We start from the raw sequence: 115,343 nt of genomic DNA, 5'->3' as shown, positions 1-115,343 counted from the left end.
GAAGTGATATCCGAAATCTTGGGATCATTGGAAGTAATGGACGGAAGCTGATCAACGACGGCAAGCAATCTGTGAATCCGGATCTGAAGCTTTCCACCCAGGAGTGGTATCTGGAAGCTTTACAGAAGCCGGAAGGCCCGCTTCTTACATCTTCTCATGTACAGCACATCATCAGCGGAGAGCGTCCGTGGGTGATCACTTTAAGCAGGGGAATCCGTAATTTTTCCAACAGTGGTGAGAAAGAGGGAGTCTTTTTTATTGATCTGAATTATAGTGCCATCAGTGAACTTTGTGATCAGAATACGATCGGGAAAAAGGGATACGCATTCATTCTGGATGAAAGCGGAAATATAGTATACCATCCCCAACAGCAGCAGCTTTACAATGAATTGCAGACTGAGAATATCGACCTGATCGTGAAATCAAAAGAAGATACGGTGCGTACCGAAAGGGGAAACAGAGGAAAGCTGTATTCTATTTCCAGATCAAATAAAACCGGATGGACCGTTGTGGGCTGTATGAGCGTCAGCGAACTTCTGCGCAAAAGCAATCAGGCACAGAGTATTTATGTGCTTATTTCCGCACTTCTGATGATCGTGGCACTGCTTTTTTCCAGATTTCTTGCAAAGAGTCTTACATATCCTCTTCAGCGTCTCAGAGATTCCATGTCCAGAGTACAGGAAGGGCATTTTGACGGAGCAGATGTGGAAATCGATTCAGAGAATGAGATCGGAAGCCTGACGAAATCTTTCAATGTGATGACACATAGGATACAGGATCTTATGGAGCAGAACGTGAAGGAACAGGAAGCAAAGAGAAAAAGTGAGCTTAAGGCCCTTCAGTCCCAGATCAATCCTCATTTTCTCTACAATACCCTGGATTCGATCATCTGGATGGCAGAGGGCAGAAAGTACGAAGAGGTTGTTCTGATGACAGCATCCCTGGCACGTCTTCTTCGTCAGAGCATCAGTAATGAAGATGAAGTGGTTCCTCTCGCAAGGGAAGTGGAGTATGCCAAGGGTTATCTTACGATCCAGAAGATGCGTTACAAGGACAAGTTGGAATTCGAGATCGATGTAGAACCTTCTATACTAAATATCCCTCTGATCAAGCTGGTTCTCCAGCCGATCATTGAAAATGCCATCTATCATGGACTGAAATATAAAGAGAGTAAGGGACTTTTGCAGGTAAAAGGCTTTATGAAGGATGGAAATGCAGTTCTTCAGGTGATCGACAACGGTGTAGGTATGGATGAGGAAACATTGTCACATATTTATGATAAACATAAGGTGAATTATCATTCCAATGGTGTGGGTGTTTACAATGTACAGAAACGTCTGAAGCTTTATTATGGAGAAAATTACGGGATCACCTATGAAAGTGAAAAAGGTGTCGGAACCACTGCCACGATCACCATTCCGGGAATACAGGAGGAATCAATATGAAAAAACATAGAAAACTCCTGACTTTTGGAGTGGTCATCTGCCTTGTGGCGGGGCTTGTAGCCGGAATATTCTATTATAAACAGGTAGAAGAAGAGAGAAAACTATCGCTGATCTATATTCCGAAGGTTGTGGACGGTACCAACGATTTCTGGACATCACTGATCCAGGGGGCGGAGATGGCTGCAAAGGAATATAATGCAGATATCCGCGTATGGGCACCTGAGGAAGAAAATGATGTGGATGGTCAGAACAAGCTGATCGAAAGGGCAATAGAAGAAAAACCGGATGCGATCCTGATCTCGCCGTCCAGCTTCACTGAATCTGACCAGCTTTTGAAGAAGGCAAAGGAACAGGGAATACATATTGCATTTATTGATTCCTATACACAGGAAGCGGTCCAGGATCTTACCGTTGCGACCGATAATCTGGAAGCAGGGCAGATCCTTGGCAGGTTTGCGAAGGATCTTGTGGGAGCGGATGATCAGATCGCGATCGTTTCACATGTAAAGGGTGTATCTACGGCAGTTGAAAGAGAAAAAGGTTTCCGGACAGGACTTGGCAGTCTGAAGGATAATATCGTGGATGTGGTATACTGTGATTCTCAGTATGACAAGTCCTATGAGCTTACAAAAGAGCTGATGAAAAAATATCCGGATCTCAAGATGATCGCGGGGATGAATGAATATTCCTCTGTAGGTGCTGCAAGAGCAGTAAAGGCAGCAAAAGCAGAGAACCGGATCAGGGTGGTGGGAGTAGACAGCTCACAGGAGGCCGTTCAGCTGATGGAACACGGAATCTTCCAGGGAATCGTTGTACAGAAGGCATTTAAAATGGGGTATGTGGGTGTTCGGGAAACAGTTAAGATGCTGCGTGGAGAAAACTATAAAAAGAATATTAATTCCGGGTGCCAGCTGGTAACTCCTGACAATATGTATACCAGTGAGATCGAAAAACTGCTTTTCCCGTTTAATACGTTAAAAACATATGGTAATCTTACACCGTAAATAGTCATAAATGCACAAAGAAAAGGGTTAAATATTTACAGTACAGTAAATATTTAACCTTTTTTTGAAAGATATTCTATTACAATTATTGATTTTTGACGGTATGATAATAACCAAGAAAACACAAGATACGTGCAAAACGTGAGGAGGGTAAAAATTGGAAAAGTTAAAACAAAATCCAATCGTTAAGAAGCTCGGATTGAACAGAATACTTCTTGTCTGTGTTCTGATTCTTATGTTCCTGGTTTTTAAAGTAGTTCTTGGAAACAAGTTTCCGGCTGTTGACAGTATCAAGTCTACTTTGAACTATGTGTACTTCCTGGGCTTTTTGTCACTTGGCGTTACATTCGTAATCGCTACAGGAGGAATTGATTTCTCCATCGGACCTGTAATGTTCTGCTGTGCACTGGTATCCGGTTACTGCATGACATCCTACAAGGTTCCATGTGCAGTTGCCATGATCCTTTGCATTCTGATCGGTCTCTGCTTTGGTATTTTCAATGGCTGGATGGTTTCTTACATGTCAGTACCGCCATTCATTATTTCCATGGCATCCATGAATATTGCAAAAGGTATTGCTTCGGTATTCACAAAAACACAGTCCGTAAGCTGGCCGGCAGCCAGTGAGGCAAACGGCTGGTTCCGTAATATCGTTTCCGCAAACGGCTTCCCTGTAGGAATTGTTATTTTCCTGGGAATGGCAGTTATCTGCGGTATCGTTCTTTACAACACAAAACCAGGACGTTACATCCTCTGCCTTGGATCTAACAAAGAGGCTGTCCGTCTTTCCGGTGTCAACACAAAAAAATGGGAAATGCTTGCTTATATGATCTGCGGATTCCTGGTAGGTATTGCAGCACTCTTCTTTGTAGCTACATACACAACTGTTCAGCCAGGTTATGGCGATCAGTACAACAATGAGGCTATTGCAGGCTGCGTTATGGGTGGTACATCCATGGTTGGTGGACTTGCTTCCATCGGCGGTACTGTAATCGGCGTATTTATCATCTCTCTTCTTCAGCAGGGCATTATGGCATTTGGCCTTGGTAAAGGACAGCAGATGATCATCACAGGTATCATCGTTATCGTTGCAGTTTATATCGACGTTTCTGCAAGACGCAGAAAGAACTGATCTTAGAGGGAGGATGCGACAATGGGTGAAGTTATTTTAACTATGAAGGACATTGATAAGTCCTTTCCTGGAGTTCATGCTCTGGATCACGTTAATTTCGAAGTAAAACGCGGCGAAGTACATGCACTTATGGGAGAAAATGGTGCCGGTAAATCAACACTGATGAAGGTTCTTACCGGTATTTATCAGAAGGATTCAGGTTCCATTGTTTACAAAGGACAGGAAACAGAATTCCACAATACACGTGAGGCACAGGATGCCGGCGTTGTAATCGTACATCAGGAGCTGAACATGGTAGGTGATCTTACCGTTGCTCAGAACATCTTCATCGGACGTGAGCCGAAAAAAGGTTTTACCATCGATGATAAGAAAATGATCGAGGATTCCAAAAAGCTTTTCCAGGATCTGAACATTGAGATCAATCCGAAGGAAAAGATGAAAAACCTGACAGTCGGAAAACAGCAGATGTGTGAGATCGCAAAAGCTATCTCTCATAAAGCTGAGGTTATCATCTTCGATGAGCCTTCCGCAGCGCTTACCGAGAAGGAAATCGCAGATCTGTTTGAGATCATCCGTGACCTTCGTAAGAAAAATCTCGGTATCGTGTATATCTCACATCGTATGGATGAGATCAAAACGATCACAGACCGTGTAACAGTCATGCGAGATGGTGGTTATGTAGGAACCCTCATCACAAAAGACAGCACAAAAGAAGATATCATCAACATGATGGTTGGTCGTGTTATTTATGAGGATCCGAAGCAGGAGAGTGCAGTTCCGGCAGATGCACCGGTAGTTCTTAAGGTTGAGCACCTGAATGCAGGCAAGATGGTTCAGGATGTAAGCTTTGAGCTGAGAAAAGGTGAAATCCTTGGTTTCTCAGGACTGATGGGCGCCGGACGTACTGAGACAGCCAGAGCACTGTTCGGAGCAGACCCGAAACAGAGTGGTAAGATCTCTGTTATGGGTAAAGACGGACAGCTTCACGAGGTAACCATCAACAGCCCGCAGGATGCTGTTAAATACGGTATCGGTTATCTGTCAGAGGACAGAAGAAGATATGGCTGTGTTGTACAGAAATCTGTAACAGAAAATACTACACTGGCAACCATGGAAGAGTTTACCAATGGTATTTTTATCAACAAGGCAAAAGAGAAACAGGTTGCAGAGAAATATGTAAATGAGCTTGCAACAAAGACACCGACCACCGACCAGCTGGTAGTAAACCTTTCCGGTGGTAACCAGCAGAAGGTTGTTATTGCTAAATGGCTGACACGAGACAGCGATATCCTTATTTTCGATGAGCCGACAAGAGGTATCGATGTTGGTGCCAAGAACGAAATCTACAAATTAATGAACAGACTGGCAGCAGAAGGCAAATCCATTATCATGATTTCTTCTGAGATGACGGAAGTTCTCCGAATGAGTGACCGTATCATCATCATGTGTGAGGGTAAAGTTACCGGATGTATTGATATCTCCGAGGCAACCCAGGAAAACATCATGGACAAGGCCACACGGAATATCGATTAAGGAGGAAAGTCATGACTAAGAAGAAAAAAAGTATTTTAAGTGATCAGAGATTTATTGTTTTGCTCGTTATCATTGTCCTGTGTGCAATATTCTCAGGCTTGAGTAAAGAATTCAGACAGTACACCACGATCCTGAGTATGCTGGATTTCTCATATTACGATCTTCTTATGGCGATCGGAGTTACATTCCCGCTTATCACTGGTGGTGTTGACCTGTCAATCGGAACTGGTATGGTAGCATACGCACTGATCGCCGGAACACTGATCAGAAACAATAATTGCCCGGTAGCTCTGGCAATGCTGATCTGTATTGTTCTTGGTATCGCAGTCGGTGCACTGAACGGTGTACTGATCGGTGTTATGAACCTGCCGCCGTTCCTGGCAACACTTTGTACCTGTATGATCACCCGTGGTGCCGGATCTCTCTGCAGTGCGACACCTTGGCCGGGACTTACACAGGATGGTGGATGGTTCCACACAATCTTTAAAGTAACTGTTGGTACAGGAAGAAGTGCTTCCCGTTATCCGCTTGGATTTTTGTGGATGATCATTCTGGTTCTTCTTATGGAGTACATCCTGAACCACACCAAATTTGGTCGTTACACAATTGCAATCGGTTCCAACAAAGAGGCAGCAGCCCTTTCCGGAATCAATACAAAGTTCTATCACGTAATGGTATACGTTGTCTGCGGTCTGTTTACAGGTCTTGCAGCAATCGCATACGCAGCAGTAACACCTACTGTACAGCCTGGTACTGGTGCCGGACTTGAGATGGATGCTATCGGTGGTGTATTCGTTGGTGGTGTAGCAGCTACCGGTGGATATGGTTCCGTGATCGGTACATTCGTTGGTATCTTCGTCATCATGCTTCTGAAAACAGGTCTTCCATATATCGGCCTGCAGGCAAACTGGCAGCAGATCATCACCGGTATCGTTCTGATCGTAGCCGTTCTGATCGATATCCTGAAAGAGAAAAAAGCAGCACACTGATATTAAGAAGTGTGGTATAATAAGTAAGGGTGCTGTTCACAGAGAAATGTGAACAGTATCCGATAATCAAAGATGTGAAACGCCAAGGGGTAGCAATGGCGTATGAACATAAAAAAACTATATAATATATTTTAAGGAGGAAATATTATATGAAAGCAAAAAAGGTTATGGCATTAATGCTCTGTGCAGCAATGGTAACAAGCATGAGTGCAACAGCAGCTTTTGCAGCTGAGGAGAAAGAAGATGCAGCAACAGAGGAGTCCGCAGATTCCACAGCATCTGAGGATCCTACCGCACAGTTTGACGGACTGAAAGCAAACGAAGCTTATGTGTTCCCGATGATGGTTAAATCTTTCCAGTCCACATACTGGGATGCAGCTCAGGAAGGTATGAAAAAAGCATCTAAGGAGCTGGGCGTTGATTATAAACCACAGGGACCGAACAGTGAGTCCGATATCGCTGACCAGGTTAACATGATCAACACAGCTATCGCTTCCAATCCTGTTGGATTAGGACTTGCAGCTTGTGATACATCTTCTGTTACAGATGCACTTAAGACATGTGCAGAAAAAGGAATCCCGGTTGTAACATTCGATACAGGTATCGCTGATGCTCCGGAAGGATCTGTAGTATGCGAGGTTTGTACAGACAACGCACAGGCTGGTGCAGTAGCAGCTGAGAATATGTACAACAGCATTAAAGACGTTGTTAAAGATGCTGAGGGACAGGTTGTAATCGGTGAGGTTAACCAGGATGCAACAGCTCAGAACATCCAGCAGCGTGGTACAGGATTCATCAACAAGATGATCGAGCTTCTTCAGGCTGATGGCAAGACTGTAGCAGTAAGCGGCAACGAGTTCTATGTAAACGCAGCAGAGGGTGCTGACGCAGACGCTAAAGACGCAGACGTTGTTATCCAGGTAGCTGTACCTGCACAGACAACTGTAGAGCTCTGCTCCACAGAGGCACAGGCAATCCTTTCCCAGGAGAACTGTATCGCAGTATTCGGTTCTAACCAGGTTTCCGCAGAGGGTGTTCTTGCAGCAAATGCTAACCTTAACGTTCTTGGTTCTGACCCGGCAAACGGTGATGTAGTTGGTGTTGGTTTCGATGCTGGTTCTATCATCAAAGCAGCTGTTAAAGATGGCACATTCATCGGTGCTGTTACACAGTCTCCTCTTATGATGGGATACTATGCAATCTACGCTCTGACAGCAGCAGCAAACGGCCAGGAGCTTCAGGATGTTCCTACAGACGGTTACTGGTATGATGCAACAAATATGGAAGACGAGGATATCGCTCCTAACCTTTATGACTAATCAAATCATATAATTGATAAGATCGTGAAGTTATAATGAACGCGGATTGCGTTCGGACGTATGAAATAAGAGATCCGCTGGCTGATTCAGTCAGCGGATTTTTTAAACAAATAATGTAGTAGTTCATAAATAATCGCTGTATTATTGGCAAATAAAGACACTTTTTTTGACAAAAGAGGTTCTTATCACCGGAAGGATCCTGATGTATGATAAATACAACATCAGATATGAAAGTGATCAGAAGCTTACATATTGAGGAGGATTTAAAAATGGCAACATATTATTTAGCAGTAGATATCGGAGCATCCAGTGGACGTCACATTCTGGGACATATGGAAAACGGAAAAATGATCCTGGAAGAAATCTATCGTTTTGAGAACGGCATGGTTAAGAAGGATGGAGAGCTCTGCTGGGAGTTTGACCGCCTTTTCACCGAGATCGTAAATGGTCTTAAGAAATGTAAAGAGATCGGCAAGATCCCGGTAAGCATGGGTGTTGATACCTGGGGTGTTGACTTCGTACTTCTTGACAAGGATGACAAGGTTCTTGGCAACACGGTAGGCTACCGTGATCATCGTACAGAGGGAATGGACGAGGAAGTTTATAAGACAATTTCCCTGAAGGATCTGTATGCAAGAACCGGTATCCAGAAAGCGATCTACAATACAGTATATCAGCTGATGGCAGTGAAGAAGAAACATCCTGAGTATCTGGAGCAGGCTGAGACACTTCTTCATGTACCGGACTACTTCCATTTTCTTCTTACAGGCGAAAAAACTTGTGAGTACACAGAGGCAACCACAGGACAGCTTGTATGCCCGACAACCAAGGACTGGGATTATGAGCTGATCGATATGCTGGGATATCCAAGAAAGATATTCCAGAAGCTGATCATGCCTAGCACAAGCATCGGACATTTAACAGACGCAGTGAAGGAAGCAGTTGGCTTTGATCTTGAGGTTGTAGCACCGGCCACACATGATACAGGGTCTGCAGTTCTGGCTGTGCCTGCAAATGATGACGATTTCATTTATATCAGCTCCGGCACATGGTCTCTGATGGGAATTGAGAGAAAAGAAGCAGACTGCTCTGAGAAGAGTTGTGAGATGAACTTCACAAATGAGGGTGGATATGCGGGACGTTTCCGTTATCTGAAGAACATCATGGGTCTTTGGATGATCCAGTCTGTACGTCACGAGTTTGATGACGCATACAGCTTCGCACAGATCTGTGAGATGGCTGAGGAGGCTAAGGATTTCCCATCAAGAGTAAACGCAAACGACGAGTGCTTCCTTTCTCCTGAGAACATGACAAAAGAGGTTCAGGATTATTGCCGCAGAACAGGACAGCAGGTTCCGGAAACTCTTGGAGAGATCGCAACAGTTATCTACACAAGTCTTGCAGATTGCTACGCTAAGATCGCAAAGGAGATCGAGGAGATGACAGGAAGAACCTACAGCCGTATCCATATCGTAGGCGGTGGTTCCAATGCAGGATACTTAAATGAGCTGACTGCAAAAGCTACAAAGAAGGAAATCCATGCAGGTCCTGGAGAGGCTACTGCAATCGGTAATATCACAGCACAGATGCTGAAGGCCGAGGAGTTCAAAACTATCGAGGAGGCTCGTACAACCATCCATGAGTCCTTCGGTATCAAAGTATACAAAGCATAAATAATTGGAGGTCTTATTATGTTAGTTAACACAAAGGCAAAAGTTGGTGTATTTTCAATTGCTTTAGGTGCATACCTTCCGCAGTTCCCGTCTCTTGTACCGGAATTTGAAGCACAGTATGATGCGTTCAAGAAAACACTTCCGGGTACAGTAGAGATCATCGACGGTGGAATGGTTACCACAAAAGAGCAGGCTATGGAAGCTGGGGACAAATTCCGTGCAGCAGATGTTGATCTTGTATTTCTTCAGATGCTGACCTATGCAACATCCTACAACATGCTTCCTGCAATCCGTGATCTTGATGTTCCGGTCGTTCTTGTGAACGTTCAGAAATTGAAAGCGCTGGATTATGAGCACACTGACATTGCCTCCTGGCTGGGTGAAGGCTATGCATGCGGTGCTGTAGGCGAGGCAGTTGCTGACCTTGAGAGAGCAGGCAAGAGACATGCGGTTATCACAGGCGTTGTAGAAGGCGGAGATCCTGCAGTTCAGGCTGAGATCGAAGACTGGTGCAAGGCTGCTCAGGTAAGAAGAAGATTTCGTGAAACTAACATTGCACAGATCGGAAGACCATATCCGGGTATGATGGATCTGTATATTGATGAGACAAACCTCTATAACAGAATGTTCCTCTACACAAAACAGTTTGACTGGGAGAAGATGTGGGCGATCGCTGATGATATCACAGACGAGGAAGCAATCCGTGCAAAGGCACAGGATATCCTTGATACATTCGATATTGAGGGCGGCGGCACCATTGAGAAGGTATGGGATATGGCTAAATACGTTGTTGCTTTTGAGAAATGGGTAAAAGACGAGCATCTTGGAATGATCGCTTCCCATTACGACGGATTTGCACAGGGTAAAGCGGGTGTCCTTGACAGTATGCTGATCCCGGCATTCTCCATGCTGATCAAACAGGGTACTGCATGTGCAGTAGAGGGTGACATGAAGGTTGCCATGGCAATGAGTATCTTAAAGACAATTTCCGGTACAGGTCAGCTTTCTGAGATGTACTCCATCGACTTCAACGATGATATCTGTATTATCGGACATTCCGGAAGCGGTGACGCGGACATCTCTGACAAGAAGCCAACCATGAAGATCGTAAAAGTATTCCATGGCAAAACAGGCGGCGGATATCTGACACAGTTCTATCCGTACACAGGTCCGGTGACATACCTTGCGATCACCCAGGATAAAGACGGAAACTTTAAATTCGTTGTAGCTGAGGGCGTAAACGAGGAGGGACCGATTCTTTCCTTTGGTGATACAAACATGAGAACACGCTTCACATGCGGAGCAAGAGAGTTTGTTAACCGCTGGAGCGAGGCTGGCCCAACACATCATATGGCAGCTGCTACAGGAAGACACATCGATACGATCCTGAAGGTCGCAAAAATCTTTAACGTACCGGTAGATATCGTGACAAGATAAATTCTTTCTTATATATTTAACCTAAAACATATTCAAAAAAGGAGACTGCGCGGAGCGGTCTCCTTTTTCAGTGGGAAAAATAAGATAAAAAAATCTGCCGGAAATGCAGCTGGCAGATCCGGCAGATCAAAGCTTTGGATTTTTATTTATTTTTTATGCATAAATGAGTGCTCTTTGAGAAGCTCATCGTGCAGCTGGACGGAAGACCAGTGCTGAGTTACCGGTGTGAGCATGGCCTTCAGTGCAACAGGCGTGAGCTGGTTTTCACGGAAAAAAGCAAGAAAACCATCCATCTGTGCACTGGAAAAATCCTTCAGTACGATCATTTCATCGTTGAAATTGATTCCCAGATTAAACTGGGAGGAGGGATGAAATCCCGGAATCTCAAAAAGATATCCAAGCGGATGAAGAAATTCGGGAGCTGTGATGATCCGTGTCTTAACCTTCTGTCGGTTCAGATAGCGGCGGATCTGGCGAAGACGTTCAGGATCATTAAAATTATATAAAAGTGCAGCTGGCTGTGTATTCATATAGTGTTATACCTCTTTTCTGTGTAAAGATTTTTGTGGAACGTAAGTTACTTTTCACGATGTGCAGGGAACCGGATTTCAACCTCCGTACCCTCTCCAGGATTGCTGGAATAAGTAAGTCCGTAATCATTTCCATAGAGAATTTGGAGTCTCCGGTGGGTATTATAAACTGCGATATTTGTGCCTCCGGACTGGCTTTTTCCCTTTCCGGAAAGGATAGTTGACAGGATTTCCGGCGAAATCCCAACACCGTCATCAGAAATCAGAAGAACAACATCCTCATTTTCCATCCATCCGGTAATAACAATAGTTCCGGATTTTGATTCTTTTTCCAGGATCCCGTGGAGAATGGAATTTTCCACAACAGGCTGAAGAGTCAGTTTCGGGATCTGGTATTCTGAAAGCTCATCCGGGATATCCGTGATCAGCTCAATGCTGTCATGGTAGCGCATATTCTGGAGTTGCACGTAGATGGTTACATGCTCCAGCTCCCTTGCAATGGTAGAGATTCCCTTTTTGCGGCTCAGGGTCAGCTTATAAAAACGGGAAAGGCTTTGTACTGCGTGACTGATCTCATCGGTCTGTCCCTGCAGTGCCATCCAGTTGATCATATCCATGGTGTTATAAAGAAAATGTGGATTGATCTGTGCCTGGAGGGAATTGAATTCTGCGATCCGGAGATCTTCGGCAGCCTTAGCCTGCTTCTCCATCAGTTCTTCCATTTTTCGAGTCATATAGTTGTAGGTATCGATAAGATTACCAATCTCATCATGTGCCTGTGGACTTTCCATAGGAGTAGGCGGGCCGTGGCGGACGGTCTGCATCTGCCGGATCACAGAAGAAAGTCTTCCGGTAATGGAATGAGCCAGTACATTGGCAAAAATAAGTGCCAGAACCAGAAAAACTGCATAGATCAGTACGATCTGGATCATCAGCCGGTTGCTCTCATGTATCAGCGGCGGGGAAGGCAGGACCGTCACCATAAACCAGTCTGTATTGGAAATGCTGTAAAAACCGGCATAAACCTTTGTGTCCAGAATGTTCCGTTCAATGAAGTTGTTGGAAGACATAAAGGAAGCCTTGATGGTGTCGTAATCCAGTTGGTAGATTCCGGATAATGACGGATCTGAGGTAGCAACAATGGCATCACGTTCGTTTACAATATATGAAACACTTCCCTCCAGAGATAGATTGTCGGAAAGAATGGAAGTAAGCTTGTCATCAGAATAATACACTGCCAGATAAGCCTTATAAGCAGTGGAGTGATAATAAAGGCTCAAAGGACAAATATATGCCATATCACCATAATTCTTTTTTTCCCTGGGACCAAGATAGAAGGAAGGACAGAACATTTCCTGGGTGTTACGGTTTCCCTGAAAGATACCGTACCAGTAGGTACCTTTCGCCTGACTTAAGGGAGCAAGGATATTCTCAGTGTTGGGATAAGTATCCAGTGCCTTCAGATCATCAGGAAAATCCACATAGATCCGTACATCGGTAACAATGGAATCTGTGGTCAGACGCTGAACGGCATTTTTAAAATCAGTGGCATGGTTAGATGCTGCAAGCTGTTCTGCTGAATCGCTGACCGGCATATAAAAAAGTTCCTGAAAAAAATTCTGTCCTGTAATATTACGGGTAGTAGCGAGAATCGTATCCATAGTCCGTTCGATCAGAGGTGCAGTTTTTGCGGAGGCATCCTGTTCCTGCCGGATGGTATTGGAAACCACCATGCTATAAAGTCGCCCATAAAAAAGAAAGGCGATAAGACATGCAGGAACTACCACAATGCTGATCAGTGCAATGGTGAATTTTGTCTGCAGGTTTAAATTCAGGTAGCCGTTTTTGAAACGGCGCCAGAGGGCCCTCATGACATTTTCTCCCGGTATTCAGACGGGGAAAAGCCGGAGTATTTTTTGAAGCTTTTTCCGAAGTAATTGCCATCCGTATAGCCTACCTTGGAAGAAATCTCGGAAATCTTGTATCTGGGATCGGAAAGCAGCTGCTTGGCCTTTTCCATTCGGTATTCTGTCAGATATTGATTGAGAGTCTGTCCGGTCTCACTTTTGAAAAAAGTGCATACATAAGATGCGGAAAGGTATACATGGCCGCTGATATCTTTTACGGAAAGTGTATCGTTCATATAGTTCCGGCTGATATAATCCTTGATCATAAAGATCGTGGAATTTTCCGGCTGGGAATTTTTCGCATCTTCAAAATACTGGGCGGTTTTTTCTTTCAGAGCTTTGTGAAGCTCTTCGTAGGTGAAGGCGTTGTTTAACGTATCTACGATCAGATCCTGCTTTTCATGAAGTTCGGTTTCAAGCTGATTTTTTTTACGGGAAGCTGAAAGTGTATTAAACAGCTGGTAATAAAGATCACGGATCTGGTTGGGCATAAATGTGTGATTGCAGCTGTAATACCGGAAAAGCTCATCAAGAAACTGAGAACAGTGTTCTTCTTCTTCGGCCAGGAGATATTTGGAAAAAGTATTTTCCGGTGACTGCAGGAAATCCGGAACCGGTCCCTTCGGGGAAAGCCGGCGGATGGCATTTTCCGTCAGAAATGTTTTTTCCGGAAAGAAAAAACAGTTCTGCAGAAGGATCACGGCAGAAGCGTAGGACTGATAAACCCTGAAAATATCCGTTACGGTATTTCCGGCTGCGATCAGATGCTTTCCGCAGGTGTCATATTGCCTGGAAATATAGCTTCCCACTGCGGAAAGGGTAGTCGGGGAAAGTGCATTTCTTCCATATATGTGGTGAACCAGATACTGAACCCTTTTTTCCGCAAAAAGACATTTCAGATGGTAATGCTCCAGAAAATGGGAAATGTCGTTCTGGAGATCTTCCAGGAAAATGCCGGAGGCCTCCACAGATCCATTGAGCTTCACGATCACAGAGGTAAAATTCATGCCGTTCTCAAGAAGTTCCGACTGTCCCAGCTCCAGACAGAGATCTGCAATTTTGTTGTTATCGGAAGGTGGAAGAGTCAGCTGTTGTGCCAGCCGGGTGGCGATTTCCTGGGAATGGATCGCTTCGCCACGATGGGAGCGGAGCTTTTGTTTGTAAAGAGTCTGCGCTTCCAGAACTGCAGCCTGTACTTCCTCGGGATGCAGAGGCTTTTCGATGTAATTGATGGCTTTTAGTTTGATGGCAGCTTTCAGATACTCTTTGTCAGAATATCCGCTCATAAAGATAGGGATACTGTCCGGCAGGAATTTTTCCAGACGTTCCAGCATGGCAATGCCGGTCATCCGTGGCATCCGTACATCGCAGAGAATGATCTCCGGTTTATACAGTTTGGCCATTTCCAGTCCGTTCACACCATCGTCTGCCTGAAGGATCTCGGTGATCCCCAGAGAATCCCAGTCGATAGATGAGATCAGCCCGGTACGCGTAAGTTCTTCGTCATCAACGATCAGTAATTTCATATACAGTTCTCCAATCGAGCATAGCTTCATAGCTTTGTAAATCGGACGTTTACAGTTCTGTTTATATTCCCAGAAAACTGTAACGTCAGCGTTATCATTATAGCATAAAGTATATAGAAATACGAGAATGGGACAATGGTTTATGAGTAATATTTTACAGGGAAAAGAAGAATATTTTACCCTTATCCAAAAATATTCCCATTATCAGCCTGTGGACCGGATGATAGAATATAATCAGATCAAAGGAAAGGGAGGAGAAAGAGCCGTGTCAGAATATGTTCTTGAATTAAAAGGTATTACGAAGATATTCCCCGGTGTCAAAGCTCTGAATAATGTACAGTTCCAGCTCAAGCCTGGTGAGGTTCACGCACTGATGGGTGAGAATGGTGCTGGTAAATCTACGTTTATCAAGGTTATTACCGGAGTACATAAAGCAGAAGAAGGTGAGATGTTCCTGAACGGACAGAAGGTTGACTTCAAGGGTCCGAAGGATGCTCAGGAGGCAGGTATTGCAGCCGTATATCAGCATCCGACATCATATCCGCACCTTACAGTTGCAGAAAATATTTTTATGGGTCATGAGATCATCAAACATCATATGATCCAGTGGAAAGAGATGAATCAGGAGGCGAACAAGTACTTAGGTGAGCTGGATGCAGATTTTGATGCAACCGCTGAGATGGGAACTCTTTCTGTTGCACAGCAGCAGATGGTTGAGATCGCTAAAGCACTTTCCACAAATGCAAAGATCATCATTCTGGATGAGCCTACAGCAGCACTTACCAGAAACGAGTCCGAGAAGCTTTACACACTGGTTGACAAGCTGAAAGAGAATGGTGTTTCCATTATCTTTATCTCTCATCGTTTCGAAGATATGTACCGTCTGGCTTCCAGAGTTACCGTATTCCGTGATTCCCAGTACATCGGAACCTATGATGTAGATGGAATCACAAACGCAGATCTGATCAAGGCAATGGTTGGCCGTGAGATCAATGATCTGTTCCCGAAACCGGAAGTTGAGTTGGGAGATGAGATGCTCCGTATCGAACATCTTTCCAGAACAGGATTTTTCAAGGATGTTTCTTTCAATGTACATGCAGGCGAGATCGTAGGTCTTACAGGTCTGGTTGGTGCAGGACGTACAGAGGTTATGGAAGCTGTCTGTGGAATCACCCGTCCGGACGAAGGAAAGGTTTTCCTTGAGGGAAAAGAGGTTTATATCAAGACTCCTTCCGAAGCAATGGAAAAAGGTATTATCCTTCTTCCTGAGGACAGACAGAAGCAGGGCCTTGTCATGAGCTGGGGACTTGGAAGAAACGTAACACTTCCGATCATCAGTAAATATGCAAAATCCGGATTCAATGACGAGAAAGCAGAAAGAGAGCTTTCCAAGAAGCTTCTTGAAGAAGTAGATACCAAGGCTGTTGATATTTTCCAGCCTGCAAGTTCACTGTCCGGTGGTAACCAGCAGAAGGTTGTTGTTGCCAAGGCACTTGCTCAGGAAATGAAGGTCGTTATCATGGATGAGCCGACAAAGGGTGTCGATGTTGGTGCCAAAGCTGAGATCTATGCGATCATGGGAGACCTTGCAAAGAAAGGATATGCAATCATCCTGATTTCTTCCGAGATGCCGGAGATCCTGGGTATGGCAGACCGTATCATCGTTATGTGTAATGGCCGCAAGACAGGAGAACTGAACAGAGGAGAGGCAACACAGGAGGGAATCCTTGAGCTGTCCATGGAAAAGAGCACTGGAAAGGGGACTAAATAATGGAAAAGAAATCTGTCATCAAGAAGATTACAGGCTCCCGAGAGGCTCTGCTGGCAATTATCGTGGTCGTGCTGTTTGCCGTTGTCACAGTGATCAGCCCGTCATTCCTTACGCCGAAGTCACTCATGGAGATGCTGAAAAATAATGCAGTAACAATGGTAATGTCACTTGGTATGCTGTGTGTCATGCTGGTAGGCGGAATCGATATTTCCATCATGTCAACTCTGGCACTTTCCGGTATGTCCATCGGTATGCTCCTGAAATATGGACATATCACAAGTACATTACTTGCTTTCATCATTGCAATGGCGATCGGTATTGCCTGCGGACTGGTTGTAGGTCTTGTAATTTCAAGAGCAAACGTTCCGCCTATCATTGCAACCATGGGCTTTATGTACATCTACAGAGCAATGGGTTATCTTGTTTCTCACGGTGGTGAGTGGGCAAGTGCCGCAGCTCTTGGTGAGTTTAAGAATTTTGCAACAACCAGCTTCCTTGGGATCAACAAGGTTATCTGGGTGATCATCGTATGCTACGTGGTATTCTTCTTCTTTATGAAATGGACAAGAACAGGACGAAGGATCTACGCAGTAGGAAGTAATGCAAGCGCAGCACAGGTTTCCGGTATCAATGCAAAGAATATCAACCTTCTTGTATATGTGATCATGGGATTCCTCGCAGGTCTTGGCGGAGCACTTCAGGTATCTGTTTATGCTTCTGCAATGCCTGATATGCAGTACGGCGGTGAGATGGATGTTATCGCAGCCTGCGTTATCGGTGGTGTAAGCATGAGCGGTGGACGTGGAACCGTAGTAGGTGCATTCCTCGGTTCCATTATCCTTGCAACGATCGCAAAAGCTCTTCCGCTTGTAGGTATCAGTTCACTGTGGCAGAACATGATCAAGGGTGTTATCATCCTGGTAGTAGTTGTGATCAACGTTGTTCTGCAGAGAATCGCAGATAAAAACGCATTAAAGGGAAGGGAGATGTAAATCATGGCTGGAAAATCTGGAAGAAGTATTAACAATGTGCCGGAAAATCCGATGAAACACATCATATTCAGTTGGGAAGGCATCCTGGTCATTCTCTTTATCCTGGTAAATATTTTCTGCGCATCATTTTCTGAGTTTTATAATATGAAGAGTGTTCTTCGTCAGATGCCGGTTTACCTTGCAGAGGTATTCATGATGTTCCCGATGGCGTACATCCTGGTATTAGGCGAGATCGATATTTCCGTAGGTGCGATCGTGTGTCTCTCCGCTACCTTAAGCTGTATGGTCTGCAACACAAACGCTCCGTTCATTGTAGTAGTACTTACAGCACTGGTTGTTGGTGCCCTCTGTGGTGCGGTTAACGGATTTATCCTTACCCGTTTCAAGGAACTGCCTCCAATGATCGTAACACTGGCAACACAGATCATCTTCCGTGGTATCGCTGAGGTAACACTTGGAGCCGGCGGAAGTATTGCGATCACAAACACAGACGGCTTCCGTGCCATCGGTGGAAAGGTTGGAAATGTTCCATATATTCTTTTCTTGGTACTGATCTTTGGTGTGATCTTTGCAATCTTCCTTGGAAAGAGCACATTCGGACGCCGTACATATGCGATCGGAACAAACCGTGTGGCAGCTTATTACGCAGGTGTCCACGTAGAGAAGATCCGTTTCATCATCTATACAATTATGGGGCTTATGTCTGGACTTTGTGCAGTGTTCCTGGTATCCTCTTCCTACGGTGCAAACACAACGACCGGTAACGGATTTGAGATGGATGCCATCGCAATGGCAGTATTCGGAGGTATCTCCTCCACAGGTGGTAAAGGAAACCTGGCCGGTGGTATCATTTCCGCATTCATCATCGTATGCTTACGAGTTGGTCTTGGACAGAAGAACGTAAATGCACAGGTAATCCTTCTTATCATCGGTGTACTTCTGGTAGCAGCAGTAGCTCTTCCGAATATCATCGGTGATGTGAAAAAAGCAGTCGCAATGAAGAAAAACTAAATATCACTTTTGAAAACCATATGATTGTTAGCTGCCTCCATTGGTGTAGCGGAGGCAGCAGCATATAAAAAAATTATATTCTTATAGGGAGGAACAACAATGAAAAAAAAGGTAATTAGCGCAATCCTTTGTGGAGCAATGGTTCTTGGTACAGTTTGCCCGGTTCTTGCAGCAGACGACAAATCCGAAGATACTAAGACAGAAGCAGCTGGAAATTCCGCAGAAGGCAAAAAAATCGCTCTGGTTGGTAAAGCAGCTGGTAATGCATTCTTCGAGATCGCAGCGAAAGCTTTCCAGGAGACAGTAGAGGCTGAAGGCGGCGAGGTTCAGGTCGTTTATCCTGAGACAGCCACAGCTGATGCACAGATCAAGGTTCTTGACAACCTGATTTCCCAGGACTTTGATGCAATCTGTATTTCCGCTAACGATGTTAACGCTCTTCAGGCTAAGCTTGAGGAAGCTATGGATGAGGGAATCAAAGTATCTTCCTTCGACTCCGCACCGAACAAAGACAGCCGTGAGATTTTCGTAAACCAGGCTGGTACAAAAGAAGTTGCTCAGGCACTTATGGATGCAGTTCTTGATATTTCCGGTGGTGAGGGACAGTTCGCTATCCTTTCCGCTACATCTCAGTCCGCTAACCAGAATGCATGGATCGATGCAATGAAGACTATCATGGAAGGCGATGAAAAATACAGCAAGCTTGAGCTTGTAGACGTTGTATATGGTGATGATGAGCCACAGAAATCCACAGACCAGACAGCAGCTCTTCTTCAGAACTACAAGGATCTGAAAGTTATCTGCGCACCTACAACAGTTGGTATCGCAGCAGCAGCTAAATATCTTCAGGATAACGGATCTTCCTGCAAGCTGACAGGACTTGGACTTCCATCTGAGATGCAGGAGTACACAGGTGATGATGATTCTCATTCCTGCCCATACTTCTATCTGTGGGATATGCAGGGCCTTGGAAAACTCAGTGCTTACACAACAATCTCTCTGATCAACGGCGACATCACAGGTGCTAAAGATGACAAGTTCACAGCTGGTGACCTTGGTGACTACACAGTAACAGACGCTGATGACGGCGGTACAGAGGTTGTTCTTGGTGCACCTCTGAAATTCGATACAAGCAACATCGAGGAGATGGCTAAGCTGTACTAATCAATCCTCAGATTGACTGTATAATCATATGATAAATCCTTTCAGGACAGGCGGAGTTTTCGGACTCCGCCTGTTTTGTATGTTTGGATTTCGTGTATAGAAGGTTTCTGAAAAAATCTCCGCCTTCTGATTCTGGTTGTACTCTTATGGCTGCAGTGTTAAAATGAGGACAGCAGAACAGAAAACCATGAACAGATAAAGGAGCAAAATACATGCAGCAGGCATTACTGGATCAGCTGAGAAAGATCACAGAGGAAGAGAGAAAAATCCTGGATGGAGAAGCAGAGGTGGATAGAGATCTCTACACATCCGGTCGGGACTTTACCGTGGACAGCCGTAAGATGCTGAAAGAAGGCAGGCTGATCGCTGTGCGTACACACACCCGTTTTGTGTATTTTCCGTCTCACAGGCATAATTTTGTGGAAGTGCTGTATGTGTGTGAGGGATCTCTGACTAATATCATTGATGGAAAAAAAGTCATAGTTAACAAAGGTGAGCTGCTTTTTCTTAATCAGTTTACGAAGCATGAGATTCTGAAAGCGGGGCAGAATGATATTGCGATCAATTTTATGGTGCTGCCGGAGTTTTTTGATGTGGCCTATTCCATGGCGGGAAATGACAATATGCTGGCAGATTTTCTGGTGAATGTCCTGCGTCAGGATGAAGAGCGTGGGGAATATCTTCATTTTAAGGTTGCGGAAGTGCTGCAGATCCAGAATCTTCTGGAAAATATCATTTATTCTCTTGTAAACGGTGAGGAGAACAGAGAGCGGATCAATCAGACCACAATGGGCCTGATCTTTATGTATCTGGTAGAATCGGTGCAGTATGTGGAGATGCGGCTGCCCAATCAGTACGAAAATATGATTTCCATGACAACACTGGATTATATTGAACAGAAATACCGGACTGCCACGCTGACGGAGCTTTGTGGTCGTCTGCATCTTCCCATGCATGTCCTCAGTAAGATGATCAAGAAAAGCACAGGGTTTAATTTCAAGGAACTTCTTCAGAGAAAACGTCTGAACAAGGCTGTAGAGCTGATGTGTGAAACAGATCTGCCTGTCAGTGACATCATTGCAGCTGTAGGCTATGAAAATAACAGTTATTTTCATCGGGTATTCAAGGAACATTATCACATGACACCGCGGGCGTTCCGGGTGAAAAACAGTGAGAAAGAACAGGTGAGGCTGTAACAGCCTCACCTGTTTTTTAAATATCATGGAATTGTCCGATCTTGTTTTTGATCCGCTGCATTTCGTTATCCATATCGATCACAGCGCGAGCGCAGTTCAGCAGCTCATTGCTGACTTCCTCATAACCGTCCATTTCTTCGATATTCTGCTTGTAACGCAGCTGATGCTCCAGAGTAGCCCAGAAATCCATACCGTTGGTACGGATCTGGATCTCTGCACGCATGGGAGTTTTTCCCTTGGAGAAGAATACAGGGATTTCCACAATCATGTGATAACTACGGTAGCCGTTTGGTTTTGGATTTTTGATATAGTCCTTTACCTGAATGACGGTAATGTCATCCTGCCTGGTGATCAGGTCTGCAATGGTGTAGATATCATCGATAAAAGCACAGACAACACGGATGCCTGCCACGTCATTCAGTTGATTCTGAATATTCTCCGCAGTAAACTCATAGCCGAGCCTTTTGAGCTTTTTGTAAATGCTTTCCGGCTTTTTGATCCTTGTCTTGATGAAGGAGATCGGGTTACGTTTATATTCCAATGAAAATTCATCGTTGAGGACTTCCAGCTTGGTGCGTACCTCACGGACCGTACATCGATACATCATCATTAAATCATTAAATTTTGCGGAATTTTTGATAAAAACCTGCGGATCGGAGGTATCCAGCCAGGTGTTTGTATTTCTTTCTGCCATAGTGTTTTTCTGGTCCTTTCCATGTGATATTTATAACAATTACTTTTGTACAATTATAGAACAAAATGATATTTTTTTCAACTTTTGTATTGACATATCAGAAACACTGTGCTATTTTATAGAAAAAATTTAATTGAGTAAACCACTAAACCGTTGAAGCGGAGATAAAGATATCCATGCGCGCACAGAGAGTCCGGGAGGGTGAGAGCCGGGTCGAGAGGCAGTTTATCAAATGGACCGCAGAGGGCACAGGGAAAGATACTTTCGGGTATCAAGTATTCTGTGACGTGAGGGCATACGTCAGTTGCCGGGAATATGAAGGTATTCCGCCAAGTGCACGGGTCAGACCGTGAATCAGGGTGGCACCGCGGGTGATTTTGAATTTAAAGCTCGTCCCTGACAGAACCAGATTCTGTCGGAGACGGGCTTTTTTTTAATTTTATGAGCAAGCAGCGAATACGGATTGCAAATGTCCCGTCCTCCGGTAAGGAATGAAAAACTCAGGAGGGCCTGTATATGTATCCAACATTAGAAAAAATCAAAGAAATCGCACAGTCAGGCGAATACCGGCGAATCCCTGTATGCAGAGAGCTGTATTCCGACCGCTATACACCCGTAGAATTCATGAGGACCTTACGCACAGCCAGCAGACATTGTTATCTTCTGGAAAGTGCCAGTCAGACAGAGGTATGGGGACGCTATTCCTTCCTGGGATATGAGCCATCCATGGAGATCACCTGTACAGACGGAAAGCTTCAGATCCGTATGATCCATGAGGACGGAACTGAAGAAAAAACCGTACAGCAGGTGAAGCATCCGGGAGATGCCATTCGGGAGATCCTGAAAGAATACAAAAGCCCGGTGCTGGAAAATATGCCGACCTTTACCGGAGGCCTGGTAGGATATTTTTCCTACGATTACATTAAGTATAGCGAGCCGAAGCTGGAGCTTACCGACGAGACAGTACAGGATTTCCGGGATATGGATCTGATGCTTTTTGACCAGGTGATCGCCTTTGACCATTACAGACAGAAGGTGCTTCTGATCACCGGCGTGATGACGGATGATCCGGAAAATTCCTACCAGAAGGCGGAAGTAAAATTAAAAGAGATGGCAGATCTGATCCGAAACGGAAAACAGAAGGAATTTCCGTCTTTGAAACTGAAATCTTCCATTGAGCCGCAGTTCCCGAAAGAAAAATACTGTGAGATGGTTGAGAAAGCGAAACATTACATTCATGAAGGAGATATTTTCCAGGTAGTCCTTTCCAATCCTATGAGAGCAAAAGCCGAGGGAAGCCTGTTTGATACTTATCGTGTTCTTAGGGCTACCAATCCTTCACCATATATGTTTTATTTTTCCAGTGATGATATTGAGATCGCCGGAGCATCACCGGAAACACTGGCAAAGCTTACCGGCACAGAATTGAGTACCTTTCCGTTGGCAGGAACCAGGCCAAGAGGCAAGACAAGAGAAGAAGACGAAGTGCTGGAAAAAGGACTTCTGGCAGATGAAAAAGAACGTTCCGAGCATAACATGCTTGTGGATCTTGGTCGAAATGATATCGGAAAGATCAGTAAGATCGGTACCGTGAACGTAGAAAAATATATGTGCATCGAGCGTTTTTCCCATGTGATGCATATCGGTTCCACAGTTACCGGCCAGATCCGGGACGATAAAGACGCTGTAGATGGAGTAGATGCCATTCTTCCGGCAGGAACACTTTCCGGAGCACCGAAATTCCGTGCCTGCCAGATCATTCAGGAACTGGAACAGAGCAAGCGAGGCATTTACGGCGGTGCTATCGGATATCTGGATTTTGCCGGAAACCTGGATACCTGTATTGCCATCCGCCTGGTTTATAAGAAAAACGGTGAGATCTGCATCCGGTCAGGAGCAGGGATCGTAGCAGACAGTATTCCGGAAAGTGAATTTCAGGAGTGCTGCAATAAGGCAAGAGCCGTTGTACAGGCAATCGAAACTGCACAGGAGGGACTGGAATGATAGTACTGATCGATAATTATGATAGCTTTTCCTACAATGTTTACCAGCTGATCGGTTCTGTGGAGCCGGATATCAAAGTGGTAAGAAATGATGAAGTGACAATAAAAGAACTGGAGGCCATGAAGCCGGAGGCATTGATCCTTTCTCCTGGTCCGGGAAGACCGGAGGATGCGGGAATCTGTATTGAATCCATAAAATATTTCAAGGATAAGCTGCCGATCCTGGGAATCTGTCTTGGACATCAGTCCATCTGTGAAGCCTTCGGAGGGACAGTATCCTACGCAAAAGAGATGATGCATGGAAAGCAGAAAGAGATACGTAAAGTTGGAAAGAGCCGGATGTTTGAAGGACTTCCGGAAACTTTTCCGGCAGCCAGATATCACTCACTGGCAGCTATCCGGGATACCTTACCGGAGGAACTGGTTGTTACCGCTGAGTCTGAGGACGGAGAGGTGATGGCACTGGAGCATAAAGAATATCCGGTATTCGGATTACAGTTCCATCCGGAATCCGTTATGACGCCAGATGGAAAAACAATGATCGAGAACTTTATGAAGGTTGTCAGAAACAGATAAGACGGAGAACAGCAACCCATAAAAGATAGAATCGTTACAGAACAGGAGGAAACAACAATGATCAAAGAAGCAATCATCAAGCTTTCAAAAAAAGAAGACCTTACATACAACGAAGCAGAAGCCGTAATGAATGAGATCATGGACGGAGCGGCAACACCGGTACAGATGGCATCCTACCTTACTGCACTTTCCCTGAAAGGAGAGACTATTGATGAGATCACTGCATCTGCAGCCGGAATGCGTGCACATTGCATCAAGCTTCTCCACGATATGAATGTTCTGGAAATCGTAGGAACCGGTGGTGACGGAGCAAACTCCTTTAACATTTCCACGACATCTTCTCTTGTGATCGCAGCAGGGGGCGTTCCGGTAGCAAAACATGGAAACCGTGCAGCATCTTCCAAGAGTGGTGCAGCAGATGTTCTGGAAGCACTTGGCGTAAAGATCACCATCCCGCCGGAAAAAAGTGCAGAGATTCTGAAAAAGATCAACATCTGTTTCCTGTTCGCACAGAATTATCATATTGCCATGAAATATGTGGCACCGATCCGTAAAGAGCTGGGAATCCGCACGGTATTTAATATCCTCGGACCATTAAGCAACCCTGCAGGCGCAAACATGGAGCTGATGGGAGTCTTTGACCAGTCTCTGGTAGAGCCGCTGGCACAGGTTATGATGAAGCTTGGCGTGAACCGCGGAATGGTAGTTTTCGGACAGGATAAGCTGGATGAGATTTCCATGAGCGCACCGACTTCTGTGTGCGAGATCAAGGACGGATGGTTCCAATCCTATGAGATCACACCGGAGCAGTTCGGCTATACACGCTGTAGCAAAGAAGATCTGGCAGGCGGCACACCGGCAGAGAACGCAGAGATCACAAAAGCCATTGTAAACGGAACCGAAAAAGGCCCGAAGCGTCAGGCGGTCTGCATGAACGCAGGTGCAGCACTTTATATCGCAGGAAAGGCAGAGAGCCTGGAAGCCGGCGTAAGAAAGGCAGAAGATCTGATCGACAGTGGTGCAGCTGCTGCCAAGCTTGAGGAATTTGTTAAATTAAGCAATGAGATTTAAGGATAATGGTGGCAGGAGAAGAACAGGCACAGCTCATTAACTGACATATGAAGTTGCCAGATTTCTTAAAATTGCTGAATGAGAGTTGAAATGAAATATCAAGGAGACAAACAAAGAATGAGCGAAAAAAACATTCTGGAAGAAATCGCAGAAAAAACAAGAGAACGTATCCGGAAGGAAAAGCTTCAGTTTCCCCTGGATCAGCTGAAAATCCTGGCAGAAAAAGCGCCACAGCAGCCGTCCTTTCTGGAAGCATTGAAAAAGCCGGGTATGTCCTACATCTGTGAAGTAAAAAAGGCTTCCCCCTCCAAGGGGCTGATCGCATCGGAATTTCCGTATCTGGAAATTGCGAAAGAATACGAGGCAGCAGGTGCATCCGCGATCTCCTGCCTCACAGAGCCATTTTATTTCATGGGAAGTGACACTTATCTCCGTGAGATCACAGAAACAGTGGATATTCCGGTCCTCCGGAAGGACTTCACGGTGGATAAGTACATGATCTATCAGGCAAAAGCATTCGGCGCATCGGCTGTACTTCTGATCTGTGCTGCCTTAAATGACCGGGAACTCCTGGAATACAGGGAGTTGGCAGAAGCTCTGGGAATGGATGCACTGGTGGAAGCTCATGACGAGAATGAAGTGGCAAGAGCATTAAAGACAGGTGCAAAGATCGTCGGTGTAAATAACCGTGATCTGAAAACCTTTAAGGTTGATATGAATAACAGTATCCGTCTTCGAAACCTGGCACCGGACAATGTGGTATTTGTGTCTGAGAGCGGAATCAAAAACGCAGGTGATATCGCTATCCTGGAAAGAAACCGGGTAGGTGCAGTCCTGATCGGTGAAACCCTGATGCGAAGCCCGGATAAGAAAGCTGTATTGGAAAATCTGAATGGTGGAGCGCTTGTATAAAGGCCAAACTAAAGAATAGAGCAAATAAGTAACAGAGCTGACCAGTAGCAAATAGTAACGAAACAGGAAGGTGCAGGGTCAGACAGAAAGGGCAGGATTGGCTGAATATGAGAGAACAACAGTTGAAACGTGGGAGCAGAACCAGAATCAAGATCTGCGGCCTGACCCGCCTGGAAGATATCCAGGCAGTTAACGAAGCAAAACCGGACTTTGCAGGATTCATTGTAGAATTCTCAAAAAGCAGGAGAAACGTCACCGTGGAGCAATTGAGGGCTCTCCGGGAAAAACTGGATGAGAGCATTTTGCCGGTAGGCGTATTTGTCAATGCACCGGTGGAGCTTCCCGCACAGCTTTTAAACGAAGGAACCATTGCCCTGGCACAGCTTCACGGACAGGAAGACGAGAATTATATCAGACAGCTTAGGATCATGACAGACCAGCTTCTGATAAAGGCTTTTTCCATAAAAACAGAAGCAGATATAAAGAAAGCGATCCGTTCGGAAGCAGACTATATTCTTCTGGATCAGGGCGCAGGAGGAACAGGAGAAATTTTCGACTGGAGCCTGGTGCCGGCGATCAAACGTCCCTGGTTTCTGGCAGGAGGTCTGGGCTGTGAAAATCTGGAATCAGCCATACATCTGCTTCACCCCTGGGCAGTAGATTTAAGCAGCAGTGTAGAAACCGGCGGTCACAAAGACTCGGATAAAATATTAGAAGCAGTATACGCAGTAAGGAGCATAAAGGAGGAAATATAACATGTCAAAAGGAAGATTCGGCATCCATGGCGGACAGTACATCCCGGAAACACTGATGAACGCCGTTCTGGAGCTTGAGGAAGCATACAACCATTACAAAAACGACCCGGAATTCAACCGTGAGCTCACAGAGCTTCTGAATGAATATGCAGGAAGACCATCCCGTCTTTACTATGCGGCACATATGACCGAGGACCTTGGCGGAGCTAAGATCTATCTGAAACGGGAGGATCTGAACCACACAGGAGCTCACAAGATCAACAACGTACTCGGTCAGGTGCTCCTGGCGAAAAAAATGGGCAAGACACGTGTGATCGCTGAGACAGGAGCCGGACAGCATGGTGTTGCAACTGCAACCGCAGCAGCTTTGATGGGGATGGAATGTGAAGTTTTCATGGGAAAAGAAGACACGGAACGTCAGGCCCTGAATGTTTACAAGATGCGTCTCCTCGGAGCAAAAGTCCATGCAGTCACAAGCGGGACCGCAACCTTAAAGGATGCTGTTTCGGAGACCATGCGTGAGTGGACAAACCGTATTGCAGATACCCATTATGTACTGGGATCTGTTATGGGACCGCACCCGTTCCCAACTATCGTACGTGATTTTCAGGCAGTGATCTCCAGGGAGATCAAAGAACAGATGCTGGAAAAAGAGGGCAGGCTTCCGGATGTTGTCCTGGCCTGTGTGGGCGGCGGCTCCAATGCTATCGGAACCTTCTACAATTTCATTGAGGACAAAGACGTTCGTCTCATCGGCTGTGAGGCAGCAGGACGTGGCGTAAATACTGCGGAAACTGCGGCAACCATCGCAACCGGTCGTCTCGGAATCTTCCATGGTATGAAATCCTACTTCTGCCAGGATGAGTACGGACAGATCGCACCTGTATACTCCATCTCCGCAGGTCTTGATTATCCGGGTGTAGGTCCGGAGCATGCACACCTTTATGATATCGGAAGAGCAGAGTACGTGCCTGTTACAGATGACGAAGCAGTAGATGCTTTTGAATATCTTTCCAGAACAGAAGGAATTATTCCTGCAATCGAAAGTGCTCATGCAGTGGCTTATGCGAAAAAGATCGCACCGACACTTGGAAAGGACAAGATCATGGTAGTTACTGTTTCAGGACGTGGAGATAAGGACTGTGCGGCAATCGCCCGCTACAGAGGGGAGGATATTCATGAGTAGAATTACAGAAGCATTTGCAAACGGAAAAGCATTTATTCCTTTTTTGACCTGCGGAGATCCGTCTCTGGAGGTAACAGAGCAACTGGTTTATGCAATGGAAGAAGCAGGAGCAGATCTGATCGAGCTTGGAATCCCGTTCTCAGATCCTACTGCAGAGGGACCTGTGATCCAGGAAGCCAATGTTCGAGCACTTGCAGGCGGCGTGACTACAGATAAAGTTTTTGCAATGGTAGAAAAAATCCGTAAAAACACAAAAATTCCAATGGTATTTATGACCTACGCAAACGTAGTATTTTCTTACGGAACAGAGCGTTTTATCAGGAAAGCAGCAGAAGTTGGAATGGATGGACTGATCCTTCCGGATGTTCCGTTAGAGGAAAAAGAAGAGTTTGATGTTGTGTGCAAACAGTACGGCCTTGATTTGATCTCCCTGATTGCACCGACCTCCCATGAGCGGATCGCCATGATCGCAAAAGAGGCGGAAGGTTTTGTTTACTGCGTATCTTCCCTTGGGGTAACAGGAATGCGTACCAGCATTACCACAGATATCGGAGCTATGGTGAAGCTGGTAAAAGCCCAGAAAGATATTCCATGTGCAGTAGGATTCGGAATCTCCACACCGGAGCAGGCGAAAAAGATGGCGGACCAGTCGGACGGTGCCATTGTAGGATCTGCCATTGTGAAGCTTTGTGGTGCCTACGGCAAAGACTGCGTGCCGAAGGTGAAGGCTTATGTGAAAGAGATGAAGGATGCGATCAGATAAATTTCCGGCTGAAATCGTAACACAGATCACAAAGTGTAATAAAAATCTGCTTTATCCAAAAAAAGGGTAAAGCAGATTTTTTTCGTGCTGAGCAGATTTCGGAGAAATTACAGAAAATATCTACTTGACAGTTAGAGACCAGGTGATAGATGATATAAAAAAAGGTGAGGAGGAAATTGGGGATGAATCGGGAGGAAGCAAAGGAAAAAGCAGAAGTGCTGGTTGCCAGAATGACGCTGGAGGAAAAAGCCAGTCAGTTAAGGTATGATGCACCTGTAATAAAAAGACTGGGAATTCCGGCATATAACTGGTGGAATGAGGGACTTCACGGTGTTGCCAGAGCAGGGCAGGCAACGGTTTTTCCACAGGCGATCGGAATGGCGGCAACTTTTGATAGGAAAAGTGTGGCAGAGATGGCCGGTATCGTGGCAACAGAGGGCAGAGCAAAGTATAATGCATATTCCGTAAACGGTGACAGAGATATTTATAAGGGATTGACGTTCTGGTCTCCTAATGTCAATATTTTTCGTGATCCACGATGGGGTAGAGGCCATGAAACTTATGGGGAAGATCCGTATCTTACAAAAGAACTTGGAGTTTCCTTTGTAAAAGCACTTCAGGGAAATGGGGATACAATGAAGGCAGCAGCCTGTGCCAAACATTTTGCAGTACATTCCGGGCCGGAGGCACTCCGTCATGAATTTGATGCGGAAGCATCCGCAAAAGATATGGAAGAAACGTATCTGCCGGCATTTGAAGGTCTGGTAAAAGAAGCGAAAGTAGAAGCGGTTATGGGAGCTTATAACCGGACAAACGGGGAACCCTGCTGCGGAAGTCCCGCATTACAGAAAAAACTCAGAGGCGAATGGAAATTTCAGGGGCATTTTGTATCAGACTGCTGGGCGATCCGTGATTTTCACGAACACCATATGGTAACGGATACAGCCGTTGAATCTGCAGCACTGGCTATTAATAATGGTTGTGACCTGAATTGTGGAAATACCTATCTTCACATTATGAAAGCATACGAAAAAGGGCTTGTCACAGAGGAAACCATAACCCAGGCAGCAGTGCGGCTTTTTACTACAAGGTATCTGCTGGGCTTGTTTGATGGAAGCGAATATGACAATATCTCCTACCTGGAGGTGGAATCTCCCAGGAATCTGGCTGCAGCGGAGAAAGCAGCGGAAAAAAGTTTTGTTTTGCTGAAAAATAACGGGATTCTTCCGCTTGATAAAGAAAAACTGAAAACAATAGGAATTATTGGACCAAATGCAGACAGCAGACAGGCGCTGATCGGTAATTATCACGGGACAGCTTCCAGGTATATTACCATACAGGAAGGTATCCAGGATTATGTGGGAGACGATGTAAGGATCCTCACTTCCAGAGGCTGTGATCTGTTCCGAGACCGGACGGAGCACCTTGCGTTTACCAGAGATCGTATTGCGGAAGCAAAGGTGGTTGCGGAAAACAGTGATGTAGTGATCTTATGCATGGGACTGGATGAGACACTGGAAGGAGAAGAGGGAGATACCGGAAACAGCTATGTATCGGGAGATAAAGAAGATATTGAACTTCCCGGAGTACAGCGGGAACTGATGGAAGCAATCGCAGACACCGGAAAACCGGTAGTATTCTGTCTGCTGGCAGGAAGTGACCTTGATCTGAAATATGCGGCAGAAAAATTTGATGCAGTCATGATGCTGTGGTATCCTGGATGCCAGGGTGGGAAGGCAGCGGCAAAGGTAATGTTTGGAGAAATCTCGCCATCAGGAAAACTTCCGGTGACATTTTATGAAAGCCTGGAAGAACTTCCGGATTTTACCGATTATTCCATGAAAGGCAGAACATATCGCTATATGGAACGAAAAGCACAGTTTCCTTTTGGATTTGGTCTGACGTACAGTAATGTGACAGTAGATAAAGCAGAGGTCAAAACATGTGGACAGAAGGTAAACGTGGAGGTAGAAGTGCGGAATAACGGCGCATATGATACAGAGGATGTTGTTCAGATCTATGTAAAAAATATCGACAGCAAAAACGCCATTCCCAATCCGATGCTGGCCGGTTTTCAGCGGATATTCCTGAAGGCGGGAGAATGCCGAAAAATAGAAATCCCAATATGGGAAAAAGCATTCACCGTAGTAGATGAAATGGGGAAACGGATGGAAGAAGGAAAGAAATTTGAAATTTATGCAGGCTGCAGCCAGCCGGATGAAAAAAGCAAAGAACTGACCGGAATCATGCCGGTAAAGATCATCTGGGAAAAATAATAAAAAAATCTAAAGTAACAGGAGGGCGATGCATCAGGCATCGCCCTCCCTTCATATCTACCGCATAAACAACCGTACCATTTTCTCATAAATCTTCCGATATTTCTGATATCTCATAGGAAGATCGATCCAGGTTTTTTTATCTACAATACTCTTATAATGAGAGAATGTTCGGAAGCCGTCGATGCCATGATAGGATCCCATACCGCTCTCACCAAAGCCGCCGAACCCCATATTGCTGGTTGCCAGATGTATGAGGACATCGTTGATACAGCCACCGCCGAAACCACATCGGGAAGTAACTTCCCGGGCATTTTTTTCATCTTCGGTGAAGATATAAAGAGCCAGCGGATGTGCCATGGAATTGATCTTTGTTACGGCACCTCCGAGAGAGTCATAGGTGAGGACCGGAAGTACCGGGCCGAAGATTTCCTGCTGCATGACCGGATCATCGAAGGTTACGTTGTCAAGAACCGTTGGCTCGATCTGAAGTGTTTCACGGCTGGAACCACCGCCGCAGACAGTTTTGGCAGGATCGATCAGACTGTTGATACGGTCGAAATGCTTTTCGTTGATGATCTTTCCGTAATTCCGGTTTTTCAGAGGTTCTTTTCCATACTGGCGTGTAATCTGCCTGCGAAGCTCTGCGATCAGGGCTTCTTTGATCTCCGGATCACAGTAGATGTAGTCCGGAGCCACGCAGGTCTGGCCGCAGTTCAGAAACTTGCCGAAGACGATACGTTTTGCCGCAAGGCGGAGATTGGCTGTTTTGTCCACGATGCAGGGGCTTTTTCCACCCAGCTCCAGAGTGACTGGTGTGAGGTATTCGGAAGCCTTTCTCATGACCTCTTTTCCCACAGACTGGCTTCCCGTGAAGAAGATGTAATCAAAGTGCAGACTGAGAAGATGTGTGTTTTCCGCACGTCCGCCTGTGACAGTTGCAACGTATTTTTCATCGAAGCATTCATGGATGAGAAGACGGATCACTTCACTTGTTGCCGGTGAGTAGGCACTTGGTTTCAGGATGACTGTGTTTCCGGCTGCAATGGCGTCTACCAGTGGTTCCATGGTGAGGAGAAACGGATAGTTCCACGGACTCATAATGAGAACCACACCGTAGGGAGATGGTTTACGGAAACTGCGGGAATGGAACTGCGCCAGCGGGGTTGGAACAGTCTGTTCCTTCGCGTAAGAGCGGATATTTTTCAGCATATGCGTGATCTCGGAGAGCACCAGTCCGGTCTCACACATATAGCTTTCGAAATTACTTTTTCCCAGATCCTTTTTCAGCGCAGCGTGGATCTGATCCTCGTATTTCCGGATGGAAGCGCGGAGACGTTTCAGGGCGCTGATGCGAAAATCAAGGTCAAGAGTTGCGCCGGAGTAGAAGTACTGGCGCTGTTTATCTAAAAGCTGGTTGATCTGTTCTTTTTCCATGGAATTATAGTCCTTTCTGAAAAAATCCTGTATTCGAAATATCGAAATCTGTTTATGCCAATGTCTGTTTTAACAATTGCCTGCCGGAGGCATCAGTCTGTAATACAGTGTCTCAAGCTCGCCGGCATCCATCAGCACAGGAACCGGGTACAGAGGATTGGCTTCTTTATCTGCGTAATGTGCAAGCTCCGGGATGTCCGTTTCCTGGATTTCCGGAATATAGTCTCCGATGCCAAAGCGTTTTTTCATATCTTTTATTGCATCAATAAACATCCGGGCAGCAGTTTTATCGTCCTCATGTTTATCGCAGAGACCGACAGCCAGAGCCAGGCTGCGAAGCTTATGGGTAATGCTGTCTCCATAGGTTTCCAGCACCATAGGAAGGATCACTGCATTGGCAAGCCCGTGTGGAACATTATATTTTCCGCCGAGGGAATGTGCAATTGCGTGGACATATCCAACGTAGGATTTTGTGAAGGCACAGCCTGCGAAATAGGAGGCGCGGAGCATATTTCGTCTTGCTTCAATATTATTGCCGTGTGTGTAGGCGGTATCCAGATTTTCAAAGATCAGTCTGACAGCATCCAGGGCATTTTTTCTCGTGCCAGGTGTAGTGGAATTTCCAATGTAGGCTTCCACTGCGTGAGTCAGGGCATCCATGCCGGTGGTAGCTGTGATAAATGGCGGAAGGCTTAAAGTCACTTTGGGGTCAAGAACTGCGTAGCGTGGGATCAGCGGAAAATCGTTGATGGCATATTTGTGCCGTGTTTCTGCATCGGTAATGACAGCAGCAAGTGTTGTTTCACTTCCTGTTCCGGCAGTCGTGGGGATGGTGATGAGAAGAGGAAGCTTTTTGTGGATCTTCAGGATTCCTTTCATCTGAGCAAGAGACTGGTGTGGCTTGGCAATGCGGGCTGCTGTGGCCTTTGCACAGTCCATACTGGAACCACCGCCGAATCCGATGATCGCCTGGCAGTCATGATCCAGATACATGTGAAGGGCTTCGTCCACATTGACGGTTGTTGGATTGGCAACGGTTTTGTCGTAGATATGGTAAGAGATGCAGCTTCGCTTCAGTGTCTGCTCCAGTCTTTCTGTAAGGCCAAGGCTTCGGATACCTGCATCTGTGATGATGAGTACATTGTTATAGTTTCTTTTTTCCAGAACTTCCGGGATCCCTTTGACACTTCCTATGATCTTCGGATTGCGGTAAGGAAGCAGTGGAAGGGCGAATTTAAAGACATTCTGGAAAATCCGGCAGTAAGCTTTTTTTAATGGATTCATGGTAGTTTTTATTCCTTTTAAAGTCAAATTATTTTATTCCAAATATTATATATAGCAGTTGAAATGGGAAAAGTCAAGCGATGAAAAATAAATCAGAGTATTAAAAAATGAGAAAATATGGTTCGAAATTAAAAAAAATTTTTTGAAAAATAAAAATATAAATAAAAATCCTGTTAAATGAGATTTCCTTGTTGATATATTAATGAAAGAGCGTATAATTATAGTACATAGCAAGATAATATATAAACAGAAAGATAAGGAAGAGGAGATGTGACATGACAAAATATATAGAAAATGTAAATGTTTATCTCTCACAGATGAAGATTAAGCAGACATATATCAGTTTGAAAACGGGAATTGATGGGAAAAAATTGTCGCGTATTCTGACTGGTGTACAGGATATAAACAGCACCGATATGGAAAAAATAGCATCTGCGTTGGGGAAAAAAATGGATTTCTTTATGAAAGATTCTTTTTTTATCCCTCAGATCAGTGATTACACACAGGAAAAAATTGCTTTTTATGCAGGAAATCCTACAGAACGTCAGAATGAAATTGCGGGAAAGCTTGAAAATCTGATGGAAAATATTGATGAAGTAATGAGTGCGAAACATCGATTTATGAATATATCAAAGGAGTAGTCCATGGATATTAAACGTCTTAGAAAGATAATCCAATATGGGGATTGTCATAAAGAAGAGATGGAAGAGAAGATAAGAAGCTTCTGTTCTTTTGCGGGAATCAGTAACGATAAAGAACTTCTTAATATTATGCAGATCGTAAGACCATCTTTTCAGAAAAAAGGATATCTTATTATAGAACTGCCTTTCTGTGATCAGGAAATAGGAGCTCTTTGTTATAAAGGAGATGCGTTGGGATATATTGTACTTAATACATCATTGCCAAAGGTAAATGTGAATTTTGCTTTGTGCCATGAACTGTATCATGTGCTTTATCAGAAAACAGATTTTCGTACAAAGGTGGAGTTTGCCAATGATGATTATTATACACATGAAGAGGAAGTTGCAGCTAATTTGTTTGCCGGAATGCTTTTGATGCCCACAAGCGGATTTCGTTTTATGTTTCAGAAATTTCATGCGGAATCTGAAAATAATGAAAGAGATACAGTATTTCGCCTGATGAATTATTATCAGGTTCCTTATATGGCTGTACTGGTCCGATGCTTTGAACTGGAACTTCTGGAAGAATCAGATATATCAAAGATGTTACTGGAAATATCTGCAGATGATATAAAGAATGGTTTTTCCAGACTATGGCTGGATGAAAGTATTTTAAATCCATCGTATAGGGATGATTACGACAAGTTGGAGTACATGGTGAAGCGATATGGTGAAGAATGTATGGAAGGAGCTTATTTAAATGAAAGAACATTAAAAAAAGTTCTTCAGAATATGAAAAGGCTCTACAGAGAAGTAAGGGGGGAATAGCAAATGGCAGAAGGCTATGTGGATAACCCCTATAATATACAAGAAATCATGCCTTGGATAATTACCGGGAAAGATCAGATCATATCAGAAATTTTTTCCAGAAAGAAATGTTGTTTTTATGATGCTTGTTCATTCCGGAGACATTCCAAGCTGAAAAAAGAAGAAGCTGGGTATTTACTGAAGCATATGAAGACTCAGGATACCGTTCTTGTAATTACGAGATGCATTTTGATGGAACTGGCTTCTCATAGTGGAATACTAAATCAGGAATATATGGAATATATAAAATACATACGGGAATATGGAATACCGGTAGTGGTTCTGTATGAAGAGGATATTTTTTTCATCATGGAGATGGTTTTTAACACGAATGCTGCGATCAATAATTATTTATGCTGGGCGGTAAGACTATTAAAAGGACCGGTCAGTACCATAACATATACCATTGAAAATAATGCCGAGATTAATAAAGAAGTTATGCAGGGGAAAAATCTCAACAGTAAAGAAATATATCGACATTTTTTTGAAACAGTACGAAAAAATAAAGAATCGGGCGATAACCTTGGTGAGGAAATACTGGCTGTTTGTCTTCATATTTTGGCAAATATTCCCGGAGAAGCAGATGAAAAGTTTTATGTTATTACGGATGATAAAGGCGCAGCTGGTAAAATAGATAATTTATTTAAACGGACAAGAATGCAGTATCGTGGGAAAGAAATCGGCATATACAGTACACCGAAATTGGTTCAGGTTTTGTTCAGAAAAGGAATTTTGACAGAAAAAGATCACATAAGAGAAATTATGAGCGCAGGAATATCGGGAAATCTTGTAGTACTGGGAATAAGAAAAAGAGATATTCGTGTAAAAGAGATTTCATCAGATGCCGAAGAACTGGCAGATATGCTTATGCAGCCAGACGGAATTGATATTATATTTTAACAGAATAACTGTTTGGCAGTTATTCTGTTATGAGCAAGTAGCGAATGCGGATTGCGAATATCCGCTTGAGTGGAATAACTGCTTGCGGTATTCACCTGAAGATCACGGAGGAAATCATGCCAGAAACAGACACATCCGAAAAAAATCCTCTTCACGTATCCGAAGTGGATGATAATTTAAAAGAATTAAGTCCTCACGGTTCCTTCGAGCTGCCGGTGGAAACCTATATGGCGAACTGTGAGATCTTTCATGCACTGTATGACCACTGGCACAGTGAGATGGAGATCATGTATATTGAAAAAGGCAGCGGCTTTGCCAGACTGAACCGGGAGAGCATCCGCCTGAAAAAGGGGGATATCCTGATCGTGAACTGTGGAGTTCTCCATAGTATGCGGACTGATCTTAAGAAGCCTCTTTATTATAAGAGTGTGGTTTTCAGCCTGGGCTTCCTTGCAGGTCAGCCGGGAGATATCTGCCAGGAATGTGTGGTATCACCATTAATAGAAAACAAGGCAGAATTCTGTCATCATATAGAAGAAGGAGATTCCGGATATGAGAAGCTTCGGGAAATTTTTCTGGAGATCCATGACTGTCATACGGAGAAGAAGCCATATTTTTATGTGAAGCTGAAAATGCTGTTCTTTGATTTCTTTTATGAGATGTTGACGAAGCATTATATTATCCCGGTAAGCACAGAGCAGAACAAGAGCCTTGCAGCAGTAAAGGAAGTGCTGGATCATATCAGCCTTCACTATCAGGAGAATCTTACCGTTTCAGAGCTTTCCGGACTTTCCAATTACAGTGAGTATTATTTTATGAAGCTTTTTCGCCAGTATACGGGAAAAACCCTGGTGGAATACATCAATGACTTCCGTATGGAGAAGGCAAAGTATCTTCTTACACATTCCGATGCACCTGTGACGGAGATTGCCATGCAGGTGGGATTTAACAGTACAAGTTATTTTATAAAGAAATTTCAGCAGTCCAATAAGATTTCACCGCATAAGTACAGGAAGAGTATGAGACAGGTCTGAGAAAGATCTCGAAGCGACCGCATATGTCACGTTTGCGTTTTAGGCAGAGCTGCAGTAAAAAGTGAAAAACAGTCTGACAAATATCTTGCATATCATGACAGGATTGTTATATTTTTGAAAAGAAATACGTGATATCCTAATAACATCAAAAAACAAAGCAAACAACCTTGTAAAAACATATTTCATCCCATCAAGATCCATGAAAGGAGATCAAAAATGGAAACATTAAGCAAAGTATTTGAAGACAAATATAACAAAAATGTAAAAGATTGTACAAACGAGGAAATCTATCACGGACTTCTCTCCTGGACAAAGGAGCAGCTGAAGGGCCGCGGCTACCAGGAAGGAAAAAAGAAAATTTATTATATTTCCGCAGAGTTCCTTATCGGTAAGCTTCTTTCCAACAACCTGATCAATCTGGGCGTTTACGATGAAGTTGCGAAATATCTTAAAGAAAACGGAAAAGAGCTTTCCATGATCGAGGAGATCGAGCCGGAGCCATCTCTCGGAAATGGCGGACTTGGCCGTCTGGCAGCTTGCTTCCTGGATTCCATCGCAACTCTGGGACTTCCGGGAGAAGGAATCGGGCTTAATTATCACCTCGGACTTTTCAAACAGGAGTTTAAGGATCATCTTCAGTTTGAGACACCGAATCCGTGGATCCAGCCGGAGAGCTGGCTTACAGATGCAGGCGTTTCCTATTACGTGCCGTTTAAGGGCTTTATGCTGAAATCCACACTGTATGATATTGACGTGGCAGGCTATGAGAACAAAGCGATCAAGCTTCGCCTTTTTGATATTGATATTGCAGATGAGAGCATTGTAGGCGAGGGAATCTCCTTTGATAAGAAGGATCTGCTCCACAACCTGACACTGTTCCTGTATCCGGATGACAGCGATGACGCAGGAAGAAAGCTTCGTATCTATCAGCAGTACTTCATGGTAAGCAATGCGGCACAGCTGATTCTGGATGAGGCAACAGCAAAAGGCTGCAATCTTCATGACCTTGCCGATTATGCAGTGATCCAGATCAACGATACACATCCGAGTATGGTAATTCCGGAACTTATCCGTCTTCTCACAGAGCGTGGGATCGAGTTTGAGGAGGCATGCGAGATCGTATCTCATGTATGCGCTTATACCAACCATACCATTCTTGCAGAGGCACTTGAGAAATGGCCGATCTCTTATCTTGAGGAGGTTGTTCCGCACCTGATGCCGATCATCCGCAAGCTGGACGAGCGTATCAAAGCAAAATATCCGCAGGAAAATCTTGCCATCATCGACAAGAACGACCTGGTCCATATGGCACATATGGACATCCACTACGGATTTTCCATCAACGGTGTTGCATCCCTTCATACCGATATCCTGAAGGAGACAGAGCTTCATCAGTTCTATGAGATCTATCCGGAGAAATTCAATAACAAGACAAATGGGATTACCTTCCGCAGATGGCTCCTTCACTGCAACCATCCGCTGACTGAGTACATCACATCCATGATCGGTGACGGCTTCCGCAAGGATTCCTTTGAGCTTGACAAGATGCTTGAATTTAAGGGAAATCAGGACGTTCTTGCCAATATCCTTAAGATCAAACAGGATGCAAAGAAGAGATGTGCGGAGTTTATTAAGGCCAACACAGGTGAGGAGATCAACACACACAGTGTTTATGATATCCAGATCAAACGTCTTCATGAGTACAAACGTCAGCAGCTGAACGCACTTTATATCATCGACCGTTACCTGAAGATCAAGGCAGGCGAGAAGCCGCAGCGCCCGGTAACCTTTATCTTCGGTGCAAAGGCAGCTCCTGCGTACGTTATCGCAAAGGATATTATCCACCTGATTCTCTGCTTACAGGAGCTTATCAACAATGATCCGGAGGTTTCTCCATACATGAAGGTTGTTATGGTGGAAAACTACAACGTAAGTGCAGCAGAGAAGCTAATCCCTGCCTGCGATATCTCCGAGCAGATTTCTCTTGCTTCTAAAGAGGCCAGCGGAACGGGAAACATGAAGTTCATGCTCAATGGTGCTGTAACACTGGGAACCATGGACGGCGCAAATGTGGAGATCAGCCAGCTGGTAGGCAAGGATAATATTTATATCTTCGGAGAGTCCAGTGAGCAGGTTATCGAACACTATGAGAAGGCAGATTACTGCTCCAGAGATTTCTATGAAAAAGACGAGCGCATCCGTCGTGCAGTAGACTTTATCGTAGGAAACAAACTTCTTTCTATTGGAAGTGAAGAGCATTTAAGAAGACTGCATCATGAGATCGTAAGCAAAGACTGGTTCATGACTCTTCTTGACTTCGAGGATTATGCGAAGGTGAAAGATCAGGCACTGTCCGATTATGAGGACAGAACCGCATGGGCAGAAAAAATGCTTGTAAACATCGGAAAAGCAGGATACTTTTCTTCAGACAGAACTATCGAGGAATACAACAGAGATATCTGGCATCTGACGGCGGAGAAATAAACTGGTTTTAGCCAGCTTACTCCGGTACGGAAGAAAATAGAAAAATAGAAAATAAAAACACCGGCATTCATCGGAAATATGTACCGGGTCTGAGCTGTCAGAGATGATCTGGCAGCCTGGACAGAACATGGTACAGATGAATGGTCGGTGTTTTTTTGTGAAATTGGTTACGAAAAATTGTTTACGGAATCAGGCAAGCGATACTTCAGGCCTTTCCATGCTTAAATGCCATCATCATTTCCTTGGTAAGACTGATATTATCACCCTCATCCGGGATTTCCTCGCGGTTGAACCAGGAGGCCATGGAGAGTTCGTTGTGGTCTACAGTGAGAGTGTCGTCGCCGTCCAGGTCACAGTAGAAGCCGAACAGGAGAGTGCCGGAGAAAGACCATGGCTGGCTCTTGTAGTAGCGGAGATTTTTGACCTTTACGCCGATCTCCTCCATAACTTCGCGGTGTACAGTTTCTTCAATAGTCTCGCCAATCTCGGCAAAACCGGCGATCATGGCATAACGTGTGTGGCTTCGTCCCTCATATTTGGAAAGGATCAGCTTATCGCCATTGGTAACGCCAACGATCACAGCCGGGGAAAGTACCGGATATTCTCCGTTTCCGCAGGAAGGACAAATCATTTTGCGCTCTGTCTTATCGTGTACCATTGGCTGGCCGCAGCAGCCACAGAAACGACGCTTGCTGTACCACTGAAAAAGCTGGTATCCGGTGATTCCGGCAAAAGCCAGATACTGAGGCTCTGCTGTGCGAAGCACACGGATGATCTCAAACTGATATCCGGGAAGAAGGCTGGTATCCAGATCCGGGATCAGATAAAAATGTTCTTCATCAACAGAGAAGAGATAGATATAATTCTCATAGAGATTTTCAACTTTTCCTTCCAGCTCTCCAAAGCTTGGAAGAGTTATAGTTTCGCCATCTTTTTTCATAAGGATATTTCCTTCTCCATAGGCGAGGATGTGGCTTTCTTTATCCGGAGCCACAGGTTTGTACTCATTGTGATAGGTATGTGGTGCGATATCCTGGATCATGATCGATAATTCCTTTCTGAATTTATTGTTTTGCAGCGTTTGCTGAGAAGTTTTGCCATATAAATACAGCACGTTTTCTACAGTATAAGCTTACCTTGAGAAAAAGGCAACTGTCCTTTTCTGTGACCTTCGCTCACAAAAAACACCTCGCGGAATATTACCAGTGAACAGCAACTGTCCTTTTGATGACCAGAAATAACAAAAAAAGTTGTATGAGTCAGAAAATCAGTGTAAGATAAATGTATTATATTGTGCAGGAGATGTGAAAGGTCTGAAAATTTTTCTGCATAGAAGGAGGAGATCATGTCAACAACAGAAAAGCCGGGACTGACCCGGGATGCCATTAAATATCTGGCAATTTTTACCATGCTTCTGAATCATATCGCCAACGTGCTTTTGCCGGAAAACACGATCCTGTGGGAAGCGTTTATAGACATTGGCTACTTCACAGCCATTACCATGTGCTATTTTCTTGTGGAAGGTTTTTACTATACACATTCCCGGAGAAAATACGGTGAAAGACTTCTGATCTTTGCCGGAATCTCCCAGGTTCCCTATATGATGGCTTTTGGGAATTCACAGCTGAATATGATCTTTACTCTGTTTATCTGTTTTATGATCCTGGTTGTTCAGGAAAGGATGATGGCAAGTAAATGGAGAATTCCACTTCTGATCCTGCTCCTTCTACTATCCATTTGTTCGGACTGGGCGATTCTGGCACCGGTTTTTACCATCTGGTTCCATGAAGGCTGGGGGAACAGGAAGAAGATGATAACAGCGTACGGAGTCGGTGCTGTCCTTTTTGTGCTGTTTAACTACAGCTCCTACGTGGAAAAAATGGCAGCCGGACCGGCAATGATCCATGCTCTGCTTTCGGCATTAGGGATCGTGGCATCAGGAATCATCATCCTATGCTTCTATAATGGCAAAAAATCCGAAAAAGCACCGAAGTTTTCCAAATGGTTTTTCTATGTTTTTTATCCGGCACATCTGCTGGTACTGAGTATAGTCCGCATTATAATATAGTAAGAGATAAAATAAAATCTTTCTAATATTTATAACCGGATAGATTGCCGAAAATAAATTTCATATCCACATAAAACATAGTAATTCTGTAAGAAAACGGAAAAATAGCGAGAAAACTCTTTCAGAAATCCAAAGAAAAACGGCTACAAAAGCCTGCATCTCATTGTGAAAGTCCCCATCTATTCTGCGGAAGGTGAACAGAAAGAACTGGTGGAAATACAGCTTCGGACCATTGCGATGGATTACTGGTCTGTGTTAGAATATGAGTTGTATTATAAAAAAAGAGACAATGCGGAAATTGAAGCAGAAAAAAAATATGCAGAAGAAATTGCGAATCTGGACTACAGAATGCTGGAATTACGAAATAAAATTGAAAAAATCCGAACAATCAGCGAATGTGAGATCAGAATGCCTGTTATAAAAAAAGAAAACGGAGAATTCCCTAAAAAAGAAGTTCAGGAATTCTCCGTTTTGTTGTTTGAGTCATTTCAGTCGGGACCCTGTTTATTGTGTGTTATACTCTGCTCATCAGCTGCAAAGATGACATTTATCACAGGCAGACGGCGTGGCTGCGCATCCGCCAAGAGCAGTCTCACGAAGCTCTGCAGGGAGCTTTTTGCCTACGGTATACATGGCATCGATCATCTCATCCAGAGGGATGAACTGGGGGATACCGGCCAGTGACATTTCCGCTGCGATCAGGGCATTGGAAACACCGGCTGCGTTACGGTTCTGGCAGGGATATTCCACCAGACCGCCTACAGGGTCGCACACAAGTCCAAGCATGTTCATAAGAACTGTGGAAGCAGCATAAGTACACTGAAGAGGTGTACCGCCAAGAAGTTCCACAGCAGCAGAAGCAGCCATTGCGGAAGCAATTCCGACCTCAGCCTGACATCCGCCAACAGCACCTGCAACTGTTGCATTACGCATGGCAAGATAGCCGATCGCACCTGCATTAAATAGTGCCTGGCGGATTTTTTTATCGGAAAAGCCGTAGACCTCCTGAAGAGCAAGCATCATTCCGGGAACGATCCCGGCACTGCCGGCAGTAGGAGAGGCAACGATAAGTCCCATGGAAGCGTTGGTCTCAAGGGTTGCCATAGCGTAGGTGATACCCTTTCCGAGAACATTTCCGCACAGGCTTTTTCCCAGGTCATGAAATTCACAGAGTCTTCGGGCTTCACCGCCGATCAGTCCGCCCATAGATATCACGGGATCTTTGATGGGGGAAAATGCAGCGTCCTTCATGATCTCCAGAACACGGTCCATGCGCTGGTCCACGATTTCAGCAGTGGTTTCACCGAGAAGGATCTCACGCTGGCGCATTACTTCGGAAATCGGAAGCTTTTTTTCCTGGCAGAGAGCAAGGAGTTCCCTGGCATTTTTGAAATCCATAAAACACATCCTCCCTTTCCCTACATCTGAACAACCATGACATCATGGATGTTGGTGTTCTGGTGAATGCTTTCTACGATATCTTCCGGGAGATGACCGTCGGATTCCACGATCGTATAGGCTGTGGTTCCTTTGGATTCACGGAAGAGGCGCATGAAGGCAATGTTAATGTTACGTTCACTTAAGCATCTGGTGATGTAGGCCACAACACCGGGAGTATCCTGATGGATCACGATGATAGCACTGTATTCGCCGGTGAAATCCACTTTTACGTGGTTGATCTCCACAATGCGGACCTTGCCGCCGCCCAGCGATTCCCCCCGGACTGTCATTTCCTGTCCCTGGTCATTGACCATGTGGATATCGACAGTGTTGGGATGGACATCGGTTTCTGTTTCATTTGGAGTAAAGGAAAAGTCGATCCCCTGTTCCCTGGCAATATCAAAAGAATTCCGTATACGCATGTCATCTGTGGAAAAGCCCATGATCCCGCCAAGGAGGGCACGGTCTGTACCGTGTCCCTTGTATGTTCTGGCGAAGGAACCGTAAAGGATGAATTCCACTTTTTTCAGGGGTGGCGTGATCATCTTCTGGGCGAGGAAAGCAATGCGCGCAGCCCCTGCGGTATGAGAACTGGAAGGGCCGATCATGTTGGGCCCCATAACGTCAAATACACTGATAAAAGACATCTTGTTTAATTCTCCTGTGGTGTTTTTGCGATAAATTTCTTGTAAATGGTGTCAACGATCACGCCGATGGCGTTGTCACCGGATACATTGCAGGCAGTTCCGAAGGAATCCTGAGTAATGTAAAGGGCAACCATGATAGCACAGATGGCACCGTCCGGATCACCGGCTTCTGCTCCGAATACCATGTAAAGGAATGGAAGGGCAGTCATGATGGAACCACCGGGAGCACCGGGAGATGCAACCATTGCAACACCGAGAGTCATGATGAACGGAACGATGATCCCGAGACTGATGGGCAGCTGGTTCATAAGGCAGACTGCAGTAGCACAGGCTGTGATGGTGATCATGGAACCGGCCATGTGGATGTTTGCACAGAGCGGTACTACGAAGTTGCGGATCTGCTCACATACGCCATCCTTCTTTGCACATTCCAGGTTGACCGGGATGGTAGCTGCGGAAGACTGGGTTCCCAGAGCAGTTGTGTATCCCGGGATCTGATTTTTGATCAGAGTGAAAGGATTCTTTTTGCTGACAGTACCTGCGATCACAAACTGGATCGTAATGCAGATCAGGTGCATGATGATAACAACAAGGAATACCTTCCAGAGGATGCTTAAGATGGCAAAGGTTTTTCCGGAAATAGTCATATCTGTGAAGGTTCCGCAGATGTAAAGCGGAAGCAGCGGGATGATAATGGTATGAAGGACTTTGTCAATGATCTTGGAAAAGTCGCTCATTCCGTTATAAAGGCTGTTTCCCATTTCTTTTCCACGCATGGAAGAGAGGCACAGTCCCATGACAAAGGCAAGGGCAACAGCAGAAAGAGTATCCATGACCGGCTCCAGTGTGATGGAGAAAAACGGTGTCAGGGATGCGTCTGCGGTAGCTGCGATCTGATCCAGTGCACCTTCACTCATAAAGTGCGGAAACAGGCTGGATGATACCAGATAGGATGCGGAACCTGCGATCAGAGTGGAGCCATAAGCCAGAGCCACTGTGATCAGGAGAAGCTTCCCTGCACCCTGTGAAAGATCCGCAATACCCATGGTCACATAGGCAAGGATCATCAGCGGGATGACGAATTTCAGAAAGGTACTGAAAAATCCGGAAAGGGTTACAACAAAGCGACAGAAGCCTTCCGGAAGGAACTGGCCGAACAGGATACCTATGATGATGGCAATGATCAGCTTCGGCACAAGTCCGATCTTGATTTTTTTCTTTTCCATTTGGATTCTTTCCTCCTAAGTATGAATTTATTCATTTTGCACAAAAATACGATTGACGTCCTCGTGATTGTATTGTAACATTGACATAAAAATAAAGCAAATTCACAGATTTCATCATCACGATGAAAAAATTTCATAGAAAAAGGGAGAAAATAATGGAAATCCGTCAGTTGGAGACGTTTGTACATGTAGCACAGCTTCAGAGTTTTTCCAGGGCAGCAGAGGTTCTGGGATACACCCAGTCAGCTATCACTGTCCAGATCCGTCTTTTGGAAAATGAGCTGGAAACAAGACTTTTTGACAGAACCGGAAAGCGTGTGGTGCTTACTCCGTCCGGAAAAGAGTTTATGGGGCATGCAAGCCGGATCTTATATGACGTAAATAAAGCAAAAAAGTCAATGAATGATGATGCGGAACTGAAAAATCCATTACATATCGGGACTATTGAATCTCTCTGCACAGCAAAGCTTCCGGCTGTTCTCAGCAAATTTCGTGAGTTTCACCCGAAAGTAAATATGCAGGTGACTATTGATACGCCGGAACAGCTGATACGAATGATGGAGCATAACGGGCTGGATCTGATTTACATACTGGATACCCCAAGGTGGGAGCAGAACTGGATGAAGGTCATGGAGAAGGCGGAGCCGGTAGTATTTGTGGCCTCTGCAGATTCGGAGTTTGCGGGAAAGACGCTGAAAATGGAGGATATTCTGGAAGAGCCTTTTTTTCTCACGGAAAAGAATGCCAATTATCGACAGGCTCTGGACCAGCAGCTGGCACTTAAGAAGCAGGCCCTGTCACCGGTGCTGGAGATCAGCGATACTGCTTTTATCATCCGCATGCTGGAAAAGAACCACGGACTTTCCTTTCTTCCCTATCTGGCTGTGGAGCGGGATATCCGGAAAGGAAGAATTGCTCTTTTACATGTGGAAGATGTGGAGATATCCATGTACCGGCAGATCTTTTACCATAAAAATAAGTTTAAGACAAGAGAGATGGAGGAGTTTATCCGTCTGGCGGCAGAGTGAAAGTCAGAGCTTGTAAAAACAAATAAAATGTGGCACTATAAAAGAAAAAAAAACAGGAGAGAAAAATGGATTTTATTGAAGAAGCAAAGAAGCTTGGCTTTTCCGATGCTGCGGTCATGAAAACCGATAAGCTGGTGTTTGTGCCGGAATACCGTGTTTTCTGTGAAGAAAATGCCTGTGGTAATTATGATAAAAATCCTGCATGTCCACCGGAAAGCGGGACTGTGGAAGAAATGAAGGAACGTGCCCTGGATTATGAGAACACCCTGGTGCTCCAGACGACGCAGGACAGATTCATGGATTATAGAAAAGCCAAGCTTGCACATAATAAGTTGACAGAGCAGCTCTCAGAGAAGATGAAAGAGTGCGGAAAAACAGATATTCTGATCATGAGCGCCGGACCGTACAAGCATAATTCCTGTATGTCTGCCTATTGTGTGGATGCGCAGAAGATGGCAGATGCTGTGGGAATGCAGTGCTGGACCAATGATGGAAAGTTCCGGTATTTTTCGCAGATTCTTTTTCGAGAGTAGAGCAGCGCATCTTTTTATACATTTTTTGTATAAAAACTAGACATATTGTCAGGAAAAGGGTAAATTTATTTTGAAATGATCAAACAGGAGGGAAACCAGAATGGAGAAATCAACAGTTTATTTCACTGATTTTCGCTGTCCGGTGGGAACCAGCCAGCTGGACAAACTGAAAAAACTCTGCGTTGCCGCAGGAATCAAAGATATCGATATGGATGGAAAATTCGTAGCCATCAAGATGCATTTCGGAGAGCTTGGAAATATGGCATTCCTTCGTCCGAACTATGCAAAGGTAGTTGCAGATCTTTGTAAGGAGCAGGGCGGAATGCCGTTCCTGACAGATTGTAATACTCTTTATCCGGGAAGCAGAAAGAATGCACTGGAGCATCTGGACTGTGCAAATCTTAACGGATTTAACACGATCACAACCGGATGTCAGATCATCATCGGTGACGGAGTTCGAGGAACCGATGAAGTAGAAGTTCCGGTAGTAAACGGAGAATACTGCAAAACTGCCCTGATCGGACATGCTATCATGGACGCAGATATTTTTATCAGTCTCAGCCATTTCAAGGGACATGAGGCAACCGGCTTTGGCGGCGCCCTGAAGAATATCGGTATGGGCTGCGGAAGCCGTGCCGGAAAAATGCAGCAGCATGCCAGCGGAAAGCCGGCCATCCATGAAGATATCTGTCGTGGCTGCCGCCGCTGTGCGAAAGAGTGCGGAAGTGATGCGATTACATATGTAAATAAGAAAGCAGTTATCGATTACGATAAATGCAAAGGCTGTGGCCGCTGTATCGGTGCCTGCAGCTATGATGCCGTATACAATCCGAACAGCAGTGCAAACGAGCTTCTTGACCGCAAGATGGCAGAGTATGCACAGGCTGTCTGTCACGGACGTCCTCATTTCCATATTGCACTGGTACAGGATATCAGCCCTAACTGTGACTGCCATGGTGAAAATGATGCGCCGATCCTTCCTGATATCGGAATGTTCGCAAGCTTTGACCCGGTTGCATTGGATCAGGCCTGTGCAGATGCCTGCCTGAAGGCAACACCGATCGCCAACAGCCAGCTTGGAGAGCATCTGGCCGAGCCGGGATGGCACTGTCATCATGACCACTTTAAGGATTCCAATCCGAATATTGAGTGGAAGGCAACTCTGGATCAGGCAGAAAAGATCGGCCTGGGAACCAGGGAATATGAGCTGAAGATAATCAAATAAGCAACAGAAATCATATAAAATCACGAAAGCACGCCTGTAACATGGCGTGCTTTTTGCGCGAATTAAGAAATATAAAATAGAAAAAACGGATAAAAACGGTATTTTAAATAAAAAAATATATGCGTGCATATGCGTGCCTAAAAGACGATCATTGTGAATAATATACAAAGAAATAACAGGAAAATTTGGACATAAATGAGAAAACAGAAAAAGCTGTAAATTTATATTGAATAATAAGATTGCGTGTGATAACATACACACAATATAATTAACACGCATTTGACACGCAAATAAAGAATAATGGCACGCAAATAAAAGAATATCAGGAATAAGCAGAGCTAATGTGCAGGAAAACGTGCAGATCGTGAGAACAGAAACAGGCTGCATTCTGTGAGCAGAGAGTACAGAGCAGGCCGGAAATCTTTTTCAGAGGAGGAAATTATGACAGGAATACAGAAAAAACAGTGTTTGCTGACTATGATATTCGGAGCTTTCGCGATCTTTTTTACCGGATATCCCCATGTATGGTCTATTTACCAGCCCTATGTGATGGAGCAGGCAGGCTGGAGCCAGGGACAGGCATCCATGTGCTTTTATCTGGCACTGAGCACCTTTGTATTCGGAAATATCGTAGGCGGAAGGATGCAGAACCGTTTTAAGGAAAAGACGATCGTATGGATCGGAGGCGGGATCTTTGCGGCAGGAATCCTGGCATCCGCATTTCTGATCGTTCCCACACCGCTTCCTATGTATCTCTCTTATGGAGTGATGCAGGGATTCGGACAGGGAATGATCTACACGGTGATCCTGGCAACCGTGCAGAGATGGTTCCCGGACCGTACCGGATTTGCTTCCGGCGTTGTGGTAACTGCCAACGGACTTTGTGGATTTTTCCTGGCGCCACTGAGTCGAAAGCTGCTGGAGGCAGAGGGTGTGCAGAAAACCTTTTTGATCATTGGGGCAGCCATCGCAGTTTCCTGGATCCTGTGCGGCATCTTTTTTCAGGCACCCGTTAAGAGTCTGGTGAACGCAGGTGGCTCTGCGTCAAAGTCCGGGACAACGGAGATGAAGCAGTATACATCCGGAGAGATGATGCATACAAGAAATTTTTATCTTCTTCTTGCGACCATGTTCTTTGGACTGATTTCTTATTTTATGGTTTCACCGGTATCACAGACCTACCAGATCGACCTTGGAATCCCGTCTGCAGTGGCAGTCAGCGCCGTTATGCTTGGATCCATTGTCAATGCGGGAGCAAGACTGGTGCTTCCAACACTGGCAGATAAAGCAGGCAGGATCGTCTGCATCAAAGGAGTGCTGATCGTGGCGGTGATCGCTATGGGAGTTCTTGCTGTATCAAGCTCCCTGGCAGTAACGGTTGCCATTGTTCTGATGTACGGCTGCTACGGAGGCATCATGGGAAGCTTCCCGTCTCTGACAAGCTCTGTTTTCGGAATGAAGCACACCGGGGAAAATTACGGATTCGTCATGTTCGGCATCGTATTTGCAACCTTTGGCGCACCGGCGATCTCCGGTCTGGTGAGCAGCAAAGGCTATGAGATGAACGTGATATTTGGAATCGGAGCTGTTTTTGCAGTGATCGCATTTGTATGCCTGACTCTGCTTGGACGGAATCTTGTGCAGGAAAGAAAAAAGACGGACATATCTGACAGTTATGCATGATCTTGCAGAAAGACGTAAAAAAGCAGAAAATAAATAATATTGATACAGGAACAGAAAAATGCCATCAGTGAAAAATGCTGATGGCATTTTTAGCGCTGACAGCCTCAGAATTGTGAGTTGCAGGGACCAGATATTTCTGCTAGGATAACTGAAGGATGAGAAAATCAGGTATTGTTTTTGCCTGTTTATGGAAGAGAGTGCGTGAAATACTGCAATAATAAGGAGTTGATGCATATGATCACCTGCCAGGATATATTGGAGTTGCATCTGGACGGAGTGGAGCTGATCGCTGGGGAAAAAGGTCTCACAAGACCTGTCACATGGACCTATATGGTGCAGACCCGGCCTTTTGAGGAACATATGAACCAGGGAAATTTTGCCCTGTGTGTGGTAGACTATGTCCGGTTTGACCTGGAAGAAGCACAGAAAGCCATGGAAGAACTGTATAGGCTTGGAATTTCCGGCTTTGGGGTTTCAATCACCGATGACAAAGAATCCGTTCCGAAGGAGATGATCGACAAAGCCAATGCGCTTCAGCTCCCGCTGTTTTACATCCGGTGGAAGGGAGCTTCTTTTGTGGATATTGCCCAGAGTGTGGGAAAAATCATCCTGGAATATGAAATGCAGAACAGGCGGATGGGAGATTATCTTTACAATCTTCTGTTTGGCTATGATATTAATGACCGCTATATCGAAAAAATCTCCCAGCAGTTCGGGATCAACTTTACAACACCCTGCAGAGTAGGGATCATTGTGGCTGACCGGAAGTACGGCATCAATCTGGAGCAGGATGAGCATATCTACGAGTATTATGCCAATTATCTGAACCAGGAAGTCATGGCAATGGAAGGAAAGCCCATGTTCCTTCGGTTTCTCAACAAATTTGTCCTTCTTTTTGAGGCAAAAAAAGACAAAAGCATTGAACATGAGCTGGAGAAGGTTCTGCAGAAGATCGATGCCAGTCCGCAGTTTCACGGAACAATCCGAAGCACCTGTATCCTGGGCGGTATCTACACCAATCCGGCAGATTTCGGCACCAGCTATCAGGAGGCAAAGCGTCTGATCCCCAAAAAAGACATACTTCCAAATCCCAAGCACAAGAAAGTTTTAAGTGCAACAGCCATGGGAATTTATCAGTATCTGTTCAACAACGACAACCATGATGAGATCCTGAATTATTGCAATGAACGGCTGGGAAAGCTGGAGGAATATGATCATGCCAACGGAACGTTTCTCCTGGATACCCTGCTTGCCTATTACATGAACGGGTTCAGCGTCGGAAAAACGGCGAAGGAACTTTTTATTCACAGAAATTCTCTGCAGTACCGGCTGAATAAGATCCAGGAGCTGATAGATTTTGAACTGGATGACTATATGGAATATCTGGATATGATAAACTGTATCCTGATCAAGCAGCTGATGTTTTCCTGAAGAACAGGTTCATATAAATACAACACTGTGCAAAATGAACAGTTAATTTGTGCAAAATAAAAGTTGACGAAAAGCTTCTTCTGAGTATAATGAAGTCTATCAAACAACAAGGGCGTTGAAGGAAATGAAAAATTTCTTTCAGCGCCCTTGTTGTTTACAGGCGAAAACGTTCAGGTCGACCAGCTAAATATGTTTTGTGCCAGCTATGTAGAAGAGGAGGAAACGAATATGAAAAAAAATCTTTTAGGCAAAATGGTGATCACAGGTATTATTTCCGCAGCAATGTTAGCATCTACAGCGGCTTCCACATGGGCAGCAGACAAATCAGATAAGGATGTGTTAAGGGTTGGCATGGAATGTGCATATGCACCATTCAACTGGACCCAGGATACAGATACAACTCCGGACGGAAGCAAGGCAGAACCTATTTACGGCAGTGATTATTACGCATATGGCTACGATGTGGCAGTAGCTCAGAAGCTTGCAGATCAGCTTGGAATGAAGCTGGAGATCCATAAGGTTGAGTGGTCCTCCATTGGAATCTCCATGGATGCCGGCGATTATGACTGTATCATCGCTGGCATGGGAAAAACGGCAGAAAGAGAAAAATCATATGCATTTACAGAACCATATTATTACAGAGATAACTGTATCGTGGTAAAGGCAGGAGGCAAATATGACGATGTCAAAGGTCTTTCCGATCTTGCAGGAACAGGCTGCAAGGTTACCACACAGCTTGGAACCGGATGGGTACCGCTTCTGGATCAGATCGACGGTGCAGAGCAGTCCGGAAACTATGAGACAACATCAGAGTGCTTTATGGCAATCTCTAACGGAGTTGCAGATGTCTGCGTTGTAGATGTTCCTACAGCAGAATCAGCAGCACTGACAAACAAGGATCTGAAGATCATCAACCTGGATGAGAAGGATACCTTTAAAAATGATGATGAAATGGTCAATGTCTGCATCGCAACAAGAAAAGATGATACAGAGCTGAGAGATAAGCTGCAGGGTGCCATGGATGATATTGGCTGGGATGACAAGGAAAAAATGGATGAGCTTATGGATACCGTCCTGACACAGCAGCCGGCAGCAAACTAATCAAAGCGGGGTGGAGATATGTTAGGTTTTTCAATTACAGATCCGACAAATTCTCTGGAATGGATGATATTCCTGGCGAAAAAATATTCCAGTATGTTTCTGGAAGGAACATGGCTGACGCTCTATATAGCAGTAGCAGGAACCCTTTTGGGTTTCCTGCTGGGCTACATCATCGGGATCATTCAGGATATCCGGATCAACGAGGGAGACAGTGTTCTGAAAAAAGGAATTTTCTGGATACTGAAAGCAATCTGCAGAGTCTATGTAGAGATCTTCCGTGACACACCAATGATCGTGCAGGCAATGGTTCTATATTATGGTATCCGGCAAGCAAACGTAAATATCACACCGCTGTTTGCAGGTGTCATGGTAACGGTGTTAAATACCGGAGCTTACATGGCTGAAACAGTAAGAGCCGGAATCGGTTCCATTGATCTGGGACAGAGAGAAGGCGCCTGGGCTATGGGAATGTCGCCCATGAAGACCATGATCTATGTGGTCCTTCCGCAGGCATTCAAAAACATCATTCCGGAAATGGCAAACACATTTCTCACAAATCTGAAAATGACTTCCGTTCTTAACGTCATCGCAGTACAGGAGCTGTTTATGGCAGCCAAGACCGTAGGCGGAAATTATTATAAATATTTTGAATCCTATCTTGTTATCGCAGTGATCTATTTTGTACTCTGCTTTGTATTCAACCGGTTATTCACCTTCCTGGAAAAGAAGATGAAGAAAACAGAGAACTATGTACTGGCAGTGGAATATATGGATAATCCGTAAGGAGGGAAGAAGTTATGAGTGATGCCATCATATCCGTAGAAGAATTAAGCAAATCCTTTGGAAAACATGAAGTACTGAGAAAGATCGATTTTAATGTGGCTCCCGGGGAGATCATCTGTATCGTTGGTTCCTCCGGTTCCGGAAAATCCACTCTGCTTCGCTGTATCAATAAGCTGGAGACCCAGACCAGCGGAAAGATCCGGTATCATGGAAAAGAGATCGGAGCAGTCCAGAAAGAGATCAATGAATATCGCTCCAAGGTAGGAATGGTATTTCAGTCCTTTAATCTTTTTAATAACATGACCGTTCTTCAGAACTGTATGCTCTGTACAAGGAAAGTACTCCATCTGTCAAAAGAGGAAGCTTTTGACCGGGCCATCACGCATCTGAAACAGGTGGGAATGGCACCGTTTATCAATGCAAATCCCACACAGCTTTCCGGTGGACAGAAGCAGAGAGTTGCCATTGCAAGGTCTCTCTGCATGAATCCGGAGGTTCTGCTTTTTGATGAACCTACCTCAGCTCTGGATCCGGAGATGGTAGGAGAGGTCTTAAATGTTATGAAAGAACTGGCAACAACAGGACTTACCATGATCATTGTAACCCATGAGATGGCATTTGCCAGAGACGTTTCCACCAGGACGATTTTTATGGATCAGGGTTACATTGTGGAGGATGCACCTCCGGCGGAGCTGTTTAAAAATCCTAAAAATGCCCGTACCAGAGAATTTTTGAGCCGTTATCTGGCAGGATAGGAAGGAGTATAAAATGGAAAATTTTATTGTAACCTTTGCCAGAGGTTTTGGAACCGGCGGAAAGGAAATCGCCTCCATGCTGGCAAAAGACCTTGGGATCCACTGTTATGAAAACCGTATCCTGACACTGGCAAGCCAGATGAGCGGACTGGATGAAAAGCTCTTCCTGGATATCAATGAGCGTATCCGCAATAACGGAGGATTTACAGGATTCCTTAAAGGGCTGCCCAGATCCAGACAGTACATTGCAAGAAATGAAAAATTTGTTTCTGATGACCGGTTGTTTGAGTATCAGTCACAGATCATCAGAAACCTGGCAGATCAGGAATCCTGCGTGATCGTCGGAAAATGCGCGGATTATGTCTTAAAGGGCAGAAAAAATGTGGTAAGTATCTATATCGAAGCGCCGCGTGCCTTCTGTCTGGAGCGGACCATGCAGAGGATGAAGGTATCCGCAGATGTGGCAGCAGCCACCATTGAGAATACAGATAAGTACAGGGCGGACTATTATAAATATTATACAAAAGGAAATTACTGGACTAATCCCGTCAATTACGATATGACGTTGAACAGTGAAAAAGTCGGAATTGCAGGATGCGTAAAGATGATCGAAGAATATCTGGTGATGAAGGGTCTGATCACACGGGAACAGATCTTATCAGAACAGATCACAAAAGGGGAGGAAAAGAAATGAAGCTGGAAGAAATAGGACTGACATTTGAGGATATCAAGGAAAAAGTAAACAAATACATGATCGAGACCTATGAGAGAATGGATTTTCTGGCAGAAAGCGCAAAAGATCAGTATATCTACAATGAAAAAGGGGAAAAGTATCTGGATTTTTATGCAGGTATTGCCGTAAACTCCGCCGGAAGCTGTAATGAGAAGGTGGTAAAGGCCGTGGTAGACCAGGCACAGACACTGATGCATACCTTCAATTATCCTTATACCATTCCACAGGCACTTCTTGCGGAAAAAGTCTGCACTACCATCGGAATGGACAAGATCTTTTTCCAGAATTCCGGTACAGAGGCAAATGAGGCTATGATCAAAATGGCAAGAAAATACGGAATCGAAAAATATGGTCCGAACCGTTATCATATCGTAACTGCAAAAATGGGATTCCATGGAAGAACCTTTGGTGCCATGTCCGCCACCGGACAGCCGGGAAACGGATGCCAGGTTGGCTTCGGTCCTATGACCTACGGATTTTCCTATGCACCGTACAATGATCTTGAGGCTTTCAAGGATGCCTGCACGGAAAATACCATTGCCATTATGATAGAGCCTGTACAGGGCGAGGGTGGTGTCCATCCGGCAACCATGGAATTTATGAAGGGACTTCGGGAATTTTGTGATGAGAACGATATGCTCCTTCTTATTGATGAGGTTCAGACAGGCTGGTGCAGAACCGGTAAGGTGATGAGCTATATGCATTACGGGATCAAACCGGATATCGTGTCCATGGCAAAGGCCCTTGGAGGAGGTATGCCGATCGGCGCGATCTGCGCTACAGAGGAAGTGGCAAAAGCATTCACACCTGGTTCCCACGGAACAACCTTCGGCGGACATCCGGTTTCCTGTGCTGCGGCACTTGCAGAGGTTGGTGAACTTCTCGACAGAGATCTGGCTGGCAATGCGGAAAAAATGGGTACTTATTTTATGGAAAAACTTGCAAAGATCCCTCATGTAAAAGAAGTCCGCGGGCAGGGCCTTCTGGTAGGCGTGGAATTTGATGATGCTATTTACGGTGTGGATGTAAAGCATGGCTGTCTGGACAGCCATCTTCTGATCACTGCAATCGGAGTACATACCATCCGTATGGTACCGCCGCTGATCATTACAGAGGAGAACTGTGATCAGGCGGCTGCCATCATTGAAGAGACAGTAAAAGCACTTTCAGAATAAGCGGAGGAGATGGACAGCATGAAAAGATTTACATTTTCTGTACCGCAGAATATTCTTTTTGGTGAAGGTGTATTAAAGGAGCTTCCCGGGGCAGCCGGGAAGCTTGGAGGAAAACATGGCTTTATCATTTCCGGCCCCACACTGAACAGACTTGGCGTAGTGGGGCAGTGTGAAGAAATCCTTACACAGGCCGGCATTGCAGTCAGCACCTTCTGTGATACAGAAGGAAATCCATCCGTGGAGACTGTGGAACGTGCAGCAGAAGCGTTCCGGGCAAGCGGAGCGGATTTTATTGTCGCTCTTGGTGGGGGTTCCCCTATGGATGTGGCAAAAGCTGTCGGTGTTGTGGCAAAATACGGCGGCAGCATCACAGAATATGAAGGTGCAGACAAGGTTCCTGGGGAGATCGTCCCGCTGATCGCCATTCCTACAACAGCAGGAACCGGTTCAGAGGTTACGGCTTTTTCTGTTATTACCGATCACAGACGAAATTACAAGCTTACAGTATTTTCCTATAAGCTGATCCCGGCTTATGCACTTCTGGATCCGCTGCTTCTCACCTCCGCACCGGCTTCGGTGGCAGCTGCCTGCGGGATCGATGCACTGATCCATGCAGAGGAATCTTACGTTTCTCTGGACGCATCCCCATTTTCCGAGGCCATGAGCGAAAAAGCAATGGAGCTGATCGGGCGGAGCATCCGCACCTACGTGGCAGACCGTAGCAATCTGGAAGCAGCTTCCGATATGCTGGCAGGCTCTCTGTTTGCCGGGATTGCTTTTTCATGGGCAAGACTTGGAAATATCCATGCCATGAGCCATCCGGTCAGTGCTTTTTTCAATGTGCCGCACGGTGTTGCAAACGGAATCTTGTTTCCGTATATCGTGAAATATAACGAAGAGGCAGCCTTCGGAAAATATCGGAAGATCTATAATTATATTTCCGCGGAAAAGAAATGTGAGTCTGAGTTTTCAAAAGGAATGCTGGAACAGGCAGTCCGTGAACTGAATACACAGGTTGGAATCCCTGCAAAATTATCCCACGCAGGGGTTACGGATGAGTATTTTGCGCAGATGACAGAGGATGCCATGAAAAGCGGAAACATTGCGGTGAATCCTCAGAAAACCGTTCGGGAGGATATCCTGGCACTGTATAAAGAGGCATTGTAAAGATAGTATCAGGTAAGTATGTGACACCTCTGTATAAATAAAATCTGTCATCAGAGTACTTGCGTAAATAAAAAAGATATTGGCTTCCCGAAATCAGTAAAAAGCTGTTTTCCGGGGAGCTTTTTTGCAGTGAAAATTATATTATAAACATAAAGATTTATACAACGAACATGTACGGATAAAATATACGATGCTATTGTATAGACAGTAACCAAGCTTAACGCAACAGAGCAAAATACAGTAGAAAGAAGAATGCATATGGAGAGCATAGCGGTTAAAAATCTGTACAAAATATATAAGATCTCACAGCGACAGGAAGGTTTTACCGGGATGGTGAAATACTTATTCCATCCCCAATATAAAGAGAAGGAAGCTGTAAAAGGAATTTCTTTTTCCATACATCAGGGTGAATGTGTAGCTTTCCTTGGGGCAAACGGGGCAGGAAAATCAACGACCATCAAAATGCTTACAGGGATCATGAAACCGACAGAAGGAAAGATTTCCGTTATGGGAAATGATCCATTTAGGGAACGGATCAGAAATGCCGGGAACATAGGCGTTGTGTTTGGTCAGAAGACGCAGTTGTGGTGGGATATTCCGGTAAAAGATTCTTTTGAATTGTTGCATAGTATTTATGAAATTCCGGACAAAGCTTATAAAGGAAATCTGGATCTGTTTAAGGAAATTCTGGAACTGGAAGAATTTATGGACCAGCCGGCAAGAAAGCTGTCCCTGGGACAGCGAGTAAGGGCAGATATAGCAGCAGCTCTTTTACATGATCCGCCGATTTTATTTCTGGATGAACCAACAATAGGGCTGGATGTGGCAGTCAAACAGAAAGTATATCAGTTTTTACAATACATAAATAAAGAAAAAAAGACCACGATTTTGCTGACAAGCCATGATCTGAAAGATATGGAATGGCTGTGCCGGAGACTTATCATTCTGGAAAAAGGAGAAATTTTATTTGATGATGAAATAACAAAAATTTTTGATAATTATCCGGAAGCAGAAACACTGGAAGAAATTATCATTGAACTGTTCAATGGAAATACGAAGAATTAACCGTCTGATTTTGTTTTTCTGAGGAGAGCAAATATGAGAAAATATCTGGCACTGATAAAAGGGGGATTTCTGGAAGGAATTGCTTATAAAGAAAATTTTCTGACCGGTTTGCTTGCAAATTTTATTCAGGTTGTAGTTTTTTACTATGTATGGAAAAGTATTTTTTTATATCATACGGAGATTAATGGATATACATGGGAAATTATGAAAAAGTATGTAATTATTTCTTTTTTATGCAACAGTACGTTTTCCTTTGGATTTGAAATGCAGACAGCCAACAGTATTATCAGTGGAAATATAATCACAGATTTGTTGAAACCGCTGAGTTACCGAAGTTTGACTTTCTTTAAAGCTGTTGGAACAGCAGGAATGGAATTTCTGATCACATTTTTATGGTGCGGTACTTTTCTGGTAATGTGTAACGGAATGCAGAATATAGAGATGTGGCGAGTTCTTCTGCTACTTTTCTCCATACTTTTGGGAATGGGAATCAAATTTAACATTCAGTATATATTTTCCATGCTCTGTTTTTATACAGATAATGCATATGGTGTTGTAAAAGGGAGAGAAGTTTTGACAAATTTCTGTTCTGGAGCTCTGGTTCCGCTGGCATTGTTTCCTGGATTTTTGCAGAAAATTGTTATGATTATGCCCTTTTCAGGGATTGTATATATTCCATGCAGCATATTTGACGGAATATTTTGCTGGCAGAAATGTTGGGAAGCACTTCTGTTCCAGAGCGTGTGGAATGTAATATTATTTGCATTTGGAAGCATCTTATGGAAAAAAGCCTCTTCCGTTATCGCATTATATGGAGGTTAAAGATGGGCAGATACAGGAAATATTTCAAAATATACCGGAAGATGCAGGAAATGAATATAAAATCCTTGATGTATTATCGGGCAGATTTTCTGATGATGACATTTTTTACATTGCTGTCCCAGGTATCAAATCTGGCAGTTGTTGGAATTATCTATACAAATATTCCCACAGTTGGCGGCTGGTCTGTATGGGAAATTTTATTGTTATACGGATATCTGTTATTTTCAGAAGGATGGGTGAACTTTTTCTTTCAGGGTTCCTGGAAAATTGCACAGATGGTAAATAAATCAGAAATCGACCGGTTTCTCGTAAGACCGCTTCCAACAGGAATGCAGATGGCAGCTTCCCGGATTGATTTTGACGGATTAAATAAAATGATCATAGCACTGGGAATATTGTCAGTTGGAATAAAAAACTGTAAAATAAACTGGACGATCATAAAAATTCTGTATTTTGTGGCATCTCTGCTTACAGCATCTATGATCCGTTTTTGCATGATCTGGATGGCAAGCTGCAGGTCCTTCTGTATGCAGGGACCAAAGAATTCATTAAACTATCTGGTTCTTTCTGTAGGAGAAATGGCGAAATATCCACTTATTATATACCCAGGCCTGCTGAAAGGAATCTTTGGATACATCATACCCTACGCATATGTCAGCTATTATCCCGCCGGTTTTTTGCTTGGGAAAAATGACATGTTAGCAGGATGTCTGTTACAGTTTCCTGTCTGTTTAGGGATGTTGTGGTTATCAGCAGTGTGCCTGAAACGTGGACTGGGAAGATATGAAAGTGCTGGAAATTAAAGATCGTTTACAGGGGAGGTGAGTTCATGCTTGGAAGTAAAGATATTTTTCTGGATCGGGCAAAGCGGGAATTGTCGGTTATGCAGATGAACCACTGCGGTATCCAGGAATGTGAAAAAGGACATATGTGGCAGTTTCAGGCACGGCCTTATCATCTGCTGCATTTTGTACTGCAGGGAGAAGGAAGCTTGAAAATCTCAGGCAGAATGCTGAATGTACATGCCGGACAGGCATTTTTTATACCTGCAGGAATAGAAGGAAAATACATAGCTTCCCTGCAGAACCCCTGGAAATATGCCTGGATCGGATTTTATGCAGATAACGGAAATAAATTTATTGATCTTCTATTTGGAAAAAACGAGATCCTGGATCTGGCGCTTTCGGCTAAAGAACTGGAAAAAGAAATCTTGTCGATTTTGTCAGTTATGGATAAAAGACTTCAGGATGTGGCCATTTATCAGGAAGAAGATTTTCCGGGAGAGCAGTTTTTCTCCATACGGAATTTTTCCGCATCCCTGGAGGCAAACAGCAGAATGCTGCATCTTTTTGCCAGGCTCCTTGAAACACAGGGCGATATAAAAAAGCTGACAAAAGAAGAAAAAAATCTGGCCAAGGATGCCAAAAACTATATGGACCGCATGTACAGCCGGGATATCCGGATCCAGGATGTGGCAGGAATCCTCCATGTACATCCAAACTATCTCAGCACATTGTTCCGCCGGGAATACGACCAGTCACCCCGGGAATATCTCCGTAAAGTAAGGATGAATCAGGCAAAGATCCTGCTGACCACCACAGAATATTCCATATCCGATATTTCATCAGATGTTGGATATACGAATCCTTTTCAGTTTTCGAAAGTATTCAAAAGCTGCTATGGAATTTCACCTACAGAGTATCGGAATATGAGACAAGTGTAATACAAACATGTTCAGACTGGCAGCATGATTGCGATTACGCTGCCTTTTTTGCTGCTTTCCAGTACTTTTACCTGTCCGTTATGCTGTCTGACAATTTCACTGACAAGTGCAAGTCCCAGGCCGGCACCTCCCATAGCACGGCTTCTTGATTTGTCCACACGGAAGAACGGGGTGAAGATTTTTTCCTGATATTCGGGAGGAATGCCGATTCCGGTATCAGAGACTTCAAGAAAGACGTAATTGACAGATGTGGATGTATCTGTTATTTCTTCGGAAAGATGGATATTTACGGTTACTTTTCCACCGGAGTGATTGTATTTGATCGCATTTTCCACAAGATTGTACACAGCGCGATACAGCAGCAGGTAGCTTCCGGTAATGATGCAGTCCCCCTCCTGCTGGATCAGTTCAATATCCTTCTGTTCCGCTACGGAAGCCAGGTCGCAGAACACCTCATCAGTCAGTGCTGCCAGAGAGATTCTTTCGGAACGTTCAACAGTCTGTACACCGGTCATATCTAGGAGGATTTCAGCCAGATGGGAAAGTCGCCCGGTCTGTTCCTGGAGCATGGCAAAAATCTCCTGATAATCTTTTAAAGCAGGTGCTTCCCTGCGGGCAAAAACCTCCAGATTTGTCTGGATAACGGCAAGAGGAGTCCTCAGCTCATGGGCTGCATTGGCAGAAAATTGCTTCTGGGCAGTAAAAGCTTCATCCAGGCGTGCGAGCATTTTGTTAAATGAAATTGTCAGGCGGGAAATCTCGTCATTGGTAGCAGGAACTTCAAGAGTCTTCGAAAGGTTCTGGGCCTCTATTTTGTTCACCTCCTGGCTGAGCCTGCGAAGAGGAAGTAATGCCTGACGGCTGATAAAATATGTGCAGATACTGCTGAGAAGGATGATGATTCCTGTTACCATGAGTCCTTTGGTGAGAAAAAGCTTTTTTGTTAGCTGCAGCTGATTGGAAAGCTCCGGAAATAAGACGGAGGGATTCATATTAAAGGTGATGGGAGCAGAATCAGTGTTATCAATCCGTATCATGTAATCTCCCAGATCCTCCATTCCGGCAACTGCGGACTGGCTAATAAAAAAATACATCAGAATGCAGGTGACTGTCATAAGCAGCGCAGTGATCAGTGTCAGACGCCATTGAAGAGAAAGCTTTCCGGTTATTTTTTTCATTGCATATCCTCCGTTAAAATGTAACCCTGGCCGATCTTATTCTGTATTGGATCAAAGCCGAGAGCAGTGCGCAGTTTTTTTCGAAGAGAAGAAATGTGGACACGAATGGAATTGCTGAGACTGTTGACGCTTCCGTCCCAGATATGCTCGATCATTTCTTCCGGGCTTATGATACGGTTCTGATGAAGAAGGAAATATTCCAGAAGAGAACTTTCCTTTCGGGTCAGAGAAAGGGGGAGTCCATCGATACTGGCCTTTCTTGTACGGGTATCAAAGCTGATACGTCCGCATTGCAGACACACATCCTGCTGGATGAATTTTCTTCGTGTCAGACTTCGGATCCGTGCCTCCAGCTCTTCAAAATGAAAAGGCTTTGTGAGATAGTCATTGGCACCGAGATCAAGCCCTTCAACCTTGTCCTGGATCTGTCCTCTGGCAGAGAGGATCAAAACGGGAGTGGAAGTATCGGATTCCCGAAACTGGCGCAGGATTTCCAGACCATCAACGCCTGGAAGATTCAGATCAAGAAGGATGAGATCATAATTTTCCACAAGACATAATTCCAGTCCTTCATCCCCGTCAAAACATGTGTCCGCTTCATAGCCATCCATACGAAGTCCCTCCGCAATAGACTGGCAGAGCTGCTGTTCATCTTCGATTATCAATATATGCATAATAAATCCTCCAAAAAAACAGTTGATTTTGCTTTGTTATCTATAATATCATGTATAGCATAAAATTCCTGTAAATTTTTTTGTTTCTTAACAGAGATTTTATACAGGGGATGATATAGTAAGGCTACAGAGAACAAAATTTATATATAAAATATATGCTGGTTCCGGATATGGGCCGGTGATATCAGAAGGGAGAATATAAACAATGAAATTAAGAACACAGAAAATAACAGCACTTATGGCAGCTGCGGTATTAGGAATATCTGCATTTGGAAGCGTGCCGGTAACAGCGGCGGAAAGCACGGAAACAGCAGATCCCGGAGCGGCAATGATGATGGATGGAGAGGCAGTTTCATCAGATCTGGTAGCAGGTACATTTAAGCCTTCCGACGTAACCTGCAAGGCACAGGATTCTTATGAATATCCGTTTCTGGGACTGAAGCTTTCACTTTCGAAGGAGCTGTTAAAGCAGATCAAGGACCAGAGCATTGCAATGCTTACCACGGAAGATTTTGAGAATCAGACCAATGCAGTGACATATGCCTACGTAAGCTGGAGCAAAATGACAGAGGAACAGAAAAATGCCGAAATACAGAAGATGGGAACAGGATATGACGACTGGGTGGCAGGTCTGGACAGAATCGGTACAATTGGCGTTTATGACGAAGCTTCACAGAAAAAGCTGGATGAGATCACCGGCTGTACAGAGCATAAAGAGCTTGGAAGCAGCAGTGACGGGAAATACAAATATTATCTGAGCACCAACAAAGATGCAGATGAAAAGCTGACAAAGGAGCTGGAAAAGATCAAAACCGATATTACGGAAATGACACCGTATCAGAATATTTCCGTGTTTGATCAGCCACAGGATACCAGCAGCAACCCGGAGGATGTAAAATCTGTAGGAAAATTTGAAACAACAGGAATAGATGGAAAAACATATACAGAAAAAGTGTTCAGTGACTATGACCTGACGCTGGTAAATGTTTTTACAACCTGGTGCTCACCATGTGTAAAAGAGATTCCGGAACTTCAGGAGCTCTATAAAGAAATGAAAGATAAAGGCGTTGGAGTAGCAGGCGTAGTGCTTGATACTACAGATGAAAAGGGAAATCAGGATGAGGAAGCTGTAAAGAAAGCAGGCATTCTTCAGGAAAAAACAAAAGCAGAATATCCGTTCCTGACACCGGATGCAACTATGATGAACGGTCGTCTGCAGGGGATTTCCGCATTTCCTGAAACATTTTTTGTTGACAAAGATGGAAACATTGTAGGCGACACCTATACAGGAAGCCATACACTGGACGAATGGAAGGAAATCGTGGAAAAAGAGCTTAAAAACGTTTCAAAGTAAAACATGATCATTATGGAGAGTGGAAAAATGATTCGGAAAATAACAGAATCCAGGTGGATCGGACCAGCTCTGGCGTTTTTGGGGATTTTACTGATGATACTGGGAATCTGCAGGGGCGAGGTATCTGTAGTTTTTACAAAAGCGATCAACATCTGTATGGAGTGTATAGGCATTGGATAATAAGAAGATGAAAATAAATGAATGGCCGCGGCATGGGATTCAGGCATTGTGGGCGGCCCTTACAAATAGTCACATATCAGGGTTTATAACTGGCAAGATCTACACCGGAAAACTGAAAAATGTATGTGTTCCGGGGCTGAACTGCTATTCCTGCCCCGGGGCAAGAGGGGCCTGCCCCATTGGTTCTCTTCAGGCTGTGATCGGAAGCTGGAACTTCAAAATGGCATATTATGTAGCTGGATTTCTGATCTTTGTAGGAGCGTTGCTTGGAAGACTGGTGTGCGGATTTCTCTGCCCCTTTGGACTGATCCAGGATCTGTTGAACAAGATTCCTTTTCCAAAGAAGATCCGGACATTTCGTGGAGATAAGCTTCTGCGAAAACTGAAATATGTGATCTTTCTTGTATTTGTGATCATACTTCCCATGTTTGTAGTAGATATCATGGGGCAGGGAGCACCATATTTCTGCAAGCTGATCTGTCCGGCAGGAACGCTGGAGGGAGGTATCCCGCTGGTGCTGCTGAACAAATCCATGCGAAGTGCAGTAGGCTGGCTGTACATGTGGAAAAATACGATCCTGGTGATCACCATTATCTTATCAATTATGATATACCGGCCATTCTGTAAGTATATCTGTCCGCTGGGAGCTTTTTATTCGGTATTTAATAAAGTTTCCGTTTTTCGTTACAGAGTAGATAAAGAAAAATGTGTTCACTGTGGAAAATGCAGAAATATCTGCCAGATGGAGGTCGATCCGACTGAGGATCCCAACAGTACAGAGTGCATCCGATGTGGAAGATGTAAAAAGATATGTCCGACACAGGCAATCCGGTGTGGGTTTGCAGGAAAATCCTGATACAGAAAAATACGAAAACGGTACAGCTTATAAAATATAAGATGTACCGTTTTTTGAGACAGTAAACTACTTTTCCATATTATCTATCAGTAACATATTCAGCTGTTCCCAGCGCTTCAGATCTTTTTTTGTAAAAAGAAGCTGGTGGCGGAAAGCTTCGGTAAGCTCCTGCGGTTTTAAAGTGATCACACATTTGAATGCGCAGGGCATCAGATCCGCACTGGAAATCCCACACAAAAGTCCTGTTGTAAAATCTCGAAGCTCCAGAGGATTAAAAATGTACAGGAGATCTTCTTCCAGTGGGTTATACTGATTTACAAAGGAAAAACGGATCAGCATATCACTGTAAAGAACTTTTCCGGTGTAAAAAATCTCACTGCTTCTTCCGTTGGCAGAAACAGAACAGATCGTTAAGGTTGCTTCATATTTTCCGGATTCGCCCTTTTTTTCATAAATATCGATGATGCCATCCTTTGTACGCTGATATCGTCCATCGTAAAAGTAAAAATATAGCCTCTGGGCCTGAAAAAATGGGCTTTTTTGTCCTTTTCCCGGTGCATTGGACGGTTCACTGGCTGTTTCAGGAAGACCAGTGGTAAGCTGGGACATAGATACCTGGAGAATCTGGCTGATCTCATATAAAGTTTCGATATCAACGGAGATATCTCCGTTTTCATATTTGCATATGGTAGCTCGGCTTTTATGGATGGCATCTGCCAGATCCTGCAGAGTCATCTTTCCGGCTTTTCGGTATTTTCTTATTTGTTCACCTACATAACAGGTAAAATCACTCATTTTGTTTCCTCATACTATCTATTTTTCTTATTAATTTTCATTGTATACGATTATATCGGAAAAACAGGTTCTTTGTAAAGTGGCAAGAAACTTTTTTGAAATAAAATTTCGTAAAAAGAAACTTCTGCCATTTGCACTTATCTTTATTTAGGGTAAGATATAGCTGTTAGGCTGAAGGTTTCAGACTATATCAAATATATACTTGAAGAGGGGAAATTGAAATGAAAGAAAAAGGAAGTAGCTTTTCCGGCTCAATAGGTTTTGTCCTGGCGGCAGCTGGAAGTGCAGTAGGAGTTGGAAATATCTGGAGATTCCCATATCTCTGTGCCAAAGATGGAGGAGGCCTTTTCCTGCTGGTTTATCTGGTACTGGTACTGACTTTTGGATTTGTACTGTTGACAACGGATGTAGCACTTGGGAGAAAGACAAAGAAAAATGCATTGAGAGCTTTTGAAGCACTTAATCCAAAGTGGAAATTTTTAGGACATTTAACGTTTCTGGTTCCGGCATTGATCATGACCTATTATTCTGTTATCGGTGGATGGATTGCAAAATATTTTTTTACTTATATTATTTCTGATGGGAAAGATGCGGCTTCAGATGGATACTTTACATCATTTATTACATCAGATATTGCACCCGTTGTATTTATGCTGATTTTTCTGGCCCTGACTGCCTGGATCGTATTTCGTGGTGTGGAAAAGGGAATCGAAAAATTTTCCAGGATCATTATGCCGGGGCTGATTCTTCTGATCGTGATCATTGCCATTTTTTCACTGACACTGTCTCATACTGATACGGATGGAACTGTCCGCACTGGTATGCAGGGGCTGGCTGTTTACCTCAAACCGGATTTTCATGGACTGACGGTAAAACGCTTCCTGGAGATCCTTCTGGATGCGATGAGCCAGTTATTCTTTTCCTTAAGTGTATCTATGGGAATCATGATCACTTATGGTTCTTATGTGAAAAATGAAGTTAATTTAAATAAAGCAACAAATCAGATTGAGATCTTTGATACCGGCGTTGCGTTTCTTGCAGGAATGATGATCATACCGGCTGTTTTTGTATTTCTCGGAAAGGATGGAATGGCTTCCGGCCCAAGCCTGATATTTATCTCACTGCCAAAGGTTTTTGATGCCATGGGAGTATTTGGCCGTCCGGTGGCAATTGCATTTTTCCTGATGATGGGATTTGCGGCACTGACTTCCTGCGTATCTGTCATGGAGACACTGGTTGCAAACTGCATGGAACTTTATCATAAACCACGTAAGAAAATGTGTGGTGCTGTCGGAATCTATTCTCTTGTTACAGCGGTACTGATCTGCCTTGGTTATAACAAACTATATTTTGAACTTAAGCTGCCAAATGGTTCCGTTGGACAGCTTCTGGATGTGATGGATTATATCAGCAACAGTTTTCTGATGCCGTTTATCTCACTTTTGACAAGTATTCTGATCGGATGGGTGATCGGCCCTGACTGGATCATAGGAGAAGTGGAACGAAATGGGGAACACTTCAAACGGGCAGGGTTATATCGCTTTATGATCCGTTATGTAGTGCCGGTTGTAATGCTGATATTATTCCTGGTATCTACAGGATTTGCAGATTTGATTTCATAAGTGTGGTAAGAAAACTTCTCTGTATAGATGTATGTTTATGGTGCAGAAGGTGGAGAGAAAACTAGTACAGCGAATATTAATTTTTGCTGTACTGGTACATAAAACGAAAATGATTCAGAAAATTAGATTCAGCTCACTTTAAAAGTGAAAAAAATAATTTGATAATTTCTTGACAAGTACTGATAAATGTGTTAGTATTCAGTCATCAAATTAATAAGGTCTTCGGTGACTGACGGAATTGTGGGACTAACCACAAGGGAGCCGGAGATTTGATGAGTCGACCGTCTGGGCAGTATTTGAAGAAATTCGAATACTGCTCTTTTTTATGGGATAAAAAGATCCGGACGGTTGCTGCGGAGAAAGGAGAACATTATGGGATTCAAAAGTGACATCGAAATCGCACAGGAGTGCACAATGGAGCCAATTACCAAGATTGCGGAGAAAGCAGGTATTGATGACAAGTATCTGGAGCAGTATGGTAAATATAAAGCAAAGATCGACTATAATCTTCTGAAAGAAACAGACAAAAAAGACGGAAAGCTGATCCTTGTGACAGCCATCAACCCGACACCGGCAGGTGAGGGAAAAACTACGACAACCGTAGGTCTTGCAGATGGAATGCAGAGACTTGGAAAAAATGTTATGGTAGCTCTTCGTGAGCCATCTCTGGGACCGGTATTCGGTGTCAAGGGTGGTGCTGCAGGCGGCGGCTATGCACAGGTAGTTCCGATGGAGGATATCAACCTTCATTTTACCGGTGATTTCCATGCAATCGGTGCGGCAAACAACCTTCTTGCAGCAATGATCGACAACCATATCTTCCAGGGTAATGAGCTGAATATCGACCCGAGAAAGATCACCTGGAGACGCTGCGTGGATATGAACGACCGTCAGCTTCGTAATGTAGTAGACGGACTTGGCGGAAGAACAAACGGTATGCCACGTGAGGACGGATATGACATTACCGTAGCATCTGAGATCATGGCAGTTCTCTGTCTGGCAAGTGATATCAAAGATCTGAAGGAGAGACTTTCCAGAATCATCATCGGATATACTTACGGCAAGGTTGCTGAGCAGAAACCGGTAACAGCAGGAGATCTCCACGCAGAGGGTGCTATGACAGCACTTCTGAAGGATGCCCTGAAACCAAACCTTGTTCAGACACTGGAGCATGTTCCGGCAATCGTTCATGGCGGACCATTCGCAAATATCGCTCACGGATGTAACTCCGTAACCGCTACAAAGATGGCTATGAAGCTTGCTGATTATGCGATCACAGAGGCTGGCTTCGGTGCTGACCTTGGAGCTGAGAAATTCCTGGATATCAAGTGCCGTATGGCAGGTCTTACACCAAGTGCAGTTGTTATTGTGGCAACCGTACGTGCCCTGAAATACAACGGTGGCGTTGCAAAAGCTGACCTGAACAATGAAAACCTTGAGGCTCTTGAAAAAGGTATCCCGAACCTTCTGAAGCATGTAAGCAATATCAAGAATGTATACAAACTTCCATGTGTGGTAGCTATTAACGCATTCCCGACCGATACCAAGGCAGAGCTTGATTTTGTGGAAGCAAAATGCAAGGAGCTTGGCGTAAATGTAGCACTTTCTGAGGTATGGGCAAAAGGTGGCGAAGGCGGAATCAAGCTTGCTGAGGAAGTAATCCGTCTTGTTGAAGAGCCGAATGATTTCACATATGCTTATGAACTGGAAGGCTCCATCGAGGACAAACTAAACCAGATCGTACAGAAGGTTTACGGTGGAAAGAAAGTGGTTCTTACAGCAAATGCTCAGAAGCAGGCGAAACAGCTGGAGGCACTTGGATTTGGCAACTGTCCGATCTGTGTAGCTAAGACCCAGTACAGCTTAACAGACGACCAGACAAAGCTTGGTGCTCCGACAGATTTTGAGGTAACAGTAAGAAATCTTAAGATTTCCGCAGGTGCAGGATTTATTGTTGCACTGACAGGTGAGATCATGACCATGCCAGGTCTCCCGAAAGTACCGGCAGCAACTAAGATCGACGTAGACGAGAGCGGTAAGATCACAGGACTGTTCTAAGCAGAACGTGAAAGTATAATTATAAAGTATTTTTGAGGGGAATTCAGATAGACAGCGGTAGAACCTGTAGAAATAGAGGTTCTGCCGCTTTTTCTTATATTATTATAATATTGTTTATAATTATTTTACTAGTCTGAAAATTCTATATATGATATACTTAGAAAAAAGCAGGAGAGTGATTAATTGAAATTTGAGTGGGATCAGGAAAAGAATCTGATCAATCAGAAAAAACATAAGATATCATTCGAAACTGCAGCATATGTATTTTAAGATAAGAATTACATAGAAATGTATGATTTTGAGCACAGTACAGAAGAAGACAGATATATTGCTATAGGATGTGTTGGTGAAGTTTTATTTGTGGTGTTTACCGAAAGAAAAGAAAACATTCGGTTGATTTCAGCTAGGTTGGCAACGGAATCGGAGAGGAGGCTCTATTATGATCAAAACATTTACTATTAATAAAGGGCAGAAGCCGACAAAAGAGCAAATACAGGAAGTTATGAATGCAAAAAAATCACCAATTGTACCAGATGAAGATGCACCAGAGTTGTCACCAGCAATGTATAAAGCTTTTAAAAGCAGTGTGATACAGCGAAATCGAAAGAAAAATGCATAAAAATAGAAAAAACTCCTCCGGCAGTAAAACCGGAGGAGTTTTTTTGCATAAAAAGAGAAAAAAATCTATAATCGAACACATTTTCTGATATAATAAGAAAAGAAAAAATTTCCGGAGGTGTGTCCATGGATAAAAAAGAAGAACATATCTATATAGCTATTGATCTGAAATCATTCTATGCTTCCGTGGAATGTCAATAGTGGGGCTTAACGGCTATGAAGATGTAATCCGGGAAATGGCCAGACTTACCGATGACTGGGTACAGTTATCCGAAGATAAAAAACGGGAATTGGATGAAAAACTGCAGGAGCTGATATTGGAAAAGGCAGGTCAGGTAAGAAAATTCTATATGTATAAGCGAAAAGTGTTTTTTTAAGATGATACAGAAATTTAATTAGAAAAAATTGTAGAGATAAATGAAAGTGGGGGAAAATATGGTATACACATGCAAATATAAATCACTAATCGGAGATATTTTGCTTGCCGCAGATGAAATCGGACTTACCGGCCTATGGTTTGAAGGACAGAAATATTTTGCAAATACACTTCCGGAAGATTATGTTCCACAGGAAACGAAAATTCTCACAGAAGCAAAAAAATGGCTGGATGTATATTTCTCCGGTGAAGAACCGAAATTTACTCCGCCACTTCATCCCACTGGTTCAGTATTCAGACAGGAAGTGTGGAAGATTTTATTACAGATCCCTTACGGACAGACGATCACATATGGAGAAATTGCGCGCAGAATGGCAGTGATGAAAAATACTTCTCATATGTCGGCCCAGGCAGTAGGCGGTGCGGTTGGTCATAATGAAATTTCCATTATCATTCCCTGCCATCGGGTCGTAGGAACAAATGGAAGTCTGACAGGATACGCCGGAGGAATTGACAAAAAAATTTTACTTCTTAAGCTGGAGCGTACAGATATGAGCCGTTTATTTGTTCCAAAGAAAGGAACTGCACTGTAAAACTCCGGCTGAGAGGACGGTCTGGTGCAGACATCCAAGAAAAGACAGATATTTTATTTATGAAAGCATGCTATGAAAATTGCCAGCAGGATTTCGGAGGAATAATTATGGGAAAAATACTGGATGAAGATTTAATCTACGAGATACTGTCCGTGGTGGAAGAGATACCTGAGGGAAAAGTGGCCTCCTACGGACAGATCGCACGGCTGATCGGGCGGGATAAAAATTCACGTCTTGTAGGAAAAGTCTTAGGTATGGCAGAATTTTACGGGAAGTATCCCTGCCACAGAGTTGTGAACCATGCAGGGCGTACTGCACCAGGCTGGAGAGAGCAGAAGATGCTTCTGGAAGACGAGGGTGTGGAGTTTAAGGCAAATGGATGTGTAGATATGAAGCAGTATCAGTGGGAGGAGTAGTGTTTTATGAATTGTAGAAATATGATGCAGATCCCGGAGCTTACAGAAGTTCTGAAGCTGAAAGCAGGGGAAAACGGTCTGGAGTAGTCTGTACGATGGGGCTATTTTGCAGACTGCCTGCAGTGCATCAAAAGTGAATACAGGATTGAATAACTATATCCATGGAGGAGAATTCGTAGTTCTGACAAATCCCAGTGTCACCAACGACAGCCGGAAACTCGTGCTGGAGGAAAAGGACAGAAACGCCGCAGAGCAGCTGTCTTCCTCTATTCTGGATGCAGAACATTTAAGCCGAGAGCGTGTGATGGCACAGGCCAGATATCTGAACCTTGCACCGCTTACCATGACCGATGAACAGATGGAGAAAGGACTTGAGATCTTTGAAGCTTCTCTGAAAGAGGCATTAGAAGCATAGATTAATAGAAAGTTACTCTGTAATAGAAAGCTACTCTGTAATAGAAAGCTACTTTGTAACAGAAAAATAAAACATGCTTGACAAACCATAAATTCCTCGTATAATTATCAATAGTAATTAACAAAGATAATTATATAAGGAGTTTTTTTATGACAAATGAAAAGATCAAGCGGATGTTTGATGCATTTTATCAGGCAAAGCGGATCCGGGATATGCTTCCGCCACTGCCCCAGGGGGTGATGCCATCCTACATACAGTATCTGGATGTGATCCATTCTCTGCAGCGGGAAAAAAAGGATATCCGGCTCTCTGATATCAGTGATGCCATGAACCTTCCGCGTCCGGGTGTCACCAGAACAGTGAAAGAAATGGAGGCAAAGGGATATCTTCAGAAGCTCATGTCTCCGGATGACGGGCGCGTTACTTACATCTCTATAACAGAAAAAGGAGAGAATCTTTCCAGAAAGTATGATCAGGATTATTTCAGCAGTCTGGCACCCTATCTTTCAGAGATTTCCGAAGAAGAAGCAGACAGCATGATCCGGACCATCGGAAAATTCTATCAGATTATGTGTGACAGGAGAGAAGATTATGACAAGTGATAAGGCAGATTTTACCCAAGGAAATATCCTGAAGAAGCTGGTTGCATTTATGATGCCGGTACTCGGCGCACTGATCCTGCAGGCAGCCTATGGTGCGGTCGACCTTCTTGTGGTGGGAAGATTTGGTTCCACATCCGGATTGTCAGCGGTTTCCACCGGAAGTCAGGTACTGAATCTGGTTACCTTTGTAGTGATTCAGTTTGCTATGGGTATCACAGTTCTGATCGCACGTTATCTTGGAGAAAAAAGACCGGAGCAGATCGGATCCGTTATCGGTGGGGCTGCGATCGTCTTTACCATGATATCGATCGTGTTGTTTATTGTTATGGTAGGTTTTGCACATCCGATTTCTGTACTGATGCAGGCACCGGAAGAAGCGGTAGCGCTGACTGCATCTTATGTACGGATCTGTGGAAGCGGAATTTTCTTTATTGTCGCGTATAACCTGCTGTCTGCCATCTTCCGTGGTCTGGGTGACAGCAAATCTCCGCTGCTGTTTGTGCTGGTGGCATGTATTGTAAATGTGATCGGAGACCTGGTACTGGTAGCCGGCTTACATATGGATGCAGCAGGAGCAGCTATTGCTACGGTTTCTGCTCAGGCCTTAAGTGTTGTATTTGCAGTAGTTCTGCTGATAAAGAAGAAGCTTCCGTTTACCATTACAAAAAAAGATTTCCGGCTGAATCCTCAGTGCAGACGTTTTCTTAAGATCGGACTGCCGCTGGCACTTCAGGAATTCCTGACCCAGATTTCATTCCTGGCCTTGTGCGCATTTGTCAATCGCCTGGGTCTGGAAGCATCCTCCGGTTACGGAGTTGCATGTAAGATCGTAAACTTTGCCATGCTGGTTCCAAGCTCCCTGATGCAGTCCATGGCCTCCTTTGTTTCACAGAACGTAGGAGCAGGAAAGCCGAAACGTGCGAGAAAATCCATGCTTACGGGAATTGGAGTTGGCCTGTCTGTGGGATGCTTGGTATTTATTCTGATCCTGCTGAAGGGTGATGTGCTGGCAGGATTCTTTTCAACAGATGCCGGCGTCATCCAAAAGGGCTTTGATTATCTGAAGGGGTTTGCTCCGGAGACATTGGTTACAGCTGTTCTGTTCAGTATGATAGGCTATTTCAACGGAAACAACCAGACCATATGGGTTATGGTCCAGGGCCTGATCCAGACGCTTCTGGTACGACTTCCAATGGCGTACTTTATGAGTATCCAGCCGGATGCCAGCCTGACAAAGATCGGTCTTGCAGCACCGGTATCTACCACAGTGGGAATCATTCTGAACATCGGATTCTTTCTGTACTTTACCCGTGTGAAAAAAGAAATTGTTTCGGAAGAATGACCGGATAAAGGGATGTAAATGAGAGGGGTGATATGATATAATCAAAATCACTCCGGCAGAGGTGATGGTACTGACCCCTGAAATAGCTGCCGGAATCTTGACAGCTGTAAAGGAGGAGGACTGGATGATTTGCGGGATGACGTATTTTCAGATATGTCTGTATTTTTTGTTTTATTCTTTTGGAGGATGGGTCGTTGAAGTTATCTTCCATGCAGTAACATTAGGAAAGGTTATAAACCGGGGATTTCTCAACGGTCCGGTATGCCCGGTGTACGGATTTGGTGTACTTTCCGTGTTTGCACTGCTTAATACGCTTCAGAGCGGCGGACATCAGATGAGTGAAGGAATGATCTTTCTGTTTGGAATCGTTCTTGCAACTGCGGTAGAGCTGGTTGCCGGATGGCTTCTGGATGTATGCTTTCATGCAAGATGGTGGGATTATTCCAATAAGCCGCTGAATTTTCACGGCTATATCTGTCTTGAGTTTTCCCTGATATGGGGACTTGCCATTGTGATGGTTGTAAAGGTTTTTCAGAAGTATGTGGAGCGTCAGGCTTCTCATACACCTTCCACACTGGAATGGGTTGTTATGGCAATTTTGTATGCGGTGTATCTGGCAGATCTTATTGTAACAGTAGCGGTGATCCGCGGACTGAATAAGAAGCTTACTCGATTGGATAAGGTACGTGCAGATCTGCGGATCGTGAGCGATAAGCTCAGTGATACTCTGGCAACAACTACCATTGATACAGCACAGAAGGTGGGAGAGGGAAAAGTTCAGGTTGCTCTTGCTAAGGCAGAGCTCAGAGATGCGACTGTGGCTCAGAGAGAAAAATCTTCTGAAATGCTTCGGATGAAGAAAGCGGAGCTTCAGGCACAGTTTGATGAGCTGTCAAACTCTATCACAAACCATACCGTATTCGGTCAGGGAAGAATCATTAAGGCTTTCCCGGAGATGAAGCACAGAGATTATTTTGAACTGATCCAGGAACTGAAGAAAAAACTCAGATAAGAAAAATGAAATACGATAAAGAGGCAGCAGGAAATGTTGGAAATTTCCCGCTGCCTCTTTTAGTACAGAGTTTCAGCCTATCGAATTCTTTTCTTTATCATTGGTCCGATGATCATGGCGATGATCATTTTTATGAGATCTGCCGGGATAAATGGAATTACACAGATTCCAAGAGCTGCTTTGAAAGTGGAATCTGCAACGATGCAGAACCATACAGTTCCGAAAAGATAGCATACAATTGTTCCTGCAATCATACCAACGAGCTGGATCAGAGGCTTATGGCAGTTGTCAATTACCAGTCCGGCAATAACAGCCATAACGATAAAGCCGATGATGTATCCGCCTGTAGGACCGGCCAGCTTTGCAGGGCCGCCGGTAAATCCGGAAAATACCGGAAGACCTACAAGTCCAAGCAGAAGATAGATCAGATAGCTAATGGTTCCTTTTTTCCATCCGAGAAGATAAAGGGACAGATAGATGGCAAGATTGGTAAATGAGATCGGAACCGGACCGATCGGAATGGACAGCGGCGCAAGAATACAGGTGACAGCTGCCATAAGAGCGGTCATGGTGATCTCGTAGGTTTTTGTACGTGATGCAGAGACAGTATTTGTCTGATTCATATTGAAAGAGCCTCCTTTGAAAAAGGTAATATATTTACTGGTTCGGGTAAGCAATGAAATGCTGTAAGTGTGTATGACAGGTCATATGTCTATAAGGATGCTTACGCAGATTCAATCTCATAGGTAAATCCTGCATCCGTAATGGTTTTAAGAGTGTCTTCGATTCCCTGGCCACCTTCTGTAAGATAACCGGAAGCAAAAATAGAGTCTACAACACTGAGCAGTTTTTTTTCTTCGCCTTTAAAATAAATTTCTCTTCCGGCAGCACATCGGATATCTGCTTTAGGTACAAGAAGTCTTGCCAGGCAGAGGACCTTCATACAGTATTCTGTTGTCAGCTGGGAAATATCTGCATTTCCGAGAGGAGTTCCCTTGATCGGAAGAAGAAAGTTGATCGGCAGTGCTTCCGGCTGGATCTCACGTAATTCCAGAAGCATGTCAACAACGTCTTCCTTACTTTCACCCATGCCAATGATACCGCCGCTGCAGATCTCGAAACCAAGTCCCTGAAGCATATGGATATTCCGTACACGCTGGTCAAAGGTATGTGTACTGCAGATATTCTGATAAAAGGAACGGCTGCTGTTCAGGTTATGGTTGATCCGGTCAAGACCGGCCTCTTTGAGCATTTTTGCCTGGTGCTCTGTGAGAAAGCCTATGGAGCAGCAGAGATGAGTTCCGTGTTCTTTCATTTTGCGGATCCTGCGGGCCAGCTCCTCGATCTCTTTATCTGTAAACTTCATACCACTCAGGCCGATACAGTGTCTGGATAAATGATACTCATTTACGAAATCATTGTCCTGATATAATTTGTCTTCATCTACCCATTTGTATTTATCAATATCGGCAGTGGAACGACATGACTGGGCACAGTATGCACAATCTTGGGAACAGTTTCCGCTGCGGGCATTGGTAAGGATGTGGATGCTTACCCGGTTTCCCTTATATTTGTAACGTAAACTGCTGGCACGGTCGATCAGTGCCTCGAGTTCTTCGTCCGGAGTATCTAAAATTGCAATGGCTTCATCTCTGGAAAGCGATGGAGCTTCTTTTTCGCATGATGTAGTGTTCATGTCAATACCTTCCTTTTGAGTTTTTTTGTACGGGTATCACTTTATCACATAGAAATATTGAATGTCAACTGCAAATATAAAATGAGTTTACAATTAAAAACTGTAGTATTAAGGTAATGCTTAGGATCATCAAAGCAGGGAATTTTCTTGATTCGGTTAAAATAATTCTCAATTCAATATCATATCTTTATAAAATCTTAATACGGAAGCAGAGACTTTTATACTATCTTTGAAAGCAGTTATATATAATAAAATGCGTTACGAGGATAGCACTGTTAAAAGTATTGATAAGGAGTTCTGATCATTTATGCCGGAAAAATCATATAAGAAAAAACATATGACATCTTTTCAGCTGATCATTCTGGGTTTTGCAGGAGTGATTTTTGTGGGAACCGTTCTGTTGATGCTTCCGTTTTCTTCTTTGGAGAAAGTGTCTACTCCATTTCATGAGGCGCTCTTTACAGCCACTTCGGCGGTATGTGTCACAGGTCTTGTGGTAAAGGATACAGGAAGCTACTGGTCCCTGGCAGGACAGATGATTATTCTTGCTCTCATACAAATAGGCGGACTGGGGGTGGTGACTGTTGCCGCGTCTGTTTCCCTTCTTTCCGGAAAAAAAATATCCCTCATGCAAAGAAGCACCATGCAGAATGCTATTTCAGCACCTAAAGTTGGAGGGATCGTCAGACTGACAAGGTTTATCTTAAAGGGAACATTTTTGATCGAAGCAGCGGGGGCGTTGCTGCTTCTGCCGGTTTTTCTGGTGGATTTTGGGAAAAAGGGAATCTGGATGTCAATTTTTCATTCAATCTCTGCTTTTTGTAATGCCGGCTTTGATATTCTGGGGACAGCTTCCAGTATCTTTCCATCGCTGACAGGGTATTCCGGAAATATACTTATAAATCTGGTAATTATGCTGTTGATCATTACAGGGGGAATAGGTTTCCTCACGTGGGATGATATTTATACAAATAAACTGAACTTTAAACGCTACCGCATGCAAAGCAAGATCATTCTCATGACTACCGCATGTCTGATCTTATTTCCGGCAGTTTTTTTCTATATCTGTGATCTGACAAAATTACCCATGGGAAAACGCCTGTTGGCAGCAGCGTTTCAATCGGTAACGACAAGAACTGCCGGATTTAATACTATAAACATTTCAGAGATGAGTGAGGCATCAAAAGCAGTTATGATATTGTTAATGCTAATTGGTGGTTCACCGGGATCTACAGCAGGTGGAATGAAAACAACAACTTTTTCAGTACTTATTTTAAATGCAATTGCGACATTTCGAAGTCAGGAAAATGCAGGGGCTTTTGGTCGAAGACTTGAATATCATGTGATAAAAAATGCAGCGACAATCGCCATGTTATATTTTGCCTTGTTCTTTGGCGGCGGAATAGCGATCAGTGTGTACGAAGGCCTTCCACTTTTAGATTGTCTGTACGAAGCTGCTTCAGCTGTTGGTACGGTAGGTCTGACTCTGGGAATCACACCGGAACTTCATATTTTTTCACAAGTCGTGTTGATCATACTGATGTACTTGGGACGTGTAGGTGGTCTGACCCTGATCTATGCGGTATTTTCCGGAAGAAATAAGGGAAATGCAAAGCTTCCTCTGGAAAAAATCACAGTTGGATAAGAAGGAGAAAAATAATATTATGAAAAATGTATTGATTATTGGACTTGGAAGGTTTGGAATACATATTGCCATGCAGCTCAATCAGCTGGGACATGAAGTTATGGCAGTTGACTGGAAGGAAGAAAGAGTGGACAAAGTACTGTCGTTTGTGACGAATGCTCAGATTGGTGACAGTACCAATGCTGAATTTTTACAGTCCCTTGGAATTGGAAACTACGACATTTGTTTTGTGACCATTGGAGACAGCTTTCAAAATTCTCTTGAAACAACATCCCTTCTGAAAGAACTGGGCGCAAAATTGGTGATATCCAGAGCTGAACGTGATGTTCAGGAAAAATTTCTTTTACGCAATGGTGCCGATAAGGTAGTTTATCCGGAAAAGCAGGTGGCAAAATGGGCCTCCTTCCGTTATACAGATGATCATATACTGGATTATATGGAGGTGGATGCTTCCCATGCAATTTTTGAAGTGGAAGTGCCGGAAGAATGGGTTGGAAAAACAGTGGGTGGACTTGACATCAGAAAACGCTACAATATTAATATTCTGGCAGTAAAAAATGAAGAGGAATTCAGTATTGCAATTTCACCGGAAACATATTTTACAGAAAATGATAAATTACTGGTATTAGGAGAATACAGAGCTCTTCAGAAGTGCTTCCGCATATAGCTCATTACCATGAAGAAAAAATTTTGACCACAGAACAGCTGCGTGATATAATTCCAGAAAACAGCAGTAGAAGGAGAATGACAGAATGAGCTTGAAAATGGAGGATACAGTAAAAAATAGAACCTATCCGAAACGGCCATTTGCATGGTATGTGGAAAAACCGTCTGCAAAAGATTACTTGCTGACGGTTTTTATATTTGCAGTATGCACTTTGATCGGCCTGCTGTTTCAGAAACTGGATCTTACAGATACAAATATTGTAACGATATACATTTTGGGCGTATTGATCACTTCGATCGTGACAGATGGTTATCTTTGCAGTGTAGCCGGCTCCTTTTTAAGTGTATTCTTATTTTGCTTTTTTCTGATGGAGCCAAGGATGTCTTTTGAGACATATGCGGTGGGATATCCGGTGACATTTTTCATAATGCTTATTTCGTCCGTACTTACAGGAACCCTTGCGGCAAAGCTGAAAATGCATGCAAAGCTGTCTTCACAGATTGCCTTTCGCACACAGGTTCTGTTTGATACGGATCGTCTGCTGCAAAAGGCAAAAAGTGAGACAGAAATCCTCGGAGTTACCTGTACACAGCTGATACGCCTGTTAAACCGCAGCATCACGGCATATGTTGTGGAAAATGGAACTTTATCAGAAGGAAAGCTTTTTTCCGGGGAAAAAGAGAGCACAGAGGATTTTCTGACACAGGAAGAACAACAGGCGGCCAGATGGACTTATGAAAACAGACAGCGTGCCGGCGCATCCACACAGTATTTCTCACAGGCAAAATGCTTATATCTGGCAATTCGAAGCGGGAATAATGTTTATGGCGTAATCGGGATCCCTCTGCAGAAAGAAACACTGGACTCTTATGAATACAGCATCCTGCTGTCTGTAATAAATGAATGTGCACTTGCAATGGAGAATGTACAAAATGCCATAGAAAAAGAAAAAAATGCGGTTTTAGCAAAAAATGAGCAGCTGCGTGGCGATCTTCTTCGGGCGATCTCCCATGACCTGCGTACTCCGCTTTGTTCTATTTCCGGAAATGCAGATATGCTTCTCAGTAACAGTGACCGTCTGGATGAAGCTACAAGGTATCAGATCTACACGGACATTCATGAGGATTCAGAGTGGCTGATCGGAGTTGTGGAAAATCTGCTTTCCATTACCAGGCTCAATGATGGAAGATTGAAGTTTAAATTTACGGATCAGCTTTTGGATGAGGTAATAGCAGAGTCACTTCGACATATCGGCCGGAAGCATGATGCGTATAAGATCGTGGCGGACTGTGAAGAACTTGTTCTTACACGTATGGACGTGCATCTTATTATACAGGTTCTGGTAAATTTGATCGATAATGCGATAAAATATACGCCGTCAGGCTCTGTCATCAGCATTCGGGGGTTCAAAAAAGCCGGGAAAGCGCAGATAAGCGTGGAAGATAACGGCCCCGGAATTCCGGATGAAATGAAGCCACATATTTTTGAGATGTTTTATACAGGGAAAACGACCGTTGCAGACAGCCAACGGAGTCTGGGGCTTGGCCTGGCACTTTGCCGCTCTATCATAGAAGCTCACGATGGAACCCTGGTTCTTTCGGATCATGCTCCGCATGGATGTAATTTTACTTTTACTTTACCATTAAGCGAGGTGACATTAAATGAATAAGACATTAATTCTGGTAGTTGAGGATGACAGACCCATACGGAACCTGATCGTTACCACATTAAAAACACATGACTATAAATATCTGGCTGCAGAAAATGGGGCTTCAGCCATTCTGGAGGCTTCATCACACAATCCGGATATCGTTCTTCTGGATCTGGGTCTTCCTGATATGGAAGGAGTAGAGGTAATAAAAAAAATCCGTACCTGGTCGAATATGCCTATTATCGTGATCAGTGCCAGAAGTGAAGATATGGACAAAATAGAGGCACTGGATGCGGGTGCAGATGATTATATCACAAAACCATTTTCAGTAGAAGAATTACTTGCGCGTATCCGTGTCAGTCAAAGGCGGCTTGCCATAACGCAGGCAGGAAAACAGCCGGAAACATCTGTTTTTGAAAATGGTGGATTAAAGATAGATTACACGGCTGGCTGCACATTCCTGAAGGATAGAGAACTGCATCTGACGCCCATTGAGTATAAGCTGCTATGCCTTTTATCACGTAATATTGGAAAAGTATTGACACATACATATATTACTCAGCAGATATGGGGACGCTGCTCGGAAAACGATGTTGCTTCTCTCAGGGTCTTTATGGCAACACTGCGGAAAAAACTGGAGCCCGAAAAAAACGGTGTACAATATATCCAGACACACATAGGAATCGGATATCGCATGCTCAGAATCGAGAAACCTGAGCAGGAAACGAACTCTTCTTTGTGAAGTCGGAGGGGGCTAACGGAAGCAGTCTGTTTCTGGGAGTGATCATTTATGCGGTTTGCTTATTGTTTGGTATCTTTGGGGTGAAAGCATATATTTCATCGCAGACAGTAGATACAGAAGTACTTAAGATGGGGGTCAGCTATCTGAGGATATGCTGCGTAATTTCTTTTGGTATTATTTTCTTTTCTCTATTTGAAAAGTTACTCCAGGCAACAGGCCGTTCTCTTTATTCCACAATTGGTCAGGTGGTTGGAGCGGTTGTAAATATCATCCTTGATCCGATCATGATCTACGGTATTGGACCTTGCCCGGAAATGGGAGTGAAAGGCGCAGCCTACGCAACTGTAATTGGACAGGTAGCATCAGCAGTATTACTGCTCATTTTTCATATCAAAGTGACATGCTCCCACCACTTAAATCTTACGATTTTGAAGTGGGGGCTTCCTGCTCGATTGCCCTTTAGGGCAAAGCTAAAACAGGCTATCCCCGCGTGTCCTGCGGTTTTGTTTTTTATGTTTATCCGGTTACGGAATTTTTTCTTGTGCCGTCAGGCACATTCTTTATAGATCCTTTTTCCTTCTTCCCGGATGTTGACTGCTGCATTCACATCCCGGTCCATCCTGTTTCCACATTCACAGACATACATTCTATCCGACAATGCTAGTTCCTTTTTCTTATGTCCGCATACACTGCAGATCTTGCTGGATGCAAAATAACGGTCTACTTTTATAAGATGTTTTCCGCGCTCTTCCAGCTTGTATCCAAGCATGGACAGAAACTGCCCGTACCCGTTATCCTGCACGCCTTTCCCAAGATGCAGGCCTCCGGACATTCCCTTCAGGTTCAGATCTTCCACGCATACTGCATCATATCTTTCAGCAAGCTCCCTGCTGAGCTTATGCTGGAAATCTTTTCTCTGGTTCTTTATCTTTTCATGACATAAAGCTACCCGTTTCTTCTGTTTCTGATAGTTCCGGCTTCCTTTTTCACAGTGGGAGAGCTTTCTCTGTTCCTTTGCAAGTTTTTTCTCTGCTTTTCTGTAAAACATAGGATATCCAGCTCTTTCTCCTGTAGAAAATACACACATTCCCTGCATGGCAAAATCGATCCCAAGAAATCTCTCTGCCGGTCTTTTTTCCACGGTTTGGTTCTCACAGCAGAACAAAAGACTTGCAAAATATTTCCCGGATGGCTCACGGCTCACAGTTACGGATCTCAGCTTCCAGTCTGACGGAATCTGCCGTTGGAGTTTTATCTTTATGGCAGCCATCTTCGGAAGCTTCAGATGGCTATCCTGCAAAAGGATATTCCCGTTTACTGCATTGGTCGTATACGAATTTCTTGTATGCTTCTTTGATTTATAACGTGGAAATCCGCAGGATGGTTCCCGGAAGAACTTCCGGAACGCACTTTCCAGATGCAGCTGCACATTCGCCAGGGCAAGGGAGTCTACCTCCTTCAGCCAGGGATATTCCTTCTTATATCCGGCCGGTGTGTTCCGGAGCATCTTTTTTTCTTTCTGGTAATAGCTGATCTTGTCCGCGAGCATCTGGTTATAGATAAAGCGGCTGCAGCCGATTGTTTTCTCTATCTGGACTTTCTGCTCTTTATTTGGATAGATCCTTATTTTTACGGCGCGGTTCATTCTTCTCACCTTCTGTATTTTATAACCATCACCAGGTGATAGTATAGTAGAAATACTGAATGGGAATTATTGTCTAATTCCATTATATTTATCATTCATTTTCTTTTATCGACTGATATGTATTTATGAACTAATTGTTCTTTTTTAGTATACTACATCAGGGAATGGAGAACAAGTGTTTCTTTTGTACTATAGGGATTTTTTGAGCAGATATGCCCAGATGTGCAATTCATCTCACCACCTGAAGAGGTGGGAGAATTCTTGCTACATTTGTTAAAAATGCAGAATGAAATGAAATTGACAGATGAAAGTTGGATCAGTTATCAGCAAGGAAAAGGTAATGAAGAGTATCAGAAGTATATGGAAGATCTGACAGAAGAGCGGGAGGAAGTTTTAAGGATATGGAACAATCTGAATACAAATGAGCAGGAAACAGTAATGTCAATGCTTCATGGACTTCGAAAGTAGGAGAACAGTTCGAGTATATGTATCGGCTGTTCTTTTTTTGTTTTTGAACGTTAAAACGGTAATTTTTTTCTTGTGCATAGTAGAACGTTAAAGTATAATAAAATTAGTTTTTTTTGGCATAAGTTTAAAAGCTATATCTATAATAAGGAAATCGGCAAACCAGATGAAAGTCTGGGACGCAAAGCTACAGGGCCTGTAAAATGGCAGCCAGTTGCATGAAATGAGGTGCACTGTCTGTCTGACAGTGCTTTTTTAACGATGTTATTTCATAGACGTAACAATAATGATTTTATCAGGAAAGAATAAGGAAAATAAAAGTATGAAAAAGGTAAAAAGTTGTCTGACAGCAGTGGTGTCAGGTGTACTTGTAGCAACTGCTGTCTTGTCTGGATGTGGACAGTCAAAGAAAGAGGTATCTAAAAACGATGATCATCTTACCGTTTATCTATGGGAAAATCGTTTGATGAAAAATATTGCACCCTATATCCATGAACAGTTCCCAGATCAGGATATTGAATTTATTATTGGTAACAATGATACCGATTTATACAGTTATTTTAAAGAACATGATGAATTACCGGATATCATAACAGTACGTCGATTCTCTGGAACAGATGCACAGGACTTACAGCCTTATCTTATGGATTTTGCTTCTTATGATGTTGTTTCCAAGTACTATTCTTATGCGGTGCAATATTATAAGAATGATGAGGATGAAATCCAGTGGCTGCCAATCTGTGGTATTCCGCAGACGATCATTGCCAACAAAACACTGTTTGATCAGTATGGCATAAAGATTCCAGAAAATTATGAGGAATATGTACAGGCTTGTCAGCAGTTTTATGATAATGGCATAAAACCGTATTCCATGGATATTGGTGAAGACTGGTCTAATAATGAAATCATCCAGGCAGCGGCAATCGGTGAGTTTACAAGCCTGGATGGTATTGAATGGCGAAACGGTGCAGAGACTGCAGCGGATGAAGTAAAGTTTGATGATACATTATGGAAACGTATTTTTCAGAAACCAGTCAGTTTCTTAAGGACTCGCACTTTGGTAAAGAAGATATCAATATTGACATCAATACAGGAACCCAGATGTTTGTCGAGGGAAAATCAGCAATGTTTCATGGACATCCGACGGTTATGCAGCAGCTGCAGAAACAGATGGATGCGGATCTGATCCGTATTCCTTACTTTTCACAGACATCGGATGAATCCTATGTGTACATGACTCCGTCCTTAAACATTGCATTTAACAAAAACCTGGAAAAAGACCGGGAGAAACTGGATACTGCACTGGATGTGCTGGATTGTATGATTTCAGAAGAGGGGCAAAAGCTGATTGCGGATGGAAGCGGTGTTATTTCATTGAATACAGATGTTCCAACCATGATGCAGGATGTGCCTGGACTGGAAGAGGAAATTAATAATAATGCTGTTTATATCCGGTATTCCGCTCAAAAATCATTTGATGCAAGTCTTGAGGCTGTTCACGGATTACTGTCAGGAGAAATGGATGAAACACAGGCTTATGATACTTTTTGTAGTGCAATAAATCGTAAAGATCCAGAAGAAAAAGCAACGGTGAATTTTGAAAATGAATATTCCATTTCACTGAACGATAGAAATGGCCGTGATGCAGCATCTTCCATTTTAACTACGATCAGAGAAGAAAATGAGGCACAGCTGGCTCTGGCACCATATTATTATTTCACTTCCTCTATGTACAAAGGAGAATGCACCAGCAGCCGGGTTGGCATGATGACAGCGAAGAGTTCAGATACAGCATTATATGTTGCAAAAATCAATGGTAAACAGGTTTGTGAACTCGTGGAAAATTATCTCGCCGATGCTGATGAGAATTTTTATGTAACCAATAAATACGAATTACCAATTGCATCCGGTATGAAAATGATCGTCAATCAAGAGGAAAGTGGATTTTCATTAAAGGACTTGACAGTTAATGATAAGAAAATAGACAAAGAAAAGGAATACTCGATTCTTCTTACAGACACCACAATGTCTGTATTGAAAAAAATAAATTCGAAATGTGAGATTGAGCAGCTTAAAGAGACAACATTATCAAGTGCATGGATCGAAGCAATGTCAAAAGGACAGCAGCCGTCAGCACCGGAAGACTATATAGAGGTTGAACAGTAAAAGTGGAGATAGAACAAACGGTAAATAAAAGAAAAAAAATAACAAGGCTGTTGCTTATACTACTTATTATTCTTTTAAGCTTAGGTTGTATCAAGTATCTGATAAGTAAGTCTAAGAAGTATATCAGCGAAAACGGAAAAAGCAGTATGGGAGCTGTTGTTGAACAGATACAGCAGACCTATGATCTTCAAGTGAGTGGGTACTACAGCCAGCTGCAGTTGGTTGAGGAATTTTTACTTCATGAGAGGGAGCTGTCTCTTGAAACGGATGTGAACAAAAGTTTCTTTGAGGCATGGGAAAAAGAATCGGAAAGTACCCTTATATTCATTCAGGAGAATGGTCAGGCAATATCAGCAGGTGGAACAAAAATGCGGATTGATATGCCAAGTAAACTTCTGCTGGACTTAAAGAATGGATACAATATTGGAAAACTGGTGCGTCTTGATTATGATCAGAAGAAAAAAGACGGTTATCTGGTTGCAATCCCATGTCAGGAATATACGATCGATGGGGAAACTTATACGGCAATTGGAACTGTGTATGATCATTCGAAACTGGATTCCATGTTAAAACTGAAAGGTTATGATGGGAATGCATATTTGTTCATGTTGGATCATGACGGAAATATTACGTATACGAACCAGAGTGGTGATAAATACCTGCGTAATTATTCTTTGTTAAAACATTTAAAAGGGGAACAGGCTGTTACAGAAGAGGAAGCTGATTTGTTCAAAAAGAAGTTTGATAACAGAGAATCCGGAGTTGCACTTTTGGGAAAACAGAACCCCTATTATCTGGGGTATTGCCCGATAGAAAGCAACAACACCATTTTGGTATGCATTGTGGCAAAGGGAGTTGTTGACAATGTGCTGATGGATTACCAGAAAACGGTGCTGTTTACAACAATACTCATGGCAGGTTCTATACTTTTACTTTTTGCCGGATTATTCTACAGTATTTCCAGACTTAGTCTTGCAGATCAAAAAGCAGAATATGAAAAAAGAAATAATGAACTTCATTTACAAACAATGAAGGAAATGGAAGTAGTCAATCAAAAACTGAAAAAGGCAAAGAACGTTGCAACAGAGGCTTTACAGACAGCTGAAAATGCAAATAAGGCGAAAACGGATTTCCTGTCTAATATGTCACATGATATTCGCACACCTATGAATGCAATCATTGGTATTACATCTTTGATCAGACATGATGCAGGTAATAAAGCAAAAGTTATAGAGTATGCAGATAAAATAGATATTTCATCACAGCATCTGTTAGGAATTATCAATGATGTTTTGGATATGAGCAAGATTGAGGCAGGAAAAACGGTTTTTAAGTACTCTGATTTTTCAATTTTGGAATTTATGCAGGAACTTGACACTATATTTCATTCTCAAATATATGAAAAGCAGCAGACTTTTACAGTCATAAAAGAAAATATTCACCATGAGTGGGTGAATGGTGATCAGGTTCATTTGATGCAGATTTTCAGTAATCTGCTGTCTAATGCCATAAAATATACGCAGGAGGGTGGAAAAATTCAGCTTCTGGTAGAAGAATGTGAGACAAAGTCATCTGTCTATGCAAAGTACCGCTTTTTAGTCTATGACAATGGTATGGGAATGGCGTCAGATTTCAAGGATACAATTTTTGATGCGTTTACCCGTGCGGAAAGTTCTCTTACAAACAAAATACAGGGAACCGGACTTGGAATGGCGATTACTAAGAACCTGGTTGAGGCAATGGGAGGTACCATTGATGTGGACAGTGAACTGGGACAGGGAAGCTGTTTTGAGATTCTCATGGATCTGAAAATTGCAGAGGATAGAACGGCCGCTCTGGCAGCACAAGAAGAAACAGATGAGCAGGATGGAAATATCCTTCAGGGAATGAGATTCCTGTGTGCAGAGGATAATGAGCTGAACGCAGAGATCCTGACAGAACTGTTAAAGATTGAAGGTGCGGAATGTACTATCTGTGAAAATGGCGAAGAGATTTTGAAAGCATTTGAACAGTCTGCTCCAGGGGATTATGACATGATCTTGATGGATGTGCAGATGCCTGTTATGAATGGTTATGAGGCAACGAAAGCAATCCGCAGAAGTTCCCATAAACTGGCAAAGACGATTCCTATCATTGCCATGACTGCCAATGCATTTTCAGAGGACATTCAGCATTCTCTGGCAGCCGGTATGAATGCACATATTTCAAAACCGGTTGAGATGAAGGTGCTGGAAAAGACGATCAGAAGCATAAAATCTGGTGGGGGGGGTACCGAACCGCAGGTTATGGAACAGTGACAAATGGATTTGATGCGGCAGTGCAATTTTATTAAACCAGGAGGTTGACAAGGAGATGTATAGAGAAATATATTTGACAGACAGACAGACAGACAGACAGACAGACAGACAGACAGGAGATTTAATATGATTTCGAGAGCAAAGAAATATGTGGCAGTGTTCCTGGTTTTTGTATGCGTGTGTATGATATTTTCTCCCCAGACTGCATATGCAGCCGAGGACAGTTCGCAGCATGAAACTGTCAAAGTCGGTTTCTTTGCCATGGATGGTTATCATGTGATGGATGAAGAAGGCAACCGCAGTGGGTATGGCTATGATTTTCTTCGGCTGATGGCCCGTTATTGGGATGTAGATTACGAATATGTCGGATATGATAAGAGCTGGGATGATATGCAGCAGATGCTTGAAGATGGCGAGATTGACATGGTAACATCTGCCCGCAAAACACCGGAAAGAGAAGAAAAGTTTGATTTTTCACGTCCAATCGGAACCAATTATGGGATGCTGACCGTCCGCAGTGACAACAGCACGATTGTGGACGGCAATTACAGCACTTACAACGGTATGCGTGTGGCGCTTTTGAACGGAAGCTCACGAGATAAAGAGTTTGCGGATTTTGCAGGCAATAAAGGATTTACATATGATCCATTTTATTTTGATACGACAGCAGAGATGGAGGAAGCTCTTCTGAGCGGAAATGTTGATGCTATTGCTGCCACTTCTCTGAGAAAAACAAACAATGAGCGTATCGTGGATAAATTTGACAGCAGCGATTTCTATGTCATTGTTAAAAAAGGTAATACAGAATTGCTGAATGAGATCAATTATGCAATTGACCAGATGAATGTAGTTGAGGGTAACTGGAAAACGACACTTTATAATAAAAATTATGAAAGCATAGAAACTAAGAATCTGGAATATACGGAGAAAGAAAAAAGTATTATTTCACAGTATTCCAAGGACAACCCGCTTCATGTTCTGTGTGATCCGACCCGTTATCCATATTCTTATAATGAAAATGGTGAGATGAAGGGTATTATCCCGGATTACTTCCGGAAAATTGCAGACTATGCCGGGATTTCCTATGAGTTTCTTACACCTGCCACCAGAGATGAGTATATTGCCTATCAGAAAAATAAGGAAACCACAGATATGAGCATCGATGCACGCCTGGAAACAGATAACTATGCTGAGACGAAAAAATGGGGGATTACTGCACCTTTCATTACGATGCAGCTGGCAAGGGTGACACGACGTGACTTTGATGGAAAAATTAATGTTGTTACTACTGTTGACCAGACAGCATCAAATTCAATTGAAGATGCAATCGCACCCGGTGCAGAAAAACTGATGTGCAGTACCCGACAGGAAATGATGGAAGCTGTCCGTAAGGGTAAAGCAGATGCTGCCTTCGTCTACTATTACATGGCACAGGCGTTTGTGAACAGTGACACTACGGGCACCATGACATATACTCTGCTGGAACAGCCTACATTCACCTACCGCATGGTAATTTCATCAACTGAGAACCATGCGCTGGCTGGTATTCTGACGAAAGCAATGTATGCTATGCCCCAAAATCTTGTTGAAGATCTTGCAGCACAGTATACCACATACAAAGCAACAGAGCTGACATTTGTTGACTGGATCCGTCTGCATCCTGTTGTTACTGTTTTGGTTCTTCTTATTTTTGGATGGCTGCTGACTGCTATGTCTGTGACAATGGTGCATCTCAGTGCAAGAAAAAAAGCTCAGAAGGCGGCCCAGGAGAAAGCTGAGGAAATGGCGGAACTGGCAGAGCATGCACAGGCTGCAAACAAGGCAAAGACAGCATTTCTGTCACATATGTCCCATGATATGAGGACACCGATGAATGCAATCATAGGATTTACCGGTATTGCAATGAAAAACAATCCGTCAGACGAAGTGAAAAATTGTCTGGAAAAGATTGACGAAAGCTCAGAGCATTTACTGTCGCTGATCAATGATGTATTAGATCTGACCCGCATCGAAAGTGGAAAAGTGAAATACAATCCAGTGCCGGCGGATGTGAAAAACATTACAGATTCTTCATTGAATATTACAAAAGGTTTTCTTACGAACAGGGATATCAACTTTAAGATTCAGCGTGAAGAAGCAAAGATTCCAAATGTACTTGCGGATCCTGCACGCCTGCGTGATGTGCTGGTCAATATTATGAGCAATGCCGTGAAATTCACTCCGGATGGAGGGACGATTACATTTGAAGCTCGGTGTCAGGAAAAGGGCGGGGATGGATATATAAATATGTGTTACCGCATTTCGGATACTGGTATTGGCATGAGTGAGGAATTTACAAAAGAAGTTTTTGAGGAATTTGCACAGGAAGATTCCGGTGTGAGAACGCAGTACCATGGAGTTGGACTGGGGATGGCTATCGTAAAGAAGTATGTAGATATGATGGGTGGGACCATTTCCGTGCAGAGTAAAAAGCATGAGGGAACCACATTTACTGTGGATATTCCTTTGGAAATTACAGATAAGGAATGTAATAAGTCAGACACAGGTATTTCTGAAAAGGTGAATCTTACAGGTGTGAATGTTCTTCTTGCAGAGGATAATGAACTGAATGCAGAGATTGCTGCCGTGCAGTTGGAAGAATTCAGGATGAATGTAGAAAGAGCTGTGGATGGAAAGAATGCTGTTGAGATTTTCAGAAATCATCCGGAAGGCACATTTGATGTAATCCTGATGGATATCATGATGCCTGAAATGAATGGTTATGAAGCAGCAAAAGCAATCAGGGCAATGAATGACAGACCGGATGGAAAAAATATTCCTATTATAGCAATGACAGCTAATTCATTTGCAGAAGATGTTCAGGCATCACTGGATGCAGGAATGAACGCACATTTGTCAAAGCCGATTGTGATTGATGAAGTTATAAAAACGATTTTAAGGTATGTATATGGATGAAATTAAATATGCACCTAAGAGTATGGAAAAGAAATCGAAGAGTAAGAAAAAGTATTCAGTAAATAATAGACATAAAGCTCAAGAAATGCTGACAATTGTAGAGTGGTCTGCTATAATATTTTTATCATATTACGTTGCTTTTATGCAGTATAATAGTATAAATATGCGCCTTTCGCTGTTTTTGTAGAAAGATTTTTTTCGTATATAACGAACATAATATGTAATAGTAATGGTTACGCTATACCCTTTGTTATGTGGCGGTATTAGATCGCTATATCTGCACAAAAAATCAGGCTGAAGGATACTGGGGGAGGAATATGAAACAGTTAATAGTATCAGACAAAGTACAAAAAGAGCTACTTACAGATTTTATGATCATGGGGGAAACCAGGGGACTGATCGGTGGATATTGTGAGAACGAGTTTCCGGTTTACTATGCCAATGAAGAAATGGCACGAATGCTTGGTTACGATGCAGTGGAAGAAATGGTTGAAGCAATTGACGGAAAAGTTATTAATACGATTCATCCCGATGACAGAGAACAGGTCATAAAGGATATCGGGGGGGGTAAGTATTATGAGGGATTAACCTATGAGACCACATATCGTATGCCGCGAAAAGACGGATCCTGGTTCTGGACGGTTGATAAAGGAAAAGTCATACGGACAGAGGAGGGGAAACTGGCTATTATCAGTGCCTGCCAAGATATGACATCCTTCGTGGAAAGGCATAAGAAACTGGAAGAGCAAAATATGCTGTCTCAGGCAACAATCGATAATATCCCTGGCGGCTATCACAGATGTTCCCTGGAGGAGGGGCATCCATTCATATATATCAGTGACAGGTTCCTTGCGATTCTTGGGTGGACCAGAGAAGAGATCAAAACAGAATTCCATAATAAGTTTGACAATATGCTTCATCCGGATGACCGGCATCTTTCTGCAAAATATACCGCCCGTATTCTTGATACATGCGGACATGGATTTACACAGGATCAGATTTACCGGCTGCTTGGAAAGGATGGCTATCATTGGGTCACAGATGCCACAACATTGGTGAAATCCGGTAATCAGATATTCTTCCAGGGAGATATCACAGATATTACGGATTTTGTTAAAGGCAAAGAAAAAAACGAGAAAGAACTGGAAGACAGCAACCAGATTCTGAACGAACGTAACCGGATATTATCAGCTTTATCCAGAGATTATACAACGGTACTTTTGTGTGATTTAAGGCAGGATACATTTGAAGTCGTAAAAGGGGATGCCTTTACGCACCATGACCCTGAAGAAAAGCAAAAGTTAGTTCGTGAAAGTAACTGCTATTCGGAGAGAGTCCGGTATTTTTTCGAAAATGTCCTTATCAAAGAATCTGCTCCGGAGTATCTGGAAAGACTTTTGCCGGAGTATCTTATGAATGAATTACAGGAAACAGACAGTATAGAGATTTATTATAAGACGATACCAAATGGGAGTGGCTTCAGACATTTTTTGGCAAACGCAGTACGTTTATCCAATGAGGAAGATCATTTTAAGATCATCCTCGGTTTCCGTTCTGTAGATGAAATCATTAAAAAAGAACAGGAGATAGAGCTTCAAAGAGAGATTATCGAAGGCCTTGGAAAAGAATATTTTTCTGTTCTGGCAGTAGAACTGGATAAAGATCGAGTATTTTCTTATCGCGAGTCTGAAGAAAATGGAAAGATTATTTCAGATTTCTGCAGAAAATGTGATAACAGATGGTCACAAATAATTCCTTCTTATGCCGAGACGATGGTATCTGATAACACCAACGGAGAATTTGAAAAGCAGTTGGGTCTGGAAACTCTGCGTTCACAGAAAGAGGATTATTCCATGACATACGAGTTTAAGTCGGGAACGGAGATCATTTATCATCAGGTAAGAGTGGCATACGTAAAGAAAAAAGACGGAGCAAGGGTGGCTGTAGTCGGAACAAGAAATATTGACAGTCTGATAAAAAAAGAGCGTATGCAGGAAGAAAAGCTGAAAAAAGCATATGCTGCCGCAGAAAATTCCAATAAAGCCAAAACGGAATTTCTGAATAATATGTCCCATGATATCCGTACGCCAATGAATGTGATACTGGGATATAATCAGCTGATGAAATCACAACTGACAGAGCCGAAGCAACTGGATTATCAGAAGAAAATCGAACAATCAGGGAAACTGTTATTGTCCATCATCAATAATGTACTTGATATGGCCCGGATTGAAAGTGGAAAGATAAAAGTAGATGAGAATTATGAAAGCGTTGGTGAGGTAGTAGACGAAATCATAAGTACATTTGCATCTGAAGCAGAAGAAAGAGGAATCCATCTAAGCGGCAGCATGAAGGTCACACATAGAAATATCCTGTGTGATGGTACAAAAATCAGGGAAATCTATGTAAATCTTGTCAGTAATGCTATAAAATACACTCCCAGAGGTGGAAATGTAACGATCACTGTAGAAGAACTGCCATGTAAAAGAGAAGGATATATGAAGGTAAAATCCGAGATAAAAGATACCGGTATTGGCATGAGTAAAGAATATCTTCCAACATTATTTGAACCATTCAGTCGTGAACGGAATACAACCACTGGAAGAGTCAGAGGAACCGGTCTTGGAATGCCAATCGTAAAGAAAATGGTCGATCTGATGGGCGGCAGTCTTGAAGTGGAAAGTGAACTGGGAAAAGGAACCGTATTTACGTTTACACTGATGCATAAAATAGCGGACAAGAAATATTACAGCCAGAGGATAGAAAAAGTAAAAACATCTAGTATGAGAGAAAGTCTGAGTGGAAAGCATGTTCTGCTGGCGGAGGATAATGATCTGAATGCGGAAATTGCAGTGACGATTCTGGAAGAAGCTGGGTTTGTTATCGAGCGTGTGGAAGATGGAATTCAGTGTGTGAACAGGATAGAGCAGATGGAATCGGGAACTTATGATCTGATACTTATGGATATCCAGATGCCAAACATGGATGGCTATCAGGCAGCCCAGTGTATCCGACATTTAAATGATAAAAAGAAGGCAGAGATCCCGATCATTGCCATGACAGCAAATGCCTTTGCAGAAGACAGGAAAAGGACGTTTGATGTCGGCATGAATGGACATATTGCAAAACCCATTGATATTGAGAAACTGGGAGCGGTCATTCTTTCTGTATTGAAAAAACAGGAAAGCTTACAGATTGGGAAGAACAACAGCATGAACGCAAACAGACTGCGTTCATGAGCAAGAAGCGAAAGCGGATTGCGAATGTCCGCTTTACTGGATAATAAAGAGGAAATAAATGAACAGAAAGATAGAAAAACGGATAAGAAAAAAAGGCAAGAAAAAAAGATTATGTTTGAGCATTTTAGTACTTATCATGTTACTTTTTGTACCGCTTTCTGCTTATGCATCGGAAATAAAAAGTGATGGAAAAACAACTCAGGCATTGGAAGAAGAAAATAAAACCGTGAGAGTCGGCTATTTTCCATATGCCAATTTTCAGGAAGGCGGCTATGGGGAACACAAGCAGGGAGCAGGATATGAGTATCTTCAGAAGATTTCTTATATAACCGGCTGGAAGTATGAATATGTCTATGGCTCATTTAAAGAGTGTCTGGATATGCTGGCAGATGGAGAAATAGATATACTTGGAAGTGTCAGTTATACACCGGAAAGAGCAGAATCTATCGATTTTTCGACCTATGCAGAGGGAACAGAACGATATTGGATCTATACCCGGGAAGATCATACGAATCTTACGAATGGTGATCCAAAGCAGATGAATGGCTGTTGTATCGGTGTAGCAGATGGAAGTTATCAGAAAGAACTTCTGGAAAAATGGCTGGACAGCAATCAGATCCAGGCAGAGGTGGTTGTCTGTAAAGGCTATGATGAAATGATAGAAAAACTGGATGCAGATGAACTGGATGCACTTGTGGTCCCGGCACTGTCTGTCAACAGCGATTTTATTGCAATCGCCAATATCGGTGCAAGTGACTGTTATTTCGGTGTATCAAAATCCCGACCGGAGCTGTTAAAGGAATTAAATTCTGCCATGGAAGAAATCAACAATACAGAAACGGACTACAGCAGCAAGCTGTATGCTCGTTATGAAGGAAAAGCGGTTATAAATTATGTGCTCAACAAGGAAGAAAAACAATGGCTGGATGCACATGAAAAAACAATCCGTGTGGGATACCTAAAGGATAATCTCCCTTTTTGTGGTGAAGAAAATGGGAAACTGACAGGAATCCTTGGAACCGTTCTGGATACGGTTCAGGAAAAATATAAAATTACGATCAAGGCAGTTCCATGTTCCACGGGAGTAGAGATGAATGAGGCATTGCAATCTGGCAAAATAGATATTGCAGGTCCTATCATTCAGGATTTTTATACACAGGAACAGTTTCAGGTAGTTTTGACGGATGAAATCTTTGATATTACGCCGGTTGTTATTTACAAAGGAAATGAATATACTAACAGTCTCTCTACAATCGCAGCAACAGAGACCTCTCTGTATTCTAAATTGATGGTGTCCCGTCTTTTTCCAGATGCAGAAATCAAACTGTATGATACACAGGAAGAATGCCTGGAGGCAGTAGCAAATGGAAAAGTGGGAGCAACTGTTATTCCATCTTCAAAGATCAATCTTCTTAATGAAAGTTCATTGACCAAAAGTCTGTCCTTTGCAGAAATGGCAAAACGGCAGGAATTAGCGATGTTCACGACGAGAGAAAATAGAAGAGCAGCTACCATTATCAATAAAGCAATTGAGCAGTCCTCCAATATTTTAAATGGCGTGGTCCTTGCACAGAATTCTGTTTCAGAAAAGAAAATGACCTTGCAGGATGTCCTTGCGGAGTATGCAGGCTTAGCTATCGTGGTTTCATTTGTGATTATTTTTGTACTGCTTCTTCTGGTTTATTCCCTTTCAGTAAGCAGAAAAAAACAGATGGAAGCCCTGAAAGAAGCACAGGATGCAAATGCGGCGAATATTGCAAAAACAACGTTCCTGAACCATATGTCTCATGACATCAGGACACCGATGAATGCAATTGTTGGATTTACAGATATTGCTATGAAGAGGAAACCGGACAAAGAAGTGGAGAACTGTCTGAAAAAGATCAGGCAGAGTTCAGAATATCTGATGACGCTTATTAATGATGTGTTGGATATCAGCCGCATTGAAAGTGGTAAACTGGAATATAAACCGATACCGGTAGATCTCAGGGATATGATAAATACTGTTTTGTCGATTGCAAGGGGATATATAGAAAACCGTGATCTTAACTTGTATGTTTCAAGAGAAGAACTAAAAACTCCTTATGCGATGGCGGATGAACTCAGAATAAGGGAAGTATTGCTCAACATCATCAGTAATGCAATCAAATTTACAAAAGACGGAGGTACCATTTCATTTGTTGCAGAAAACTGTCCGGGCAATGATGAACACCATGTGATTGTACGCTATCGTATATCGGATACCGGAATTGGTAATCTTGTATTTATGAGAAAAATTAATAGCCGTATCTTGTTTGAACAGATGCTTGGGCGTGCTACTCGGATTTGCCATGAAATTGGTAAGACACATTTCAACATTTTTGATGCGGTTCGAGTATATGAGGATTTGGATTCTACTTCAGGAATGAAATCTGTTTCTGTAAGTAAAACCATGCCAGAACTACTAGAAGACCTTTTCCGTAATAATGGAGAAAATAAACAGCAAGTTAAGGACCGTATTTTAGCAAGACTGCAGCGTAAAAATAACAATCTAACAGCTACACAGAAATATGATATTATTGAACGTTTAAATGGTGTTGACTTGAAATCTTATATTAAAAAATTGAAATCATATACAGAAAATACCTTTGTTAAAACGTGTGTACAAGACAAAGATTTTTTGTTATGGGTAGATTTGCTGAAAAGGGAAAAGAAGGGATATTACTATTCTGCAAAACCTGACATTTTAAGAGAGACTACCCGTGGATATGGGAATACGGAAAAGCCAGAAGATTATCTTGAAGCTTTTGCAAAGTTTGTTAATGAGAATAAAGATAAGATTGAGGCGATCCGTATTGCCTGCACTAAACCCAGTGATATGACAAGAGCACAGCTAAAAGAGTTGAAGCTTACCTTGGATAAGAAGAATTTTACAGAAACAAATTTGAATGAAGCGACCAGTTCTGTAACTAATGTACACATTGTGGCAGACATTATTGCTTACGTTCGCCAGGCAGTATTGAAAACGCCGATATTTAACCATGATGAGCGTGTCACAGCAGCTTTTGATAAATTAACTGCGACGCATCATTTTAATAAAATCCAACTGGATCTTTTGAACAAAATCAAAACCTACATGTTACATGAGAGTATTTTGAATACCGAAACCTTTGAGGCTCCGGTGTTTAAGATGGATGGAGGATTTGACCGTTTTAATAAGAAGTTTGGAGGAACACTGGTTGAGATTATACGAGAAATTAACACTTATATTTATGAAGGAGTTGCATAATGAGTACTCAGGATATTGTTCAAAAACTATGGAATCTTTGTAATGTTCTTCGCGATGATGGAATTACTTATCATCAGTATGTTACAGAGTTAACCTATATTTTATTTCTCAAAATGTTGGATGAAACCGGCGAAGAAAATACATTGAAAGCCGATATGTTAAAAGCATATCAAAATTCTTTGGAGCAGTATGCCCGCAGAAAAGGGAAAGCGGTTGAACAGCTGACCGAAGAAGAAAAAGAATCCAGAAAGCCACTACTTTACAATTACTCTTGGGAGTACCTTACCACTTTGGAAGGCATTGAACTGAAAAATTATTATATGAAACTGCTTTCCGAACTAGGCAGTACCGGTATTCCTAAAATAAGCGATATCTATGCAAAAGCGGTTTCCAGCATTGAAGAACCAAAAAACTTACAGAAAATTATTTCCGAGATTAATAAACTGGATTGGTTTGAAGCAAAGCAGGAGGGGCTTGGCGACCTTTACGAGGGCTTGCTGCAAAAGAATGCTGACGAGAAGAAATCTGGCGCAGGTCAATATTTTACTCCTCGTGTGCTTATTGATGTGATGACTGATTTGATTTCCCCTAAACTTGGTGAAAAATGCTTTGACCCTGCCTGTGGTACGTTTGGGTTTATGATTTCCGCCTATCAGCACGCTATTGACGGTGTGGATCTCTACTCCCTTTCTGATCAGGAAATGGCGGCTTTTCAGGACTCTTTCTATGGCGTTGAGCTGGTACACGATGCACACCGTTTGGCTCTTATGAACGCCTATCTGCATAATGTTCCAGCGCATATTTCCTGTGAGGACTCCCTGGCTCCAAGTGCAAAAAGGCTGAAAGGCTTTGATGTGATTTTAACTAATCCTCCTTTCGGAACCAAAAAAGGCGGAGAGCGTACATCCCGTGACGATATTTCTTTTCAGACTTTCAACAAACAGCTGAACTTCTTGCAGGTAATCTACCGCAGTTTAAAAGCGGACGGAAGTGCACGTTGTGCCGTTGTTCTGCCAGATAATGTGCTGTTTGCTGATGGTGACGGAACGAGTGTACGTCGGGAGTTGATGGACTTTTGTAATCTTCATACTATTCTACGTCTGCCTACTGGAATTTTCTATGCACAGGGGGTAAAAACCAATGTGCTTTTCTTCACCCGTGGCAAGACCGAAAAAGATAACACGAAGGAGGTTTGGTTCTATGATTTGCGTACCAATATGCCATCTTTCGGAAAGACTGCGCCGTTGAAAGAAGAACATTTCATCGATTTTGTAAAAGCCTACACCGCTGAAGACCGCCATGCTGTGGATGACGAGCGCTGGAGCGTATTTACAAGAGAGCAAATTGGCGAAAAGGGTGATACCCTTGACCTTGGGCTGATTCGTGATGATTCTGTCTTAGATTATAATGATCTACCAGATCCAGCGGATAGTGCCGAGGTAGCCGCAGCCAATCTGGAAGAGGCGGTTGACTTGTTGATGAGCGTGGTGAAAGAGCTACGGGCTTTGGAGGTGCAGGACTGATGGCAAAGGCTAAGAAAAAAGAAACCTTAACACCCGAAGAACGCTTGCAGGCGGTACTGGTGCCGGATTGGGAACAACCTTATAAAGTGCCGGAGAATTGGTGTTGGATTCATTTGCTTGATTCTTTTGAAAACTGCACTGATAGTAAAAAGAAAATCCCGCAAAAAGAGTATTTACAAGACGGAAAAATTGCTGTTGTTGACCAAGGGCAGAATTTGATAGGCGGTTATACAAATGATAGAGAAATGATTTTTGCTGGAAATGTGCCCGTCATCATTTTTGGTGATCATACAAGATGTATCAAATACATTGATTTTCCGTTTGCACAAGGTGCTGATGGTATTAAGGTATTAAAACCAAAGCAATTTTTCAATGAAAAAGCATTTTATTATGCATTTCAAACTGTTGACATTCCTAATATGGGCTATCGTAGGCATTTTCCCCTATTTGACAAATACGCAATTCCAGTTCCCCCCCTCTCTGAACAACAGCGCATTGTTGACCGCATTGAAAGCCTGTTTACCAAGCTGGACGAGGCAAAGCAAAAGGCACAGGATGCGCTGAACAGTTTTGAAACCCGCAAAGCCGCCATCCTACACAAAGCCTTTACCGGCGAGCTCACCGCCCGGTGGAGAAAAGAACACGGTGTGAGAATTGAGAGTTGGAAAAATGTATCAGTTTCTGAGATTTGTCATTCATTAAAATATGGCACATCGAAAAAATCTGTATCACAGGGTAAAGTAGTAGTTATACGAATGGGGAATTTACAAGACGGAGAAATTAGATGGGATGATTTAGCTTATTCCAATGATGAAGAGGATATAGAAAAATACAGACTATTTTCAGGAGATGTTCTTTTTAATAGGACAAACAGTTCGGCTCTTGTTGGAAAAACATCAATATATCGCGGAGATTATCCTGCTATTTATGCAGGATATCTTATTAAATTGGATTATGATCATTCACGCATTATAGGTGATTTCTTGAATTATTCACTTAATACCATTCGGGCTAAAAAGTATTATAATTTGGTAAAGACGGATGGTGTTAATCAGTCTAATATTAATGCTAAAAAAATTGGAGCATATAAGTTCGCTATGCCCAATATTAAAGAACAAATAGAAATTGTTCGTATTCTTGACGATATGTTTGCTAAAGAACAGCAGGTAAAACAAGTTGCCGAAACAGTGGTGGAGCAGATTGACCTTATCAAAAAAACTATACTTTCTCGTGCTTTTCGAGGTGAGCTGGGAACGAACAACCAAAACGAGGAAAGTGCAGTGGAGTTGGTGAAAGAAGTTGTAGAAAAAAGTGTAGAAATCAACAACAAACCCAAAACAAAACGAACTGTCATCCCTGAAGAAATTAAGTCTGCACTATCAAGTTCCAATGAAGAAGAGATAATCCGATTATTGATAAAGTCCGCTCCAAAAGCTGTCTCTGTGCAAATGATTATGTCTATTAGCAAGAAAAAATTTGAATTGATGGATGCGCTTCGAAGCCTTGAGCAAAAACAGATTGTTATTAAAAACAGTTTAGGGGAATACTTGCTAAAGAGGTGATATTATGCAAATCAAAAGATTACGTATTGACAAGCATCTTTGTTTGGTTGATTTTGATATTAGATTTGCCACTGTGTCTGGTGGTAGTTCAACCATTTTGATTGGTGAAAATGGTGCAGGCAAATCAACAATGATAGAATGTATTTTGAATATTTTAATGTCCTTTGATTCACCGGCAATTGAGAAGCAGATCGATTATAGTTATTCCCTTGAGTACGAATATGCACAGAAATCAATATCTATTATCAAAAGTGGCCATGCTTACCGTATTACAGCGGACGATTCTGCTATTGAGGGAAGTTATAGGAAGGTTCGTTCGTTTGCCCAAAAGAATTCCCTGTTTCCACAGCGTGTTGTTGCGTTTTATTCCGGAACGAATAACAAACTTTTTCCGAATATAAAAGTGGTAAATACGAGATATACGTGCTTATGCAGGGATACGCTTAGAAATTTTTTAAAATCAATGAACGATGATAGCGAGCGTTTTATTCCTAATTTCCCAAAGAGAAAATACAATTATTGTGAGGAAGGGTTTACCCCTGTTTATCTACTTTCTATTTTGTGTGGACAAAAATCCTTTGAAAAAAGCTATCTTATTAAAGCTTGTCATTTTGATAAGGTTAAATATGTGGATATGGTTGTCAACACCAATAAAGTTGAGCAAATTTTTGGCAGAGGACGGTTTGAGGGTGATGTACCTACAGGCTTGTATTACCTGACTGATTTTATTGATTATCGATTTACAGATCTTTTGCGTAGAGGCTTTATGTATTCTTCGAATGGAAAATCATATTTTCAGATCACGAATATTGACAGTGTGAACATTGATTCAATAGCTATTCTTGAGTTTTTTGAAAAACTATATTCTCTTTTTGAGACCAGATTTGAAGTAACTGTCACACAAGGGGAATCAAATGTAAAATGCAGCGAAATGAGTGAAGGTCAACGGCAACTTATCAAAATTCTTGGTATGCTCGGCATTTGCAAGACAGAAGACTGTTTGGTATTGATGGATGAACCGGATGCCTATATGAATCCACGCTGGAAATATGAAATCAAAGAAACAATGGATAATTCTTTGCGAGATGCTATAAATACTCAAGCTATTGTTGCAACTCATGATCCGCTTGTAATCAATGGCGTTCCAAAGGAATTTATTCGTATCTTTACTCACAATGAAAACCTCGTATCAAACAATGGGTATTACTTTACAAAAGTAATTGTCCCTACAGAAGATACAGAGGGGATGGGAATTGATGGCTTATTACAGAGTGAGTATTATGGATTGTCTTCGGTTTTGGATAGTGAAACAAAAGATAAAATGGATGAAAAACACAGACTTCTTATTAAAAAGAAAGATGGAACAATAACCGATAATGAAAAGTATAAATTATTAGAATTGACAAATGATCTTGAGAATATGTCTTTTACTAGAAATATACCAACGGATAGTTATTATGACGAGTATGTTGCAGCAATGCACAAAATCTATAGTGAGCGTCCTCATGTTAATCTATCTGCGGAAGACATTGCTGAAAGAAACGCAAAGGCGGAAGAAATTTTAAAAGGACTATTAGAAAAATGAGATATATTGATTTAGCCTTGATTGATAAAAAAGATCCTGATGTAATAGGATGGCTTAATAAAGCAAGATTGTATTTAAATGAATTGAGCAAAAAAACAACACACGACGAACGAAAAGAATATATGGCTGCTCATGGAATTTGGAGTCAATTCAAACCGATACTTATAAAATATTATGGAGAAAAATGCTGGTATTCTGAATGTAGTTTAGAGGGGACATTTGGAGAGATTGATCACTTTAGGCCGAAAAACAAATCAACAGACGAGAAAAAAAATGAAATATTGCCAGATGGATATTGGTGGTTGGCATACGATTATCTCAACTATCGTTTAAGTTGTGAGAAAAGTAATCGTAGTTATGGTGATGGCGGGAAAAATGATATGTTTCCTTTAAAAGCAGGTACGCCTGCTGCTACGCAAGGAAATAATAATGATATCCCCATTCTGTTAGATCCTTGCGTGGAAAGCGATGTTGAGATTATTGATTGTAATGAAGCTGGTGAAATCATAGCATTAAGCAACGATCCCTACGATGTAAGTAGAGTTGAAATTAGCAAAAGAATATACAATTGGAATTGTTTTAATATTGGTCGTAAAAAAATTCGTTCAGACAGCAAAATAGCATTGCAACTTTTTGAAATGGCGTATGAATTATGTCCGGATAAGATGGCACCTTCAATTAAGCAAATTTGTAAACTGGTTCATCCGGACACCCCATATTCATCGTTTGCCAAACGATACATAAAATTTAAAATTCACGATAAACCATACGAAGATGTGATTGTTAATGCAATAGAAGAAGCGCATTTCCTGCTTCGACACTTAGAGCAAAGAGAGGAGCAGGAAAGATTACCGCAGACGCCCTGTTTGGAGCAGGAAGAAAAATAAATGCACTCGGTTTTCCTGCGGCTGTGGTCATCGTAATAGTGAGGGGAAAAGATCAGATGGCGTCGAACTTCCCTGGAAACAGAGGAAGGGCTCTTGCCAAGTTCGTCAGCAATCTTTTTGAAGCTCCATCCTTTTTCGATGCCAGCCTCGATAGAGATTCTGTCAGAGAGTGTAAAGTGTTTGCCTTTGTTGGATTCAAAAAAAGTATTCATAAATAGAAACTCCTTTCATGTTGGAGCCTGAGAGTAAGTTCATGTTACTATGATTGCAGAGGTAAATGCAACCCCTATGTCTGTGTTTAAGAACAAAAAGACCTAAGGGTTGCATTTACTTTTTCAATTAACAATCACAAAGAGTTCACAAAATAATTAGCACTCACCTCTTGATAATGGAAGTTGATTTTTGTCCTGTCTTGTGTATCCTAGAAGTGCCTGTTTTACAGGCTTTCCGGGGCATCGGTCATTTTGTTTGGTATTGTAAAGCAGTGTCAGATTTGTCGTAAATGTCGTAAATTTGTGGTCAAAAAATGATGAGAAATGGAGAGTGCTAATAATATGAACGCAGGCTACGAAGTGACTGCGTTCATGAGCAAGTAGCGAAGCGGATTGCGAATGTCCACTGTTATAACGTATACAAATGTAAATGGATATCTGATTCCAAATCTCACCTATAAATCCGGTGAGCAGATGGAGCAACTTGGCAAGTATGGTTTTCTTCGTAGAGATTATCTGAAGAACTATCGAAATTCAACCTATCAGGTGATGCTTTTGCAGGATACGATTGGTGAGCATCTGCAGGAAGTGGATAAGGCTGCCAGAGAACGGGAAGAAATTATTCTGAAACAGTTGGAAGAAAAAGATCCATTGCCAGATAAGGAGAAAGATCAGATGGCATGGGTAAGAGCTGCCAATCAGCACAGAGCGATTGCGGAAGAGATTATTCTGAAGGAATTGATTTATATCTAAATGAATGTGATGAGGTCGTGGAATGCGACCTCATTGTTGTATGAGAATATAAAATTGCAGTAGGCAGAACGAGAAAAATAGGGTAATATAACAATAACCTGTTGGTACGATTTTGAAATGCCAAGTTGGCATTTTAAATTATAGAAGGGAATCAATAATGAAAAAAGAGATAATAGTAGCAAATAATATTGATAACATTTACGATGAAATAAATGCATTGATCAGAGAAAAGAAAACGGATGTAAAGAAAGTTGTGAACGATGCCATTATCTCACTTAACTGGGGAATTGGGAAAAGACTTAGTGCGGAGTTCACCGGAGATAATAAGCCTGAGTATGGAAAAAAAGTTGTTGCAGAAGTCAGTAAACGTTTGGAACAGGAGTATGGTTCTGGATTTGATAAAACATCAATTTCGAGAATGATTAAATTTTATCAGGAATTTCCTGACTTCGAAAAAGTTGCGACACTGTCGCAACAATTGACCTGGTCACATTTTGTAGAGATTTTGCCAATACACGACGAGTTAAAGAGAGACTTTTATGCTGCAATGTGTATGCAAGAGAACTGGTCAGTGAGGACATTGCGTGAAAGAAAAAAATCTATGCTTTATGAACGCACTGCAATATCGAAGAAACCAGAAGAAACAATAAAAAATGAGATTGCTGAATTACGGGATGATGGAAAAATGAGTCTGGATCTTTTTTACAGAGATCCATACATGCTTGATTTTCTTGGTTTACGTGATACTTATAGTGAAAAAGATTTGGAAAATGCCATTCTTGCGGAATTAGAAAAATTTATTTTGGAAATGGGATCGGATTTTGCGTTTTTGGCAAGGCAGAAGCATTTTGTGCTGGATGGTAAAGACTATTATATGGATTTATTGTTTTATCACAGAGGTTTGAAAAGGCTGGTTCTTGTTGAGTTAAAGCTTGGAGAATTTGAACCGCAAGATAAAGGACAAGTTGAACTGTATTTGCGATGGTTGGAAAAAAATGAAAGAGTAGAAGGTGAAGAAAGTCCGGTTGCTCTTATATTATGTGCAGAAAAATCGCAGGAAACCATAGAATTAATGCAATTGGATCATGGAAATATCCATGTGGGACAGTATATGACTAAAATGCCTCCAAAAGAACTTTTAGAACAGAAGTTATCCCTTGCTATTGCAAATGCGAGAGAGCTGTTGGAACAGAGGAAAGAAGAATAAAGGTTTTCAATTTAATAATGAAATTCAGAACAGGCGTGAGTCATAAAAAATATGACTTACGTCTTTTTCTTTTTGCAGAAAGGAAGTGAGAGATAATGTCACAGATTTTTCGTGTGGAGCGAACAAAAAATTTTACGGTAATGAGTAACCATCATTTTAAAAATAAGAGCCTGTCATTAAAGGCAAAGGGGTTGCTGTCTCTGATGCTGAGTCTGCCGGATGACTGGAATTATAATATGCAAGGACTGGCAACATTGAGTAGAGATGGGATTGATTCTGTTCGTTCTGCAATTAAGGAATTAGAGCATCATGGATATGTGGAACGCCATAGATTGCGTAATGAATATGGCTTTTATGGCGATACCGAATATATTATCCGGGAAGTTCCATTAGGAGAAGAAAATGATTAAGCGAAGGAGAAAATGCCTAATGGTGGATAGTCCGATTTTGGACAATCAGGTCATAGGAAATTCCTATCTCCGGACATCAGAAAATAGGAAAACCAGACATGATAAATCCCATATTGGACAAACCGTCGCTATTAATAACCAATGTTATCAAATATGAATTATTAAAGAACCAGTAAATAAAATATCCATCTTATCAATTCACGTAAGTATTAATAGGATTGGATAAGAAAAGAAAGAATGAGGTATGATTATGAGAATGATGAAAAACAACAATAATGAAACAGTTATGGTGATCGGGATTGATCATGGTTATGGAAACATGAAAACAGCCACCAGATGCTTTCCATCCGGTGTAGCCAGATATGACAAGGAGCCAATCTTTCAGAACAATCTTCTTGTTTACAATGGCATGTATTACCAGATTGGAGAGGAACACAAGGAGTTCTGTGCAGAGAAAACGCAGGACGAGGACTATTATGTGCTGACACTGGCGGCTATAGCAAAGGAACTTGATGGGAAAGAAATGAATCAAGCAAAGGTACACATTGCAGCCGGACTTCCGCTTACCTGGCACTTTAGCGTGCAGGGAAAAGCTCCGGTGGAGCTTTTCATCGCAGTAGCTACACAGAAAGAAGATTTCCAGAAATATCTTCTCCAGAATGAAAGTGTAGATTTTATATTCCGCAATAAAGAGTATCATGTAGAGTTTGCAGGAGCTGATATTTACCCACAGGGATTTGCAGCAGCTTTTTACCGTTTACAGGATTTCAAAGGAATCAACATGCTTGTGGATATTGGAAACGGAACTATGAACATCATGTATATCAACAATTCCCGTCCATTAGAGAAGAAATGCTTTACAGAGAAATATGGAACACATCAGTGTGTGCTTGCTGTAAGGGAATCCCTGCTGAAAGAACTGGGAACAGTGGTGGACGATCTGGTGATTGAGCAGGTGATCCGTACTGGTACAGCAGATATTGGTGAGAAATATCTGACAGTCATTCGTAAAGCTGTCGGAGATTATACGAAAGAAATCTTCCATAAGCTGAGAGAACGGGAATACAATCCGGAATTGATGCGTCTGTATGTGGTAGGCGGTGGAGGTTGTATGATCCAGAATTTTGGAGAATATGACAAGAGCCGGGTGACGATTGTACGGGACATCTGTGCCACAGCGAAAGGCTATGAAGCAATGACCGTAAGGAAAATCCAGAGAAACGGAGGGATGCTTGTATGAGAAAAGAACGGAAAATCATCAATACAAATATCCGTTTGAATCTTTGTGATGAACAGGACAGGCAGGCATGGGAATATTTGCAGACGATGGATAGGGAAAAATATAAATCATATACCAGAGCTGTTGTAGTAGCTTTGAATGACTATTTTTCCAGAGAGTACAGGAATGAAGCAGATCCATATCTGGAAACCAGAGAAAAGGAAGATGCTTTTCTGGAAAGAGTGGAAACAGCTGTCCGGGATGGAGTAAAGGAATCCGTTCCGATGGCTATAGCGAAGAATCTGATAGAAATGCTTGTACCATTTGTAAAAGAATCGATAGGAGAAAGTAATCTGTCGGACAGAATACTAACAATGGAGAAAACGGATGGAGAGATCGCAGAAGATAATCTGGACTGGGAGAAAGAAGCTGATATGGATGCAGCACTGGATTTTGCAGACAGTTTTTAGACGGTTATGAAATAGCAGTAACAGGAAAACAGACTGACAGTAAGGAATAGCTTTACAAAAACAGAATAGCAGAAAAAGACAATGGCAGTGATGACATTTCAGACATTATGAATTGGAAAAATGTTTATGACTGCTATTTTTATGTCTTTTAGCAGAAATGGAAAGAGATCCAGAAAAAGAAAGACAGAAATAACAGGAAAATATAACAGAAAAACGTTGGCAGATGGGTGGATTGAACAAGCAAGGCGAAGAAAAGAATAGAGTGCCGGATACGGCACATGATTGTCCGATACTTCGCATCGGAGTGATGCATGAACAGCCTGTTTCAGAAAGAGAAAATCTATCGAAATGGGAGCTTTTCTCTTTATGAAACAGTCTGTCCCTGCACCACAAAACCACCGTCATCTCCATTTTGATTTGATAACGTAGGGTGGAAAATATGGCTTGGTGGGTGTCGGTTCAGTGGTGGGGAGATGACAGGCAAGTTTCGCAAAGTGGCAAGCCACTCTGCACCGGAGCCAGCCTTTGGGCTGTTCCTAAACTTGCCAGAGGGCTCCGCCCCTGGAACCCCGGCACGTCAATAGCGTAAGTATCCCCGCGAAATGTCCACCGGACATTCCTGTGGAACACTTACTGATTGACTAGGACTTGTCTCCGCCGCCGCTCCGGTCGGTGCAAAGCTGACGTCCACTGGACGTCATGCACCCTGCACCCACCAAAGGAGCATTGTCTTCGCTCCACTTCGGTCGGTGCTAAACGGACATCCACTGGATGTCCAGCATCCTTATGGAATCCCTTTATTGGTTTATCAGTCAGAATATCGTATCAGTCAATAAAGAATGAAAATTAAGCAAAGAAAGGAGCCGAAAGCCTATGAGAAAACGAAATCATACAGTAACCATACGAATGAATAAAGCAGAATACGATCTGCTTCAGAGTAAGGTCAAAGAATCCGGAAGAACACAGCAGGAAGTTGTGATAAAAGCAATCGCAGATTTGAAAATAGTATCTGCAGAGGAAGTGGAAGAACTGAAAAGACTGAACCAGATGTTTGCAGACATCCTTTGTCAGCTCCGGGGAGCGACTACAAATATCAATCAGATTGCAAGAAAACTGCATACAGATGGAGAAATCCCAAACGACAGTATGTTATATTTCCTCAATAAAAATGTCCTCAAGTACCGGAAGGAGAGTGAAAGAATATGGCGGTTAATAAGACGATTAATAAGCGGACAAATACACATGGAGCAATGAGAAATTGTATCGAATATGTTTTACGACAAGACAAGACCGGCGAACTGCTTACCTATGTAACAGGCCCGTACTGCCATGATGAGATTAACTATGATCTGGTGTATAGAACCTTTTTAGAAGAAAAGAAGATGTGGAATAAAGATTCTGGGAGAATGTATGCCCACAACATTATTTCCTGGCATAAGGACGAGTAGATTATTCTGGAGCAGGCGTTTGAATTTGGAAAAGAGTTTGCAGAAAAATGGTTTAGTGGATTCCAGACGTTAGTGGCTGTGCATAAGGATAAAGAGCATATTCACTGCCATCTGGTTACCAATTCAGTGAGTTATGAAGATGGGAGAAAGCTGCATAATACCAGAAAAGATTTGGAACGTATGAAACAGCTTACCAACCAGATGTGCCGGGAACGTGGACTGACAGTTGCCGAGAAAGGAAAGCACTTTGATGGAAGCCAGATTGAAAAAGGGGAAGTCATTGCGTGGAGCAAAGATAAATATAACCTGTTCCGTCAACAGGTAAAGGACAGTTTTGTAGCGGACTGTGCAATGGCGGTATTAAAGGCACTGGAAAATTGTATCAGCAAAGAAAAGTTTATAGAAAAAATGAAACAGTTTGGATGGAACGTAAACTGGACAGAGAAACGTAAGCACATCACTTTTCAGAACCAGGATGGAAAGAAAGTGCGTGACAGCAATCTGTCTAAAACATTTCATCTGGATATCAGTAAGGAGGGATTGGAGAATGAATTTAATGGAAATAGGGAAAAATCCAGAGTTGCAGCCGACAGAGACAGCAGAGCAGCCGAAGAACTCAGAAACTATTACAGAGAGCTTGACGCAGCCATCACAGACACCAGAGGAATCACCGATCAAGCTCAAAGTGGAGAGGGATATTCTTGTACAGAGTTTCGAGAAAGCGAAAGAGTTCATGCGAACACAGAAAAAGCAGATACAGACACTGGAAGAAGAGAAACGGATGATCTTATTCGACAGGCAGAAATTGCGAGAAGAAGTTCGGAAATCAACCGTAGAAATTCAGCGTTTAACAACAGAACTGTCCGAAACGCAGAAGCTGAATCAATCGCTTCAGCAGAGCAACGACGATCTGAGGAACAGGAATGGTTTGAAGAGCAGGAAAGAGCAAGAACAGCTCGAAGAAGAAATAAAAGACGTTCGGGACCAGAACTCTAAACTGCAGATACAGGTGAATAAATCATCTGTTGAAGCAGTAGATGAAGCACAGAAGAAACAAAAAGAAGCAGAGAAAAAGATGGAACAGGCAGAAACAAAGGCCCGTAACGAAAAGAAACGGGCAGAGCTGGAAATCCGTAAAGCGAAAAAAGAAGTAAAAGCCAGAACCGAAAAAATGAGGGATACGGAATATTTTTGGGGAATGGGATACATTACGGTAATCCTGTTTGTAATTATGCAGAACGGTGCTTTTCAGAATGATTTCATAGATTTTTTCAGGACTCCATTCATGTGGTATTTTCAATTTTGTGAATGGTTGGCACATCCAACCTATGATAACGGATTTAACCAGAAAATAGCATATACATGTGGAGAAGCATGGGTTATCAGAATTCTGGCAATCGTAGCGGTCCTTCTCATAGTGGTAATTATAATGGCGATAATTATGGAAATAATAAAGATATACAAAAAAATGTGGGATAAAATTTCACAGATGTTTTTAATCGGAAGTCTTTCGGGGATAGCAGTGCTTGGAGATGTAATTAGAGAATATCTGCCAGTGAATTTGATTTTGACATTTGGATTTATCAATGTGGGAATCATGCTGCTTAAAATGTATTTTCAGAAGAAGTTTGAAGAAAAAAGCCTGTATGCTGATAATCACTATGATTAGGAAAATACAAAAGCCGATAACCATAGTTCAAAGAACTGTGTTTTATCGGCTCTGCGGCTGTGCGTCTGGCGTTTTAATAGCAGTCATATGGAATTGTGCAATGTTGATTAGGCATTTGCTTTTACACTTCGAACAAAAGAGTGGGAAAGTTTTTTAATAGACAGTATCTTCTCGGATTTTGTCACGTGTTTTATTTCCGCAGACAAGGCAACGCACCCACTCGACACTTACTTTTATTTGCACCTCTACTTTTATTTTTTCCTTGAGTATCCTATAACACTAACAAAATACGATGAAACTACTATACCCAAAGCAAAAATAGCAATCAACATAGGATTTTTAACCAAATTTTGAGTAACGTATTTCATATCTTTTGATATTTTGCTTACGAAAAAGATAACGAGAAGTGTGCAAATCATTCTCACATACTGAACTCTCATATAGCCAAACCACTGTGCTATTGCTAAACATATAGAACACCATAAAACAGGTAATGCTATTGCAATGGCGATAGAAAAACCAAACTGGCTAAGTGTAAAATTATGATAAACCACATAACGAATGATATAAATGATAACTGTACCCATTATACTAATCGGAACAAGAAGCAAGCTAGTCAAATACTTACTGAAAATGATTTGGTACTTACTCATCGGCAAGGTTAATTCATATTGTTTCCATGAAGTCAATCCATCATAGGTCATGGTCATCATTAAGTGCATACCGATAAAAAGTGAAAAAAAAGCCGATGACATAATTGAGTAAACTTCATTCTCTCCGAAGAATGAAATTGCTATTACAAAAAAATACATTACAAAAATGACTTTTTTATTCATTTTCTTCATAAGCAATAAATCCTTAAAAACCAATCCTTTCATTTGACACCTCCTTTGATATAGAACAGCATAATGTCCTCAATAGAAGCATTATCAATAATTAGATTTTTGTATCTTTTTTTTGCAGCTACTTTGTCATGTATTAAGCATTCCACGCTAAGATTTGTTTCTCGACAACATACATAGTCATCTGGCGAAACAGTATTAAATTCTGATTTTTTACAGCGTATAATTCCATAATTATAAATAAGGTCATCTTTCTTTTCCTCAAAAATAATTTTTCCATTATGAATCAGAATTACATAGTCAGCAACCTTTTGTATGTCAGAGGTTATATGTGTAGAGAACAAAATAGAGTGTTCTTCATCTTGAATAAATTCTAAAAAAATATCCAAAATTTCATCTCGTACAACAGGATCTAACCCTGTTGTTGCTTCGTCTAAAATCAGAATCTGGGGTCTATGCGATAGTGCACAAATAATTGACAATTTCATCTTCATACCTTTTGAAAGTTGCCCTATTGATTTATTTAATGGAACATCAAGGCGTTTCATATATTCTTCAAACAAATTCATATCCCATGTTTTATAAGATCCCGAAAGGATTTGGGCAATATCTTTTGCATTTAAGACGGAATGGAATTTACATTCGTCAAAAACAACACCAATGTTTTCTTTATGCAAATAAGAGTGATTTTGTTTACCCAATATTCTTATTTCACCCGCATCCAACTTTAACTGGTCTAAAATTAAATTGATAGTTGTACTTTTTCCAGCACCATTTTCTCCTATGAAACCCACAATACGTCCTGTAGGAACTGTAAATGAAATATGATCTAACATAAAATCATCAAATTTTTTAGTAACATTTTTTACAACAATACTGTTCTGTTCCATAATTCCACCTCTCATTCTTCAAAAAATAGTTTTAGAATATTAGCCATTTGCTCATAGCTGATACCATGAGTACGACCGATTATAGCAACCTTTTCTAAAAGTTCTTCTGCTATTCGTAGTTGTTCTTCTTGAATAAATTCTTTATTTGGTGATGCAACAAAACTACCTTTTCCCGATACGGTTTCGATAAACCCATCTCGAGTTAAATCTTCGTAAGCTCGTTGAACAGTAATAACACTTATATGCAGGTCTTTTGCCAGTGCACGCATGGAAGGCAGGGCTTCTCCGGCAGATAGGGTACCATTCATGATTAAACTCTTGATCTGCATAGCAATTTGTTCATAAATAGGCTTATCACTACTATTACTTATGATAATTTCCATTCTAACTTCCTCTCACCACCTTTTGATATATGCGTACTTATACGATATGTACAGTGTATATGATAGTGTCAGAAATGTCAATAAAGTAATCCTACAATTCATTCATTAAAATATACCATATAAAGTTTTCAAAAAATCAGCGTAATCCAACCTGTCAACCGGCATAATAAGGTTATTTCTTTGTGCAAATCAGCACGATAATGATAGGATGAGCGATGATGAATTAGAACTTCTGGCTCCATGGAACGAAATCGTCAAAGCTGAAATCGAACGTCGTGCAAACGAATCAAATTAATCATATGTGAATTGTCAAGGTGCTCCGGCTACTGAAAAGTAGTCGGGGATTTTTTCTATCGTATCTAAAAATTAAGCGGTTACCATATATTCAGATTGGCAGTGAAGTAGTTGTTAAAGAATATCCAGATAGACGGGAATATGCTGTTTGGGAAGAGGTACTTAATACTTGTTTGAAAGAAAAAGCGAAGCGATTTGTGTAATTACAAATGCTGGCTATAAAGTAGTTGAGTGATGAAAAATACATATAGCAGAAGAGCATTAGATTAAAAAAGAATAGTAACTCCCCATTATTGGAATATTTTCCAGTTTTGAGGAGCATTGTATTTGCTATATTCGCCATTTTTTCTTAGGTTCAAACTTTCCGCAACCATCACAGGTCTGTGGCCAGTTGATTTTCCATTCAAAATACTCATCTCTGGTAATCTCGCCGGATTTCAGTTCATCCATTCGAACTACCCATTCTTTCAGAAAATCATTCAGAACCCCATAATCAAACCACATACAGACAGGAGCATGGGCAGGCCAGTTATCATTGTCATGGTAGTAAACGGAAGTGTCTGCTACTTCATTGCATTTTTCACCAGGAAATTTCCGAGGAAGAAACAGATGCAGGGCAGATGGATTAAATTCATCCAGCCAGAAAAGCAGTTCCATCATTTCGGAAGCGTCACGTCCAGCGGTATCATAGAGGGTATAAGGATTGACATCCAGAGCATTAGCCATTTTATCAACCAGATCTTTTTTTGGAACACGAACGCCTTTTTCATATTGTACAATTCTATGCTGATCGGTCAGTCCGATCTTCTCTGACAGTTCTTTTTGTGTCATTTTCCGGAATGTCCGGATTTTTTTTAGTTTCAGATTAAAATTCATAAAGTCACCTCTGCATTAGTCCTGATAAACATCCATAGAAGATAGTAAAATCAAGAAATGAATAACTATTTGTCCATATTATAACACAAGATAGCAGAAAATCAATAAAAAAGAGTACAAAAAAGAACCTAAAACGCATGAAGTGCTATTGACATTAGCAGTAACTGGGGATATAATGGCATTAAATCGAAATAGGTACAAAAATGTATACCTACAAAAACTTTTGATTGTTGAACCTTGAAAATTAAATGAGCTGTATGGGTGCCTTTCGGGGCTTAAAGGTAACACAGGATTCCACCGCTGTATCAGAGAGTAGTATGTGGAAACCGAAGATACTCCGGCAACGGCTGGTATGCTTGAGAAGAAGCTGCCAGTATTCAGAAAGATTTCTGATAGAGGTCAATTGTAACGTTGACACCGCCATATACAAATGGAAGCCAACACGCCGAACAGAATGGAAAATCATCGTAAGAAGTCCAAACAAAAAGTATATGTACTGACAACGGGCATAACCGCTGTCTGGGAGGTGATGCAGAAGAATACGGAGGAAAGGAGGTATGTGCATCATGAGAAAAACAACAGAGTATAAGTCTGAGAATCGTCTGACGGTAGATATTGAAGGATTAATGGCAATGTTATCCTGCGGAGAAGTAACTGCAAAGAAAATTGCAGACCATGCAGAAGCAAGAGTGATTGTTGGAAGACGTGTTCTCTATAACGTGGATAAGATAAAAAAATATCTTGATGCAATGGCAGTGTAATGAAAGATAAAAGGATAAAATACAACAACTTTCCTTCGGAATGAAAAGTGAAAAGGGTAAAATATTCCTGAGAAACAGGCAAATAAAAATTAGCATTTTGCAGGAATTTACCCTTGGAAATCATAAAATATTATGTTAATCTGTGAGCAGATATCAGGCAGTAAATAACTGATACCGACAGGACAAAAATCATTCCGAATAACGAAAAATGAAGTGAAAGGAATGATTGATATGGCAAGAAAAGATAATAAAGGCAGAAATTTAAAAACAGGTGAATACCAGCGTCCGGATGGACGTTATGAGTATCGCTACAAGGATGAAATTACCGGAAAGCGTAATTCGGTTTATGCAGCTGATCTGGCGAGTCTGCGAGAAATGGAAAAGAAAATCAATAAGGATATGGATGATCTGCTTATTACAGATGCATCAGTCAAGAAGCTGACTGTAAATACGTTGTTTGAGCGATACGTGGCAACAAAGAATATCAAGGAAAGAACGAAAAAGAATTATATCCGTATGTGGGACTACCGTATACGAAATACTTTGGGAAATATTCGTGTTTTGGATTTTAAGACATCTCATGTAAGGACATTCTTTTCAGCATTGTCAGATGAAGGACTTGCACACAGTACGATCAAAGGTCTTTATGGCTTATTGAATCCCAGTTTTGAACTGGCAGTGGAAGACGGGATTATCCGTAAGAATCCGGTAACTGGAACACTTGGAGATTATGGGGCTCCGGCAAAAGAGAAAGAAGCACTGACACTGGAACAGCAGGAAAAACTTCTGGAGTTTGTTGAACAGAGTAATGTGTATAAGCTTCATCTTCCGATGATGCAGGTTATGTTTGGGGCTTGCCTGAGAGTGAGTGAGACTATCGGCTTAACCTGGTCAGATGTGGATATGAAGAACCGGGAGATTCATGTAGGTGGACAGCTTGTGTATTATGAAGGTGATGAAGGATATTGTTTCCATGATTCAGAAACCAAAACGGATGCAGGAATCAGAGATATTCCTATGACACAGATGGTATATGATGCGTTCCGTAAGCAGAGAGAACTGAATCTGATGCTTGGTTTGCAGAGTAATGTTGAGATCGGTGGACGTAGTGGATTCATCTTCAATACAAAACATGGGCGTCCGATCATGCCGGCGGGAGTGAACAGCTTTCTGAAAAATATTGTTAATGCCTATAATAAGAAAGAAAGCAAACTGGCAGAAGAAGAGAAGCGAGAGCCGGAGCTGATGCCTCCTATTTCATCGCATACCCTTCGGCATACGGGATGTACCAGACTGGGTGAGAACAATGTCAATCCCAAAGTTATGCAGTATGTGATGGGCCATTCAGATGCACAGATTACAATGAATGTCTACAATCATATTGCAGAAAAGTCTCATGTGGAGAATGAAATGTCTAAAATGAACCTGCCGGAAACCGTACCTGCTGTGGTATAAACCATAGATTGTTGTCGTAAAATGTGGTAAGAAAATCAGACGAATATATTTTCCAAAAGATTTGTCGTAAAAATGTGGTCAAATCAAGAAAATCGAGTGCGAAAGCAAGTGAAAAATCCCTGTGAAGCCCGTAAAATCAAGGTTCACAAAATCTTGGTTGAATGAAAAAGTAACTTCCACCATGTGCTAGTACTGATAAGTAAAGGGATTTCTGCAGAATTAATTTCTACAAGATATAGATATTTACACAAAACAAAACTATAATATAAGGAGA

Annotated in this window: 100 protein-coding genes, 6 pseudogenes and 2 riboswitches (1 of these 108 running past the window's edge); of the genes and pseudogenes, 83 read left to right on the top strand and 23 right to left on the bottom strand. The window is 42.6% G+C overall.

The annotated features are described in order from the left end of the window. The 8 genes from MUB50_RS09960 to MUB50_RS09925 all read left to right on the top strand — a co-directional run. Positions 1-1,445: the 3' portion of a cache domain-containing sensor histidine kinase gene (locus MUB50_RS09960; protein WP_110102886.1), read on the top strand. It extends 343 nt beyond the left edge of the window; only the last 1,445 of its 1,788 coding nucleotides appear in the window; its start codon lies beyond the left edge, outside the window; the stop codon is at positions 1,443-1,445. Further along, positions 1,442-2,449 carry a substrate-binding domain-containing protein gene (locus MUB50_RS09955; protein ID WP_118625005.1) on the top strand — a complete coding sequence of 336 codons (1,008 nt, stop codon included), beginning with the start codon at positions 1,442-1,444 and terminating at the stop codon, positions 2,447-2,449. Before MUB50_RS09960 ends, MUB50_RS09955 begins: the two co-directional genes overlap by 4 nt. A 157-nt stretch (positions 2,450-2,606) precedes the next feature. Then, positions 2,607-3,581, top strand: a complete 975-nt coding sequence (locus tag MUB50_RS09950; RefSeq protein ID WP_118625003.1) for an ABC transporter permease — start codon at positions 2,607-2,609, stop codon at positions 3,579-3,581. 21 nt (positions 3,582-3,602) lie between these two features. Then, positions 3,603-5,114 carry a sugar ABC transporter ATP-binding protein gene (locus tag MUB50_RS09945; RefSeq protein ID WP_118512852.1) on the top strand — a complete coding sequence of 504 codons (1,512 nt, stop codon included), beginning with the start codon at positions 3,603-3,605 and terminating at the stop codon, positions 5,112-5,114. 11 nt (positions 5,115-5,125) lie between these two features. After that, the gene (locus MUB50_RS09940; protein ID WP_021977851.1) at positions 5,126-6,103 is read left to right on the top strand and encodes an ABC transporter permease; all 978 of its coding nucleotides are present in this window, start codon (positions 5,126-5,128) and stop codon (positions 6,101-6,103) included. A gap of 149 nt (positions 6,104-6,252) precedes the next feature. Beyond that, positions 6,253-7,422, top strand: a complete 1,170-nt coding sequence (locus tag MUB50_RS09935; protein ID WP_118625001.1) for a substrate-binding domain-containing protein — start codon at positions 6,253-6,255, stop codon at positions 7,420-7,422. Positions 7,423-7,691: 269 nt separating this feature from the next. Further along, entirely contained in the window at positions 7,692-9,095 is a 1,404-nt protein-coding gene (rhaB, locus tag MUB50_RS09930) for a rhamnulokinase (protein WP_044961882.1), read from the top strand. Positions 9,096-9,113: 18 nt separating this feature from the next. Beyond that, a complete protein-coding gene (locus MUB50_RS09925) occupies positions 9,114-10,532 on the top strand; it encodes an arabinose isomerase (RefSeq protein ID WP_118512850.1) in 1,419 nt (472 codons plus the stop codon). A gap of 146 nt (positions 10,533-10,678) precedes the next feature. Here MUB50_RS09925 and MUB50_RS09920 read toward each other — a convergent pair whose 3' ends face one another. From MUB50_RS09920 to MUB50_RS09910, 3 genes are read right to left on the bottom strand one after another with little or no spacing between them, the layout of a single operon-like run. Next, positions 10,679-11,062: a DUF3783 domain-containing protein gene (locus MUB50_RS09920; RefSeq protein ID WP_118512849.1), complete on the bottom strand. Its 384-nt coding sequence runs from the start codon at positions 11,060-11,062 to the stop codon at positions 10,679-10,681. A 47-nt stretch (positions 11,063-11,109) separates the two neighbouring features. Continuing rightward, on the bottom strand, positions 11,110-12,933 hold the full coding sequence (locus MUB50_RS09915; RefSeq protein ID WP_118512848.1) for a sensor histidine kinase: 1,824 nt from the start codon (positions 12,931-12,933) through the stop codon (positions 11,110-11,112). After that, positions 12,930-14,495, bottom strand: coding sequence for a response regulator transcription factor (locus tag MUB50_RS09910; RefSeq protein WP_118512847.1), 1,566 nt, complete (start codon positions 14,493-14,495; stop codon positions 12,930-12,932). Before MUB50_RS09910 ends, MUB50_RS09915 begins: the two co-directional genes overlap by 4 nt. A gap of 265 nt (positions 14,496-14,760) precedes the next feature. On the opposite strand from MUB50_RS09910, the gene MUB50_RS09905 reads away from it, so the two are divergent. The 5 genes from MUB50_RS09905 to MUB50_RS09885 all read left to right on the top strand — a co-directional run bounded on the left by MUB50_RS09905 (position 14,761) and on the right by MUB50_RS09885 (position 20,629). Next, complete coding sequence (locus MUB50_RS09905; RefSeq protein WP_118512974.1) at positions 14,761-16,266, top strand: sugar ABC transporter ATP-binding protein; 1,506 nt, start codon at positions 14,761-14,763, stop codon at positions 16,264-16,266. Then, positions 16,266-17,258 (top strand): ABC transporter permease, encoded by a 993-nt coding sequence (locus MUB50_RS09900; RefSeq protein WP_059086065.1) that lies wholly within the window; start codon positions 16,266-16,268, stop codon positions 17,256-17,258. Before MUB50_RS09905 ends, MUB50_RS09900 begins: the two co-directional genes overlap by 1 nt. A 3-nt stretch (positions 17,259-17,261) precedes the next feature. Then, on the top strand, positions 17,262-18,269 hold the full coding sequence (locus MUB50_RS09895) for an ABC transporter permease (RefSeq protein ID WP_118512846.1): 1,008 nt from the start codon (positions 17,262-17,264) through the stop codon (positions 18,267-18,269). A 99-nt stretch (positions 18,270-18,368) separates the two neighbouring features. Then, positions 18,369-19,433: a substrate-binding domain-containing protein gene (locus MUB50_RS09890; RefSeq protein WP_118512845.1), complete on the top strand. Its 1,065-nt coding sequence runs from the start codon at positions 18,369-18,371 to the stop codon at positions 19,431-19,433. A gap of 212 nt (positions 19,434-19,645) precedes the next feature. Continuing rightward, positions 19,646-20,629 carry an AraC family transcriptional regulator gene (locus tag MUB50_RS09885; RefSeq protein WP_118512844.1) on the top strand — a complete coding sequence of 328 codons (984 nt, stop codon included), beginning with the start codon at positions 19,646-19,648 and terminating at the stop codon, positions 20,627-20,629. Between the two features lie 16 nt (positions 20,630-20,645). Here the strand turns inward: MUB50_RS09885 and MUB50_RS09880 are convergent, their stop codons facing one another. Continuing rightward, positions 20,646-21,323, bottom strand: coding sequence for a GTP pyrophosphokinase (locus MUB50_RS09880; protein ID WP_118512843.1), 678 nt, complete (start codon positions 21,321-21,323; stop codon positions 20,646-20,648). Between the two features lie 516 nt (positions 21,324-21,839). Between MUB50_RS09880 and trpE the strand changes: the two genes are divergently transcribed. The 8 genes from trpE to MUB50_RS09840 all read left to right on the top strand — a co-directional run bounded on the left by trpE (position 21,840) and on the right by MUB50_RS09840 (position 30,865). After that, entirely contained in the window at positions 21,840-23,327 is a 1,488-nt protein-coding gene (trpE, locus tag MUB50_RS09875) for an anthranilate synthase component I (RefSeq protein ID WP_118512842.1), read from the top strand. Further along, positions 23,324-23,902 (top strand): anthranilate synthase component II, encoded by a 579-nt coding sequence (locus MUB50_RS09870; protein ID WP_118512841.1) that lies wholly within the window; start codon positions 23,324-23,326, stop codon positions 23,900-23,902. The genes trpE and MUB50_RS09870 overlap by 4 nt, the downstream gene beginning before the upstream one ends. Positions 23,903-23,959: 57 nt before the next feature. Next, on the top strand, positions 23,960-24,973 hold the full coding sequence (trpD, locus tag MUB50_RS09865) for an anthranilate phosphoribosyltransferase (protein WP_118512840.1): 1,014 nt from the start codon (positions 23,960-23,962) through the stop codon (positions 24,971-24,973). 117 nt (positions 24,974-25,090) lie between these two features. After that, on the top strand, positions 25,091-25,885 hold the full coding sequence (trpC, locus tag MUB50_RS09860) for an indole-3-glycerol phosphate synthase TrpC (protein ID WP_118512839.1): 795 nt from the start codon (positions 25,091-25,093) through the stop codon (positions 25,883-25,885). A gap of 107 nt (positions 25,886-25,992) precedes the next feature. Beyond that, positions 25,993-26,640: a phosphoribosylanthranilate isomerase gene (locus MUB50_RS09855; protein ID WP_118624999.1), complete on the top strand. Its 648-nt coding sequence runs from the start codon at positions 25,993-25,995 to the stop codon at positions 26,638-26,640. A 1-nt stretch (position 26,641) separates the two neighbouring features. Further along, positions 26,642-27,826: a tryptophan synthase subunit beta gene (gene trpB, locus MUB50_RS09850; RefSeq protein ID WP_118624997.1), complete on the top strand. Its 1,185-nt coding sequence runs from the start codon at positions 26,642-26,644 to the stop codon at positions 27,824-27,826. Further along, complete coding sequence (trpA, locus tag MUB50_RS09845) at positions 27,819-28,589, top strand: tryptophan synthase subunit alpha (protein ID WP_118624995.1); 771 nt, start codon at positions 27,819-27,821, stop codon at positions 28,587-28,589. The genes trpB and trpA overlap by 8 nt, the downstream gene beginning before the upstream one ends. A 182-nt stretch (positions 28,590-28,771) precedes the next feature. Next, positions 28,772-30,865 (top strand): glycoside hydrolase family 3 C-terminal domain-containing protein, encoded by a 2,094-nt coding sequence (locus MUB50_RS09840; protein WP_244790499.1) that lies wholly within the window; start codon positions 28,772-28,774, stop codon positions 30,863-30,865. A gap of 57 nt (positions 30,866-30,922) precedes the next feature. Here MUB50_RS09840 and MUB50_RS09835 read toward each other — a convergent pair whose 3' ends face one another. Further along, positions 30,923-32,302: an aldehyde dehydrogenase gene (locus tag MUB50_RS09835; protein ID WP_118512834.1), complete on the bottom strand. Its 1,380-nt coding sequence runs from the start codon at positions 32,300-32,302 to the stop codon at positions 30,923-30,925. A gap of 69 nt (positions 32,303-32,371) precedes the next feature. Then, on the bottom strand, positions 32,372-33,586 hold the full coding sequence (locus tag MUB50_RS09830; protein ID WP_118512833.1) for an iron-containing alcohol dehydrogenase: 1,215 nt from the start codon (positions 33,584-33,586) through the stop codon (positions 32,372-32,374). A 275-nt stretch (positions 33,587-33,861) separates the two neighbouring features. On the opposite strand from MUB50_RS09830, the gene MUB50_RS09825 reads away from it, so the two are divergent. The 5 genes from MUB50_RS09825 to glgP all read left to right on the top strand — a co-directional run bounded on the left by MUB50_RS09825 (position 33,862) and on the right by glgP (position 39,491). Then, complete coding sequence (locus MUB50_RS09825; protein ID WP_118512832.1) at positions 33,862-34,227, top strand: helix-turn-helix domain-containing protein; 366 nt, start codon at positions 33,862-33,864, stop codon at positions 34,225-34,227. Positions 34,228-34,230: 3 nt separating this feature from the next. Further along, positions 34,231-35,034, top strand: coding sequence for an ImmA/IrrE family metallo-endopeptidase (locus MUB50_RS09820; RefSeq protein WP_118512831.1), 804 nt, complete (start codon positions 34,231-34,233; stop codon positions 35,032-35,034). Between the two features lie 3 nt (positions 35,035-35,037). Further along, positions 35,038-35,973 (top strand): hypothetical protein, encoded by a 936-nt coding sequence (locus MUB50_RS09815; RefSeq protein ID WP_118512830.1) that lies wholly within the window; start codon positions 35,038-35,040, stop codon positions 35,971-35,973. A 116-nt stretch (positions 35,974-36,089) separates the two neighbouring features. After that, a complete protein-coding gene (locus tag MUB50_RS09810; protein ID WP_173753706.1) occupies positions 36,090-37,007 on the top strand; it encodes an AraC family transcriptional regulator in 918 nt (305 codons plus the stop codon). A gap of 216 nt (positions 37,008-37,223) precedes the next feature. Then, on the top strand, positions 37,224-39,491 hold the full coding sequence (glgP, locus tag MUB50_RS09805; protein ID WP_118512829.1) for a glycogen/starch/alpha-glucan phosphorylase: 2,268 nt from the start codon (positions 37,224-37,226) through the stop codon (positions 39,489-39,491). A gap of 205 nt (positions 39,492-39,696) precedes the next feature. On the opposite strand, the gene nudC is transcribed toward glgP, so the two are convergent. Next, complete coding sequence (gene nudC, locus MUB50_RS09800; protein WP_118624987.1) at positions 39,697-40,533, bottom strand: NAD(+) diphosphatase; 837 nt, start codon at positions 40,531-40,533, stop codon at positions 39,697-39,699. Between the two features lie 303 nt (positions 40,534-40,836). Here nudC and MUB50_RS09795 point away from each other — a divergent pair, with 303 nt between their 5' ends. Together MUB50_RS09795 and MUB50_RS17210 are read left to right on the top strand one after the other, a co-directional pair. Beyond that, a complete protein-coding gene (locus MUB50_RS09795) occupies positions 40,837-41,559 on the top strand; it encodes a TraX family protein (RefSeq protein WP_244790497.1) in 723 nt (240 codons plus the stop codon). A gap of 132 nt (positions 41,560-41,691) precedes the next feature. After that, a pseudogene (locus MUB50_RS17210) lies at positions 41,692-41,832 on the top strand (GTP pyrophosphokinase); the annotation flags it as partial. 255 nt (positions 41,833-42,087) lie between these two features. On the opposite strand, the gene sdaAA reads toward MUB50_RS17210, so the two are convergent. The 3 genes from sdaAA to MUB50_RS09775 are packed head-to-tail and all read right to left on the bottom strand — an operon-like array spanning position 42,088 to position 44,872. Beyond that, complete coding sequence (gene sdaAA / locus MUB50_RS09785) at positions 42,088-42,957, bottom strand: L-serine ammonia-lyase, iron-sulfur-dependent, subunit alpha (RefSeq protein ID WP_244790495.1); 870 nt, start codon at positions 42,955-42,957, stop codon at positions 42,088-42,090. A gap of 20 nt (positions 42,958-42,977) precedes the next feature. Then, entirely contained in the window at positions 42,978-43,646 is a 669-nt protein-coding gene (gene sdaAB / locus MUB50_RS09780) for an L-serine ammonia-lyase, iron-sulfur-dependent subunit beta (protein WP_174087519.1), read from the bottom strand. A 5-nt stretch (positions 43,647-43,651) separates the two neighbouring features. Continuing rightward, positions 43,652-44,872: a dicarboxylate/amino acid:cation symporter gene (locus MUB50_RS09775; RefSeq protein ID WP_118512825.1), complete on the bottom strand. Its 1,221-nt coding sequence runs from the start codon at positions 44,870-44,872 to the stop codon at positions 43,652-43,654. A gap of 155 nt (positions 44,873-45,027) precedes the next feature. Here MUB50_RS09775 and MUB50_RS09770 point away from each other — a divergent pair, with 155 nt between their 5' ends. The 15 genes from MUB50_RS09770 (at position 45,028) to MUB50_RS09700 (ending at position 60,096) form a co-directional block, all read left to right on the top strand. After that, positions 45,028-45,900 carry a LysR family transcriptional regulator gene (locus MUB50_RS09770; RefSeq protein ID WP_118624979.1) on the top strand — a complete coding sequence of 291 codons (873 nt, stop codon included), beginning with the start codon at positions 45,028-45,030 and terminating at the stop codon, positions 45,898-45,900. Between the two features lie 65 nt (positions 45,901-45,965). Continuing rightward, the gene (locus MUB50_RS09765) at positions 45,966-46,433 is read left to right on the top strand and encodes a DUF2284 domain-containing protein (RefSeq protein WP_118169079.1); all 468 of its coding nucleotides are present in this window, start codon (positions 45,966-45,968) and stop codon (positions 46,431-46,433) included. Positions 46,434-46,533: 100 nt separating this feature from the next. Continuing rightward, a complete protein-coding gene (locus MUB50_RS09760; protein ID WP_118624977.1) occupies positions 46,534-47,658 on the top strand; it encodes a DUF362 domain-containing protein in 1,125 nt (374 codons plus the stop codon). 441 nt (positions 47,659-48,099) lie between these two features. Next, positions 48,100-49,341, top strand: a complete 1,242-nt coding sequence (locus MUB50_RS09755; protein ID WP_118624975.1) for an MFS transporter — start codon at positions 48,100-48,102, stop codon at positions 49,339-49,341. Between the two features lie 234 nt (positions 49,342-49,575). Next, positions 49,576-50,772, top strand: a complete 1,197-nt coding sequence (locus MUB50_RS09750; protein WP_118624973.1) for a PucR family transcriptional regulator — start codon at positions 49,576-49,578, stop codon at positions 50,770-50,772. Between the two features lie 228 nt (positions 50,773-51,000). Continuing rightward, positions 51,001-51,873: a transporter substrate-binding domain-containing protein gene (locus tag MUB50_RS09745; RefSeq protein ID WP_118624971.1), complete on the top strand. Its 873-nt coding sequence runs from the start codon at positions 51,001-51,003 to the stop codon at positions 51,871-51,873. A gap of 18 nt (positions 51,874-51,891) precedes the next feature. After that, positions 51,892-52,656 carry an amino acid ABC transporter permease gene (locus MUB50_RS09740; protein WP_244790493.1) on the top strand — a complete coding sequence of 255 codons (765 nt, stop codon included), beginning with the start codon at positions 51,892-51,894 and terminating at the stop codon, positions 52,654-52,656. 14 nt (positions 52,657-52,670) lie between these two features. Then, complete coding sequence (locus tag MUB50_RS09735; protein ID WP_118624969.1) at positions 52,671-53,411, top strand: amino acid ABC transporter ATP-binding protein; 741 nt, start codon at positions 52,671-52,673, stop codon at positions 53,409-53,411. A 13-nt stretch (positions 53,412-53,424) separates the two neighbouring features. Then, positions 53,425-54,105, top strand: a complete 681-nt coding sequence (locus MUB50_RS09730; RefSeq protein WP_118512817.1) for a cytidylate kinase-like family protein — start codon at positions 53,425-53,427, stop codon at positions 54,103-54,105. Next, entirely contained in the window at positions 54,102-55,319 is a 1,218-nt protein-coding gene (locus tag MUB50_RS09725) for an aspartate aminotransferase family protein (protein WP_118624967.1), read from the top strand. The genes MUB50_RS09730 and MUB50_RS09725 overlap by 4 nt, the downstream gene beginning before the upstream one ends. Before the next feature lie 18 nt (positions 55,320-55,337). Next, positions 55,338-56,486 carry an iron-containing alcohol dehydrogenase gene (locus MUB50_RS09720; RefSeq protein WP_118624965.1) on the top strand — a complete coding sequence of 383 codons (1,149 nt, stop codon included), beginning with the start codon at positions 55,338-55,340 and terminating at the stop codon, positions 56,484-56,486. A gap of 330 nt (positions 56,487-56,816) precedes the next feature. Continuing rightward, positions 56,817-57,551, top strand: a complete 735-nt coding sequence (locus MUB50_RS09715; RefSeq protein ID WP_244790490.1) for an ABC transporter ATP-binding protein — start codon at positions 56,817-56,819, stop codon at positions 57,549-57,551. A 33-nt stretch (positions 57,552-57,584) separates the two neighbouring features. Then, positions 57,585-58,373, top strand: a complete 789-nt coding sequence (locus MUB50_RS09710) for an ABC transporter permease (RefSeq protein ID WP_118624961.1) — start codon at positions 57,585-57,587, stop codon at positions 58,371-58,373. Positions 58,374-58,423: 50 nt separating this feature from the next. Then, on the top strand, positions 58,424-59,176 hold the full coding sequence (locus tag MUB50_RS09705) for an ABC transporter permease (protein ID WP_207664988.1): 753 nt from the start codon (positions 58,424-58,426) through the stop codon (positions 59,174-59,176). A 26-nt stretch (positions 59,177-59,202) separates the two neighbouring features. Next, a complete protein-coding gene (locus tag MUB50_RS09700; RefSeq protein ID WP_118624957.1) occupies positions 59,203-60,096 on the top strand; it encodes an AraC family transcriptional regulator in 894 nt (297 codons plus the stop codon). Positions 60,097-60,107: 11 nt separating this feature from the next. Here the strand turns inward: MUB50_RS09700 and MUB50_RS09695 are convergent, their stop codons facing one another. After that, a complete protein-coding gene (locus MUB50_RS09695; protein ID WP_118512805.1) occupies positions 60,108-61,274 on the bottom strand; it encodes a sensor histidine kinase in 1,167 nt (388 codons plus the stop codon). Then, positions 61,271-61,948, bottom strand: a complete 678-nt coding sequence (locus tag MUB50_RS09690; protein WP_244790489.1) for a response regulator transcription factor — start codon at positions 61,946-61,948, stop codon at positions 61,271-61,273. Before MUB50_RS09690 ends, MUB50_RS09695 begins: the two co-directional genes overlap by 4 nt. Before the next feature lie 205 nt (positions 61,949-62,153). Between MUB50_RS09690 and MUB50_RS09685 the strand changes: the two genes are divergently transcribed. From MUB50_RS09685 to MUB50_RS09675, 3 genes are read left to right on the top strand one after another with little or no spacing between them, the layout of a single operon-like run. Next, a complete protein-coding gene (locus MUB50_RS09685) occupies positions 62,154-63,302 on the top strand; it encodes a TlpA family protein disulfide reductase (RefSeq protein ID WP_138276468.1) in 1,149 nt (382 codons plus the stop codon). 27 nt (positions 63,303-63,329) lie between these two features. After that, the gene (locus tag MUB50_RS09680; RefSeq protein ID WP_118512802.1) at positions 63,330-63,482 is read left to right on the top strand and encodes a CD1871A family CXXC motif-containing protein; all 153 of its coding nucleotides are present in this window, start codon (positions 63,330-63,332) and stop codon (positions 63,480-63,482) included. 7 nt (positions 63,483-63,489) lie between these two features. Beyond that, the gene (locus MUB50_RS09675) at positions 63,490-64,338 is read left to right on the top strand and encodes a 4Fe-4S binding protein (RefSeq protein WP_118512969.1); all 849 of its coding nucleotides are present in this window, start codon (positions 63,490-63,492) and stop codon (positions 64,336-64,338) included. 66 nt (positions 64,339-64,404) lie between these two features. Here MUB50_RS09675 and MUB50_RS09670 read toward each other — a convergent pair whose 3' ends face one another. After that, positions 64,405-65,133: a helix-turn-helix domain-containing protein gene (locus MUB50_RS09670; RefSeq protein WP_138276466.1), complete on the bottom strand. Its 729-nt coding sequence runs from the start codon at positions 65,131-65,133 to the stop codon at positions 64,405-64,407. 221 nt (positions 65,134-65,354) lie between these two features. On the opposite strand from MUB50_RS09670, the gene MUB50_RS09665 reads away from it, so the two are divergent. From MUB50_RS09665 to MUB50_RS09615, 11 genes are all read left to right on the top strand, one after another. Then, positions 65,355-66,755 (top strand): sodium-dependent transporter, encoded by a 1,401-nt coding sequence (locus tag MUB50_RS09665; protein WP_244790487.1) that lies wholly within the window; start codon positions 65,355-65,357, stop codon positions 66,753-66,755. A gap of 215 nt (positions 66,756-66,970) precedes the next feature. Further along, a riboswitch (ZMP/ZTP riboswitch) is annotated at positions 66,971-67,053 on the top strand. Between the two features lie 74 nt (positions 67,054-67,127). Then, the gene (locus MUB50_RS09660; protein ID WP_092068491.1) at positions 67,128-68,813 is read left to right on the top strand and encodes a formate--tetrahydrofolate ligase; all 1,686 of its coding nucleotides are present in this window, start codon (positions 67,128-67,130) and stop codon (positions 68,811-68,813) included. 282 nt (positions 68,814-69,095) lie between these two features. Continuing rightward, positions 69,096-69,275: a BrnT family toxin gene (locus MUB50_RS17365; RefSeq protein ID WP_330575610.1), complete on the top strand. Its 180-nt coding sequence runs from the start codon at positions 69,096-69,098 to the stop codon at positions 69,273-69,275. Continuing rightward, a complete protein-coding gene (locus tag MUB50_RS09650; RefSeq protein ID WP_118512798.1) occupies positions 69,253-69,432 on the top strand; it encodes a hypothetical protein in 180 nt (59 codons plus the stop codon). The genes MUB50_RS17365 and MUB50_RS09650 overlap by 23 nt, the downstream gene beginning before the upstream one ends. A 199-nt stretch (positions 69,433-69,631) precedes the next feature. Further along, positions 69,632-69,808: a hypothetical protein gene (locus MUB50_RS09645; RefSeq protein ID WP_244790485.1), complete on the top strand. Its 177-nt coding sequence runs from the start codon at positions 69,632-69,634 to the stop codon at positions 69,806-69,808. Between the two features lie 58 nt (positions 69,809-69,866). Continuing rightward, a complete protein-coding gene (locus MUB50_RS09640) occupies positions 69,867-70,400 on the top strand; it encodes a methylated-DNA--[protein]-cysteine S-methyltransferase (protein ID WP_118625091.1) in 534 nt (177 codons plus the stop codon). Between the two features lie 107 nt (positions 70,401-70,507). Then, positions 70,508-70,816, top strand: coding sequence for an MGMT family protein (locus MUB50_RS09635; protein ID WP_015527257.1), 309 nt, complete (start codon positions 70,508-70,510; stop codon positions 70,814-70,816). Positions 70,817-70,961: 145 nt separating this feature from the next. Next, positions 70,962-71,231, top strand: coding sequence for a hypothetical protein (locus MUB50_RS09630; RefSeq protein WP_138276462.1), 270 nt, complete (start codon positions 70,962-70,964; stop codon positions 71,229-71,231). Positions 71,232-71,380: 149 nt separating this feature from the next. Continuing rightward, positions 71,381-71,833, top strand: coding sequence for a MarR family winged helix-turn-helix transcriptional regulator (locus MUB50_RS09625; RefSeq protein ID WP_244790483.1), 453 nt, complete (start codon positions 71,381-71,383; stop codon positions 71,831-71,833). Further along, positions 71,823-73,175, top strand: a complete 1,353-nt coding sequence (locus MUB50_RS09620) for an MATE family efflux transporter (protein ID WP_244790481.1) — start codon at positions 71,823-71,825, stop codon at positions 73,173-73,175. The genes MUB50_RS09625 and MUB50_RS09620 overlap by 11 nt, the downstream gene beginning before the upstream one ends. A gap of 124 nt (positions 73,176-73,299) precedes the next feature. Then, positions 73,300-74,187, top strand: a complete 888-nt coding sequence (locus tag MUB50_RS09615) for a putative ABC transporter permease (RefSeq protein WP_244790479.1) — start codon at positions 73,300-73,302, stop codon at positions 74,185-74,187. 77 nt (positions 74,188-74,264) lie between these two features. Here MUB50_RS09615 and MUB50_RS09610 read toward each other — a convergent pair whose 3' ends face one another. Continuing rightward, positions 74,265-74,810: a biotin transporter BioY gene (locus MUB50_RS09610; protein WP_244790478.1), complete on the bottom strand. Its 546-nt coding sequence runs from the start codon at positions 74,808-74,810 to the stop codon at positions 74,265-74,267. A gap of 101 nt (positions 74,811-74,911) precedes the next feature. Further along, positions 74,912-75,883 (bottom strand): biotin synthase BioB, encoded by a 972-nt coding sequence (gene bioB / locus MUB50_RS09605; protein ID WP_244790476.1) that lies wholly within the window; start codon positions 75,881-75,883, stop codon positions 74,912-74,914. A 307-nt stretch (positions 75,884-76,190) separates the two neighbouring features. Here bioB and MUB50_RS09600 point away from each other — a divergent pair, with 307 nt between their 5' ends. From MUB50_RS09600 to MUB50_RS09580, 5 genes and pseudogenes are all read left to right on the top strand, one after another. Continuing rightward, complete coding sequence (locus tag MUB50_RS09600; protein WP_244790474.1) at positions 76,191-77,528, top strand: TrkH family potassium uptake protein; 1,338 nt, start codon at positions 76,191-76,193, stop codon at positions 77,526-77,528. Positions 77,529-77,547: 19 nt separating this feature from the next. Next, positions 77,548-78,195 carry a potassium channel family protein gene (locus MUB50_RS09595; RefSeq protein ID WP_244790472.1) on the top strand — a complete coding sequence of 216 codons (648 nt, stop codon included), beginning with the start codon at positions 77,548-77,550 and terminating at the stop codon, positions 78,193-78,195. 85 nt (positions 78,196-78,280) lie between these two features. Further along, positions 78,281-79,864, top strand: a complete 1,584-nt coding sequence (locus MUB50_RS09590) for an ATP-binding protein (RefSeq protein WP_244790470.1) — start codon at positions 78,281-78,283, stop codon at positions 79,862-79,864. Beyond that, positions 79,857-80,588: a response regulator gene (locus tag MUB50_RS09585; RefSeq protein ID WP_118063965.1), complete on the top strand. Its 732-nt coding sequence runs from the start codon at positions 79,857-79,859 to the stop codon at positions 80,586-80,588. The genes MUB50_RS09590 and MUB50_RS09585 overlap by 8 nt, the downstream gene beginning before the upstream one ends. A 17-nt stretch (positions 80,589-80,605) precedes the next feature. Next, positions 80,606-80,986, top strand: a pseudogene (locus MUB50_RS09580) (MATE family efflux transporter); the annotation flags it as partial. Positions 80,987-81,135: 149 nt separating this feature from the next. On the opposite strand, the gene MUB50_RS09575 reads toward MUB50_RS09580, so the two are convergent. Next, positions 81,136-82,233, bottom strand: coding sequence for a transposase (locus tag MUB50_RS09575; RefSeq protein ID WP_244790468.1), 1,098 nt, complete (start codon positions 82,231-82,233; stop codon positions 81,136-81,138). A gap of 8 nt (positions 82,234-82,241) precedes the next feature. Next, a pseudogene (locus MUB50_RS09570) lies at positions 82,242-82,316 on the bottom strand (IS200/IS605 family transposase); the annotation flags it as partial. A 208-nt stretch (positions 82,317-82,524) separates the two neighbouring features. Between MUB50_RS09570 and MUB50_RS09565 the strand changes: the two are divergent. The 11 genes from MUB50_RS09565 (at position 82,525) to MUB50_RS09515 (ending at position 102,180) form a co-directional block, all read left to right on the top strand. Next, positions 82,525-82,701: a hypothetical protein gene (locus tag MUB50_RS09565; RefSeq protein ID WP_181988187.1), complete on the top strand. Its 177-nt coding sequence runs from the start codon at positions 82,525-82,527 to the stop codon at positions 82,699-82,701. 143 nt (positions 82,702-82,844) lie between these two features. Continuing rightward, positions 82,845-82,920: riboswitch (cyclic di-GMP riboswitch) on the top strand. A 100-nt stretch (positions 82,921-83,020) separates the two neighbouring features. Next, on the top strand, positions 83,021-83,884 hold the full coding sequence (locus MUB50_RS09560; protein ID WP_244790466.1) for an ABC transporter substrate-binding protein: 864 nt from the start codon (positions 83,021-83,023) through the stop codon (positions 83,882-83,884). Further along, on the top strand, positions 83,824-84,864 hold the full coding sequence (locus MUB50_RS09555) for a 5'-nucleotidase C-terminal domain-containing protein (protein ID WP_244790464.1): 1,041 nt from the start codon (positions 83,824-83,826) through the stop codon (positions 84,862-84,864). The genes MUB50_RS09560 and MUB50_RS09555 overlap by 61 nt, the downstream gene beginning before the upstream one ends. Positions 84,865-85,010: 146 nt before the next feature. Next, positions 85,011-87,161 (top strand): ATP-binding protein, encoded by a 2,151-nt coding sequence (locus MUB50_RS09550; protein WP_244802538.1) that lies wholly within the window; start codon positions 85,011-85,013, stop codon positions 87,159-87,161. 126 nt (positions 87,162-87,287) lie between these two features. Further along, complete coding sequence (locus MUB50_RS09545; RefSeq protein WP_244790460.1) at positions 87,288-90,116, top strand: transporter substrate-binding domain-containing protein; 2,829 nt, start codon at positions 87,288-87,290, stop codon at positions 90,114-90,116. A gap of 317 nt (positions 90,117-90,433) precedes the next feature. Beyond that, entirely contained in the window at positions 90,434-93,355 is a 2,922-nt protein-coding gene (locus MUB50_RS09540; RefSeq protein ID WP_244790458.1) for a PAS domain-containing hybrid sensor histidine kinase/response regulator, read from the top strand. Positions 93,356-93,413: 58 nt separating this feature from the next. Then, positions 93,414-96,623, top strand: a complete 3,210-nt coding sequence (locus tag MUB50_RS09535; RefSeq protein WP_244790456.1) for a type I restriction-modification enzyme R subunit C-terminal domain-containing protein — start codon at positions 93,414-93,416, stop codon at positions 96,621-96,623. Beyond that, the gene (locus MUB50_RS09530) at positions 96,623-98,146 is read left to right on the top strand and encodes a class I SAM-dependent DNA methyltransferase (protein WP_118378186.1); all 1,524 of its coding nucleotides are present in this window, start codon (positions 96,623-96,625) and stop codon (positions 98,144-98,146) included. Before MUB50_RS09535 ends, MUB50_RS09530 begins: the two co-directional genes overlap by 1 nt. Continuing rightward, entirely contained in the window at positions 98,146-99,708 is a 1,563-nt protein-coding gene (locus MUB50_RS09525; RefSeq protein WP_244790454.1) for a restriction endonuclease subunit S, read from the top strand. Before MUB50_RS09530 ends, MUB50_RS09525 begins: the two co-directional genes overlap by 1 nt. 4 nt (positions 99,709-99,712) lie before the next feature. Next, a complete protein-coding gene (locus MUB50_RS09520; RefSeq protein WP_118378188.1) occupies positions 99,713-101,293 on the top strand; it encodes an AAA family ATPase in 1,581 nt (526 codons plus the stop codon). Further along, complete coding sequence (locus tag MUB50_RS09515) at positions 101,290-102,180, top strand: hypothetical protein (RefSeq protein WP_147336989.1); 891 nt, start codon at positions 101,290-101,292, stop codon at positions 102,178-102,180. The genes MUB50_RS09520 and MUB50_RS09515 overlap by 4 nt, the downstream gene beginning before the upstream one ends. Positions 102,181-102,248: 68 nt before the next feature. Here the strand turns inward: MUB50_RS09515 and MUB50_RS17200 are convergent. Beyond that, positions 102,249-102,392, bottom strand: a pseudogene (locus MUB50_RS17200) (helix-turn-helix domain-containing protein); the annotation flags it as partial. Positions 102,393-102,791: 399 nt separating this feature from the next. Here MUB50_RS17200 and MUB50_RS09505 point away from each other — a divergent pair. From MUB50_RS09505 to MUB50_RS09465, 8 genes and pseudogenes are all read left to right on the top strand, one after another. Beyond that, complete coding sequence (locus MUB50_RS09505) at positions 102,792-103,145, top strand: TnpV protein (protein WP_244790452.1); 354 nt, start codon at positions 102,792-102,794, stop codon at positions 103,143-103,145. 157 nt (positions 103,146-103,302) lie between these two features. Further along, the gene (locus MUB50_RS09500; RefSeq protein ID WP_118247152.1) at positions 103,303-104,352 is read left to right on the top strand and encodes a PDDEXK nuclease domain-containing protein; all 1,050 of its coding nucleotides are present in this window, start codon (positions 103,303-103,305) and stop codon (positions 104,350-104,352) included. A gap of 95 nt (positions 104,353-104,447) precedes the next feature. Further along, complete coding sequence (locus tag MUB50_RS09495) at positions 104,448-104,762, top strand: helix-turn-helix domain-containing protein (protein WP_244790450.1); 315 nt, start codon at positions 104,448-104,450, stop codon at positions 104,760-104,762. A 250-nt stretch (positions 104,763-105,012) separates the two neighbouring features. Continuing rightward, complete coding sequence (locus MUB50_RS09490) at positions 105,013-106,002, top strand: ParM/StbA family protein (protein ID WP_244790448.1); 990 nt, start codon at positions 105,013-105,015, stop codon at positions 106,000-106,002. Next, a complete protein-coding gene (locus tag MUB50_RS09485) occupies positions 105,999-106,451 on the top strand; it encodes a hypothetical protein (RefSeq protein ID WP_244790446.1) in 453 nt (150 codons plus the stop codon). Before MUB50_RS09490 ends, MUB50_RS09485 begins: the two co-directional genes overlap by 4 nt. Positions 106,452-107,324: 873 nt before the next feature. Then, a complete protein-coding gene (locus MUB50_RS09480; protein ID WP_173703208.1) occupies positions 107,325-107,705 on the top strand; it encodes a plasmid mobilization protein in 381 nt (126 codons plus the stop codon). Beyond that, positions 107,654-108,895: pseudogene (locus tag MUB50_RS09470) on the top strand (relaxase/mobilization nuclease domain-containing protein). Before MUB50_RS09480 ends, MUB50_RS09470 begins: the two are co-directional and overlap by 52 nt. Then, a complete protein-coding gene (locus tag MUB50_RS09465; RefSeq protein WP_227752363.1) occupies positions 108,828-109,568 on the top strand; it encodes a DUF6040 family protein in 741 nt (246 codons plus the stop codon). Before MUB50_RS09470 ends, MUB50_RS09465 begins: the two are co-directional and overlap by 68 nt. 42 nt (positions 109,569-109,610) lie before the next feature. Here MUB50_RS09465 and MUB50_RS09460 read toward each other — a convergent pair. The 5 genes and pseudogenes from MUB50_RS09460 to MUB50_RS09440 form a co-directional block, all read right to left on the bottom strand. Next, a pseudogene (locus tag MUB50_RS09460) lies at positions 109,611-109,784 on the bottom strand (cysteine-rich KTR domain-containing protein). A 35-nt stretch (positions 109,785-109,819) separates the two neighbouring features. Further along, the gene (locus tag MUB50_RS09455; RefSeq protein ID WP_118041629.1) at positions 109,820-110,446 is read right to left on the bottom strand and encodes an ABC-2 transporter permease; all 627 of its coding nucleotides are present in this window, start codon (positions 110,444-110,446) and stop codon (positions 109,820-109,822) included. Further along, positions 110,443-111,300: an ABC transporter ATP-binding protein gene (locus MUB50_RS09450; RefSeq protein ID WP_022381160.1), complete on the bottom strand. Its 858-nt coding sequence runs from the start codon at positions 111,298-111,300 to the stop codon at positions 110,443-110,445. The genes MUB50_RS09455 and MUB50_RS09450 overlap by 4 nt, the downstream gene beginning before the upstream one ends. Before the next feature lie 11 nt (positions 111,301-111,311). After that, positions 111,312-111,683, bottom strand: a complete 372-nt coding sequence (locus MUB50_RS09445; protein WP_008706402.1) for a GntR family transcriptional regulator — start codon at positions 111,681-111,683, stop codon at positions 111,312-111,314. Positions 111,684-112,307: 624 nt separating this feature from the next. Next, a complete protein-coding gene (locus MUB50_RS09440) occupies positions 112,308-112,853 on the bottom strand; it encodes a helix-turn-helix domain-containing protein (protein WP_118041631.1) in 546 nt (181 codons plus the stop codon). A 566-nt stretch (positions 112,854-113,419) separates the two neighbouring features. Here MUB50_RS09440 and MUB50_RS09435 point away from each other — a divergent pair. Beyond that, positions 113,420-113,614: a hypothetical protein gene (locus MUB50_RS09435; RefSeq protein ID WP_118041633.1), complete on the top strand. Its 195-nt coding sequence runs from the start codon at positions 113,420-113,422 to the stop codon at positions 113,612-113,614. A gap of 231 nt (positions 113,615-113,845) precedes the next feature. Then, positions 113,846-115,069, top strand: a complete 1,224-nt coding sequence (locus MUB50_RS09430) for a tyrosine-type recombinase/integrase (protein ID WP_118041639.1) — start codon at positions 113,846-113,848, stop codon at positions 115,067-115,069. Positions 115,070-115,343: the final 274 nt, after the last annotated feature.

This window comes from Blautia sp. NSJ-140 (assembly GCF_022868965.1).
GTDB lineage: Bacteria > Bacillota > Clostridia > Lachnospirales > Lachnospiraceae > Blautia_A.
This window is presented reverse-complemented; position numbering and strand designations above follow the sequence as displayed.

Coding starts and splice junctions, on each gene's coding strand:
- MUB50_RS09890 (WP_118512845.1), top strand. CDS start 18,369: ATGAAAAAAAAGGTAATTAGCGCAATCCTTTGTGGAGCAATGGTTCTT.
- MUB50_RS09455 (WP_118041629.1), bottom strand. CDS start 110,446: ATGAAAGGATTGGTTTTTAAGGATTTATTGCTTATGAAGAAAATGAAT.
- MUB50_RS09555 (WP_244790464.1), top strand. CDS start 83,824: ATGTTTCATGGACATCCGACGGTTATGCAGCAGCTGCAGAAACAGATG.
- MUB50_RS09525 (WP_244790454.1), top strand. CDS start 98,146: ATGGCAAAGGCTAAGAAAAAAGAAACCTTAACACCCGAAGAACGCTTG.
- MUB50_RS09820 (WP_118512831.1), top strand. CDS start 34,231: ATGGATATTAAACGTCTTAGAAAGATAATCCAATATGGGGATTGTCAT.
- MUB50_RS09450 (WP_022381160.1), bottom strand. CDS start 111,300: ATGGAACAGAACAGTATTGTTGTAAAAAATGTTACTAAAAAATTTGAT.
- MUB50_RS09895 (WP_118512846.1), top strand. CDS start 17,262: ATGGCTGGAAAATCTGGAAGAAGTATTAACAATGTGCCGGAAAATCCG.
- MUB50_RS09535 (WP_244790456.1), top strand. CDS start 93,414: ATGAACAGAAAGATAGAAAAACGGATAAGAAAAAAAGGCAAGAAAAAA.
- sdaAA (WP_244790495.1), bottom strand. CDS start 42,957: ATGGATTTCAAAAATGCCAGGGAACTCCTTGCTCTCTGCCAGGAAAAA.
- glgP (WP_118512829.1), top strand. CDS start 37,224: ATGGAAACATTAAGCAAAGTATTTGAAGACAAATATAACAAAAATGTA.
- MUB50_RS09520 (WP_118378188.1), top strand. CDS start 99,713: ATGCAAATCAAAAGATTACGTATTGACAAGCATCTTTGTTTGGTTGAT.
- MUB50_RS09585 (WP_118063965.1), top strand. CDS start 79,857: ATGAATAAGACATTAATTCTGGTAGTTGAGGATGACAGACCCATACGG.
- MUB50_RS09635 (WP_015527257.1), top strand. CDS start 70,508: ATGGGAAAAATACTGGATGAAGATTTAATCTACGAGATACTGTCCGTG.
- MUB50_RS09900 (WP_059086065.1), top strand. CDS start 16,266: ATGGAAAAGAAATCTGTCATCAAGAAGATTACAGGCTCCCGAGAGGCT.
- trpA (WP_118624995.1), top strand. CDS start 27,819: ATGAGTAGAATTACAGAAGCATTTGCAAACGGAAAAGCATTTATTCCT.
- MUB50_RS09610 (WP_244790478.1), bottom strand. CDS start 74,810: ATGAATCAGACAAATACTGTCTCTGCATCACGTACAAAAACCTACGAG.
- MUB50_RS09760 (WP_118624977.1), top strand. CDS start 46,534: ATGGAGAAATCAACAGTTTATTTCACTGATTTTCGCTGTCCGGTGGGA.
- MUB50_RS09710 (WP_118624961.1), top strand. CDS start 57,585: ATGAGAAAATATCTGGCACTGATAAAAGGGGGATTTCTGGAAGGAATT.
- MUB50_RS09720 (WP_118624965.1), top strand. CDS start 55,338: ATGAAAAGATTTACATTTTCTGTACCGCAGAATATTCTTTTTGGTGAA.
- MUB50_RS09815 (WP_118512830.1), top strand. CDS start 35,038: ATGGCAGAAGGCTATGTGGATAACCCCTATAATATACAAGAAATCATG.
- MUB50_RS09765 (WP_118169079.1), top strand. CDS start 45,966: ATGGATTTTATTGAAGAAGCAAAGAAGCTTGGCTTTTCCGATGCTGCG.
- MUB50_RS09745 (WP_118624971.1), top strand. CDS start 51,001: ATGAAAAAAAATCTTTTAGGCAAAATGGTGATCACAGGTATTATTTCC.
- MUB50_RS09680 (WP_118512802.1), top strand. CDS start 63,330: ATGATTCGGAAAATAACAGAATCCAGGTGGATCGGACCAGCTCTGGCG.
- MUB50_RS09490 (WP_244790448.1), top strand. CDS start 105,013: ATGAGAATGATGAAAAACAACAATAATGAAACAGTTATGGTGATCGGG.
- MUB50_RS09675 (WP_118512969.1), top strand. CDS start 63,490: ATGAAAATAAATGAATGGCCGCGGCATGGGATTCAGGCATTGTGGGCG.
- MUB50_RS09880 (WP_118512843.1), bottom strand. CDS start 21,323: ATGGCAGAAAGAAATACAAACACCTGGCTGGATACCTCCGATCCGCAG.
- trpC (WP_118512839.1), top strand. CDS start 25,091: ATGAGCGAAAAAAACATTCTGGAAGAAATCGCAGAAAAAACAAGAGAA.
- trpB (WP_118624997.1), top strand. CDS start 26,642: ATGTCAAAAGGAAGATTCGGCATCCATGGCGGACAGTACATCCCGGAA.
- MUB50_RS09650 (WP_118512798.1), top strand. CDS start 69,253: ATGATCAAAACATTTACTATTAATAAAGGGCAGAAGCCGACAAAAGAG.
- MUB50_RS09690 (WP_244790489.1), bottom strand. CDS start 61,948: ATGCATATATTGATAATCGAAGATGAACAGCAGCTCTGCCAGTCTATT.
- MUB50_RS09565 (WP_181988187.1), top strand. CDS start 82,525: ATGAAATTGACAGATGAAAGTTGGATCAGTTATCAGCAAGGAAAAGGT.
- MUB50_RS09615 (WP_244790479.1), top strand. CDS start 73,300: ATGATTTGCGGGATGACGTATTTTCAGATATGTCTGTATTTTTTGTTT.
- MUB50_RS09700 (WP_118624957.1), top strand. CDS start 59,203: ATGCTTGGAAGTAAAGATATTTTTCTGGATCGGGCAAAGCGGGAATTG.
- MUB50_RS09445 (WP_008706402.1), bottom strand. CDS start 111,683: ATGGAAATTATCATAAGTAATAGTAGTGATAAGCCTATTTATGAACAA.
- MUB50_RS09725 (WP_118624967.1), top strand. CDS start 54,102: ATGAAGCTGGAAGAAATAGGACTGACATTTGAGGATATCAAGGAAAAA.
- MUB50_RS09620 (WP_244790481.1), top strand. CDS start 71,823: ATGACAAGTGATAAGGCAGATTTTACCCAAGGAAATATCCTGAAGAAG.
- MUB50_RS09925 (WP_118512850.1), top strand. CDS start 9,114: ATGTTAGTTAACACAAAGGCAAAAGTTGGTGTATTTTCAATTGCTTTA.
- MUB50_RS09595 (WP_244790472.1), top strand. CDS start 77,548: ATGAAAAATGTATTGATTATTGGACTTGGAAGGTTTGGAATACATATT.
- MUB50_RS09505 (WP_244790452.1), top strand. CDS start 102,792: ATGTCCACTGTTATAACGTATACAAATGTAAATGGATATCTGATTCCA.
- MUB50_RS09940 (WP_021977851.1), top strand. CDS start 5,126: ATGACTAAGAAGAAAAAAAGTATTTTAAGTGATCAGAGATTTATTGTT.
- MUB50_RS09440 (WP_118041631.1), bottom strand. CDS start 112,853: ATGAATTTTAATCTGAAACTAAAAAAAATCCGGACATTCCGGAAAATG.
- MUB50_RS09625 (WP_244790483.1), top strand. CDS start 71,381: ATGACAAATGAAAAGATCAAGCGGATGTTTGATGCATTTTATCAGGCA.
- MUB50_RS09480 (WP_173703208.1), top strand. CDS start 107,325: ATGAGAAAACGAAATCATACAGTAACCATACGAATGAATAAAGCAGAA.
- MUB50_RS09590 (WP_244790470.1), top strand. CDS start 78,281: ATGAGCTTGAAAATGGAGGATACAGTAAAAAATAGAACCTATCCGAAA.
- MUB50_RS09485 (WP_244790446.1), top strand. CDS start 105,999: ATGAGAAAAGAACGGAAAATCATCAATACAAATATCCGTTTGAATCTT.
- MUB50_RS09755 (WP_118624975.1), top strand. CDS start 48,100: ATGACAGGAATACAGAAAAAACAGTGTTTGCTGACTATGATATTCGGA.
- MUB50_RS09885 (WP_118512844.1), top strand. CDS start 19,646: ATGCAGCAGGCATTACTGGATCAGCTGAGAAAGATCACAGAGGAAGAG.
- MUB50_RS09495 (WP_244790450.1), top strand. CDS start 104,448: ATGTCACAGATTTTTCGTGTGGAGCGAACAAAAAATTTTACGGTAATG.
- bioB (WP_244790476.1), bottom strand. CDS start 75,883: ATGAACACTACATCATGCGAAAAAGAAGCTCCATCGCTTTCCAGAGAT.
- MUB50_RS09835 (WP_118512834.1), bottom strand. CDS start 32,302: ATGGAAAAAGAACAGATCAACCAGCTTTTAGATAAACAGCGCCAGTAC.
- MUB50_RS09600 (WP_244790474.1), top strand. CDS start 76,191: ATGCCGGAAAAATCATATAAGAAAAAACATATGACATCTTTTCAGCTG.
- MUB50_RS09810 (WP_173753706.1), top strand. CDS start 36,090: ATGCCAGAAACAGACACATCCGAAAAAAATCCTCTTCACGTATCCGAA.
- MUB50_RS09550 (WP_244802538.1), top strand. CDS start 85,011: ATGGGAGCTGTTGTTGAACAGATACAGCAGACCTATGATCTTCAAGTG.
- MUB50_RS09640 (WP_118625091.1), top strand. CDS start 69,867: ATGGTATACACATGCAAATATAAATCACTAATCGGAGATATTTTGCTT.
- MUB50_RS09840 (WP_244790499.1), top strand. CDS start 28,772: ATGAATCGGGAGGAAGCAAAGGAAAAAGCAGAAGTGCTGGTTGCCAGA.
- MUB50_RS09825 (WP_118512832.1), top strand. CDS start 33,862: ATGACAAAATATATAGAAAATGTAAATGTTTATCTCTCACAGATGAAG.
- MUB50_RS09920 (WP_118512849.1), bottom strand. CDS start 11,062: ATGAATACACAGCCAGCTGCACTTTTATATAATTTTAATGATCCTGAA.
- MUB50_RS09685 (WP_138276468.1), top strand. CDS start 62,154: ATGAAATTAAGAACACAGAAAATAACAGCACTTATGGCAGCTGCGGTA.
- trpD (WP_118512840.1), top strand. CDS start 23,960: ATGATCAAAGAAGCAATCATCAAGCTTTCAAAAAAAGAAGACCTTACA.
- MUB50_RS09915 (WP_118512848.1), bottom strand. CDS start 12,933: ATGAGGGCCCTCTGGCGCCGTTTCAAAAACGGCTACCTGAATTTAAAC.
- MUB50_RS09830 (WP_118512833.1), bottom strand. CDS start 33,586: ATGAATCCATTAAAAAAAGCTTACTGCCGGATTTTCCAGAATGTCTTT.
- MUB50_RS09540 (WP_244790458.1), top strand. CDS start 90,434: ATGAAACAGTTAATAGTATCAGACAAAGTACAAAAAGAGCTACTTACA.
- MUB50_RS09730 (WP_118512817.1), top strand. CDS start 53,425: ATGGAAAATTTTATTGTAACCTTTGCCAGAGGTTTTGGAACCGGCGGA.
- MUB50_RS09735 (WP_118624969.1), top strand. CDS start 52,671: ATGAGTGATGCCATCATATCCGTAGAAGAATTAAGCAAATCCTTTGGA.
- MUB50_RS09530 (WP_118378186.1), top strand. CDS start 96,623: ATGAGTACTCAGGATATTGTTCAAAAACTATGGAATCTTTGTAATGTT.
- MUB50_RS09560 (WP_244790466.1), top strand. CDS start 83,021: ATGAAAAAGGTAAAAAGTTGTCTGACAGCAGTGGTGTCAGGTGTACTT.
- MUB50_RS09855 (WP_118624999.1), top strand. CDS start 25,993: ATGAGAGAACAACAGTTGAAACGTGGGAGCAGAACCAGAATCAAGATC.
- MUB50_RS09955 (WP_118625005.1), top strand. CDS start 1,442: ATGAAAAAACATAGAAAACTCCTGACTTTTGGAGTGGTCATCTGCCTT.
- MUB50_RS09430 (WP_118041639.1), top strand. CDS start 113,846: ATGGCAAGAAAAGATAATAAAGGCAGAAATTTAAAAACAGGTGAATAC.
- MUB50_RS09945 (WP_118512852.1), top strand. CDS start 3,603: ATGGGTGAAGTTATTTTAACTATGAAGGACATTGATAAGTCCTTTCCT.
- MUB50_RS09935 (WP_118625001.1), top strand. CDS start 6,253: ATGAAAGCAAAAAAGGTTATGGCATTAATGCTCTGTGCAGCAATGGTA.
- MUB50_RS09575 (WP_244790468.1), bottom strand. CDS start 82,233: ATGAACCGCGCCGTAAAAATAAGGATCTATCCAAATAAAGAGCAGAAA.
- MUB50_RS09795 (WP_244790497.1), top strand. CDS start 40,837: ATGTCAACAACAGAAAAGCCGGGACTGACCCGGGATGCCATTAAATAT.
- MUB50_RS09770 (WP_118624979.1), top strand. CDS start 45,028: ATGGAAATCCGTCAGTTGGAGACGTTTGTACATGTAGCACAGCTTCAG.
- MUB50_RS09695 (WP_118512805.1), bottom strand. CDS start 61,274: ATGAAAAAAATAACCGGAAAGCTTTCTCTTCAATGGCGTCTGACACTG.
- nudC (WP_118624987.1), bottom strand. CDS start 40,533: ATGATCCAGGATATCGCACCACATACCTATCACAATGAGTACAAACCT.
- MUB50_RS09435 (WP_118041633.1), top strand. CDS start 113,420: ATGAGAAAAACAACAGAGTATAAGTCTGAGAATCGTCTGACGGTAGAT.
- MUB50_RS09670 (WP_138276466.1), bottom strand. CDS start 65,133: ATGAGTGATTTTACCTGTTATGTAGGTGAACAAATAAGAAAATACCGA.
- MUB50_RS09910 (WP_118512847.1), bottom strand. CDS start 14,495: ATGAAATTACTGATCGTTGATGACGAAGAACTTACGCGTACCGGGCTG.
- trpE (WP_118512842.1), top strand. CDS start 21,840: ATGTATCCAACATTAGAAAAAATCAAAGAAATCGCACAGTCAGGCGAA.
- MUB50_RS09665 (WP_244790487.1), top strand. CDS start 65,355: ATGAAAGAAAAAGGAAGTAGCTTTTCCGGCTCAATAGGTTTTGTCCTG.
- MUB50_RS09870 (WP_118512841.1), top strand. CDS start 23,324: ATGATAGTACTGATCGATAATTATGATAGCTTTTCCTACAATGTTTAC.
- MUB50_RS09515 (WP_147336989.1), top strand. CDS start 101,290: ATGAGATATATTGATTTAGCCTTGATTGATAAAAAAGATCCTGATGTA.
- MUB50_RS09500 (WP_118247152.1), top strand. CDS start 103,303: ATGAAAAAAGAGATAATAGTAGCAAATAATATTGATAACATTTACGAT.
- MUB50_RS09775 (WP_118512825.1), bottom strand. CDS start 44,872: ATGGAAAAGAAAAAAATCAAGATCGGACTTGTGCCGAAGCTGATCATT.
- MUB50_RS09740 (WP_244790493.1), top strand. CDS start 51,892: ATGTTAGGTTTTTCAATTACAGATCCGACAAATTCTCTGGAATGGATG.
- sdaAB (WP_174087519.1), bottom strand. CDS start 43,646: ATGTCTTTTATCAGTGTATTTGACGTTATGGGGCCCAACATGATCGGC.
- MUB50_RS09545 (WP_244790460.1), top strand. CDS start 87,288: ATGATTTCGAGAGCAAAGAAATATGTGGCAGTGTTCCTGGTTTTTGTA.
- MUB50_RS09660 (WP_092068491.1), top strand. CDS start 67,128: ATGGGATTCAAAAGTGACATCGAAATCGCACAGGAGTGCACAATGGAG.
- MUB50_RS09750 (WP_118624973.1), top strand. CDS start 49,576: ATGATCACCTGCCAGGATATATTGGAGTTGCATCTGGACGGAGTGGAG.
- MUB50_RS09705 (WP_207664988.1), top strand. CDS start 58,424: ATGAATATAAAATCCTTGATGTATTATCGGGCAGATTTTCTGATGATG.
- MUB50_RS09715 (WP_244790490.1), top strand. CDS start 56,817: ATGGTGAAATACTTATTCCATCCCCAATATAAAGAGAAGGAAGCTGTA.
- rhaB (WP_044961882.1), top strand. CDS start 7,692: ATGGCAACATATTATTTAGCAGTAGATATCGGAGCATCCAGTGGACGT.